This window comes from Pseudomonas frederiksbergensis, from assembly GCF_001874645.1.
GTDB lineage: Bacteria > Pseudomonadota > Gammaproteobacteria > Pseudomonadales > Pseudomonadaceae > Aquipseudomonas > Aquipseudomonas frederiksbergensis_B.
The window spans coordinates 2,768,841-2,884,183 of the sequence record NZ_CP017886.1 but is presented as its reverse complement, the minus strand read 5'-3'; the positions used below and the strand labels follow the sequence as shown (position 1 = coordinate 2,884,183).

Below are 115,343 nucleotides of genomic sequence, written 5' to 3'. Positions count from 1 at the left end.
AGGACGGCAAGGCGGCACACTTTCAGGTGACGCTCAAAGTCGGGTTCCGGATTGCCAATAGCTGAGGTTGAGCTAGGCTTCTGAACTTGTGCGCTGGCCGATTGCCATAAGGAATGGCAAAGCGCTACATCGTTTTGGGCGACAGATGCCCGAGTGTTAACGCTTACCCCTTTTGATCCGACCAGGGAATGTAACCGATGAAGAAATTTATTTTGGCGGTGGGTTTGTTGAGCATTGCGGGAACAGCCTTTGCGGCGGGCAAGCCGTGCGAAGAGCTGAAAAGTGAAATTGCGGCAAAAATCGATGCCAAGGGCAGCAAACACTACTCGCTGGAAATCGTCGATAAAGGTGCGGCCGCGGGCGGCAAAGTCGTCGGCACCTGCGACGCGGGCAAGAAGGTAATCATCTACAAGCGTGGTTGATTCTTTGCAGACTTGAAGGCCGACGCCATGGCGTCGGCTTTTTTCTGGGCGTTGTTTAAGATTCAGCCCTTCATCACTTGCGCCAGCAGTTCGTAGGAATGCAGGCGATCAGCGTGTTCGTACAGGTCGCAGGTGAAGATCAACTCGTCGGCCTGAGTCTGCTCGATCAGCACCTCAAGTTTGCCGCGAATTTTCGCTGGGCTACCGACCATGGCCAGACCCAGGAAATCACCGACGGCTTCTTTTTCATGGGGCAGCCACAGACCGTCCATGGTTTTCACCGGTGGCCGTTGAACCAGGCTTTGGCCTCGCATCAGCGCCAGGATCCGTTGGTAGACCGAGGTCGCCAGGTAATCAGCGTGTTCGTCGGTGTCGGCGGCAACCAGCGGTACGCCGAGCATCACGTAGGGTTTATCCAGTACGGCGGAAGGTTTGAAGTGATTGCGGTAAACCCGAATCGCTTCATGCATATAACGCGGTGCGAAATGCGAGGCGAAGGCGTAAGGCAAACCGCGTTCGCCGGCCAGTTGTGCGCTGAACAGGCTGGAGCCCAGCAGCCAGACCGGCACATTGGTGCCCGTGCCGGGCATCGCGATAATTCGCTGGTCCGGAGTGCGTGGGCCCAGGTAGCGCACCAGTTCGGCCACGTCTTCGGGGAAATCATCGGCGCTGCCGGAGCGCTCACGGCGCAAGGCGCGGGCGGTCATCTGGTCGGAACCCGGTGCGCGGCCCAGACCGAGGTCGATCCGTCCTGGATAGAGGCTTTCGAGGGTGCCGAACTGCTCGGCGATCACCAGCGGCGCATGGTTGGGCAGCATCACGCCACCAGAGCCGACACGAATGGTCGACGTGCCGCCGGCCAGATAGCCAAGCAGCACAGACGTCGCGGAACTGGCGATGCCATCCATGTTGTGGTGTTCGGCGACCCAGAAGCGGTTGTAGCCCCACTGCTCGACGTGTTGCGCCAAATCCAGCGAGTTGCGTAGCGATTGCGCAGGGCTGCCGTTCTCGCGCACGGGCACAAGGTCCAGGGTCGAGAACTTGATATCGGACAGTTGTTTCATAAGCCGGCTTCTCCAATGAGGGTACGCAGGCCTTTCTCACCAACGAAAACCTGCCGAATGCATGAGCGTGTTCCATGCAATGTGGGCATATACCCGAGTTTCAATAGCAGACATGAGTTTGCCGGCCAGATAAGCGGTTCGATCCGACAAGGTGAACTTTGCCCAGTCTTCTATCCTCAGAACCCTGGCAACCGAAAACCATGAAGGCGCGACCCTTCGCGCTGGATTTTGAGGAGGCAGAGATGAGCATCAAAAAGAAAGCATCGGCACATTGGGTCGGTGATCTGAAAACCGGCCTTGGTTCTATCTCGACCGAAACCGGGGCCCTGAAAAATGCACCTTATGGCTTCAAGGCGCGCTTCGAAGGTGGCCCGGGCACCAACCCGGAAGAGCTGATCGGCGCCGCTCATGCGGGTTGTTTCTCCATGGCCTTTTCGATGATTCTCGGTGAGGCTGGCCTCAAGGCCGACACGATTGACACCCATGCCGAGGTGACGCTGGATCAGGTCGACGGTGGTTTTGCGATCACCGCCGTGCACCTGACGCTCAACGCGAAAATCCCTGGCGCCAGCCAGCAGCAATTCGAAGAATTGAGCAAAAAGGCCAAAGAAGGCTGCCCGGTGTCCAAAGTGTTGAACGCTAAAATCACCCTCGATGCGACGCTGGTGAATTGAGTTCTATGGGGTAAAGATCGCAGCCTTCGCCAGCTCCTACGGACTCATATCGGTCATCGTAGGAGCTGGCGCAGCCTGCGATCTTTTTTGTTCTGAATCAAACTCGTGGGGTAAAACTGTGGTCGAATAAGTGACAGCAGCTTCAGCGCATGACTGTGCGCGCTGCCTCAAGGGAGCTTCAACCATGAAACGTTTTGCCTTGGCGGTTATCTGCAGTGTGCTGGCCACATCGGCCCTGGCGGCAACCAAATCCTGCGAAGAGCTCAAGGCCGAGATTGAAGCCAAGATCCAGGCCAATAACGTGTCGTCCTACACTCTGGAGATCGTCGCCAATGACGAAGTGCACGACCAGAACATGGTGGTCGGCACGTGTGAAGGTGGAACGAAGAAAATCATCTATCAGAAGAACGACAGATAATTCGCCTTACGGCAGGCAAAACGTCTGGCTCTCTTCGGCGAGGAGCTCGCGCTTGGCGTTATACAGCCGGGCGCTGGGGGTGAAGGCCAGCGAGCGGCCTTCAAGCAGGTAACGCTGGCCGGCTTCGAAATGATCGTAGTGCACGGTCAAGTAGCAGAGTCGGTTTGGCGAGTCGAAGTCCATGCCAAAGCCTGCGGAAAACACCTCGAAGTCGAAGCGCACCTTCAGTTCATGGCTGCCTGGCGTGACCTGGAAGAATCGCCCGTCATTCAGGGTCTTATTGTCCAGGCTTTCGGCCATGAGGACTTTGCCCCCGGGCGTCGGCATGGCGAAGTCGACCCAGGCCATGTTCGGGTTCACGGCGGGCATCGGGCTCATACAAGCGGCCAGCGAGCTGATAGCGAAAAAAAGCAGAGTCCTGCGCATGATTCATTCCCGGGCGGTCAGGTATAAAGCATAGCGCCGATCAGCTGCTCTGGCAGCCCGCCGGATGCGCTTGGCCAACGACTTTTCGCTGCTGATCGTAGAGTTTGGCCCACGGCCGGAAACCGATATTCCCTGCTTCCAGTTGATATCGTTGGCCGGCGTTGAAGTCGCTGAATTTCACACTTAATCGGCAATCGCGCCACAGCGGTTTGGCGTCGGGGCCGATATTCGTCGGTGCTACCGCGAACTGATAACGCACCTTCAGTTCGTGGCTGCCCGGTGGAACTTCGAAGTAGCGTTTATCGGCGGAGGCCTTGGCATCCACTTCCAGCGCTTGCAGCACGGTGTCCTGTTGATGCGGACCGAGGTTGATCCAGGCTTGTGTGGGGTCGGGTTGGGGCAGTCCAGCACAGCCAGCCAGCATCAGCAGGCTTCCAGTCAGCATTAACGCGCGCATAGCGAAGCTCCAGTCAGGCGAGATAGTCTTGCGGGCAGACTCCCCAAGGATGATTCGATGTGATCAGGCCGCTTCCAAGCCATCGGTTACTTGATCGCGCTTTGCGCGTTTTGTTTCCGGCCACGCTGCTTTTACTGCTCAACGGTTGCACGAGCGTTAGTTACTACAGCCAGTTGGCCAGCGGCCAGTGGCATTTGTTGCGGTCGCGAGAACCCGTAAGCGAGGTGATTGCCGACCCTGCACGTGACGCGAAACTGCGCGCGCATCTGGTTCAGTCGCAAAAGGCCCGCGAGTTCGCCAGCCAGCGGTTGCACCTGCCTGACAACAAAAGTTATCGCCTCTATGCCGACATCGGCCGACCCTATGTGGTCTGGAATGTGTTCGCCACGCCGGAGTTTTCCCTCAAGCCGCAGAATCATTGTTTTCCGGTTGCCGGGTGTGTGGCCTATCGCGGGTACTACAGCCAGAGCGCCGCGCGAGGTGACGCTGCGCTACAACGTCGGCAAGGCATGGACGTGTCGATCAGTGGCGTTGAAGCCTATTCGACCCTGGGCTGGTTCAACGACCCGATCATCAGTTCAATGATGAGCTGGGGCGACGAGCGCCTGGCGACACTGATTTTTCACGAGTTGGCGCATCAACGGTTTTATGTGAAGGACGACACCGAGTTCAACGAGTCATTCGCCACCTTCGTCGAACAGGAAGGCACCCGCCAATGGCGCGCGGCGCGCGGTTTGCCACCTGCCAGTCAGGCTCAAGAGCAGCAACGCGATCAATTTACCCGGCTGATTCTGGATACTCGTACGCGGCTCGAAAAACTCTATGCATTGCCCCTGGCGGCTGAGCAAATGCGCCAGCGAAAAGCGGCCGAGTTCGAGCGCTTGCGCAGCGATTATCGAACCCTGCGCGACAGCCAATGGGCCGGCGAGAAGCGCTACGACGCCTGGATCAATGCCCCGATGAATAACGCTAAATTGCTGCCATTCGGGCTCTATGACCAATGGGTGCCGGCGTTTTCCGTGGTGTTCAAACAGTCGAGTGGGGATTGGCTGAAGTTCTATACGGCGGTCGAAAAGTTGGGGGCACTGCCGGTTGAGCAGCGTAAGGCGGCGCTGAAAGCGTTGGTGGACTGACTAACCCCGCAAAAACGCCTGGTGCAACTCGGCCAGCGTCTCGAAATGATATGCCGGTTGTTCGGCGCTCAATTCTTCGTGGCTGCCGAAGCCATAACCCACCGCCGCCGCGTTCAGACCGTTGCGCCTGGCACCGATCAGGTCGTGTTTGCGGTCGCCGATCATCAGCGTGGTGGCCGGATCGAGGGCTTCTTCGGCCATCAAGTGCGCAATCAGCTCGACCTTATCGGTGCGGATGCCGTCCAGCTCGCTGCCGTAGATCACTTTGAAGTGCCGGTCGAAACCGAAGTGCCGGGCGATTTCCCGGGCGAAAATCCACGGCTTCGACGTCGCGATGTACAGTTGCCGCCCTTGCCCATTAAGGGTTTCCAACAGTGGCGTGACACCGTCGAACACCCGGTTCTCGTACAAGCCGGTGACCTTGAAACGCTCGCGGTAGAAATTCACCGCCTCCCAGGCCTTGGGCTCGTCGAAGTCGTAGAACTGCATGAAGGCTTGCAGCAACGGCGGGCCGATGAAGTGCTCGAGTTTGGTCAGGTCAGGTTCGTCGATCCCCAGTTTGCTCAAGGCGAACTGGATCGAGCGGGTGATGCCCTCGCGCGGGTCGGTCAGGGTGCCATCGAGGTCGAATAGAACGGTTTGATAATGCATGAACATTCCTGGGTGAGTCTGTCGGTGTCAGAGCTGGTCGTAGCCTTCGGCCAGATGCAGGTCTTTGAGCTTCACGTAATTCGCCGCGCTGTAGGTGAAAAAGGCCCGTTCCTTGTCAGTCAGTGGACGGATCTGTTTCACCGGGCTGCCGACATAGAGGAAACCGCTTTCCAGGCGTTTACCCGGGGGCACCAGACTGCCCGCGCCAATGATCACCTCGTCTTCGACCACTGCGCCGTCCATGACGATACTGCCCATGCCGATCAGGATCCGGTTGCCGACCGCGCAGCCGTGCAGCATGACTTTGTGGGCAATGGTCACGTCGTCGCCGATTAACAGCGGGAAACCGTCGGGGTTGAAGGGCCCGGCGTGGGTGATATGCAGCACGCAGCCATCCTGCACGCTGGTGCGCTGGCCAATGCGGATGCGGTGCATGTCGCCGCGGATCACGGTCAGCGGCCAGACTGAACTGTCTTCGCCTATTTCGACGTCGCCGATCACCACCGCCGAGCCGTCGACAAACGCGCCTTTGCCGAGCATGGGGGTGTGGTTCTGGTACTTGCGAAGGGACACGATAGGCTCTCTCTCTTTTGTTGATAGCTGCGGTTGGCGTCGATTGTAATTAAGATGGCCGCATGTTTCTTCCAGCCAAGGTGCCAACCGTGAGCGTGAACAACCCTCTTTTGCAGTCCTACGACCTGCCGCCGTTCTCGGCGATCCGCGCCGAGCACGTACAACCGGCCATCGAACAGATCCTCGCGGACAACCGCGCCGCCATCGCCGAGCTCCTCAAAAGCCAGGGCAAACAGCCTACCTGGGCGGGGCTGGTGCTGGCGATGGACGAACTGAACGACCGTCTGGGCGCGGCCTGGAGCCCGGTCAGTCACCTGAACGCCGTGTGCAACAGTGCCGAACTGCGTGAGGCTTACGAGTCCTGCCTGCCGGCACTGAGCGCCTACGCCACCGAAATGGGCCAGAACCGCGAACTGTTCCAGGCTTATGAAGCCCTGGTCAACAGCCCGGAAGCGGCCGGCTTCGACGTCGCACAAAAAACCATACTCGAACACGCACTGCGTGATTTCCGTCTGTCGGGTATCGATCTGCCTGCGCCTGAGCAAAAGCGCTATGCCGAAGTGCAGAGCAAACTGTCCGAGCTGGGCAGCCACTTCTCCAACCAATTGCTCGACGCCACCCAGGCCTGGACCAAGCACATCACCGATGAAGCCGCCCTCGCCGGCCTGACCGATTCGGCCAAGGCGCAGATGGCTGCCGCTGCCCAAGCCAAAGACCTGGAAGGCTGGTTGATCACCCTGGAATTCCCAAGCTATTTCGCGGTGATGACCTACGCCCAGGACCGTGCATTGCGCGAAGAAGTCTACGCCGCCTACTGCACCCGTGCGTCGGACCAAGGTCCGAACGCCGGTCAGAACGATAACAGCCCGGTGATGGAAGAGATCCTCGGCCTGCGTCAGGAGCTGGCCAAGCTGCTGGGTTTCGCCAGTTTCTCGGAGCTGAGCCTGGCCACCAAAATGGCTGAATCCAGCGATCAGGTGCTGAGCTTCCTGCGCGATCTGGCCAAGCGCAGCAAACCGTTCGCCGCGCAGGATCTGGAGCAACTCAAAGCCTACGCTGCCGAACAGGGTTGCCCTGATCTGCAAAGCTGGGACAGCGGTTTCTACGGCGAAAAACTCCGTGAGCAACGTTACAGCGTCGCCCAGGAAGCCCTGCGTGCGTACTTCCCGATCGATAAAGTCCTGAGCGGTCTGTTCGCCATCGTTCAGCGCCTGTATGGCATCGAAATCGCCGAATTGAAAGGTTTCGACACCTGGCACCCGGACGTTCGCCTGTTCGAAATCAAGGAGAATGGCGAGCACGTCGGGCGCTTCTTCTTCGACCTGTATGCCCGTGCCAACAAGCGCGGCGGTGCCTGGATGGACGGCGCCCGCGACCGTCGCCGCACCGCGGCAGGCGTCTTGCAAAGCCCGGTAGCCAACCTGGTGTGCAACTTCACCCCGGCTGACAGCGGCAAACCTGCCCTGCTGACCCACGATGAAGTCACCACGCTGTTCCACGAATTCGGTCACGGCCTGCATCACCTGCTGACCCGTGTCGAATATTCTGGCGTTTCCGGTATCAACGGCGTGGCGTGGGACGCGGTCGAGTTGCCAAGTCAGTTCATGGAAAACTGGTGCTGGGAGCCAGAAGGCCTGGCGCTGATTTCCGGACATTACGAAACCGGCGAGCCACTGCCGCAGGACCTGCTGCAAAAAATGCTCGCCGCAAAGAATTTCCAGTCCGGGCTGATGATGGTTCGTCAGCTGGAATTCTCGATGTTCGACTTCGAACTGCATGCCACCCATGGCGACGGTCGTAGCGTGCTGCAAGTGCTTGAAGGCGTGCGCGACGAGGTTTCGGTGATGCGCCCGCCGGCCTACAACCGTTTCCCTAACAGCTTCGCGCACATCTTCGCTGGCGGTTATGCGGCGGGTTACTACAGCTATAAATGGGCTGAAGTGCTGTCGGCCGATGCCTTCTCGAAGTTCGAGGAAGAAGGCGTGCTGAATGCCGCCACCGGTCGTGCGTTCCGCGAGGCGATCCTGGCGCGTGGCGGTTCTCAGGAGCCGATGGTGCTGTTCGTCGATTTCCGCGGACGTGCGCCGTCGATTGACGCACTCTTGCGCCACAGCGGCCTCAACGAGGACGCGGCAGCATGAGTGACGGGCCTGTGAGCAAAACCAAGAAACGCTTCATCGCCGGGGCAGTCTGCCCGGCGTGCAGCGAGCCGGACAAGTTGATGATGTGGAGCGAAGACGAGGTGCCGCACCGCGAATGCGTGGCCTGCGGTTATTCCGATACGCTGAACGAGCAAGGTCTGTCAGTGCCCAAGGAATTGGGTACGCGGGTCAATACCACCGCGTTGAAAGTCCCGGACGCCAAAGTCCAGGCTGTGCAGTTCTTTCCCAATCCGAAGCTGAAGAAAAAGTCTGACGATCAGTCCTGATCATTCCGCGCTTTGAAATCCGCCTTTGAGCCTGAGTGCTCAAGGGCGGTATTTATCGACGACCACCACAATCCTCCAGTGCAGGTCCACGATCCGCCTTACCTGATTGGGTACGAGGCTTGTTGTGGCGCGCCCTCAGATCTTCGGTTCTTCGCTATTGACCGTTTTTAACCAGCTTTTCATCGAGCAGGTGGCAAACACGCTGGTACTGCAATCGCCGTTGGCCAACGCGGTACGTAGTTTGTCGACATTGGCCTGCATCATGTAGCGAATGCCGTTCTTGAAGTGAGTATTGTCGTCGAAACCTCCCTGGGTCATTTCGCTCAGGGCGTCTTCTTTGCTCCAGCCTTGCACCACCACGCGGTACATCGCTGCCATCAGGCCAGTGCGATCCGATCCGCGTTTGCAATGGATCAACACCGGGCCTTTGCTTTGACCGGTTTGAATGGCCCGCAGCGCGCTCAGCACCTCGCTGTCATCGACATGGCTGGTCTTGTAGGGCAATTGCACCAGATTGATACCGGGGGTCGATAGCCAGCTTGCGTCGGGCTCGGGCAGAAAATTGATCACCGTCGTGATCTGAAGTTTTTCCAGCAGCGCCAGCGCCTCGTGATCCGGGAGAGCGCTGCGGTAGAGGGTTGGCGACATCTGATAAAGGCCATACTGCGCTTCGACGGGCTGGGCCCATTCGCCGGGACGGATGGATTGGGTTAGCTCGGCCTGAACCTGATCGAACGCAAATAACGCCATGAACGACAGGCACAGTGCGAGCAAGAGGCGGTTTTTCGACATGAGTCAGCGGGCCGTGGATGAAGGAATGGGCGACTAATTCCCAGCCTGAACCCTGAGCAGTCAAAGGTCTGTGAGGGGCTTGTCAAAGAATCGTTAAGCCTGAGGGTGCCTTCGACGTTTACGAGGACGGTATTTGCCAAGTGTTTGTCGGGTCAGGAAGTGATGGGTGGAGGTGAACTTTAGAGTGGCAAAAATTATTCAACGATTTGGGTGAACGATGAAAGGTTATTAATGGTTGTTATATAGGTGTCACTAACGCCTGCGAAGATATGTTCGCAGGCGTTGGTGTTTGAATCGCAGCCTGTATTATCAAGTACCGGATCAGGTCCGGTTATGGACGTACAATACGTGCATATGCTTTGGCCAACGCCAGCAGCCTGGCTTTGTCATCGGCATCAATATCGCCATCGCCGTCCACATCCTTGCGGGCGCTCCCGAGGGTGAAGGATTGCCCGCCGTCGCTGGAAACTGCCGTCATGAAAATCGAGTCCACCAGCGTCTCGGTTTGTACTTCGTTTTCTGCATCCCAACCCGGTTCTTTTCGTGCAAGTTGCATCGAAACCAAGGTGTTTGGCTCCGAAGGCCCCGGCCTCATTAGTTGCAGGAAAATACCGCGTTGATTAAAGAATGACATCGTTGAATCCTTTTCAATAGTTATCCAGTGTGGTATTGCGTGTGCCAAGGATAGTACGGGCAACTTTTATCAGATGACTAAGGGTTATATGTATCTTGTTCTTACGCTTATAAGTTACTTAACAAATAGTTGTCTATGACGGGTAGGGCTTTAACGTGACTCCTTCGCGAAAGGTGCCGAACGGTACTGGCCTGACATTGGATCTTCCGATACTGTACGGACATACAGTTGTTAGGGTTTCCCCCAATGTTCACGCCCTTGCCACCTCGCGGACGCGGCACCGCCAGCAACCCGCACAATCGCTTTGCGCCGAACCGCTCGGTGGCCGAAGACGATGGCTGGTACCAGGAAGCCCCGCTGACCCAGGGCACCGTGGTGCGCATCGAGGCGGCGAAAACCATCATCACCCGCAACAATTCGCCCGACCTGCCCTTCGATCGCTCGATCAATCCCTATCGAGGTTGCGAACACGGCTGCATCTACTGCTATGCACGACCCAGTCATGCCTATTGGGACCTGTCGCCCGGGCTGGATTTCGAGACGAAGCTGATCGCCAAAAGTAACGCCGCCGACGTACTGGAGCAGCAACTTTCCAAGCGTGGTTATCAGTGTGCGCCGATCAACCTGGGCTCCAACACCGATCCCTATCAGCCGATCGAGCGCGAACACAAAATCACCCGGCGAATTCTCCAGGTGCTGCTGCGTTACCGGCATCCGGTGACGATTATCACCAAGGGCTCACTCATTCTCCGTGATCTGGATCTGCTCAGTGAGCTCGCCGAACAGCGGCTGGTGGCGGTGATGATCAGCCTGACCAGCCTCGACGACGAGCTTAAACGCATCCTTGAGCCGCGAACGGCTGCCCCGAAGGCGCGGCTGCGGGCGATTCGGGTCATGCGTGAGGCCGGGATTCCGGTGGGCGTCTTGTGTTCGCCAATGATCCCGATGATCAACGACAGTGAACTGGAAAGCCTGCTTACCGAAGCTCACGCGGCCGGTGCGCAGAGTGCGGCTTACATGATGTTGCGCCTGCCGCTGGAAGTGGCGCCGTTGTTCGAGGAGTGGCTGGCGGCCCACTATCCGCAGCGTGCAGCCCATGTATTGAGCTTGATCCGCCAAAGTCGTGGTGGTGAACTGTATGACAGCCGCTTTGGCGCTCGCATGCGCGGCGAAGGACCGTTCGCCGATCTGTTGGCGCAACGCTTCGCCAAAACAATAAAACGTCTTGGGCTCAATCAACGTGAAGGTTTCAATCTGGACTGCGCAGCCTTTTGTCCGCCCGGGGCTCAAATGTCGTTGCTTTAGCAACAATTGGCCTATGGTAAGTAGTGAAAAACGCGGTGTGTTTGTCCGTCGGTCACGTTTTTTGTAACCTGGAACGCACGTTCTAGAGCGGTTTATTCAGTTTGAGTTAAGTTTCGGTGGGTACCTTGTCCATAGAGTGACTGCATGGTCATTGATCGGCGATCTGTACGCTTTCTAACCAGTCGCTGGCTTTATCCCAGGTAAAACGGGAAAATTTCCCTACTCCGTCAAAGAGGATGAATTATGAGTGACAAGGATAAACAGCCGTTGGCTGCGTCGGCTTCCGCCCTGCCCGAGGCCGAAAGCGCCGATGCAGCGCTGCAGCAAATCGTTGACGGCTTTTTACACTTCCATCACGAGGTCTTCCCGCAACAGGAAGCACTCTTTAAGAAACTCGCCACGGCTCAGCGGCCCAGAGCGATGTTTATTGCATGCGCGGACTCGCGCATCGTTCCCGAATTGATTACCCAAAGCGCCCCTGGCGATCTGTTTGTCACCCGTAACGTTGGCAACGTAGTGCCACCCTATGGCCAGATGAACGGCGGGGTTTCCACGGCCATCGAATATGCGGTGCTGGCCCTTGGCGTACAGCACATCATCATTTGCGGACACTCCGATTGCGGTGCCATGCGTGCTGTACTCAATCCGCAAAGCCTGGAAAAAATGCCCACGGTAAAAGCCTGGCTGCGTCACGCCGAAGTAGCAAAAACCATGGTTCAGGAGAACTGCCATTGCGCTGACGAAAACGAAAGCATGCAGGTGCTCACCGAAGAAAACGTCATCGCCCAGTTGCAGCATTTGCGCACTCACCCTTCAGTGGCTTCGCGCATGGCCAACGGTCACCTGTTTATCCATGGCTGGGTCTACAGCATCGAAACCAGCGAAATCAAAGCCTACGATGCGGATAAGGGCTGCTTCCTGCCTCTGGATGGCACTCATCCGATTCCCATGGCGACGCCTAAAGCGCGCTTCTAAATCCTCCTAAACACCTTGTCTGGTCTGGCCAGGGCTGCTGAAAAGCGGTCGGGCTTCGCCACGCCTGAAGAATCTCAGGAGAATGCTAATGCGTGCTGCGCAATTGAAAGCTGTTTTGCCACGGGAGCTGCTGGCTTCGGTGGTGGTGTTTCTGGTCGCCCTGCCCTTGTGCATGGGGATTGCAATCGCTTCCGGCATGCCGCCGGCCAAGGGCCTGATCACCGGGATTATCGGTGGCCTGGTGGTCGGTTGGCTGGCCGGATCGCCGCTGCAAGTCAGCGGCCCGGCCGCAGGGCTGGCGGTATTGGTCTTTGAGTTGGTGCGCCAGCATGGCTTGGCGATGCTCGGGCCAATTCTGCTGCTGGCCGGGTTTCTGCAACTGGTGGCCGGGCGTTTGCGGCTGGGCTGCTGGTTCCGCGTGACGGCGCCGGCGGTGGTTTACGGCATGCTGGCGGGCATCGGTGTGCTGATCGTGCTATCGCAGGTGCATGTGATGCTCGACGGTGTTCCCAAACCCTCAGGCCTGGATAACTTGAGCGGGTTTCCGGCGGCCGTTGCCCACGCCTTGCCGACGCTCGGTGGCGGGCCGGGTTGGCAGGCCGGCCTGCTCGGGCTGTCGACGATTCTGGTAATGGGCCTGTGGGAGAAATTTCGTCCGCAATCGCTGCGTTTCATTCCTGGCGCCTTGCTCGGCGTTGGTTTGGCGACCCTTGCCAGTCTGGCGCTGGCATTGAACGTCAAACGGGTTGAAGTCCCGGCTAACCTGGCCGAGGCGATTGACTGGCTGAAGCCGGCCGACCTGTTGAATCTGGCCGACCCCAATCTGCTGATCGCCGCCTTCGCCGTGGCTTTCATTGCCAGCGCCGAAACCCTGCTTTCGGCAGCGGCGGTAGATCGTATGCACAGCGGCGAGCGTTCGGATTTCGACCGCGAATTGTCCGCCCAAGGTGTCGGCAACATGCTCTGCGGTCTGGTCGGTGCGCTGCCGATGACGGGCGTGATCGTGCGCAGTTCAGCCAACGTACAGGCCGGCGCCAAGACTCGGTTGTCGGCGATTTTTCACGGTGTCTGGCTGCTGGCGTTTGTATTGCTGCTGTCCAGCGTGCTGCAAAGCATTCCGGTCGCCAGCCTGGCGGGCGTGCTGGTGTATACCGGGGTGAAACTGGTGGACTTGAAGGCGTTTCGCGGACTGGGACGGTATGGCCGGATGCCAATGTTTACCTATGCGGCGACTGCGCTGGCGATCATCTTCAGCGATTTGCTGACCGGTGTACTGATCGGTTTTGGCCTGACCCTGGCGAAGCTGGCCTGGAAGGCCTCGCGACTTAAAATCAGCCTGATCGACCTTCCGGCAGAGGGCGAAATGGAGTTGCGACTGATGGGGGCTGCGACCTTTCTCAAGGTGCCAGCATTGAGCCGGGTCCTCAAGGCTATTCCGGCCGGTACGACGGTGCATGTGCCGCTCAGTAACCTGAGTTACATCGACCACTCATGTCTGGAGTTGCTTGAGGAATGGGGGCGGGCCAATGCCAGCAAAGGCTCGAAACTGCTGATCGAGGCGCGTGGGTTGAAACGCAGATTGGAGGGGCGATTGCGGACGACCGTGGGGATAGGCTCCGTCAGGGTTTAAAGCAAAAGATCGCAGCCTCCGGCAGCTCCTACAGGGAATTACATACACCCGTAGGAGCTGCCGAAGGCTGCGATCTTTTAGACGCTACGGATCAAGCCGCAGGCTGATCCAGTTCCAGGCCTACGCCCAGCTGACGCGACAGGCACGGCCAGCGCTTCCAGGCGGCGCCAGTGTCCGGGCTGTTGAGCTTTTCCCGGTAGGCTTCGACGGACTCCAGCGCGAAGCTTTCTTCGTTCAGCATCTCATCAACGGCGTGATGCACAGCCTCATCCAGTTGATTGGCGAACTCCTCGCCGATCAGTTGGTGGGCAATCAGGTTGGCGACAGTCATGTCCAATGGGATCAGTGGCTGGCCGAAATGTTTGATGTAGAGGTCGTTAACCTCTTCTACCAGGCGATGTGCCAGGTAGGCTTCGTCCAGCAGACTATCCAGGCCTTCGTGACCGGCCATGATCGCCGGTGGTTGGAGGAAGAACTGCTCGGCGATTGTCAGCACCGGTTTGATCTGCGACTCGATCCCCGCTTCACGCGCTACGTCGTTGGCAGCGTCGAGCAAGTCCGGCACTTGTTCTATATAAGCGGTGACAAAACGGGTCATCACGCCCTTGGCGTCGATGTCCGGCAATTGGATGGCTGAATGCAGGTGCGGCAATTGGACTTCCAGCTGACGGGTCAGCTGACCGGTTTCGGCTTCATGTTGTTGGGCACGTTGAATCTGCTCGCGCAATGCGGCGGTGTTCATGAAAACTCCAGGAAACGAATGCAAGGAAATAGGGGAAGACATAAGTTAGCCTGCTTATAAAAGTGGCTAAGACGTATTTGTCATAATTATTTCACCTTTGATGCCGCTGCGTTATATCGATTTGCCATCACCGATCCCACATCCTTCTCCATCCGTGGCCTGTGGCGCAAGTGTCAGGTGTTTCAGTTCATTTACGCCATCGCATTGCGAGGTCTGACTCGCTGTCTATACTCGGATTTGAATGGAGTTAGCTGATGACGCCCGACTGCATAAGCAGCAAGGCCCGGCGATTCAAGTTCGTAGTCTGAAAAAGCCGCTCCCTTGCCGCCGGTGTTAGCCGGCGGGATAACAAGAACGATAAGGGGAACCCGCAATGATGCGACATCCACACGTCTGGATGGGCCTCCTGTTGTGGTCGATTTTCAGCCAGGCACAAGCGGCCTGGACTGTGAATATGGCGCCTGGAGCGACTGAAATCAGTCACGCAGTATTCGACCTGCACATGACCATTTTCTGGGTCTGTGTGGTGATCGGCATTATCGTTTTCGGCGCCATGTTCTGGTCGATGATGATGCATCGGCGCTCCACCGGGCAGGTGGCCGCCAAATTCCATGAAAGTACGACGGTCGAGATTCTCTGGACCGTGGTGCCTTTCATCATTCTGGTTGCCATGGCTGTTCCGGCGACCGCGACCCTGATCAAGATGTATGACACCAGTGAGCCGGATATCGATATCCAGATCACCGGTTATCAGTGGAAGTGGCATTACAAATACCTGGGCCAGGACGTCGAGTTCTTCAGCAACCTGGCCACACCGCAAGAACAGATACATAACCAGGCCGTGAAAGGCGAAAACTACCTGCTGGAAGTCGATCAACCGTTGGTACTACCGGTCGGTGCCAAGGTGCGCTTTCTGGTGACCTCCGCTGACGTGATCCACTCCTGGTGGGTGCCGGCGTTCTCGGTCAAGCGCGATGCGATACCCGGGTTCGTCAACGAGGCCTGGACCCGTATCGACAAGCCCGGTATCTACCGCGGACAGTGCTCCGAGCTGTGTGGCAAGGACCATGGCTTCATGCCGATTGTGGTCGATGTCAGAACCCAGGCCGATTACGACACCTGGCTGACCGATCGCAAAGCCGACGCCGCCAAGCTCAAAGAGCTGACCAGCAAAGAGTGGACCCTCGACGAGCTGAAGGAACGCGGCGACAAGATCTATCACACTACCTGCGTGGCCTGTCACCAGGCCGAAGGTCAGGGCTTGCCACCCATGTTTCCGGCGCTCAAAGGTTCGCCAATCGCCACGGGTCCGATAGAGGGCCATCTGCATCGGGTCTTCTTCGGCAAGCCTGGCACTGCCATGGCCGCCTTCGGCAAACAGTTGTCGGAGGTCGACATCGCCGCCGTTGTGACCTACGAGCGTAATGCCTGGGGCAACAACAAGGGTGACATGGTCACGCCCAAAGACGTTCTGGCCCTGAAACAGGCAGAAAGCAAATGACCCAGCCTATTACGTGCTCTCGGAACTGGCCAGGGCTCTTCACCCCTGGCTGCCCAGCCCAGCCGTTTGCAGGAGACAGGACATGAATGCTGTGAGCGATGACCATGGTCATGCAATCGTTGACAACCACGCCCACGGTCCCGCCAAGGGCTTGATGCGCTGGGTGCTGACCACCAACCATAAAGACATTGGCACCCTGTACCTGTGGTTCAGCTTTTCCATGTTCCTGCTCGGTGGCTCGTTCGCCATGGTGATCCGTGCCGAACTGTTCCAGCCGGGACTGCACATCGTCCAGCCAGAGTTCTTCAACCAGATGACCACCATGCATGGTCTGGTTATGGTCTTCGGTGCAGTGATGCCAGCATTCGTCGGCCTCGCCAACTGGATGATTCCGCTGATGATCGGTGCGCCGGACATGGCCCTGCCGCGGATGAACAACTTCAGTTTCTGGCTGTTACCGGCAGCGTTTCTGCTGCTGGTGTCGACCCTGTTCATGCCGGGCGGCGGGCCCAACTTCGGCTGGACCTTCTATGCGCCGTTGTCGACGACCTACGGACCGGCAAGCGCGACGTTCTTTATCTTCGCCATCCACCTGATGGGCATCAGTTCGATCATGGGTTCGATCAACGTGATCTCGACCATTCTCAACCTGCGCGCTCCCGGCATGACCCTGATGAAAATGCCGTTGTTCGTCTGGACGTGGTTGATCACCGCGTTCCTGTTGATCGCGGTGATGCCGGTGCTGGCGGGGTGCGTGACCATGATGCTGATGGACATTCACTTTGGCACCAGCTTTTTCAGCGCCGCCGGTGGCGGCGATCCGGTGTTGTTCCAGCACGTGTTCTGGTTCTTCGGCCACCCCGAGGTGTACATCATGATCCTGCCGGCTTTCGGCGCGGTCAGTTCGATCATCCCGGCGTTTTCACGCAAACCGCTGTTTGGCTACACCTCAATGGTTTACGCCACGGCCAGTATTGCCTTCCTGTCGTTCATCGTCTGGGGGCATCACATGTTCGTGGTCGGGATCCCACTGGTCGGTGAGCTGTTCTACATGTACGCGACCTTACTGATTGCGGTGCCGACAGGCGTGAAGGTGTTCAACTGGGTCAGCACCATGTGGCAAGGCTCTCTGACCTTCGAGACGCCGATGTTGTTTGCGGTAGCCTTCGTCATTTTGTTCACCATCGGCGGCTTCTCCGGGTTGATGCTGGCCATGGCGCCTGCGGACTTCCAGTACCACGGCACCTATTTTGTGGTGGCGCATTTCCACTATGTGCTGGTACCTGGCGCGATCTTCGGGATTTTCGCTTCCACGTATTACTGGCTGCCGAAGTGGACCGGGCACATGTATGACGAGACCTTGGGCAAGCTGCACTTCTGGCTGTCTTTTGTCGGTATGAACCTGACCTTCTTCCCTATGCACTTTGTCGGGTTGGCGGGGATGCCGCGGCGAGTACCGGACTACAACCTGCAATTCGCCGACTTCAACATGGTCTCCTCGATTGGTGGCTTCATGTTTGGCACGACGCAACTTCTCTTCCTGTTCATCGTCATCAAGTGCATCCGCGGCGGGCCGCCAGCACCGGCCAAACCGTGGGATGGCGCCGAAGGCCTGGAGTGGAGCATCCCGTCGCCGGCGCCGTATCACACCTTCACCACGCCGCCGGAAGTGAAATGAACACCCGCGCCCGCAAGGTAGACGTTCATGGCTGACTCTATCTCGCTCAAACGGCTGGTCACCCGTTTGCTGTTGTTGGTGGTGGCCATGTTCGCCTTTGGCTTTGCCCTGGTGCCGATCTACGACGTGATGTGCAAGGCGTTCGGCATCAATGGCAAAACTGCGGGGCAGTATGAGGGCGAACAGGTGGTCGACACATCACGACAGATTCGCGTGCAGTTCCTGTCGACCAACGCTGTGGACATGGTCTGGGATTTTTACCCCAAGGCCGACGACATGGTGGTCAATCCCGGCGCGGTGAACGAGATGATCTTTGTCGCCCGCAACCCGACCGATCATCCGATGAGTGCTCAGGCTATACCCAGCATTTCTCCTGGCACGGCGGCGGTGTATTTCCACAAGACCGAGTGTTTCTGCTTCACCCAGCAGGTGTTGCAACCCGGAGAGCGAATCGAGATGCCCGTACGTTTCATCGTCGACCGTGAGATTTCCAAGGATGTGAAACACCTGACGCTGGCTTACACGCTGTTCGATATCACCGCACGTCATCCGCCGGTTGTAGCAAGCACCAATACCGGTCCTTGAGACGTCCAGGCGTGCCCGATAAGGAGAACAATAAATGGCAACTCATGAGCATTATTACGTTCCCGCCCAGAGCAAATGGCCGATCATTGCCACGGTAGGCATGTTCACCACCCTGTTCGGACTGGGCACCTGGTTCAACGACCTCAAGGCTGCCCGACCCGAATCCCATGGCCCGTTGATCTTTTTTGTCGGCAGCCTGGTGCTGGCCTATATGCTTTTTGGCTGGTTCGGCACAGTGATCAAGGAGAGCCGGTCCGGGTTGTATAGCGCCCAAATGGATCGCTCGTTTCGTTGGGGCATGAGCTGGTTCATCTTCTCCGAAGTGATGTTCTTTATTGCCTTCTTCGGTGCGCTGTTCTACGTGCGTAACCTGTCCGGACCCTGGCTCGGCGGCGAAGGCCACAAGGGCATCGCGCACATGCTCTGGCCGAACTTCCAGTTCGCCTGGCCGTTGCTGCACACCCCTGACCCGACCCTCTTCCCGCCACCCAAGGAAGTCATCAGCCCCTGGGGTTTACCGCTGCTGAACACGGTGCTGCTGGTCAGTTCCAGTGTCACCGTGACCATCGCCCACCATGCCTTGAAGAAGGGCCATCGCGGCGCACTGAAAATCTGGCTCGCACTGACGGTGCTGCTGGGCTGGGCGTTTCTCGGCTTCCAGGCCAAGGAATACATCCACGCCTATCACGAACTCGGGTTGACCCTGGGTTCAGGCGTCTACGGCGCGACTTTCTTCATGCTCACCGGTTTCCACGGTGCCCACGTGACCATCGGCACGATCATCCTGTTCGTGATGCTGATGCGAGTGATGCGCGGGCATTTCAGTGCCGAACACCAGTTCGGCTTCGAGGCGGCCAGTTGGTATTGGCACTTCGTCGATGTGGTGTGGATCGGTCTGTTTGTCTTCGTTTACGTACTCTGAGACAGCGCTTACCAAGGTGCGGTAGACACCAGTTGGCCGCTGAAAAATCCCCAGGCAATCAAGCCGACGGTGATGGCGGCCAGACTGACACGCACACTCAGGGCGATGACCAGACGGTTTGAGCGGCTGTCGTCCTTGACCAGAAAAAACAGGCCGCTGAACAGGCTGACAACCGTGGCGATCAGCATCAGGACGATGGCTGCTTTGAGCATGGTAAGACTCCGGGGGAAATGCGATGCACTTGAGTATAGCCACCCTGCTAACCGTTCTTCTGGCGATGCCATGAAGCGTTTTCGGCCGGGTATCGCGCCGACCCTGGCGGTAGTCGTGCTGCTGCCGCTGTTGGTCTTCCTTGGCTTCTGGCAGTTGAGCCGGGGTGAGCAGAAACGCGTGATGCTCGACAGTTATGCCGAGCGCCGGGCTGCCGAACCGATGGCCAGTGTGGCGCTGCAAGGCATCGCCGATCCGGCGTTCCGCAGAGTTCGTCTGCATGGGCAGTTCGACGCCGAGCACAGCTATCTGCTGGATAACCGCTTTCGTGGCGACAAGGTCGGGGTCGAGCTGCTGCAACCCTTTCTCGACCAGGACAGCGGGCTTTGGCTGCTGCTCAATCGTGGCTGGCTACCGTGGCCTGACCGGCGTATCCCGCCGGTTTTCACCACACCACAACAAATCGTGAGTCTCGATGCCTGGGTCTATGTCACCCCGGGTACGACTTTCCAATTGCAGGCTGACCCGACAAACGCAAAGTGGCCTCGGCTGGTGACGGTGGTCGATCCCGGCAAGCTCTGGGCAGAACTGGGTCGTACGGGCTTCACCTACGAACTGCGTGAAGACGCAGGCCCCGGAGCTTATGAGGCTGGCTGGCCGATCGTGGCGACGGGCATGGGACCGGAAAAACACGTTGCCTATGCCGTGCAGTGGTTCGCAATGGCGCTGGCACTGCTCGGCCTTTATCTCTACCTCGGATGGCATAACGCAAGGGAGAAAGACCATGGGAGCGGCCATGAATCCACCCAACACAGCTAACGTACCGAACCGTAAACCCGGCTGGCGCGGGCGGTTGCAGCTGATCCTGATTCTGCTGGTGGTCATTGGGCCGATGATCCTCGCTACCGGCATGTACAAGCTGCAGTTCTGGGTGCCGGAGAGCCGTAGTTATCACGGTGAACTGATCGGCAACGGGCAAAACCGAGGCGATCTGGGGGTGCAAGCGGATGAGCAACGTTGGCAGATGCTGGTCACGGCTCCTCAGGAGTGCTCGGTGGACTGCCAACAACTGGTTTATCTGGCGCGGCAGATCCAGGTTGGCCTGGGTCGCGAGGCGTCCCGCGCCAGTCATGCCCTGGCCACTGCGCAGCCGGTGAGTGCCGACTACGACGCCAAGCTGCAACGTGAGTATCCGCAGTTGCGGCGCTATCCACTGGATCTGCCGACGTATACCAAGGCGACCCAGGGTAACGGCGCGGCGCAACTCTGGATTATCGATCCCCACGGCAATCTGGTGCTGCGTTACGACGCCAAGGTCAAGGGCAAGGACCTTCTCAACGACCTGAACCTGCTGCTGAAACTGTCGAACATCGGATAAGGGCATCGTCATGGCCAAACCTGGATTTCGCCTCGCGCTGTTTGCCACCTTGCTGGCACTGATTGTCGTATTGCTGGGCGCCTATACCCGGCTGACTCACGCGGGCCTTGGTTGCCCGGACTGGCCGGGTTGCTATGGGTTTATCAGCGTGCCGAACAGCGAAGCCCAACTGGCCCATGCCGAGTTGCATTTTCCGGACACACCGGTGGTTGCCCACAAGGGCTGGAACGAGATGATTCACCGCTATTTCGCCGGCACGCTTGGTTTGCTGATTGTGTTGCTGGCGGCGCGTGCCTGGACCCATCGTCATCATCCGGATCAACCCCTGAAGTTGCCGTTGTTCTTGCTGGCGGTGGTGTTCGCTCAAGCAGCGTTCGGTATGTGGACCGTCACCCTCAAGCTCTGGCCGCAGGTGGTGACGGGGCATTTGCTCGGTGGTTTTGCGACCTTGAGCCTGCTGTTTCTACTGACGTTGCGCTTGTCCGGCGTATTGCCGGCGCTGATTGTGCCGCGACGTTTGCAGTACTGGGCGACGGCCGGGTTGTTGCTGGTGATCGGGCAAATCGCTCTCGGCGGTTGGGTCAGCTCCAACTATGCGGCGGTGGCCTGTATCGACTTCCCCACTTGCCACGGCCAATGGCTGCCACCGGCTGATTTCGCCAACGGCTTTCACCTGACCCAACACATCGGCCCCAACTACCTCGGCGGGCAGCTCGACAGCGATGCGCGCACGGCGATTCACCTCACTCACCGCATGGGCGCTTTGCTGGTCACACTGGTGCTGCTGGGGCTGGCCTGGCAGCTCAAAGTCGTCGGCATGACCCGACTTGCCGGGTTGGTGCTGGTGGCGTTGGCGGCGCAGATCACCTTGGGCATCAGCAATGTGCTGTTTCACCTGCCGTTACCGGTGGCCGTTGCCCATAACGCGGGCGGCGCGGTGCTGTTGTTGACGATGGTGCTGGTCAACTATCACGCACGAACCAGCCTGGTTCGAGTCAGGCAGCAAGTGCCCGGGCGCTGGCGCTTCAGCCCGCGTAAACACACGGCCGGGCCCATAACAATAAAAGGAGAAATGCCATGGCGACTCTGATCGGCGAACGTCACCGCAAAGCAATCTGGCGTGACTATCTGGAGCTGACCAAACCGAAAGTCGTGGTGTTGATGCTGATCACTTCGCTGGTCGGTATGTTCCTCGCCACGCGTGCCGGGGTGCCGTGGACGGTGCTGGTGTTTGGCAATTTGGGGATTGGTCTTTGCGCGGGCGGCGCGGCGGCGGTCAACCATGTGGTGGACCGGCGCATTGACGCGGTCATGGCGCGCACGCACAAGCGGCCACTGGCTGAAGGCCGGGTTTCACCGACCGCCGCACTGACCTTCGCGCTATTGCTGGCGGTGGCCGGGCAAGCCTTGCTACTGGCCTTTACCAACCCGCTGACGGCGTGGCTGACCCTCGCCTCGCTGCTGGGCTATGCGGTGATCTACACCGGCTTTCTCAAGCGGGCGACGCCGCAGAACATCGTTATCGGCGGGCTGGCCGGTGCCGCGCCGCCGCTGTTGGGTTGGGTCGCTGCCACCGGGCATGTCAGCGCCGAACCGCTGCTGCTGGTGCTGATCATCTTTGCCTGGACCCCGCCACACTTCTGGGCACTGGCGATTCATCGCAAGGAGGAGTACGCCAAGGCCGATATTCCAATGCTGCCAGTGACTCACGGCGAGCATTACACCAAGATCCACATCCTGCTTTACACCTTCGCCCTGCTGGCCGTGAGCTTGATGCCCTACGTCATCCACATGAGCGGCTTGCTGTACCTGGTGTGCGCCCTGGGACTGGGCGCGAGGTTTCTGCAATGGGCCGTGGTGCTGTACCGTGGCACTCAGCCGCACGCGGCGATCAACACCTTCAAGTACTCTATTTATTACTTGTTCCTGCTGTTTATCGCCCTGCTCGTAGACCACTACTTATTGTTGAACCTATGACTCGAACCCAGAAAACCGTCTTCATTCTTGTTGCCCTGATCGCGCTGGTCCTGGGGCTTACCGTCAACAAAGTACTGTCTGGCAAAGGCCAGGGCGATCCGACTGCGCTGATCGACGCCGGGATCATCCTGTTGCCGCAAAGCCGCAACCTGCCGGACGTGCTGATGACCAATCAGGACGGCCAACCGGTCACGATCAACGCGTTGAAAGGCAAGTGGAGTCTGCTGTTCTTTGGCTACACCTTCTGCCCGGACATCTGCCCGACTACCCTGGCGCAGCTGCGGCAGATCAAGAGCGAGCTGCCAGCGGATGCGGTCGACAAGTTGCAGATCATTCTGGTCAGCGTCGACCCAAACCGCGACACCCCCAGGCAGCTCAAGCAGTACCTGGGCTACTTCGATCCGCAGTTTGTCGGCCTGACGCCGACGTCGGTCGAAGACCTGCAGAAAGTCGCCAATGCGGTGAGCATTCCGTTCATTCCGGCGGACACCAGCAAACCCAACTACACCGTCGACCACAGCGGCAACCTGGCGGTGATCGGGCCGGACGGCACACAGCGCGGGTTCATTCGCGCCCCGTTGAACAACCAGAAACTGGTGGCCCAGTTACCGGTGATGCTCAAGCGTCAGTAATTCTTCAGACACAAAAAAAAGATCGCAGGCTATGCCAGCTCCTACACACGGATATCGTGTTCTGTAGGACCTGCCGAAGGCTGCGATCTTTTTTGTATTGCTTAGATCAGAACGCTGGCAATACCGCGCCTTTGTACTTCTCCAGAATGAAGGCCTTCATTTCCGGGCTGTGCAGGGCAGCAACCAGTTTCTTCATTGCATCGCTGTCCTTGTCGTCCGGGCGGGCGACCAGGATGTTCACGTAAGGCGAGTCTTCGCCTTCGATAACCAGTGCGTCCTTGGACGGATCGAGCTTGGCTTCCAGCGCGTAGTTGGTGTTGATCAGCGCCAGGTCGACCTGGGTCAGCACGCGCGGGATGGTCGCAGCTTCCAGTTCACGGAATTTCAGGTCCTTGGTGTTCTCGGTGATGTCCTTGACGGTCGACAGGATGTTTTTCGAATCCTTCAACTTGATCAGGCCGGCCTTCTCCAGCAGCAACAGCGCACGGCCGCCGTTGGTGGCGTCGTTCGGGATCACCACGTTGGCGCCGCCTGGCAGTTCAGCGAGGGTCTTGTACTTAGTGGAGTACGCGCCCAGCGGCTCGAGGTGCACACCGGCAACGCTCACCAGGTGGGTGCCCTTGGCCTTGTTGAACTCATCGAGGTACGGCTGGTGCTGGAAGAAGTTGGCGTCCAGGCGCTTCTCGGCAACCTGTACGTTCGGCTGCACGTAGTCGGTAAACACCTTGACCTTGAGGTCGACGCCTTCTTTGGCCAGTGCCGGTTTCACGAACTCGAGAATTTCCGCGTGCGGAACCGGGGTGGCAGCGACGGTCAGGGTTTCAGCGGCCTGAGCGGAGAACGCTGCAACGGCAGCGAACGCGACGAGTAGTTTTTTCATCCAGCAAACTCCTTGTGAGGCGCCCTTTCGAGCGTCTGCCAGCCGTGGCCGGCGATTGCATTTATTTTCGGGAAAAGTGCACCACCAGCTTATCGCCGACGGTTTGCAGAACCTGGACCAACACCAGCAGCAACACCACGGTCACTACCATCACGTCGGTCTGGAAACGTTGGTAGCCGAAGCGAATTGCCAGGTCACCCAAGCCACCGGCGCCGACCACACCGGCCATGGCCGTGTAGGACACCAGCGTAATCGCGGTCACCGTGATCGCTGCGAAAATGCCCGGGCGGGCTTCCGGCAGCAGCGCGTTGACGATGATCTGGCGGGTCGTCGCGCCCATGGCCTGGGTCGCCTCGATGATGCCGCGATCGACTTCACGCAGAGCGGTTTCGACCAGGCGGGCAAAGAACGGCGTAGCGCCGACTACCAGCGGCGGAATCGCACCACCGACGCCCAACGAGGTACCGGTGATCAGTACGGTGAACGGGATCATCACGATCAGCAGAATGATGAACGGCAGCGAACGCAGGATATTCACGATCAGCGACAGCAGCGCGTAAACGCCTTTGGCTTCGAGTAACTGGCGCGGGCTGCACAGAAACAGCAACACACCCAGCGGCAGGCCGAGCAGCACGGTGAACAACAGCGAGCCGCCAAGCATCAGCAAGGTGTCGCCGGTGGCCAGCCAGATTTCGAACCAGTCGATATTGGCGAAGAAACTCATCAGGGCTTCCATTAACGCAGCACCTCCATGTGGACGTCTGCCGCGGTGAAGCGGGCGAAAGCCGCTTCCATGTCACCGCCGGTAACTGCCAGGGTCAATTGCCCGTAGGGGGTGTTTTTGATGCGATCGATACGACCGGCGAGGATGCTGTAGTCCACACCCGTTTCGCGGGCGACGGTGCCCAGCAACGGCGCGTAGGTGGCATCGCCCTGGAAAGTCAGGCGCACGATGCGGCCCGGCACGTGAGCGAAGTCGTCACGCTGTTCGCTTTCGTCGATCTGCTCGTCTTCCTGAACGAAGCGCTTGGTGGTCGGGTGTTTCGGGTGCAGGAACACGTCGGCCACCGGACCTTGCTCGACGATCACGCCGGCATCCATTACCGCGACTTGGTCGCAGACTCGGCGAATCACGTCCATTTCATGGGTGATCAGCACGATGGTCAGGTTCAGCTCACGGTTGATCTCGGCCAACAGTTGCAAGACCGACGCGGTGGTTTGCGGGTCGAGGGCGCTGGTGGCCTCGTCGCAGAGCAGGATTTTCGGCTTGGTCGCCAGGGCGCGAGCGATGCCGACGCGCTGCTTCTGGCCACCGGACAGCTGCGCCGGGTACTTTTTTGCATGGTCGGACAGGCCGACGCGGGCGAGCAACTCGGCTACGCGTTGGTCGATCTCACTGCGCGACAGTTCCCCGGCCAGGGTCAGCGGCAGCGCGACGTTGTCGGCAACCGTCTTGGAGGCCAGCAGGTTGAAGTGCTGGAAGATCATCCCGACTTGCTGACGGAAGCGGCGCAGCGCATTGGCGTCCAGTGCGGTGACTTCTTCGCCATCGACGATGATCTTGCCACCACTGGAGTTTTCCAGGCGGTTGATCAGACGCAACAGGGTACTTTTCCCCGCACCGGAATGACCGATCAGGCCGAACACTTGCCCGTTCTCAATCGTCAGACTGGTCGGGTGCAGTGCGGGAATATCCTTACCGGCAACGCGGTAAGTTTTATGGACGTTTTGAAACTCGATCACGTAGCGAACCTTGTGGGGCGCGTTAGAAAAGGATCAGCGGTTAGCCGGGTGGGCATTTTAGCGTGTCCGCATAGAGGCTATTAGCATTTATTTCGCATTCATCCAGTCATTTGGGAATAACGCGATACCCGAAAATGCAAAAGATCGCAGCCTCCGGCAGCTCCTACGGTCCGATGTAGGAGCTGCCGCAGGCTGCGATCTTCTCTTTTAAGGCTTATGCGGCGTCAGAACCATCTGTGCCGGGACGTTGCGCAGAATCTGTCGTTCGATCTTCAGGTCGAAGTCTTCATCAAGCTTCTTCACCCGCTTGGTCAGTAGCGTGGCCAGCCACGGGTAATCTTCGGTGCGCGGCGCCTGGATGCTGACGTCGCATTGGTAGCTCACCACATCGCTGGCAATCGCATCGAGTTGCCGACGCAGTTGCTTGCTATCGGTGATGTTCAGCGCGACGGTGGTGCTTTCAGCGGTGGGGTCGATCACCTTGGCGACACGCTTGGCTTCGGCGGCTTTGAGGGCGGCCTCGGCCTGGTCCAGTTCGGCTTTGCGCGCATGGGTGATGGCGTTGTTGACACCACCGGTCAGCGCCGGGGCTTTGGGCATCAACGCGCGGGCCCGGCTCAGGGCCGTGGCAGCGGCATTCACGTCGCCTTTTTGCAGAACGATCTGACTCCGTTGCAAGTAGGCTTCGGCGAGTTGCCGCTGATAGTGTTCCAGCGACGGGTCGTTGGGTGATTCGGCCTGCAAGGCGGCCAATTGATCCTCGGCGGTGGCCAGTTCACTGCTGGCCAGGCTTTGCTCCAGCTGCGCGATCGCCGTAGCCCGTGCGTCCGGGACCTCGGGGGCCGGCGGGGTGCTTTGGCAGGCGCCAAGTAGCAGCGAAAATGCAACAAGGAGCAGATAACGGGAGGCGAACGGCTTCATTCCTGCGACTCTCTGATTGCGCAAAAAACGAGCAAGTCTACACCCCTCGACGGGGCAGGACAAAACTCAGCAGAAACAGCGCGGCGGCGGCAACCACAATCGATGGGCCGGCCGGCGTGTCCTTGAACCACGACAGCGCCAGGCCACCGCAGACCGCGAGTATACCGAGCAAACTCGCGCCCAAGGCCATCTGCTCGGGTGACCGGGCGTGACGTTGTGCCGCAGCCGCCGGGATGATCAACAAGGAAGTAATCAACAGCACGCCGACGATTTTCATCGCCACCGCGATCACCACCGCAATCAACAGCATCAACGTCAGGCGCAACGCCGCCACGGGCAGGCCTTCGACCGTGGCCAGTTCTTCGTGCACGGTAATCGCCAGCAATGGCCGCCACAGCGCCACCAGTAGCAGCATCACCGCCGCGCTGCCGCCGAGGATCCACGAAAGATCGGTCGGGCTGATCGCCAGCAAGTCGCCGAACAGATAGGCCATCAGGTCGATCCGCACTTCATGCATGAAGCTTAGTACCACCAGCCCCAGAGAGAGCGTGCTGGGCGCAAGAATCCCCAACAAGGTGTCGGAAGCCAACGGCTGACGCTGTTGCAAGGTCACCAGCAGTACGGCCAGCAACAGACAGCCGACAGTGACCGCAATGGTCGGGCTGACATCCAGCAGAAAACCCAACGCCACGCCGAGCAATGCCGCGTGGGACAGGGTGTCGCCGAAATAGGCCATGCGCCGCCAGACCACGAACGATCCCAGCGGACCTGCGACGGCGGCCAGGGCCAGGCCTGCGAGCAGGGCGTACAACAGAAAATCAGCCATGCTTGCAGCCATCTCCATGAACGTGGGTGTGAGCGGCCGGTGCCGCGCTGACGACCGAGCCATGCAAGTCGTGGGCGTGGTCGTGATGGTGGTGATAGACCGCCAGACTCTGCGCGTTCTTGCCGAACAGCTCGACGAACGCCGGGTCGCCGCTGACCTGCTCGGGATGCCCGGAGCAACAGACGTGGCGATTGAGGCAGACCACCTGGTCGGTGGTGCTCATCACCAGGTGCAGATCGTGGGAAACCATCAACACCCCGCAGCCGTGGCGGTCGCGCAGACGGGTGATCAAGCTGTAAAGCTCGGCTTGTCCGGCCACGTCGACGCCTTGCACCGGCTCGTCGAGCACCAGCAGCTCAGGCTCGCGCAACAGAGCGCGGGCCAGTAATACACGCTGCATTTCACCGCCGGAAACGCTCTGCACCGGGCTGTCGATCACCTGTTCGGCGCCGACTTCCTTGAGCGCCGCCAGGGCGCGTACACGATCCACGCCCGGCACCAGGCGCAAAAAACGTAGCACCGAAAGCGGCAAGGTCGGGTCAACGTGCAGTTTCTGCGGCATGTAGCCGACCCGCAGTTTCGGCTTGCGCCAGACGCTGCCGCTGTCAGGCTTGAGCAGGCCAAGAACGGCGCGAACCAGCGTGGTCTTGCCGGCGCCATTGGGGCCGATCAGGGTGACGATCTGCCCTGGTTCGACGCTCAGTTCGATGTTGTCCAGTACGCGTTGCCCGGCGAAGGTCACCGCAACCTGATTGAGGCGGATTAACGCAGTGCTCATCAAGCCCCCTGGCAACCCGAGCAGAGACCGACCACTTCGACGGTCTGGCCTTCGACCACAAACCCGACTTCGCCAGCGCTGTGGATGATCGTGTCGCTGATGGATTTCTGTTCGAGCTCGATGGCCGCATGGCATTCGCGGCAAATCAGGAACTGGCCCTGGTGGGCGTGCCCCGGATGATTGCAGCCCACAAAGGCGTTGAGCGAAGAGATGCGATGGACCAGGCCGTTATCCAGCAGGAAATCCAGCGCGCGGTAGACGGTCGGCGGCGCAGCGCGGCGGCCATCCTGCTCGCTGAGGACCGCCAAAATGTCGTAGGCACCCAGCGGCTTGTGGCTTTGCCAGACCAGTTCCAGTACCCGCCGACGCAGTGCGGTCAGGCGCAAGCCCTGACGTGCGCAAATGACATCGGCCTCGGACAATGCGCTGTGCACGCAGTGAGAGTGGTCGTGGGGACGGCTGGCTAGCGGTGTTTTAGGCATGAGCGGCGACGAGTTTTGTGAGAGACGTTATTATGTTACCCGTTCTCGCCTCTTTGAGTGGTCATCGTGTCCAGACTTTTTGCCATCTTTGTCGCATTTACTACCAGTTTGTTCGTGATCAGCAGCGCTCACGCCGAAGTGAACGTACTGACCAGCATCAAGCCCCTGCAGCTGATTGCTGCTGCGGTGCAGGACGGCGTAGGAATTCCCGAAGTGTTGCTGCCGCCGGGTGCGTCGCCGCATAACTATGCCTTGCGCCCTTCCGACGTACGGAAGGTGCAGTCGGTGGATTTGCTCTACTGGATTGGTCCGGACATGGAAGGTTTCCTTCCGCGCGTGCTCAAAGGCCGCAGTCTGCCGTCGGTTGCCGTGCAGGACTTGCCAGGTTTGAAGCTGCGCCGCTTCGCACAAGACAGCCACTCCCACGCTGTTGATGCCGACGAGCACGATCACGACCATCGCCCCGGCAGCCTCGATGCTCACCTTTGGCTGTCACCGGTCAACGCGCGAGTGATCGCGGCAAAAATCGCCACCGACCTCAGTGCTGCGGACCCTGCGAATGCGCCGCGCTATCAGAGCAATCTCAAGGCGTTCGATGAGCGTTTGGACGCGCTGGATCTGCGCTTGAAAGCGCGCCTGGCGGGTGTCGCGGGCAAACCTTACTTCGTGTTCCATGAAGCGTTCGATTACTTCGAAGACGCCTACGGCCTCAAGCACACCGGCGTGTTCAGCGTGGCCGCAGAAGTGCAGCCAGGCGCCCAGCACGTTGCGGCGATGCGCTCGCGCTTGCAGGAAGTCGGTAAGACCTGCGTGTTCAGCGAGCCGCCGATGCGACCACGATTGGCTGAAACGCTGGTGGCCGGTTTGCCGGTGAAACTGGCGGAGCTGGATGCCTTGGGCGGTTACACGCCGGCGACGGCTCAGGGCTATGAGCAGGTGTTGGAGAAGTTGGGGAATGATTTGGCGGGGTGTCTGGAGTCGCTTTAACCCATAAAAAAGATCGTCCGAACGCGGCCCGAACCTTTGGCAGCTCCTACAAAGGTTTGTGTTCACCCGTAGGAGCTGCCGCAGGCTGCGATCTTCTGACTTTAGAGCGCGAACGGTAACGGGGTACTGACGTGCTGACGCTGGGCCAGGCGCTGCTGAAACTCCATTGGATCGTGAATCAGCACGTCCTGTCCGGCAAAGGATTCGGCGGCGATCAAGCGCGACAGCCAGAACCGTACACAGGCCACCCGCAGCATGGTCGGCCACAGCTCGGCCTCGGCGGCGGTGAACGGGCGCAATGCCGCATAAGCCCCGAGCAATGCCCGCGCCCGTGGCCCGTCAATCAAGCCGTCTTCGTCCGAGCACCAGTCATTCAGGGCAATCGCCACGTCGTAGAGCATCGGCCCTGAACAGGCGTTGTAGAAATCGATCAGCCCGGTCAGGTGCGTGCCTTCGAACATCGCGTTGTCGCGGAACAAGTCAGCGTGGATGTTGGCCCGAGGCAGCGCCAGAATTCTGGTCTTCTGCTCAGTGATTTCGTTCAAGGCGCGTTGCAGCAGATTGTTTTGCGCGGCATTCAGGTGCGACAGCAGTTGCGTGCCTTCTTCGAGCATCCAGTCCAGGCCGCGATCGGTTTTGCGCTTGATCATGTTGTCTTTGGTTGCCACGTGCAGGTGTCCCAGCAATTCACCGACTTGCGCGCAATGCTGTGCGTTGGCTTGCTTGATGTGCTTGCCGGCCAGCCGTGGCTGCAGCAGCGCGGGTTTGCCGGCCAATTCGCGCAGGGCGATGCCGTCGGTGGTACGCAGCGCGTAGGGCACCGGCAGGTCGGCGTCGTGCAGCACGTCGAGCAGCTCGATAAAGAACGGCATCTCCTGCACGGGGCCGCGCTCAACCAGGGTCAGGACAAACTCGCCCTGCTCCAGGCTGATGAAGAAATTGGTGTTTTCGCTACCCGCGGCAATCCCCTGGAAATCAAGCAGGCGGCCGAGCCCATAAGGGGCGAGAAAGGTTTCCAGCTCGGGCCGAGCCAGGGGGGTAAACACAGACATGGTTAAAAACTGCTCAGTTCGGGCGCCGCGGTTGAGCCAGCGCCGATTAAAGTTAAGAAACTACTTCCATTCAAAGATTTTCCACGACGGAATCAGCATATCTGGCTGATCCGAGCGGATGAAGTTTGCATCTGTCCCGTCCGCGCGCACCAGAAAATACGGCGGTGCGCCCTTCGGCGTAACCTTGATCGCATACAGGAAACCGTTCTGGCGGTACTCCTGAATGACTTTGTCACCTTCAGTGTGGATGGTGACTTCCGGTTCTGGCGTCGGTGCATCATTGGCTGCCATGACGGCCAGAGGAGTGATTGCAAAGAAGCCAGCCAGCAACAGGCGATTGAGTGAGCGCATGATAACCTTGTCCCTTTGTCGTCAACGGTCCCGCTATTCTAGCGCCGGACCCGCCGAAAAGGTTGATCCTGCTCATGAGCCAAGCCCCCTCGTCCTGGTGGACGGTTCTTCTTACCTGTACCGCGCCTTTCACGCGCTACCACCGTTGACCACGTCCAAAGGCCTGCCGACCGGCGCGGTCAAGGGCGTGCTGAACATGCTCAAGAGTCTGCGCAAGCAGTACCCGGACAGCCCGTTCGCCGTCGTATTCGACGCCAAGGGCGGGACATTTCGCGATGACATGTACGCCGAATACAAGGCTAACCGCCCAAGCATGCCCGACGATATGCGTGTGCAGATCGAGCCATTGCACGCGAGCGTGATCGCCCTGGGCTTTCCGCTGCTGTGCGTCGAAGGCGTTGAGGCCGACGACGTGATCGGCACGCTGGCTCGCAGCAGCGCGGCCGCTGACCGTCCGGTGGTGATCTCTACCGGTGACAAGGACATGGCGCAGTTGGTCGACGGGCACATTACCTTGGTCAATACCATGACCGGTAGCGCGATGGACGTGGCTGGCGTGAAGGAGAAATTTGGTGTCGCTCCCGAGCAGATCATCGATTACCTGGCGCTGATGGGCGACTCTTCCGACAACATCCCAGGCGTGCCGGGTATTGGTCCGAAGACGGCCTCTGGCCTGCTGGTGGGCGTGAACGGTGGCCTGACCGAGCTCTATGCGCAGCTCGATATCGTCCCGACGTTGCCGATTCGTGGCGCTAAAACGCTGCCGGCCAAGCTGGAAGAACACAAGGAGATGGCGTTCCTCTCCTATCAATTGGCGACCATCAAGATCGACGTGCCGCTGGACGTTGGTCTTGATGATTTGCACCTGCGTGAACCGGACCGTGAAAAGCTCGCCGAGCTCTATACCCTGCTCGAGTTCAAGAGCTGGTTCGACGACCTTCAACGTGAAGCCAAGCGAGCGGGCCAGGAAGTGGTGGCGGCGGTTGAAGAAACCGTGGTCGGCGACGATGGGCCCAAGTACACCACGGTTCTCACCCAGACTGATTTCGACATCTGGTTGAAGAAACTGCAAAACGCCAAGCTGTTCGCCTTCGACACCGAAACCACCGGCGTCGACGCGCAGCAGGCACAACTGGTAGGCCTGTCATTCGCTGTACAAGCCAACGAAGCGGCCTACATCCCGCTGACCCACTCCTACATGGGTGTGCCGGATCAGCTGGATCGCGACACGGTGTTGCGCACACTAAAGCCGATTCTGGAAGACCCAAGCAAGCTCAAGGTCGGCCAACACGCCAAGTTCGACATGAACATCCTGGCCAACTGCGCCATTGGCGGCGATCAGAGCTGCGGCATCACGGTGCAAGGCATCGCCTTTGACACCATGCTTGAGTCCTACGTGCTGGATTCCACCGCGACCCGTCACGACATGGACAGTCTGGCGCTCAAGTACCTGGGCTACACCACCACCAGTTTCCAGGACATCGCGGGCAAGGGCGCCAAGCAACTGACCTTCGACCAGATTTCCCTGGAGCTGGCCGGACCCTATGCCGCCGAAGACGCCGACGTGACGCTGCGTCTGCATCAGACCTTGCAGGAAAAACTCGACGCCATTCCAAGCCTGAGCAAAGTCCTCAGAGAAATCGAAATGCCGCTGGTGCCGGTGTTGGCGCGTATCGAGCGTCAGGGCGCGTTGGTCGATGCCAATCTGCTGGGTATCCAGAGCGTTGAACTGGGCGACAAGTTGGTCGCGCTGGAGCGTGAGGCGTTCGCGATTGCCGGCGAAGAGTTCAACCTCGGCTCGCCGAAGCAATTGGGTGTGATCCTGTACGAAAAGCTCGGGCTGCCGATTCTCAGCAAAACCGCCAAGGGCCAGGCTTCAACCGCCGAGGCCGTACTGGCGGAGCTGGCCGAGCAGGATTACCCACTGCCCAAAGTGCTGATGCAGTACCGCTCCATGAGCAAGCTGAAAAGCACCTACACCGACCGTCTGCCAGAGCAGATCAACCCGCGCACCGGACGGATTCACACGTCCTACCATCAAGCGGTGGCAGCGACCGGTCGTTTGTCTTCCAGTGATCCAAACCTGCAGAACATTCCGATTCGTACCGCTGAAGGTCGACGGATTCGTCAGGCGTTCGTCGCACCTAAGGGCTACAAGCTGCTGGCGGCGGACTATTCGCAGATCGAGCTGCGGATCATGGCTCACCTGGCCAAGGACGAAGGACTGTTGCACGCGTTTCGCAACGACCTGGACGTGCACAAGGCCACGGCTGCCGAGGTGTTCGGGGTTGAACTGGCGGACGTCACCACCGATCAGCGGCGCAGCGCCAAGGCGATCAACTTCGGCCTGATCTACGGCATGAGCGCGTTTGGCCTGGCCAAGCAGATCGGTGTCGACCGTAAGCAGTCGCAGGCCTATATCGACCGTTATTTCGCCCGTTACCCTGGCGTGCTCGAGTACATGGAACGCACCCGCGCTCAGGCGGCCGAGCAGGGTTTTGTCGAAACCATTTTCGGTCGTCGCCTGTACCTGCCGGACATCAACGCGAAAAACCCGGCCCTGCGCAAAGGCGCCGAGCGCACGGCGATCAACGCGCCGATGCAAGGCACTGCGGCGGACATCATCAAGAAAGCCATGGTGGCGGTGGATAACTGGCTGACGGTTTCAGGTCTGGACGCCAAAGTGATCCTGCAGGTGCACGATGAACTGGTGCTCGAGGTTCGCGAAGACCTGATCGACCAGGTTCGTGAGGAAATTCGCGTTCACATGAGCGGCGCAGCGACTCTGGATGTACCACTTTTGGTGGAAGTCGGCGTCGGAAACAACTGGGATGAGGCGCATTAAGCCGGCTTGAGGCGCTTTTTTCGGAGATAGGGCCGCGGCGTAATGTCGCGGCAGTCGCTGGCGAAGGGCTATTAGTTCGAAAAATGCTTTGGGTTATTCCCAATAGGTTTTGAAATTAATCGGAACTAAATCCGTGAACCGCCACTCAGAGTTACTGAATGGGTGGTGAAGCCCTTCGATGCTCTTATGTTGTGTTAAGTGTTGGCAGATATCTGGACCCCGCCCTAGCGGTCCAGAAACTTAGACCCTGAATTACTCTCTCCCCATACGTAATTCGGGGTTTTTTTTGCCCGCAATCTGCCTGCGCGTCGCTCATGCTGGGTTAAAAACAGGCTCGCAATGCTCATTTAGGGCCCTAAAGTCGTGTGCGACCCCAGCCGTTGCTCGCCTGTTTTTGCCTTGCCTGAGCGCCGCTCGGCGAGTTTGCACCTTACTCTGCTGCCTCTTCGGCGCCTTTGTCTGCCAGTTCCATCCAGTTCGCCAAAACAGTGTAGGCGTCTTCGAGGCCCAGGCGTTTTGGCGCCGAGAACAGCTGGATAGTCACGGTTTCGCCCCAGCCTTTACGGATTTCCGCCTGAACTTTGAGCAAGGTGTTCTTCGCAGCGCCATAGGTCAGTTTGTCGGCCTTGGTCAGCAGAATGTGCATCGGCATGCCGCTGGCCACGGCCCAGTCGAGCATCAGCAGGTCGAAGTCGGTCATTGGATGACGGATGTCCATCATCAGAATCAACCCCTTCAGGCTCTCGCGGCTGCCCAGATAGGCTTCCAGGTGGCGCTGCCAGTGTTGCTTCAGCGGGATGGGTACTTTCGCGTAACCGTAACCCGGCAGGTCGACCAGACGGCGTTCTTCGTCTAGCTTGAAGAAGTTCAAGAGTTGCGTGCGACCTGGTGTTTTCGAGGTGCGAGCCAGGCTGGCGTGAGTCAGCGTGTTCAGGGCGCTGGATTTGCCAGCGTTGGAACGCCCGGCGAAGGCCACTTCAAAGCCTTCGTCGTCAGGACATTGGTCGACTTTGGCGGCGCTGAGCATGAAGGTGGACTGTTGGCACAGACCGAGGATGGGGTTCTTGAGTTGCATGGGATTTCCGATGTGGGCGGTGCCGAGATTGGTCGCAAAGAGCAGCGTCGTTTCCGTTTCAGTGACGCCAGTATATAATGCCGCAGATTTTGTGTGCGCTTTGTCCCAGCGTAGGATGAAGTTCACGAGAGCGATTGACCTTAGATGCGCACTAGAACGCAGCACGCTCTCAACCCTGAAAAGGTCGTTTTATGACGAAATGGCTGCTAGCTGCCGGTGTCTTGATGCCGCTTTACAGCGCTCAGGCTACACAGGATCCGGAAGCTGTGTACAACCGTGTTTGTGGAGCCTGTCATTCCGGCCAACTCCCAACGGCGCCTCAAAAGGGCGATAAGGAAGCTTGGGCGCCGAGACTGGCGCAAGGTATGGAGACGCTGGTGCAACACGTGACCCAGGGTTTCAAGGCGATGCCGCCGCGTGGTTTGTGCATGGACTGCAGTGCCGAGGATTATCAATCAATCATCCAGTGGATGAGCGAGTGATCCCGGTCCATAACTCTTTAACCCTTAGCCGTAGTTGGATTAGCTGATGAACAAATTGATCGTGAGTCTGCTGTTGACCCTGGGGATCTCCGGCATTGCCCATGCTGCAGGCGATGCGACTGCTGGTCAGGCGAAAGCCGCAGTATGTGGCGCCTGTCATGGCCCGGACGGCAATAGCATGGCGCCAAACTTTCCAAAACTGGCGGGTCAGGGTGAGCGTTACCTGAACAAGCAACTGCACGACATCAAGTCGGGCAAGCGCACCGTTCTGGAGATGACAGGCCTGCTGACCAACCTGAGCGATCAGGACCTGGCCGACCTCGCTGCCTACTTCGCCAGCCAGAAAGGCAGCGTCGGCGCAGCAGATCCTAAAGTCGTGGCTCACGGTGAAGAGTTGTTCCGTGGCGGCAAACTGGACCAGGGCATGCCTTCGTGCACCGGTTGCCACTCGCCTAACGGTGCGGGCAACGCTGCTGCTGCCTTTCCGCATTTGGGCGGCCAGCACGCTCAATACATTGCCAAGCAGCTGACCGATTTCCGTGAAGGTAACCGTACCAACGACGGCGACACGAAAATCATGCAGAGCATTGCTGCAAAATTGAGCAACAAAGACATCGAAGCGGTGTCCAGCTACATTCAAGGCCTGCACTAAGGCCGGTTGCGCGGGCGTTGCGCAAGGTGTTGATCTTGCGCAATGTTAACGCTCGATTAATCCTTCGATGCAAACATAAAAAGGGTGGCTTAGGCCGCCCTTTTTTGTGGCCGCTGCCGTTACACTAGAGAACTAATGCCCGCCATGATCTGCCAGAAAGCAGGTCGCGCGAGGCAACCCAATTTGTTCAGGAGTAAAGCATGCGTAATCTGATTCTCAGCGCCGCACTCGTCACTGCCAGCCTGTTTGGTATGACTGCCCACGCTGCCGAACCGCTTGAAGCCGGTAAACAATATGTCGAATTGGGCAGCGCCGTTCCGGTCGCTGTGCCTGGCAAGATCGAAGTCGTGGAATTGTTCTGGTATGGCTGCCCGCACTGCTATGCATTCGAGCCGACCATCAATCCTTGGGTTGAAAAACTGCCTGCCGATGTGAACTTCGTGCGTATTCCGGCCATGTTCGGTGGTATCTGGAACGTTCACGGCCAGCTGTACATCACCCTGGAAGCGATGGGCGTGGAACACAAGGTTCACAAAGCCGTCTTCGAAGCGATCCACGGTGGCAAGAAGCTCGCTACCCCGGAAGAAATGGCTGAGTTCCTGGCCGGCGAAGGCGTCGACAAGGACAAGTTCCTGAGCACCTACAACTCGTTCGCCGTCAAAGGCAAAGTTGAAGATGCCAAGAAAAAGGCTCAGGCCTATCAGATCTCTGGCGTACCGACCATGGTCGTGAACGGCAAATACCGCTTCGATCTGGGCACTGCCGGTGGTCCTGAAGGCACCTTGAGCGTGGCCGATAAACTGATCGCCAAGGAGCGCGCCGCTAAGTAAGCGGCGCCCGTCATGCGCCGCTGGGGTACTGAACGTCTCGTTGGTCTGCATGATCCGCAGGTTAACGAGCATCATCTTGAATCCTCGGGCTTGCCCGCAGACAGCCGTCTGCGTTTGCTCAGTTTTAACATCCAGGTCGGCATCAGTACCGAGCGTTATCGGCATTACCTGACCCGTAGCTGGCAGCATTTGCTACCGCACACGGGGCGAGCGGATAACCTGCAGAAAATCGGCAATCTGCTGGGCGACTACGATCTGGTCGCTTTGCAGGAGGCCGATGGCGGTAGCCTCCGGTCAGGCTACGTCAATCAAGTCGAACACCTGGCCCAGCTCGGCGCCTTCCCCTACTGGTATCAACAACTCAATCGCAACCTGGGCCGCCTGGCTCAGCACAGCAATGGCGTGCTCAGTCGATTGCGCCCGTGGGCGATTGAAGATCATCCGCTTCCCGGGCCCAAGGGCCGTGGTGCGATTCTTGTGCGGTTCGGCGAGGGGGCGGATGCGCTGGTGGTCGTGATGATGCACCTCGCGCTGGGGGCTCGCGTGCGGACGATGCAGTTGGCCTACATTCGCGAACTGATCGGCGACTACAAACATCAAGTGCTGATGGGCGACATGAACACCCACGCCAGTGATTTGCTGCAAACCTCTCCTCTGCGAGACCTGGGTCTGCTCGCGCCGCAAGTCGAAGCGACCTTCCCCAGCTGGCGTCCGCAACGCTGTCTTGACCATATTCTGCTCAGCCCTACGCTGACCCTCGAACGGGTCGAAGTGCTGGCACAACCGATTTCCGATCACCTGCCGGTCGCGGTAGAGATACGTCTGCCGGGTTCGCTCACGGTCGATGCATTGCCCGCGTTGAGTCCTGCCCTTCGCGGAACCCCTGAATGAGCGACGAAGCACAGCGCTGGAAAGAGAAATACCTCAAAAGTATCGAGCAACAGGAAAAGCTCGAGCGACGCTGGGATGCCCGCCTCGACTTGCTGCGTCGCGGTTTGGTGCGCAGTACGCTGGCGGCTGAGGGCACCGACCGTGCGGTTGACCAGTGCATGAAGGAAATGCGCGAAGTCATCCGCACCAACGAAATGGATGCAGGGTTGGCAGCATTGCTGCCACGCCTGGAAAAAGCCGTGCTCGACTCCGAGCAACGGCGCGAGACCCGGGTCGATCAAGTCGGCGCTGCGTTGAGCGCGCTGGTCAGTCAGCTCCAGAGTTTGCCGTTGCCGCGGGAGATCAGCCGCCCGCTCAAGACGTTTGCCAAGCAGCTCGACGGACGGGTTAGCCAGGCACGTGAAATTCCCCTGTTACTCGGTGAGCTCAGTGGCCTGCAAGGTCAGGCGCTGAGCCTGCTGGAAAACCCCGCCGAGCCAAACCGTCCAGGTCTGCTGCAACGCTTGTTTGGTGGTCGAGACGGGGATGCTCAGGTTTCAGACGCCGGTGCGCTTCAACACGAAGCGCCTGCTCCGAGCCCTGTTGAGCAAGCGTCGGCACCTGCTGCAGAGGCGACACCCGAGCCGGTGCATGAATCGCCGACGCCGACACCGATCCAGGTTGTTACGCCAACGGTGCAGGAAGTCCCGGCACCCACCGTGCAAGCGCCGCACGCTGTGATTGCAGAGTTGGAGTCGGCGGCACCTCAGTCGCTAGACGAAACACAGCCATCACTTGAGGTGGTGACCTTTGTTCCTCCAGTGCTAGTCGCCGAAACTGCGCGTGCCAAAGCGCTGGTGGCGGATCAGGAGCTACCTGATGTGGATGCGCTGGAAGAGCCGCAGGCTGTTCCGGCAGGCGATCCGGTGACAATGGCGATCAATCCCGACGAACTGACGTCCACCGTCCCTCGAGCGGGCGATGAAGCTTTGCCGTCAATCGACAACCTTCCGCTCCCATCGGCGATGGTAGAAGCCCTGGACGCTCTGGACGCAGAGCAATCCGAGCCGGATGTTTTTTACGCACTGCCAGATTCGCCGGAGCCGTCCTACAGTTCCGTCGCCAAGCACATCGAGAGCACGTTGCTGGGGCTGCTGGACGACTTGTCGTTGCCCGAGCGCCACCGTCCGCAAGCTGAGGCGATGCGCGATCGGCTGCAAAATGGCTTGAACTGGTACGAATTGCTGCCGATCCTCGATGATCTCGCGGTTTTGATGCTGGCGATTACTGACAGTGGTCAGCATGAGTTCGAGGTTTACCTCAAGCAACTCAATGAGCGACTGGAGTCCTTCCAAAGCAACCTGCAAGCTGCCAGTGAGGGGCATGCCGACAACCGCTCTGCTGCGCGGGAGATGGACACGCAGATCCGTGAACAGGTCGATGGTCTGCAGAGCAGCATGCAGGACGCCGCAGATCTGGAGGGCCTCAAGCATGTGCTGGAGAACCATCTGGAAGGGTTGCTCGGCACTATGGATCAGCACCAGAAACAGCGTGACGAGCGTGAGCAGGAAGTTGCGGCACGCCTTCAAGGCCTGGCCGAGCGAGTCGCGAGCATGGAGCAGGAGGCTCAGGGCTACCGCGAGCACCTGGAAGAGCAACGCCAGAAAGCCTTGGTCGATCCGCTGACGGGTTTGCCGAACCGGGCGGCCTGGAGCGAGCGTCTGGAGCACGAGATTACCCAGTGGCAGCAACACGGCAACTCGCTGTTGCTGGCGATGCTCGATCTCGACCACTTCAAGCGCATCAACGATAACTACGGCCACCTGGCCGGCGACAAAGTGTTGAAGATCATCGCCAGCGTATTGCGCAAGCGCCTGCGCGGTACTGACTTCATTGCCCGTTTCGGTGGTGAGGAGTTTGTCTTGCTGGTGCCCAACACCCCTTTGGCGGTCGGTGCCAAGTTGGCAGAAACCCTGCGCGCGGCTATCGAAGCCTGCCCGTTTCATTTCAAAGGTGAGCGCGTGACGATCACGGTTTCCATGGGAATGACGGCGTTCAAAGCGGGAGAACACAGTGATTTTGTGCTGAAAAGAGCCGATCAGGCGCTTTACCGGGCAAAAAATGCCGGCCGAAACCGAGTGGAGCTAGGCTGACGACAATTGATCCATTTTGTTTAATACCAAGCTTTTTGCCGGCCCGGAAGAAGGCAGTACGTTACACTGTTGCATTACAGTCTTCAGCGTAGTGCCTTTTTCATGAAATCCATTCCTCTGCTTTTGGTGCTGCTTGTCCTGGCGGGCTGCGCCAGCGGTCCTCGAATCGACACCCGCCATCCTTCGGTGAATTTCGACAACCGCGTGCAGTTTGTCGTGGTGCATTACACCACCGCCTCGCAGGAGCGTTCGTTGGCGTTGTTGACCCATGGCCAGGTCAGCAGTCATTACCTGATTGGCGACGACAAGAGCGCCACCATTTTCAAGCTGGTGGATGAAAGCCGCCGGGCCTGGCATGCCGGGGAAAGCGAGTGGGATGGTCGGACCTGGCTGAACTCAAGCTCGATTGGCATCGAAATCGTCAACCCGGGTTTTCGCGATACGCCTGCCGGGCGCGTCTGGTATCCCTACAGCGAGGCGCAGGTTCAGTCTTTGATCTTCCTGATCCGGGACATCAGCAAGCGCAACAACATCAGCCCGCGAAATATCATCGGCCACAGCGACATCGCGCCGCTGCGCAAGCTTGACCCAGGTCCGTTGTTCCCGTGGAAGCGTCTGGCCGACGAAGGGCTGGTGCTCTGGCCCAATGCTCAGGCGGTGGCGCGTCAGCAAGCGCTGTTCGAAGCACAACTTCCGAGCATTTCCTGGTTTCAGCAAGAGCTTGCACGTCTGGGCTACACGACGCCGCAGAGCGGTGAGCTGGATGAGGCCACCCGGAATGTGCTGGCGGCTTTCCAGATGCATTACCGGCCCTCACGTTTTGACGGTACGCCAGACGCACAAAGTGCCGCGATCCTGCAGGTACTCAACCAGACAAAATAATGACGCCCGCCCGACGGTCAGGGCTATTTCCTGATCAGTAGCTATAACTCATTGGTAATCCTTCGGATATTCAATGATGACGGCCGCTAGCGAGACCCTGCGCAGTTGGTTCTATCGCCCTTGGTCTTTGGCGATACTCGCGGCTGTGCTGAGTGCGGCTTTGCTGTTGGCGGGCAGCCTGGGCGTGGCGCTGCGGCAGGTCCAGCAACGCGAAAGCGAACAGATGAACGCTCAGGGTGAACGATTTCTGGAGCGCCTGGAGCAGCTGTTCGGCCAACTGCGTGAAGGCCTGGATGACCTGGAAGCCCAGCCGTTGCGTAGCTGCGACACGGACATGATCGCAACCTTGCAGCAGGTCAGTTTCAATTACCGCTTCGTGTATGAGGCGGCCTATATCGACGCCACGCAATTCTGCTCGAACCGACCGCGGCAGGATGGGCTTTCGGCGATCCGGCCCCCTGACATCAAAGGGCCGACCTATAGCTATTGGCTCAACACCTCGACCGAGCCTGACGAAAACCGTGCAGCGCTGATGTTGGGGCGCGGTAATTTCCGCGTCGCCACCTCCCGAGGGCATTTGACCGACATGGTTGACCTGACGCCCGGCAGCAGTCTGCTGGTAGTGGTCGGTCAAGGTGCTCGGGCGATCCCGGTTCTCGGAGCGCCGCAAGCCTGGCCACCGACCGACCCTTGGTCACCCTTCAGCAGCGAACCGTTGCAAGTCACCAAAACCCGGCTGATCTATCGCATGCCGACCAACAATCCCGAGTACCAACTGGTATTGATCACACCGCGCACTGCCCTGCACCTGCCGACACTGTGGTGGTGGCTGGTGCCGGCAAGCCTTGTGCTGGGCCTGAGCATTGGCGCGTTAGTGTTTCTGCTGGCCCGCCAGCGACAGTCGCTGGGCGGTGAATTGCAGGGAGCGCTCAAGCGTGGTGAGTTACAGGTTCTGTATCAGCCAATCTTCGATCTCAAGAGCCGTAACTGCGTCGGTGCCGAGGCCCTGTTGCGCTGGCGTCGGCCGGACGGCACGCTGACCAGCCCGGACCTGTTTATTCCCATGGCAGAAAACACCGGGCAGATCCGTCAGATCACCGACTTCGTGTTGCAGCGATTGCTTGAACAGCTCGGTAAGTTACTTCGCGCTAACCCGCAACTGTACATTTCGGTCAACCTGGCCGCCTGCGACGTCATGGTGCCGCGGGTCGGCCAGGTCATGGCACGCTTGCTGGCCACGCACCGGGTCGCTGCGCGGCAGATCGCGTTTGAGGTGACCGAGCGTGGGCTGATCGATGTGGTGATTGCGCGAGAGAACCTGCAAGCCTTGCGGGATGCCGGGCATCAAGTACTGATTGACGACTTTGGCACTGGCTATTGCAGCCTGGCCTATCTGCAAACCCTGCCGGTGGACTGCCTGAAAATCGACAAGGCTTTCATTGATGCGCTGGGCCACGACGCCGCCAGCAGCGGCGTGGCGCCGCACATCATTCGTATGGCGCATGCCTTGCAGCTCAAGGTGATTGCCGAAGGCATCGAACATGAAGCCCAGGTCACGTTGCTGAGCAGCGAAGGGGTGAATTACGGCCAAGGCTGGTTGTTTGCCCATGCCTTGACCGCGGCGCAGTTCATTGAACTGATCACCCGTGGCCGTCGGTTAGCGCCCCGACGGCTGGATGACGAAGCGTAAACACCGGTTACAGTGGCAGCGCCATGTAAAACTGGCTGCCCTGCCCCGGTCGGGAATACACGCCCATACGGCCACCGTGCAGTTGCACGATCTCCTTGCACAGCGCCAGACCGAGCCCGGCGCCGCCCTTCTTGCGCCCGACCTGAACGAAGGGCTCGAAAATCCGCCCCTGCTGGCCGTAAGCGATGCCTTCACCATTGTCCTCGACGCTAACGATCACCCGTTCACCATGCCGGCGCGCTTGCAAGCGTATCTGCCCGTTGTGGCGGGTGTGGCGCAGAGCGTTATCGATCAGATTGTCCAGCACCCGGTCGAGTTGCGCTTGATCGGCCTGCAGTCGCGGCAGCGGTGCGTGCACTTCCACCAGCAACTCGATGCTTTGCTCATTAGCCCGTTCGGCAAAACGCCCCTGTGCTTGTTCCAGGAGGTCATCGATGTCGCACGGCGTCAGGGTGAGTTTTTGCAGACCATTCTGATAACGGGAGAAGTTCAGCAGGTCGTTGATCAACTGCATCAAGCGCTGCATTTCCTCATTCACCGTGTTCAACAGGTCGGCTTCGCGAGAGTCCTCGGCAAAGTGCGCGCGCTCGCGAAACAGACCGAAGGCCATGTGCATGCCGGTGACGGGTGTACGCAACTCATGCGAGGCCCGTAGTACGAACTCACTGCGCACCCGCTCAAAGGCCCGTTGCTCGGTGACATCGTGCAGCACCATGACGGCGCCAAGGATATGCCCTTGGGTGTGGATGACCGGCGTCAGGCTGTAGGTCAACAGCCGCGATTCGCCATCGACTTCGATGCTCAGGTCTTCAGGCGCACGTTCCAGCGTTCCACCGCGCAGTACCAGTTGCAGCTGTGCATCGAGCTCCGGCCGTTGGAGCGCGGTGCCCAGGCCTTGGCCGAGGCGACTTTCGTCCCAGCCCAACTGGCGCTGCGCTACCGGATTGAGGTGCTCAAGATGGCCCTGACGATCGATCATCAGCAAGCCGTCATCAATGCTGTCGAGCACGGCTTGCAAACGTTGCTGGCCGGCGAGCAGTTCATCGATATTGGTTGCCTGATGCTCACGCAAGGCTTCGGCCATGATTCCGAACCGCCGGGTCAGCTGGTTCATCTCCACTGCCGGGGAAATCGGCAAGGTGACATCGAAGTTGCCCTGGCCGATGTTGTCTGCGGCCTTGGCCAGTGCCTCGATCGGCTCACCGAACCGCCGGGCGATGCCGTGAGCAGTGATGAATCCGATAATCAGCACTGCCAGCCCGACCAACCCGAGCAAACCGGCAATCAACAGCGCATGTTCGCGGGCGTTGCGCTGGGTGTTGTTGATGTTATCCAGCGCCTGTTTGTGTTCGGCGATCAGGCCGTTGCGCAGCAGGTTGAATTTTTTGGTGAGGTCCTGATTGCCGGCCAGCTTGCCGGATGGCTCCTGCGAGTAGCTGAAGGCTTTGAGGAAGGCCAGGTAGTCATCGCGGGCCTGCTGGAAACCATAGTGGTCACCCGTGATGCTGCTTTCGTGCTCAATGCCTTGGTCCAGCAGTTCGAAGTAATGTCGTTCCGAAGTTTCCAGCGCTTGAAGATCGGGCTTTTCGTTGAGCATGATGATCAACTGATCACCGAGGGTCTGGCGCAGCTTGAGTTCCAGGTCCAGGGTGATGAAGTTGTCGCGGATCAGCGCTTCCTGCTTGCTGGCTATCTGCATCACGCTGACCAGCCCGAGTGCCAGCCCGAGCAACGCCACGGTGATCAGTGCCGAGATACTCAGAAACAGCCGTGTGCGCAACTTCATCGCCAGCTTCATAAGGCGCCGCTCACAGGTTGTACTGTTTGCGTTTGCGGTACAGCGTCGAGGCGTCGATACCCAGGGTCTTGGCCGCTTGATCGAGGGTTCCGGCGCTGGCCAGTACCGCGCCGATGTGGGCTTTCTCCAGTTCATCAAGGCTTAGCGCCGCACCGATTCGCGGGGCGTTGCTGGTGGTTTGTTCGGCCATGCCCAAATGGCTGATCTCGACTCGCTCCTGTGGGCAAATGATGCTCGCTCGTTCGACCACGTTGCGTAGTTCGCGGATGTTGCCTGGCCAGCGATAGCCGAGCAGCGCCTCGCGTGCTTCGTCGCTGAAGACGCGAGCCGGTCGCGCGTATTCCTTGACGAAGCGTGCCAGGAAGCGGTCGGCCAGGGTCAGGATGTCCTCGGCTCGTTCGCGCAGTGGCGGCAGGTGCAAGGTGATGACGTTCAGCCGGTAGAGCAGATCCTCGCGGAAACGGGCCTCGCGGACCATGTCTTCGAGATTGAGGTTGGTGGCGGCGAGGATTCGCACATCGGCGCGACGGGTCACCGGGTCGCCGACCCGTTCGTATTCCTTGTCCTGAATGAAGCGCAGCAGTTTGGGCTGCAAGGCCAGCGGAAAATCGCCGATCTCATCGAGAAACAATGTTCCTCCGTCGGCCTGATTGACCCGGCCGAGTGTGCTTTCGCTAGCGCCGGTAAACGCCCCGCGACTGTGGCCAAAGAGCTCGCTTTCCATCAGATCGGTTGTCAATGACGGGCAGTTGATGGTGACGCAGGGTTTCTTCGCGCGTTTGCTCCAGTCGTGAATGGCCCGGGCCAGTTCACCTTTACCGGTACCGGACTCGCCGAGAATCAGAATGTTGGCGTCGGTGCTGGCGACCTGGCGGGCGGTTTCCAGTACGACTTTCATCGCCGGGCTGTGGGAATCCAGACCGTCGTTGGGCTTGCGGACTTCACCTTCAAGGGCTTCAAGGCGTGCCGAGAGCTGGCGGACCTCCAGTTGTTTGGCGGTGGCCAGGCGCAACTGATCGGGGCTGCAAGGCTTGACCAGATAGTCGGCGGCGCCGGCCTGGATCGCATCGACGGCGGTGTCCACGGCCGAGTGTGCGGTGACGATTACCACGCGCATCCAGGGCGCCTGTACGCGCATTTGCGCCAAGACATCGAGACCGTTGTCTTCGCCCAGGCGCAGGTCGAGGAAGCACAGGTCGAAGACCTGCCGTTGCAACAAGGCCTCGGCCTGGGCCGCGCTGTTGGCGGTGGCGACGGTATAGCCTTCGTCTTCCAGGCAGTAGCGGAACGTGCGCAGGATGGCGGATTCATCATCTACCAGCAAAATGCGGCCTTGATGCTCGGTGGCTGATTCCATTTTTCCTACGCTCCTTAAATGAATGATCTTAATTTAGTCTCGGAAAAATCGGGCAAGTTGCATGGTTGATTCTGGGCGCTTCTCGTCAGAGCGGGGTAGTTATCTGCTCAACATATTTATAACTACTTGATTATTATCAATTTTTATAAAGTCACAACTTGCCCGGTGATCTCCAGTCTCTTTTTCTGACATCCGTATCCCTTCATACATTCCAAAAATTTTCAATTTCCTGAAAATCGATCGTGCATTACGCACGACCCTTCGCGGGGCATCGTGCAGGATGCGTCCGTACGTATTTTCAGACTGAGAATAACTGGCTGAATTTGTTTGGTTTTATTTCAGTAAAGAAGCTGGCATGCAGGCTGCAATGATCTGGTTATGCCGGGGCCTTTATGAAGGAACGCCCCCTGACCAATAGCCACCAGTGAGGGAGGAGCTTCAGGATGAATCGCCAACGTGCCACCCAATTGCGTATCTCTCCACTGTATATCCAGCAAGGGATGTTCGCCGTTTTTGCCTTGTTGATTACCTTGATCGGCGGCCAGCAGTTCTTGCGCTGGGAACAAAGCCTGCTGCCAGGGGCCGCGATTGCGCCGACTCATCATTTGATCCAAACCCATTTCAGCGCAGTCGGCAGTCGGCCTGCTGATGCAGCCTCAATGAGAGTGATGAGTGTGGGCCAGGCAGAACCAGGTGCCGTGACGCTGCGTCAGGACCGTTGGGTGTTCTAGGTAACGGGTTTGGCGCGATGTTCATGTGCCGGAAATAGTTGTACCTCTAAACAGAAGCGTAAGGAGAATCATCATGTTGAGCTGGGCAATCACATTCTTGATTATTGCCATTGTCGCTGCCGTACTGGGCTTCGGTGGTATCGCAGGCACTGCCACGGGTATCGCCAAGATTCTCTTTGTCGTGTTCCTGGTGATGTTTATTGCTTCGTTCATCTTTGGCCGTCGCGGTCGAGGCTGATCATGGGCATTTGCTGGAAGACAGACCCGAACGGGTACCGGGTTTGAAAATCGAAAGAGGTCAGCAATGCCTTTTTCCTCTGCGCCCACCCGAGGACGGTGCGCGTATGACCACGGGGTCGGGACGTTCTGATTGCTTCAGGGACGGAGTGACCTACGGGTACAGGGAGTGCCTGCGCAAGGGCCGGGTCAGGACAAGCAGCGCCGCTGATTTGACCGTCACTGATGACGTGACAAATCGGCGGCGCGCTTATATGTGCAAAGCGTTGTCCTAGAGCTGCCCAGCGATTTTTATCGCTGCGCCTGCCGGCAAAAAACCATCGGCGTTCTTCACAAAGCATTTCTCTGCGTTTCCGGGCGACCGTATATCGAGAAATTTGGCGCTGTTTTCCGCTTACTTTTCACTATGGCTCGTAGGATTTTTCTCTGATTTTCATCCCCGATCCGCTGCTCAAAAAATCTCCAATCTCCTCTACGATGGCCGGTTCACGGCACTTATGCCTGCCGAAATGTCGTATTCGAACCGGTTGGGACGGCGGTTTTGTTTGAAAAAACTCATGCCGATTCGGCATAGGGTAGGCGTTTACGGCATTAGACGTCGCTCCCATGCATCGGAATAGTTGCGCCTTTTTTATCTGCCAGAGAGCCGTAATTACGCGCTCCGGGCGACCTTATCCGGGGGCAGATGCACAGACTATTCCGCCATTGAGCGTTCCAGTTTGTGCATCTTCCCGAGTCCATTTATAAGAAAAGGGTAATGATATGAAGAAGGCAAAGCTGAGCCTCGCCTGGCAGATCCTCATCGGTCTGGTACTGGGGATTGCAATTGGTGCGTTGCTCAACCACTTCAGTGCGGAAAAAGCCTGGTGGATCAGTAACGTCCTGCAACCGGCGGGCGATATCTTTATCCGTCTGATCAAGATGATCGTGATCCCGATCGTGATCTCCTCGCTGGTCGTCGGCATTGCCGGTGTGGGGGATGCGAAGAAGCTCGGGCGCATTGGTCTCAAGACCATCATTTACTTCGAAATCGTCACCACCGTCGCCATTCTGGTAGGCCTGGTGCTGGCCAACGTGTTCCACCCGGGTTCCGGCATCGACATGAGCACCCTGGGCACTGTGGATATCTCCAAGTACCAGGCGACCGCGGCCGAGGTTCAGCATGAACACGCGTTCATCGAAACCATCCTCAACCTGATTCCATCGAACATCTTTGCCGCCATGGCGCGTGGCGAGATGCTGCCGATCATCTTCTTCTCGGTGTTGTTCGGTCTTGGTTTGTCGAGCCTGCAATCGGACCTGCGCGAGCCGCTGGTGAAGATGTTCCAGGGCGTCTCGGAAAGCATGTTCAAGGTCACTCACATGATCATGAACTACGCCCCGATCGGCGTATTCGCACTGATCGCAGTGACCGTTGCCAACTTCGGTTTTGCTTCCCTGCTGCCGCTGGCCAAACTGGTGATCCTGGTTTACGTCGCCATCCTGTTCTTCGCCTTTGTGGTGCTGGGGCTGATTGCTCGTCTGTTCGGTTTCTCCGTCATCAAGCTGATGCGCATCTTCAAGGATGAGCTGGTGCTGGCCTACTCCACCGCGAGTTCCGAAACCGTGTTGCCGCGCGTGATCGAGAAGATGGAAGCCTACGGCGCGCCGAAAGCCATTTGCAGCTTCGTGGTGCCAACCGGTTACTCGTTCAACCTCGATGGTTCGACCCTGTATCAGAGCATTGCGGCGATTTTCATTGCCCAGCTGTACGGTATCGACCTGTCGATCAGCCAGCAGTTGCTGCTGGTACTGACCCTGATGGTCACCTCCAAAGGTATCGCCGGCGTGCCGGGCGTATCCTTCGTGGTCCTGCTCGCAACCCTGGGCAGCGTCGGTATTCCATTGGAAGGTCTGGCGTTCATCGCCGGTGTCGACCGCATCATGGACATGGCCCGTACCGCACTGAACGTGATCGGCAACGCCCTGGCCGTACTGGTCATCTCCCGTTGGGAAGGCATGTACGACGACGCCAAGGGCCAGCGCTACTGGAACTCTCTGCCACACTGGCGCAGCAAAGAGAAGCTGCCGGCAGGCGAGACTTCCAACAACTAAGTTGCCTGATGTGATCGTTCCCATGCTCTGCGTGGGAATGCATCCACGGACGCTCCGCGTCCAATCCACAAACCCCGGAGAAATCCGGGGTTTGTCGTTTCTGCCCACCCCGCTATCATTCGCGCATCTTCTGGGGGATTTAACTGATGCTCAATGGCCTGTGGCTTGGCTTTTTCATCGTGGCGGCCGTTTCGGCACTCGCACAGTGGCTGATCGGCGGCAATGCCGGGATCTTCGCGACGATGGTGGAGAGCATCTTCGCCATGGCCAAGCTGTCGGTCGACGTGATGGTGTTGCTGTTCGGCACCCTGACCCTGTGGCTGGGCTTTCTGCGGATCGCTGAAAAAGCCGGGATCGTCGACTGGTTGGCCAAGGTGCTCGGCCCGCTGTTCCTGCGGCTGATGCCCGAAGTGCCTCCGGGTCATCCGGCCATCGGCCTGATCACCCTCAACTTTGCTGCCAACACTCTGGGTCTCGACAATGCCGCTACGCCGATTGGTCTCAAGGCTATGCGTGCGTTGCAGGAGCTCAACCCCAGCACCACGGTCGCGAGCAATGCACAAATCCTGTTTCTGGTGCTTAACGCATCGTCCCTGACCCTGCTACCCGTGACTATCTTCATGTACCGCGCCCAGCAAGGTGCGGCCGACCCGACACTGGTGTTTCTGCCGATTTTGCTGGCGACCAGTTGTTCAACCATCGTCGGCCTGCTGTCGGTGGCGTTCATGCAGCGCCTTCGGCTGTGGGACCCGGTGGTGCTGGCTTACCTTATTCCGGGTGCGCTGATACTGGGTGGGTTCATGGCGCTGTTGACGGCGCTCTCAGCGACTGCTCTGGCGAGCCTGTCGTCGATCCTCGGTAACCTGACAATGTTCGGGTTGATCATGCTGTTTCTGGTGATTGGCGCGCTGCGCAAGGTCAAGGTCTACGAAGCATTCGTCGAGGGTGCCAAAGAAGGCTTTGATGTCGCCAAGAACCTGCTGCCGTATCTGGTCGCGATGCTCTGTGCGGTGGGCGTGTTGCGAGCGTCCGGGGCGCTGGACTTCGGCCTGGACGGGATTCGTCATCTGGTGCAATGGGCTGGATGGGACACGCGTTTCGTCGATGCCCTGCCAACCGCGATGGTCAAACCGTTCTCCGGCAGCGCTGCGCGGGCGATGCTGATCGAAACAATGAAGACTCAAGGTGTCGACAGCTTCCCGGCGCTGGTGGCAGCGACCATTCAGGGCAGTACCGAAACCACGTTCTATGTGCTGGCGGTGTACTTCGGAGCGGTGAGCATTCAGCGTGCGCGGCATGCCGTGGGCTGTGCACTGCTGGCAGAACTCGCCGGGGTGCTGGGAGCGATCGGGGTTTGCTACTGGTTCTTTGGTTGACTCAAAAGATCGCAGCCTGCGGCAGCTCCTACGGGAAGCGTGTGTAGGAGCTGCCGAAGGCTGCGATCTTTTGCGTTCAGGGTTTCATAGGTGCGCTCTTCTGCCCCAGCTCTACCGTCCACGCAATCACCTGCGCCGTGAGCGTGTCACTGGCCTGACCAAACCCGGCCACCACTGCGGGCACCTTCACATCGCTTAATGGCTGGCGTACTTCGAAGCGGCGGCTGGCGAGAATCCGCTGGTCATTGCCACGCACCAGCAGCGCATCCAGGCTAACGACCACTTGTGCGGTGTTACCTTGATATTCCGTCTGGAACGCCTGCAGATTCCCACCCAGCTCCAGGTCCGTCTGCAAGTTGCTGTCGTCGGTGCTCAGCAATTGCACTCGGCCGTCCTGTGCAAACCCGGCGAGCAGCCGATTGCGCAGCAGGATCGGCGTAGGATCGCTCCAGCGCGAAGCCTTGTAGCTGCTGATCAGATCGCCTTGAGGGATCACCGCGATCTTGGCGCTGTTGAGTGCGTCGCTCGCCTGGGGTTTGGCCAGACGCAGCGACCATGTCACAGGGTTGGTACGCGTCGACGACGCAGTACTCTGCGCCGAGGGCAGGCGATAAACGTCCAGCGGGTCGGCCTTGGGCAATATCGAGCAGGCACCGGTCAGCGCGAAACTCGCCAACAGCGTGCAATGGGCGAAGGCGCGGTAGACAGGCTTCATGGGGTGAACTCCTTGTTCTTGTCGCCGCCCAGCAAGTAACCGCTGGGATTGGATTCCAGGCGACGAGAGATGGCGCGTAACGAACTCAGGGTGTCGCGCAATTCACGGACTGCCGGCGCCAGACTGTTGAGCCCCTGCATGCCGTTATTCAGCGCGTCCTGGTTGTCCGTCAGCAAGCTGTTGATGGTTGCCGTGCTCTGCTCCAGCGACTTCATGGCCTGCTCGGCACTGCCGAACATCTGTTTGCCCTGATCGTTGAGCATGCCGTTGGCGTTACGCATCAACGCAGAAGTCTGCTCCAGGGTGGCGCTGGCCTGTTTGCCTACCGACGCCAGTTGCTGCATGGCCTGGCGCAGATCCCCACGCTGTTCGGCGATGGTCCCTGTGGTTTGCTCCAGATGCTCAAGGGTGTTGCTCAGACGCTCGGCGTTTTCCGGCGACATCATCTGGTTGGCGTTATGCAGCAACAGGTTGACGCTGCTCATCAGGTCATCGCTGTTGTTCAGCAACCGTGAGATGGGCGAAGGCGAGGCGACAATTTCCGGCAGATTACCGTTCTTGCCTTCCAGCTCGGGGCTCTGCGGCGTACCCCCGCTGAGCTGGATGATCGAGGTGCCGGTGATGCCGGTCAACGCCAGTTTCGCCTGGGTGTCTTCCTTGATCGGGGTGTCGCCGCCCAAACGAATTCGTGCCAATACCCGGCGCGGGTCTTTGGGGTCGAGGCGCAAACTCACCACATCGCCGACCTTGATCCCGCTGTACTGCACTGCACTGCCTTTGGACAGGCCGCTGACTGCCTCGTTGAAAACCACCTCGTAATCCTTGAAGGCGGTGTCGACGCTGGACTTGGCCAGCCACAGACCGAATAACAACGCACCGGCCACCACCAATACGGTGAACAGGCCGATCAATACATGATGGGCTCGGGTTTCCATGTCATACCTCGTTGAGCTGTTGAGCGGCTGAAAGTGCCGCGCGGCCGCGTGGGCCATGGAAGTATTGGTGAATCCACGCGTCGTCGGTTTCCGACACTTTGTCGATGGCGTCGGCCACCAGCACTTTTTTCTGCGCCAGCACCGCGACTCGGTCGGTGATGGTGTACAGCGTATCGAGGTCATGGGTGACCAGGAAAACGCTCAATCCCAACGCATCGCGCAGGGTCAGAATCAATTGATCGAACGCTGCCGCACCGATCGGATCAAGGCCGGCGGTCGGTTCATCGAGAAACAGGATGTCCGGGTCCAGTGCCAGGGCGCGGGCCAGCGCCGCGCGTTTGATCATGCCGCCGGACAGCGAAGCCGGGTACTTGTCGGCAGCTGACAGCGGCAGACCGGCCAAGGCCAGTTTAACCGCCGCCAGATGCTCGGCGTCGTCGCGACTCAGGCCGGCGTGCTCGATCAATGGCAGGGCGACGTTTTCGGTCACGGTCAGCGAAGAGAACAACGCGCCCTTCTGAAACAGCACGCCGAAGCGCCGCTCGACCATTGAGCGCTCGTGGTCCGACAGGTTGGGCAGGTTCTTGCCAAATACCTTCACCATGCCTTCGCTGGGCCGGCGCAGACCGACAATGCTGCGCAGCAACACTGATTTGCCGCTACCGGAGCCGCCGACCACGGCGAGAATCTCGCCCTTGTACAAATCCAGGTCGAGGTTTTCATGCACGCTCTGGCGGCCGAAGCGATTGCACAGCCCACGGACTTCGATCACCGCCTCGCAGGGCGCACGGGGTAAACGACTCACCAGCCCATCTCCATAAAGAACAACGCGGCGACTGCGTCGAGCACAATCACCACAAAAATCGACTGCACCACACTGGAGGTGGTGTGGGCGCCAACGGATTCAGCGCTGCCGCTGACCTTGAAACCCTCCAGGCAACCGACGGCGGCAATCAGGAAGGCGAAGATCGGTGCTTTGACCATGCCGACCAGAAAATGTTGAACGCCGATGTCCGATTGCAGCAACGAGAGGAACATCGCCGGCGAAATGCCCAGCGATATCGCACAGACTACTCCGCCACCGACAATCCCCGAGAGCATCGCCAGAAAGGTCAGCATCGGCAGCGCCACCAGCAGCGCCAGCACCCGCGGCACCACCAGCAGCTCTATCGGATCGAGGCCTAACGTGCGGATCGCGTCGATTTCTTCATTGGCTTTCATCGAGCCGATTTGCGCGGTGAAGGCACTGGCGGTGCGCCCGGCCATCAGAATCGCGGTCAGCAACACACCAAATTCACGCAGGAAGGAGAACGCCACCAGGTCCACGGTAAATATGCTCGCACCAAAACTGGCAAGCACCGTGGCACCGAGGAAGGCCACTACTGCACCCACCATGAAGGTCAGCAAGGCGACGATGGGCGCGGCGTCGAGGCCGGTTTGTTCGATGTGCGCGACCATCGGGGTGATCCGCCAGCGCTTGGGGCGAAACAGACTGCGAGCGATGGTTTCCAGAATCAGGCCGACAAAACCCAACAGTTGCAGGGTGTCCTGCCAGACCGCATCAACCGCGCGCCCGATGCGGGTCAGCAGTTGAATGCCGACACTGATTTCGGGCTCTTTGACGGGGATGCAGAAGTCGGTCAGCGAGCAATAGACTGTTTGCAGCAGCGCACGGTCGGCTGCGGACAGGCGGCAATCGGGGTGCTCGGCGGACTTGCCGAGGCGCTCGGCACCGAGCAGTTCAACCAGCAACGAGGCACCGGCGGTGTCGAGTGCGCCGAGACCGTTGAGGTCGATGGGGGTTTGGTCGTCGTACTGACCTTTGAGGGAATCGCTCAGGCGTTTGAGGTCGGCGTAATGGGCGAGCGTCCAGTCACCCGTGACCCGCAACCGCGCAGGGGTGTTCGAAGTATCGAGTTGGGCACTGCCGGCCATCATGTTGCTGGTCATAGTCTCCAAGCTTGTTCGGCTGATACGCAGAGCTACGTAATAGCACGATCCCGGTTACTTTGCCTCGCTCGGCGCAACTGTGTTTTGACCCAAGTCGGTCACGTCGAAGCGCAGCACGCCGATCATCTGACCGTCTTCGGTGAGAACCTGTACCTGCCAGTCTCCGACCGGATTACCCGGGAAGTTCTGTTTGTGGCTCCAGGCGCGGTAACCTTCCTTGCGTCCGCCGTGGATGTCCAGCGCAATGCGGTCGACCTCTGCGCCGTTGAATTTCCAAACGTGATAGATCCGCTCATCGAGCCCGCGCGGGGCGTTGATTGCGGTGTATGCGTAGAGGCCGTCCTTGCGCAATTGCGCGACACTGACTTCATCGAGGCTGTCGCCGGGCGTGCGGTCCTGCAGCTGCGTGCTGATCGCCACTTCCGTCATCCACAGGGTGGCTGGTGGCACCCAGGAGCGCAGCAACCAGCCGGCGCAGCCGATGGCCAGGGTGATGCCGAGCACGCTCAGACCGCCGCGAATCGTGCGAATCGGAAAGATCGACGCCAAGCTCGGGAAGGACAACAGCATGGCGATGCCCAGCGCCAGTTTGAAACTCTGAGCGGTGGTCAGGTGCAGGATAATCGGCAATGCAGTCAGCAGCGCGGCGAACAGCGTCAGCGTATGCATCGCCAGGAACAACCAACGACGCGGCGCCAGCCATTTGTAATACAGCGGATCGGTGATCGAAATCAGCGCTGCCGCCCCGAGCAGTCCGGTGAACACCAGTTGCCCACTGTTCCAGGTGGTGGTGATGAAAAAGAACGGCAAGACGAAGAACAGACTTTCCTGATGAATCATCTGCGTCGCATAGCGCAACAACGGCGGCGGGATCTCACGCTTGAAGACTTTGGCGAACAGCTCCGTCAGGCTGTTTTCCAGCATCAGCCAGAGCCAGCTGATCAGCATGATGAGCGCAATCCAGGTCGCCAGGCTTTGTTGGCGGTCGACCAGAATGAAACTACCGACCCCTGAAATGAAACCACCAAGCGCAATGACCCCAGGATAGCGCTTCATCAGTTCGAGGATGCGCTGTACATAAAGGGTCAGGATAGGCATTCGGCGGTTCGCAATTGTCGTAGGAAAAAACCCCGACAGGATAACGCTGGCACAGTGATGTTGCGAGAAAGCTTGGTGTGCGAAAAAGATCGTCTGAACGCGGCCCTTATTGCCGATGCAACCGCCAGCCCATCAGCCCCAATCAAACCCAACACCCCGCCCAGCAACCCTGGCGAGTAAATTCGACCTTCTAAGTGACTTCCTTCAACGCTGGACGTTCAGGGTGAATGGCTGATGTCAGCCTTCATCGTCGGCGGCCAATGTACCCATTTCGACGGTTTCCAGGACCACATAGGCGCTGCCACAGAACAGCGAGTTCAAGCGTCTCATGTCAGCGATCAATTCCAGGTGCAGTGTGCTGGTTTCGATGCTTTGCACGATCTTGCGATGCAAGCGGTTGACATGGGCGTGAGCGAGGCGTCTTTCCTGTGCACGGAAACGACGTTTCTCACGCAGCAGCTGCCGGGCGCTTTCCTTGTCGGCACTCAGAAACACCGACAGCCCCAGACGCAGGTTGGCGATCAACTGATGGTGCAACCCCGCCAGCTCTTCCAGGCCGACGTCGGAAAAGGAACGGCGTTGCGAGGTCTTCTGCTGCTGGACCTTGCGTAGCATGCGTTCGATCAGGTCAGAGGCGAGTTTCAGATTGATCGCCAGCTCGATGATCTCTGCCCAGCGCCGACTGTCCTGATCGCTGAGGTCTTCACGGGGCATCTGCGCCAGATAGAGTTTGATTGCGCTGCAGAGTGCTTCGACGTCATCACTCAGGCGGCGCACTTCCTGAGTGACGGCGGTTTGCTTGCCACGCAGTACATCAAGCATGGCTTCGAGCATGTTGTCGATCAGGTCACCGATGCGCAGAGTTTCCCTGGCGGCGTTGGCCAAGGCCAGGCTTGGTGTGGCGAGCGCTGTCGGGTCCAGATGGCGTGGCTTGGCCTGACCATTGATTTCCGGGCGCTCTGGCAATAGCCAGGCGCAGACTCTGGCCATCGGACCGACGCTGGGCAACAGCACCAGGCAACGCACCGTGTTGTAGAGCAGATGAAAGCCGATCACCAGGCCTTGCGGGCGGTATCTGAGGCTGTCCATCCAGTGCACCAACGGGCCGAGCACTGGAATGATCAACAAAAGGCCGATCATCTTGTAGAGCAGGCTGCCCAACGCTACCTGACGTCCGGCAGTGTTCTGCATGCTGGTGCTGAGAAATGCCAGGACACCGCTGCCGATGTTGGCGCCGATCACCAGACCGATGGCCACCGGCAGGCTGATCACTCCGGCACCGGCAAGGGTTGCGGTGAGCAGGACGGCGGCCAGGCTGGAGTAGGAAATCATCGCGAACAGCGCACCCACGAGGGCATCGAGCAGGAGGTCGCCCGTCAGCGAGGCAAACAACACTTTGACGCCGTGAGCGTGGGTGATCGGATCGGCCGCTTCGACGATCAATTGCAGTGCGAGAATAATCAGCCCCAGACCGATGCCGACCCGGCCGAGCTGGCCCGCACGCGTCTGCTTGCGTGAGAGAAAGAAAATCACCCCGAGGAAAATCAGCAGCGGCGACAGCCATGACAAATCCAGCGTCAGGACCCGCGCCATGAGTGCAGTACCGACGTCGGCACCGAGCATGGTCGCCAAGGCGGGCGTCAGCGCCATCAACCCCTGGCCAACAAACGAGGTCACCAGCATCGCCGTGGCGTTGCTGCTCTGGACCATGGAGGTGACGAGAATCCCGGCGATAAAAGCCAGCCAGCGTTTGGACATATTCTGGCCAATGACATGGCGCAGGTTCGAGCCGTAGACCCGCAGGATGCCGGTTCGGACAATGTGCGTGCCCCAAATCAGCAAGGCGACGGCGGACAGTAGATTGAGCAGGGTCAGCATACTGGGCCCCCTGAATGAACAGCGCCCCAATGGAGCAAGTTGACGGTGCCGCTACGTTCTGTACTTAAGCTGTAGTTGGCTAACGGTCCGGGCGCCAGCATCGCATAGCTAAAGAGTTGATTGAAACAAAACTGTCATGGAGACAGCTTCATGCAGACGTGAAAAAGGGGCCCAAAAGATCGCAGCCTGCGGCAGCTCCTACGGATTTACGTACGGATTGGACCGTTCGGCGTAGGAACTGCCGCAGGCTGCGATCTTTTGGGGTAGCCAACGCTTAACTGACTGGCATTAGCCCGAAAGCCCCTTCTTCTACAGCGCATTCGGGTTATTGACCCGGGATGTCCTTGCGCAGTTTCACCGGCTCCTGTCGTTGCTTCTTTTTCGCCATCGCGGTGCGCAGCTTGATGTTGATTGCTTCCACGGCCAGCGAGAACGCCATGGCGAAGTAGACGTAGCCTTTTGGTACATGCACACCGAAGGCTTCGGCGATCAGCACGGTGCCCACCACCAGCAGGAACGACAACGCGAGCATTTTCAGCGACGGATGCCTGTCGATGAACTCGCTGATCTTGCCGGCGGCCATCATCATCACCAGTACCGCAACGATGATCGCGGCCACCATGACCGGAACATGGGACACCATGCCGACCGCGGTGATCACCGAGTCCAGAGAGAACACGATGTCGATGATCGCGATCTGGACGATGGTGTAGAGGAAATTACCGCCATTGCCGCCTGGCTCGTCGGAGGTTTCGTCTTCACCTTCCAGCGCGTGGTACATCTCCTGGGAGCTTTTCCACAGCAGGAACAGACCACCGAAGAACAGGATCAGGTCTCGCCCGGAAATACCCTGACCGAAGAGCACAAACAAGTCGGCGGTCAGTCGCATGACCCAGGTGATCGACAGCAGCAAGAGGATCCGCGTGATCATGGCCAGTGCCAGACCGAAGATCCGGGTGCGCGCCTGCATGTGCTTGGGCATGCGGCTGACGAGGATCGAGATCATGATGATGTTGTCGATGCCCAGAACGATTTCCAGGGCGGTCAGCGTGAAGAAGGCAACCCAGATTTCAGGGTTGGTCAGCCATTCCATGTGTATTCCTTTGAGCGAGTGTTAAACCACGCCGCCAGCATTTAGCTGGCGGCGTGGTGAGTTGATGCCGTTACAAGGTGCTGAACAGCGGGAAAATCCCCATCAGCAATGCAGCGACGAGTATGCACATGCAGACCAGTACTGCCCACTTCAGGGTAAAGCGTTGGTGGTCGCCAAATTCGATCCCTGCCAGCGCTACCAGCAAGTAGGTGGAGGGTACCAGCGGGCTCAGCAAGTGGACGGGTTGGCCAACGATCGAGGCTCGTGCCATTTCGACTGCGGTGATGCCGTAATGGCTGGCGGCTTCGGCCAGAACCGGCAATACACCGTAGTAAAACGCATCATTGGACATGAAAAAGGTGAACGGCATGCTCGCCAGTGCGGTGATCACGGCCAGGTACGGACCCAGGAAGTCCGGGATCACGGCCAGCAGGCTTTTCGACATGGCATCGACCATGCCGGTGCCGCTCAGGATACCGGTGAAGATACCGGCGGCGAAAATCAGCCCGACCACCGCCAGGACGCTACCGGCGTGGGCCGCAACGCGATCTTTTTGCTGTTGCAGGCAGGGGTAGTTGACGATCATCGCAATACTGAACGCGACCATGAACAACACAGGCAGTGGCAGCAGGCCGGCGATCAAGGTACACATCAGGGCCAGGGTCAGGGCACCGTTGAACCAGATCAGCGTTGGACGGCGAGCATCCGGGAACTGCGAAACGCTGATTTCACTGTGGTCGATTTCGTCGCCGATCAGGTGCAACTCACCCAGACGCGCACGCTCACGTTTACCGTACAGGTAGGCAATCGCCAGGATTGCCACCACACCCGCGAGCATGGCCGGGATCATCGGCACAAAGATGTCCGACGGGTCGACATGCAGCGCACTGGCGGCACGTGCGGTCGGGCCGCCCCACGGGGTCATGTTCATCACTCCGCCGGCGAGGATGATCAGGCCGGCCATGATCCGTGGGCTCATGCCGATGCGGCTGTACAGCGGCAGCATGGCGGCTACGCAGATCATGTAAGTCGTGGCGCCGTCACCGTCCATGGACACCACCAGGGCCAGCACAGCGGTGCCCACGGAAACCTTCAGCGGGTCGCCTTTGACCAGTTTGAGGATCTTGCGCACGGCGGGGTCAAACAGGCCGGAGTCGATCATCAGGGCGAAATAGAGGATGGCGAACATCAGCATCACCCCGGTCGGGGCCAGCTTGGTGATGCCTTCGAGCATCATCGGGCCGATCTTCGGGGCAAAACCACCGAACAGGGCGAACAGGATCGGAACAATGATCAGCGCGATCAGCGCTGAAAGGCGCTTCGTCATGATCAGGTACATGAACGTGATGACCATGGCAAAGCCAAGGAAAGTCAGCATGGGAATACTCCAGGCGTAGCGCGGCTAGGGAATGGCGAACCGGGTGGGGTCAGCGCAGAACGGGAAGCACGAGGCGTACGGGGGGAGCCGGGGCAAACAGGCGGGTACGAGCGGACATCAGGATCACCATTGTTGTTGTTGTGAATAGGGCCGGGCGAACGTTGCGACATTCGTTTGGCCAACCGGTCTGTTGCCGGCAGTGCGGGCGATCCTAATCGGCAAACCTTTCAGCCAGCTTTCGCTGGGCAAACACCGGACGATCTTTTGACTTAAGGCAACTCCAGCCCGCCGGCCGCCTTATGCAGCGCCCGCAAATGCTCGCCCAGCTGTTTGATGTTGGCCTCATTCGCCGCGATCTCGGCTGCTCGACCTGGCTCAAGGAGCACCCTGACCTCTTTGTCCAGATCACCGGTCAACACCTGCAATTTCTTCTGTCGCGTGCTGCTTTCCGACTCCAGGCGTTTCCATTCATTGGGCTGTGGCAGCCCGTAACCGCCCCTGTCGAGCAGTTCTGCGGGACGACTGAGGAAACCGCTGCTGGCGAGAATCTGCTTCAAGGTCTGATTGGCCTGATCCATGCCGCCGTTTTTCAACTCGCGGGCATCCAGGTAACGTTGTTTCACCTCATTCTGGGCCAGCAACAATTGCTGCCGGAAACTCGCCTGCTCCAGCAACAGCAGTGCAGCGCTGGTGCGCAGGTCGGCCCGCTCAAACCACGTGCGACGTTCTGCGGCAGTCAGCGCCATCCAGTCTTCAACCTTGTCCTGTTTGATCGGCAGGTGCTTTTTCAGCACCTCGAACATCGCTTGATAGCGATCGCGGAACGAGTCGAAGCGATAGCCCAGACGCAAGGCCTCGCGCGGATTGTCGAGCACGCTGGTATCCGCCAGTCCGCGGGCCTTGAGTACTTCCAGCAAACCGTTGGGCATGATGCTGTCCAGGCCGACCAGCTGTGGATTGTTACTGCCGCTGCGCAGCAGCTTCAGGCTCTCGACCGCGCAGTTGTTGGACAGGAAGAAATAGTTGCCGTCGTAGCTCCAATGCATCTCGGCAGCGTGCTCGACCAGTTCCCCAATTTCACTGCGCGACAGCTTGAGCGGCACCGAGGCCAGACTGCGCAGTTCGGTCTTGGTGTATTCGTCGATGACTTGTGACAGCGGCAACACGAAGAGTCGCGACGGGTATTTTCCGACCAGACCATCCCAGCTCGACAGTTGTACGTCGCCGACAAAGGCGCGGTAGGACAGCACCAGGGAATATTCCAGATCCAGTCGACAGTCGGGCCCGCGTGGGCGACCGGGTGCACAGATCACCAGCCGCAACATGCTGTGACCCCAGCGGCTGACCAGATTTTGATTGGCTTCGGCCAGCAGGTAGTCGACGGCGTAGACCCGTTCCGGATCGACCTGGCCCAACGGTTGTTTGGCAAAGTCGTTGCCCGCGTTCAGGAAGGCAAAGGATTGGGTGCAGTTGTCTATTGCCGGTGGAGCCCAGCCGAAGTGTTCCTGGTAATAACGGTACAGCGCCGGTCGGCGGCAGGCGTAGCTCGGGTCGAGGAGGAAGTACTCCATGTTGACCGCGACAAATTCCTTGGGGCTGCTCGTCTCGTAAAGGTCCGGGCTACGGGCAATTTGTCGGTTGTGCTGTTCGCGTTCACCGCGACGGCCGACGTATTGCGGCCAGCCGGCAAGGTCCAGCAGGCGCGGATCGTCGCTCAAGGTGAAACGACGGTCAGTCTGACCACGGCATTGATCGGGAATGCCGACCAGGCCCGAACTATTGCTCTGTCGCGTACAGCGTTGGACCAGCAAACGCTCGGCACTTGTCCACAAGCGCGCACGGTCGTAAATATGCGTGAGCTCATGCAGCACCGTGGCGAGCATTTCGCGGCGTACGGTGCCGTGGGGGCGATTGGTTTTTTTCGTCGCGGCGCTGCCGTCGGTGAGGCCGGCCAGCAAGTTGCGATTGAGGTCCAGTTCAGACACCAGAGACGCCTCTCCGTAGGCGTTGCCGGGCATTTCGTCGGTCCAGCCAACATCGATCCGACGATCCAGTTGCTGGATAAAGCGCGGCGGCAATGCCTGCATCGCTTCATCCAGCAGTGCCTGGCTGGCCTGTTGTTCTGCCGGACTCAGACCATCGGTCTTGAGGCGTAATTGCAGGCTCGCCTGAGCCGTGCTGCAAAGCAGTAATACGGCCCCGGCCAACAGCCAGGCGGCTAGCGCTCTCACAGTGCGAGAATGGCTTCGGCGAGGACTTGATCGCTGGCGTCGCGGGCTTCCGGCACACGGGTGCGCAAGGTGTCGAAGGCAGCTTCCAGATGCGCGCCACGGATATCGCCATTGCTGGCGACAAAACTGGCCGCGTCGTCGTGGGCTTCACGGACGACTTTCGAGTCACGAATCGAGGTAGTGGTGTCAGACGTGAAATCGAGGGTGCGCTGGGAGGCGCGGATGATCATGTTACTGGTGGCTACCAGGGTATGTGCCTGGGCCACATCGGCCAACAACAGGCCAAGGAAGGCAGCAATCAGCGGGCTACGCATGGAACGACTCCGGAAGATCAGGATAACTATTGGATGAGAATTGCCTGTGCCAGTTCAAGGTCACTGGCATGAAGTTTTGGCTGGGTCTGGCGCAGGTAAACCAGAGTGGACTCCAGTTGCGCTCCTCGCAGTTGACCGTCACTGGCAATGAACGCCGCCGCATCATCGTGGGCGGCGAGTAGCAGTTTATGGTCGAAGGGCGCGGAGGTCACCTTGCTTGTCGCATAAGTGGTGACGACGAGGTTCTGCGTGGACAGGTCCAGGGCATGGGCCGGGTTGGTCCAGCAGACAGTGATAAACAGGGATGTGATGAATGGTTTTGAAAAAAAATGCATGAGACTCGACGGCTGGAAACGAGCCTCAAGGCTAGCGCAATGCCCGGGCCAGAGCCAGGGCTGAGGAAACGGGGCCCATTGTGAGAGCCCCGTATTCCGACGTCGATCAGATGGCCAGAATGGCTTGAGCCAGCTGTGCGTCAGTGGCTTTCAACTGTGGAGCCTGTGTGTGGATGTAGTCGAGAGCACTTTCCAGGCGGACGCCACGGATGGCGCCTTCGCTGGCCACGAAACTGGCAGCGTCATCACGGGCGGCGCGAACGATCTTCTTGTCCCGCAGCGAAGACGAGAGGTTGGATGTGGCGTCGGAGCTGGACTTGAGCGCGCCGACGACAGCGTCAGTGGTGACGATGAAGCTGGAGGCATGCGAATTGGCAGCCACGGCCAGTAGGGCTGCAGCGCTGAGCAGACGAAGACGGGACATGGGGTAACTCCTGAGAATAAACCATAAATAGTGGCGCCAAGAATAACGCTGGGCAGCCACTGCGTGATGCATAACGTCTGAGAGATCAGACGTACCCTGTGCAGGGCTCGCCACGTTGTCTTCGGATATTAGGCCGTTGTTCAACCGTTCGAATAGCCCTGTTACCCCATCTAGACACGTTAGCGCCAAAAAGGTTTGTCCAGTTCGGCCAGTCGATCAGAATGGCTGATACCTATGTCAGACAGCTGCTGTTCATTAAGTTGCGCCAGTAGGCGGCGGGTGCGCGCTCTTACCATGCTTCGACCGGTAGCGGCGATCAGCCGGGCCATAAACTTGAGTAAAGAAGGCTTGCGAGTAGGCGGGAGGGGAACATCAAGTAACTGATTCATGGTGTATTCCTCGCGAACAGGCTGATTGAGCAGCCTTGGGACACCATGTTGGTCGCTTCGCCGTCGCTAGAGCAGCTACACCAGTGTTGAATTGTACTGGTTCAGTTTTGTTTTTGTTGAAACTGTACCTGTTATGCGGCTGCCCTTCTGTACCCGACGTTTTCAGCCCTGAAACGACAAAACCCGTCGTGGTTTCCCACGACGGGTTTTGTGTGTGCAATTCGGGGTGCTGGCGGTGGACCCGGTGGGTCAGGGCCAGCGACGCTAACTTAGCGCCAGAACGGCTTGTTCAGCTCTTCGTAGCGTTGTGCTTCGCTAATCCCTGCGTCAGCCAGCAGACGCGAATCCAGACGAGCCAGTTGATGGCGGCTGGAGATGCGGCGCTGCCACAGCATCAGGTTGGCGATAACGCGAAGAGGCATGGAAGCCTGGGTTTTTACAGCGTTGTCTTCGAAGAACATTTCGGAACTGAGTGTACGTTCCATGATTGACATCCTTCCGCTTATGGCGGGATTAGGTAGTGGTTTAACTGATGCCAATGATCCTCTCGTTTGGCCAGTCTCTCTAGATACAGTTCACCTGTATTGTGAGGGACCAGTTAACTGTTAATAGGTGCTGTACTGCTCGAAAATGAGGCAACTGTACCTGTCGGCACCTTAATGGTGCATTTCTTGGTGTTTGGCTTGGAGGTGTAGGCAATTACGCTAGGAAATGACCGGTACAGCAGTACAGTTTTTGAAGGATATTAGATAGGCAGTGGCAAGCTGACGAAATTGTGTTTGCGTCAGCTGCCATCTGTATCAATCACACGGCGAGCATTCTGCCGGTTTCTTCCAGGTTGATGTGCCAGCTGAGGGCATCGCGCAGGATGTGCGGGGTATGTCCGCCGACGGCGCAGGCCGCCTCGAAGTAGGCATTCAACGCTTCGCGGTAGTCCGGGTGCACGCAGTTGTCGATAACCACCCGCGCCCGCTCCCGTGGCGCCAGGCCACGCAAGTCGGCAAGGCCGATCTCGGTAACGAGGATGTCGACGTCATGCTCGGTGTGGTCAACATGGCTGACCATCGGCACCACACTGGAAATCGCCCCGCCCTTGGCAATCGACTTGGTGACAAAGATCGCCAGGTGCGCGTTACGGGCAAAGTCACCGGAACCACCAATGCCGTTCATCATCCGCGTACCGCAGACGTGGGTGGAGTTGACGTTGCCGTACAGGTCGAACTCCAGCGCCGTATTGATGCCGATGATGCCCAGGCGACGAACCACTTCAGGGTGGTTGGAGATCTCCTGTGGGCGCAGCACCAGTTTGTCCTTGTAACGCTCCAGGTTGCCAAACACATCGGCATTGCGTCGGCTCGACAGGGTGATCGAGCTGCCCGAGGCGAAGCTCAGTTTTCCGGCGTCGATCAGGTCGAAGGTTGAGTCCTGCAGGACTTCGGAGTACATGGTCAGTTCTTCGAACGGCGAGTCGATCAGGCCGCACATCACCGAGTTGGCGATGTTACCGATACCTGCCTGCAGCGGGCCGAGCTTGTTGGTCATGCGCCCTGCCTCCACTTCCTGTTTGAAGAAGTCGATCAGATGGTCGGCGATGGCCTGGGTGTCGCTGTCCGGCGGCAACACCGTGGACGGCGAGTCGGACTGATTAGTGATGACGATGGCGACGATTTTTTCCGGCGGTATCGGGATCGCGGTGCTGCCGATGCGGTCGTCGACCTTGACCAGCGGAATCGGCGTGCGGGTCGGACGGTAGGTCGGGATATAAATGTCGTGCAGACCTTCCAGATTCGGGTTGTGCGCCAGATTGATCTCGACGATCACCTGTTTGGCGAAAATCGCGAAGCTGGCCGAGTTGCCGACCGAGGTCGTTGGCACGATATGGCCAAGCTCTGTGATCGCTACTGCTTCAATCACCGCGATGTCCGGCAGCTTGAGTTGCTTATTGCGCAGCTGTTCCACGGTTTCCGACAGGTGCTGGTCAATGAACATCACCTCGCCGGCGTTGATCGCCTTGCGCAGTGTACTGTCGACCTGAAATGGCATACGACGGGCCAGCACACCGGCCTCGGTCAGCTGTTTGTCGAGGTCGTTGCCCAGGCTGGCGCCGGTCATCAAGCTGATTTTCAGCGGCGTGACCTTGGCGCGTTCGGCCAGTGCATGGGGCACGGCTTTGGCTTCGCCGGCGCGGGTGAACCCGCTCATGCCGACGGTCATGCCGTCCTGAATCAGAGCGGCAGCGTCAGCGGCGCTCATTACCTTATTCAACAACGAAGGCAAGCGGATACGATCACGGTACATGGATTGTTATCTCGGGCAACGGAAGCAAGATGCGCAGTCTAGTGATTTCAAAAAAAATCGCCCCGCGACCATGGTCGAATGCCGGCAGCTGATTTAGAGCCTTTGGTCGGGTTTCTGCAGTTAATTTTGTGTGCAATAAAAAACCCCAGCCTACTAAGGCCAGGGTTTTTGGGTATTGCGCTAGAGCAATCTTTACTCGACGGCTTTAACCATGTCTTCGATGACTTTCTTGGCGTCGCCGAAGACCATCATGGTTTTATCGAGGTAGAACAGTTCGTTGTCCAGACCGGCATAACCGCTGGCCATCGAGCGCTTGTTGACGATGATGGTCTTGGCCTTGAAGGCTTCGAGAATCGGCATGCCGGCGATCGGCGATTTCGGATCGTTCTTCGCCGCCGGGTTGACCACGTCGTTGGCGCCGAGCACCAGCACCACGTCGGCCTGACCGAATTCGGAGTTGATGTCTTCCATCTCGAACACCTGGTCGTAAGGCACTTCAGCCTCGGCCAGCAGCACGTTCATGTGGCCGGGCATGCGACCGGCTACCGGGTGGATCGCGTATTTCACGGTCACGCCACGATGGGTCAGCTTCTCGGTCAGCTCTTTAAGCGCGTGCTGTGCCCGTGCTACCGCCAGGCCGTAGCCTGGAACGATGATCACGGTGTCGGCGTTGGTCAGCAGGAACGTTGCGTCATCAGCCGAGCCGGATTTCACCGGACGGGCTTCTTTCGAGCCGGCAGGACCCGCCGCGTCTACAGTGTTGCCGAAGCCACCGAGCAGTACGTTGAAGAACGAGCGGTTCATCGCTTTGCACATGATGTACGAGAGGATCGCACCGGACGAACCGACCAGGGAGCCGGCAATGATCAGCATCGAGTTGTTCAGCGAGAAACCGATCCCCGCCGCTGCCCAGCCGGAATAGCTGTTGAGCATCGACACCACGACCGGCATGTCGGCGCCGCCAATCGGGATGATGATCAGCACGCCCAGCACGAAGGCCAGGGCCAGCATCAGGGCGAAGGCGCCGAGGTTACCGGTCACCATAAAGGTGATGCCCAGGCCCAGTGTGGCCAGACCCAACAGCAGGTTGATTTTGTGTTGGCCACCGAACTGTACCGGTGCACCCTGGAACAGGCGGAATTTGTATTTGCCCGATAGCTTGCCGAACGCAATCACCGAACCGGAGAAGGTAATGGCACCGATGGCCGCGCCGAGGAACAACTCCAGACGGTTACCGGCCGGGATCGAATCACCCAGCTGTTTGACGATGCCCAGAGACTGCGGCTCGACCACGGCGGCGATGGCGATGAACACCGCTGCCATACCGATCATGCTGTGCATGAACGCGACCAGTTCCGGCATCTTGGTCATTTCAACGCGTTTGGCCATGATCGAACCGGCGGTGCCGCCGATCAGCAGGCCGACGATCACGTAACCGATACCGGCGGTGGCCAGCTCAGAACCCAGTTTGAACACCAGGCCCACGGTAGTGACAATGGCCAGCGCCATGCCGAGCATCCCGTACACATTGCCGCGTCGCGACGAGGTCGGGTGTGACAAGCCCTTCAGGGCCTGGATAAAGCAGATCGACGCTATCAGGTAGAGCGTCGTTACAAGATTCATGCTCATTACTTAGGCGCCTCTTCTTTTACCGCTTTCGGGGCTTTTTTCTTGAACATCTCAAGCATCCTGCGGGTCACCAGGAAGCCGCCGAACACGTTTACCGCAGCCAGAGCCACAGCGAGGGTGCCCATGGTCTTGCCCAGTGGTGTCACGGTCAAAGCAGCGGCCAGCATGGCGCCGACGATCACGATGGCCGAAATGGCGTTGGTGACGGCCATCAGTGGTGTGTGCAGCGCGGGTGTAACGTTCCAGACCACGTGATAACCGACATAAATCGCCAGCACGAAGATGATCAGGTTGTAGATACCGGGGGAGATAAGCTCTTCCATCGTCTGAATCCCTGCTTAGGCGTTTTTGCGGATGACTTGGCCGTCGCGGCACATCAGGCACGCGGCGACGATGTCGTCTTCTAGGTTGATCTGGAATTGACCTTCAGGTGTGAAGACCAACTTCAGGAAGTCCAGCAGGTTACGGGCATACAGAGCGGAGGCGTCTGCACCGACCTGTGCTGCCAGGTTGGTCGGGCCGGCAATGGTCACGCCGTGCGCGACGATTACCTGGTCGGCCACGGTCAGCGGGCAGTTACCGCCTTGCGCAGCGGCCAGGTCGATGACCACCGAACCTGGTTTCATCTGCGCGACGGTTTCAGCGCTCAGCAATACCGGTGCCTTGCGGCCGGGAATCAGCGCTGTGGTAATGACGATATCGGCTTGCTTGGCGCGCTCGTGCACGGCCAGGGCCTGACGTTGCATCCAGCTGGCCGGCATGGGGCGTGCGTAACCGCCGACACCAACGGCGCATTCGCGCTCTTCATCGGTCTCGTAAGGGACGTCGACGAACTTGGCGCCGAGGGATTCGATCTGTTCCTTCACGGCCGGACGCACATCGGACGCTTCAATCACTGCGCCCAGACGTTTGGCGGTGGCAATCGCCTGCAAACCAGCCACGCCGGCGCCAAGAATCAGCACGCGAGCGGCCTTCACGGTGCCTGCTGCCGTCATCAACATCGGCATGAAGCGCGGATAGTGATGGGCGGCCAACAACACAGCTTTATAGCCGGCAATGTTGGCTTGCGAGGACAGCACATCAAGGCTTTGCGCGCGGGAAGTGCGCGGAGCGGCTTCCAGGGAGAACGCGGTAATGCCGCACTCAGCCAGCTTGGCAATGGTTTCATTGCTGAACGGGTTGAGCATGCCCACCAGCACGGTACCGCGTTTGATCAGGGCTAGTTCGCTGTCGCTGGGGGCGACGACCTTGAGAATCAGCTCTGCGCCAAATGTATCGTTGGCACTGCCAATCATTGCGCCTGCCGCTTCATAAGCACTGTCGACAACGCTGGCATTAATGCCGGCACCGCTTTGCACAGTGACTTTATGACCCTGGCCGATCAGCTTCTTGATGGTTTCCGGGGTTGCAGCAACCCGCGTTTCACCGGTCTGGGTTTCGAGAGGAACACCAATGTGCACGTCAAATCTCCTGCTTGATCTTATTGCTTTCGATCTTTATTAGAAGGCCAGCGCACTGCGGAGGGTGCGGCTGGGGCGGCCGATCAGCACGATCCCGCCGTATTTCGGGCGGGGCGCGGCATTTTGCAGGCGAACTTTGTGGCCTTCAAGGGATTATGATGGGTGACGGAAAATTAACTACAAGTCACCCTGTGACCGAATGTCGCAAGTAACGGCTCAAATCCCTTATAGACCAAGCCTTGTAGGGGTTTTTGCCGAAATTCAAGAGTTTACACATCGGCGCTGTGAATGATGCAATATTGCTTTGGATAAGGACCTCAAAGCCACGCCGTTAGGCGCTTGTGGGACGATTGTGCCTTCAGCGAGTATAGTCTGCTTAAATGCGACAAATACTTATATCTGTAGTGCTTTGATTTTACTGACTACGAGGTCAGCTAATCGCGTATAAGCCCTGCCCCTCTAGGTTGTAGCTGTGTGCCTGGTTAACCAGCCAATCGCGAAAGGCGCGTAAAGAGGCCGATTCGACCTTTCGATCAGGAATCATCAGGTAATAGGCCTTGATGCTCGACAGGGCCTGAGGGTTGGCAATCACCAGTCGTTTCTCCGCCAACTCACGCTGAATCAGGAACGGTGGGATCAGTGCGATGCCCATGTCATGCATGGCTGCCTGAGCCAGCATGGAGAATAGCTCGTAACGCGGACCTGTCATGTCGCGGGGGACATTAAGGTGCTGTGAGTCGAACCACTGGCGCCAGGCGTAAGGGCGCGTGGTCTGTTGCAGCAGCGGCAGGTCGGCAATCACGTCAGCGCTGAGGTGGGCGCGATCAGCGAGTAATGCAGGGCTGCACACCGGCATCGGATTCTCGCCCATCAGCCTGTGGGATTCTGTGCCGGACCAATCGGCGTCACCAAAGTAGATCGCGGCGTCAAAGTCGGTGTCGGCAAACAGAAAGGGCCGCGTGCGGTTGGTCAGGTTGACCGTGACTTCCGGATGTTGCTGCTGGAAGTCCTTGAGCCGTGGTAACAGCCATTGGGTGCCAAAGGTCGGCACGACCGCCAGTTCGATGACGTTGGCGCCCTGCTGGCCCATCACCGACAGCGTGTCCCGTTCAACGGCGTCCAGTTGGGTTGCGACTCGCCGGCTGTAGGAAAGTCCTGCCTCGGTCAGCTTCACTCCGCGTCGCGAGCGTCGGAACAGTTCGACGCTGAGGAACTCCTCCAGGCTGGCGATCTGTCGGCATATCGCGCCTTGGGTCAGCGATAGCTCTTGAGCGGCCTTGGTAAAGCTCTCATGGCGGGCTGCGGCTTCGAAGCTGATCAGTGCAGCAGTGCTGGGTATCTTCCTGCGCATGTACAGAAGCCTCACTAATGGTTTGCATAGATGCCGTTTCAGGCCGTTACGGAGTGAGAAATTAGCACAACAGTATGCAAAATCCTCGTTTGCCCAATGCGCAATCGGCGCCTAGGATCAGTCCACGATATTTGACCTACCTCGCGAGGACTCTCTCATGGCCGGTAAAGCTAGCTTCAACTGGATCGATCCCCTGCTGCTGGATCAACAGCTCACCGAAGAAGAGCGCATGGTGCGCGACAGCGCGGCTCAGTTTGCTCAGGACAAACTGGCACCACGTATTCTTGAAGCGTTCCGTCATGAGAAAACCGACCCGGCGATCTTCCGCGAAATGGGCGAGATCGGGCTGCTGGGTGCGACCATTCCAGAGCAGTACGGCGGCAGCGGCCTGAACTATGTCAGCTACGGCCTGATTGCTCGTGAGGTTGAGCGCATTGACTCCGGCTATCGCTCGATGATGAGTGTGCAGTCTTCGCTGGTCATGGTGCCAATCAACGAGTTTGGTACCGAAGCGCAGAAACAGAAATACCTGCCGAAACTGGCTACCGGTGAGTGGATCGGTTGCTTCGGTCTGACCGAGCCAAACCATGGTTCCGATCCGGGTTCGATGATCACTCGTGCACGCAAAGTGGAAGGCGGCTACAGCCTGACCGGCAGCAAGATGTGGATCACCAACAGCCCGATCGCTGACGTATTTGTGGTTTGGGGCAAGGATGACGCCGGCGATATCCGTGGCTTCGTTCTGGAAAAAGGCTGGAAAGGTCTGAGTGCGCCAGTGATCCATGGCAAGGTTGGTCTGCGAGCCTCCATCACCGGCGAGATCGTGATGGACAACGTATTCGTTCCCGAAGAGAACATCTTCCCGGATGTCCGCGGTTTGAAAGGTCCTTTTACCTGCCTGAACTCTGCACGTTATGGCATCGCGTGGGGCGCTCTGGGTGCGGCCGAATTCTGCTGGCACACCGCTCGCCAGTACACCCTGGATCGTCAGCAGTTTGGCCGGCCTTTGGCTGCCACCCAGTTGATTCAGAAGAAGCTGGCGGACATGCAGACTGAAATTACCATGGCCCTACAAGGTTGCCTGCGTCTCGGGCGTATGAAAGATGAAGGCACGGCTGCAGTCGAAATCACCTCGATGATGAAGCGCAACTCTTGCGGCAAGTCGTTGGACATCGCCCGTTTGGCTCGCGATATGTTGGGTGGTAATGGTATTTCCGATGAATTCGGTGTTGCGCGTCACTTGGTCAACCTTGAGGTGGTCAACACCTATGAAGGGACTCATGACGTTCACGCGCTGATCCTGGGTCGCGCGCAGACCGGTCTCCAGGCGTTCTATTAATAGGAGAGCGGCCATGGGTGCGTTATCGCATTTGCGGGTACTGGATTTATCGCGAGTACTGGCCGGGCCATGGGCCGGGCAGATTCTCGCGGATCTAGGCGCCGAGGTTATAAAGGTCGAGCGCCCGGGCAATGGCGATGATACTCGCGCCTGGGGGCCGCCCTTCCTTAAGGATGCTTACGGCGAAAACACCAGTGAGGCCGCTTATTACTTGTCGGCCAATCGCAACAAGCAATCAGTGACCATCGACTTTACTCAGGCCGAAGGTCAGCGTTTGGTTCGTGAGCTGGCGGCGAAGTCCGACATCCTGATCGAGAACTTCAAGGTCGGTGGTCTGGCGGCTTACGGGTTGGACTACGAATCGCTCAAGGCGATTAACCCTGATCTGATCTATTGCTCAATCACCGGCTTCGGCCAGACCGGTCCTTATGCAAAGCGTGCTGGCTATGACTTCATGATTCAGGGGCTCGGTGGCTTGATGAGCCTGACCGGGCGTCCTGAAGGTGATGGAGGTGCCGGGCCGGTGAAAGTCGGTGTGGCGCTGACGGATATTCTGACAGGGCTCTACTCGACGGTTGCGATCCTGGCGGCGCTGGCTCATCGGGAGCATGAGGGGGGCGGTCAGCACATCGACATGGCGCTGTTGGACGTTCAAGTGGCGTGCCTTGCTAACCAGGCGATGAACTACCTGACCACCGGTATTGCGCCCAAGCGCCTGGGTAACGCTCACCCTAACATCGTTCCATACCAGGACTTCCCGACGGCGGATGGTGACTTCATTCTGACGGTGGGTAATGACGGGCAATTTCGCAAGTTCGCTGAAGTGGCTGGCCGGCCGCAGTGGGCGGATGATCCGCGGTTCGCGACGAACAAGCTTCGTGTGGCGAATCGTGCGGTGCTGATTCCGCTGATTCGCCAGGCTACGGTCTTCAAGACCACTGTCGAGTGGGTGGCACAGCTGGAGCAGGTGGGTGTGCCATGCGGGCCAATCAACGATCTGTCGCAGGTGTTTGCCGATCCACAGGTTAAGGCGCGTGGTTTGGCGATCGAGCTTCCTCATGCGCTCGCCGGGTCGGTGCCGCAGGTTGCCAGCCCCATTCGCTTGTCCGAAACGCCGGTGGAATATCGCAGTGCCCCTCCTCTGTTGGGTGAGCACACGCTTGAGGTTCTGCAGCGTGTGCTGGGTCTTGAGGCTGCCGCTGTTGCTGCTTTTAAAGAGGCGGGAGTGCTCTGAGGGGGCGTTCTATATAGAAGCAACGTTTTCCCTTCTCTATATAGAGGGGAAACGCTGCTTTTTTCGGTTTTCTGCAACTCATTGATAGAAAGGCAAAATTAAGGGTTGACGGCAGATTCTGGAAGTCTATAATTCGCCCCACTTCCGGCGCAGTCGAAACGGAAAACTCCTTGGTAAACAAAGAGTTACGCAGTTTTCGGCAGCGGTTACGCTTCAGTTCATCGAAGCCTGAAGGAGTTGAAAGAGTGGTGGTGTTTAGCTCTTTTGACGGTTCGATCTTCTCGGTCGAAAGCGGAGAAAAAGAGGTGTTGACAGCAGCGAGTAACGCTGTAGAATTCGCCTCCCGCTAACGAGAGATCGGAAGCGCAAGTGGTTGAAGTTGCAAGGGAAACCTGGAAAGCTTCTGAAAATAACCGCTTGACAGCAACAGAGGCTGCTGTAGAATGCGCGCCTCGGTTGAGACGAAAGATCTTAACCAACCGCTCTTTAACAACTGAATCAAGCAATTCGTGTGGGTGCTTGTGCAGTCAGACTGATAGTCAACAAGATTATCAGCATCACAAGTTACTCCGCGAGAAATCAAAGATGTAACCAACGATTGCTGAGCCAAGTTTAGGGTTTTCTCAAAACCCAAAGATGTTTGAACTGAAGAGTTTGATCATGGCTCAGATTGAACGCTGGCGGCAGGCCTAACACATGCAAGTCGAGCGGCAGCACGGGTACTTGTACCTGGTGGCGAGCGGCGGACGGGTGAGTAATGCCTAGGAATCTGCCTGGTAGTGGGGGATAACGCTCGGAAACGGACGCTAATACCGCATACGTCCTACGGGAGAAAGCAGGGGACCTTCGGGCCTTGCGCTATCAGATGAGCCTAGGTCGGATTAGCTAGTTGGTGAGGTAATGGCTCACCAAGGCGACGATCCGTAACTGGTCTGAGAGGATGATCAGTCACACTGGAACTGAGACACGGTCCAGACTCCTACGGGAGGCAGCAGTGGGGAATATTGGACAATGGGCGAAAGCCTGATCCAGCCATGCCGCGTGTGTGAAGAAGGTCTTCGGATTGTAAAGCACTTTAAGTTGGGAGGAAGGGCAGTTACCTAATACGTAATTGTTTTGACGTTACCGACAGAATAAGCACCGGCTAACTCTGTGCCAGCAGCCGCGGTAATACAGAGGGTGCAAGCGTTAATCGGAATTACTGGGCGTAAAGCGCGCGTAGGTGGTTCGTTAAGTTGGATGTGAAATCCCCGGGCTCAACCTGGGAACTGCATTCAAAACTGTCGAGCTAGAGTATGGTAGAGGGTGGTGGAATTTCCTGTGTAGCGGTGAAATGCGTAGATATAGGAAGGAACACCAGTGGCGAAGGCGACCACCTGGACTGATACTGACACTGAGGTGCGAAAGCGTGGGGAGCAAACAGGATTAGATACCCTGGTAGTCCACGCCGTAAACGATGTCAACTAGCCGTTGGGAGCCTTGAGCTCTTAGTGGCGCAGCTAACGCATTAAGTTGACCGCCTGGGGAGTACGGCCGCAAGGTTAAAACTCAAATGAATTGACGGGGGCCCGCACAAGCGGTGGAGCATGTGGTTTAATTCGAAGCAACGCGAAGAACCTTACCAGGCCTTGACATCCAATGAACTTTCCAGAGATGGATTGGTGCCTTCGGGAACATTGAGACAGGTGCTGCATGGCTGTCGTCAGCTCGTGTCGTGAGATGTTGGGTTAAGTCCCGTAACGAGCGCAACCCTTGTCCTTAGTTACCAGCACGTAATGGTGGGCACTCTAAGGAGACTGCCGGTGACAAACCGGAGGAAGGTGGGGATGACGTCAAGTCATCATGGCCCTTACGGCCTGGGCTACACACGTGCTACAATGGTCGGTACAGAGGGTTGCCAAGCCGCGAGGTGGAGCTAATCCCACAAAACCGATCGTAGTCCGGATCGCAGTCTGCAACTCGACTGCGTGAAGTCGGAATCGCTAGTAATCGCGAATCAGAATGTCGCGGTGAATACGTTCCCGGGCCTTGTACACACCGCCCGTCACACCATGGGAGTGGGTTGCACCAGAAGTAGCTAGTCTAACCTTCGGGAGGACGGTTACCACGGTGTGATTCATGACTGGGGTGAAGTCGTAACAAGGTAGCCGTAGGGGAACCTGCGGCTGGATCACCTCCTTAATCGACGACATCAGCTGCTGCATAAGCTCCCACACGAATTGCTTGATTCATTGAAGAAGACGATAGGCTGATCTCGAGGTTGGAGAATGGCTGTTTTGAGTCTAAAAGCTTAGAAATGAGCATTCCATTGTTGAGATGGTGAATGTTGATTTCTAGTCTTTGATTAGATCGTTCTTTAAAAATTTGGGTATGTGATAGAAAGATAGACTGGACAGCACTTTCACTGGTGTTGTTACAGGCTAAGGTAAAATTTGTGAGTTAAATTGCGAATTTTCGGCGAATGTCGTCTTCACAGTATAACCAGATTGCTTGGGGTTATATGGTCAAGTGAAGAAGCGCATACGGTGGATGCCTTGGCAGTCAGAGGCGATGAAAGACGTGGTAGCCTGCGAAAAGCTTCGGGGAGTCGGCAAACAGACTGTGATCCGGAGATGTCTGAATGGGGGAACCCACCTAACATAAGTTAGGTATCTTAAGCTGAATACATAGGCTTAAGAAGCGAACCAGGGGAACTGAAACATCTAAGTACCCTGAGGAAAAGAAATCAACCGAGATTCCCTTAGTAGTGGCGAGCGAACGGGGACTAGCCCTTAAGTGGCTTTGAGATTAGCGGAACGCTCTGGAAAGTGCGGCCATAGTGGGTGATAGCCCTGTACGCGAAAATCTCTTGGTCATGAAATCGAGTAGGACGGAGCACGAGAAACTTTGTCTGAATATGGGGGGACCATCCTCCAAGGCTAAATACTACTGACTGACCGATAGTGAACTAGTACCGTGAGGGAAAGGCGAAAAGAACCCCGGAGAGGGGAGTGAAATAGATCCTGAAACCGTATGCGTACAAGCAGTGGGAGCCCACGTTGTTGGGTGACTGCGTACCTTTTGTATAATGGGTCAGCGACTTATTTTCAGTGGCGAGCTTAACCGAATAGGGGAGGCGTAGCGAAAGCGAGTCTTAATAGGGCGTCTAGTCGCTGGGAATAGACCCGAAACCGGGCGATCTATCCATGGGCAGGTTGAAGGTTGGGTAACACTAACTGGAGGACCGAACCGACTACCGTTGAAAAGTTAGCGGATGACCTGTGGATCGGAGTGAAAGGCTAATCAAGCTCGGAGATAGCTGGTTCTCCTCGAAAGCTATTTAGGTAGCGCCTCATGTATCACTGTAGGGGGTAGAGCACTGTTTCGGCTAGGGGGTCATCCCGACTTACCAAACCGATGCAAACTCCGAATACCTACAAGTGCCGAGCATGGGAGACACACGGCGGGTGCTAACGTCCGTCGTGAAAAGGGAAACAACCCAGACCGTCAGCTAAGGTCCCAAAGTTATGGTTAAGTGGGAAACGATGTGGGAAGGCTTAGACAGCTAGGAGGTTGGCTTAGAAGCAGCCACCCTTTAAAGAAAGCGTAATAGCTCACTAGTCGAGTCGGCCTGCGCGGAAGATGTAACGGGGCTCAAACCATACACCGAAGCTACGGGTATCACTTAGGTGATGCGGTAGAGGAGCGTTCTGTAAGCCTGTGAAGGTGAGTTGAGAAGCTTGCTGGAGGTATCAGAAGTGCGAATGCTGACATGAGTAACGACAATGGGTGTGAAAAACACCCACGCCGAAAGACCAAGGTTTCCTGCGCAACGTTAATCGACGCAGGGTTAGTCGGTCCCTAAGGCGAGGCTGAAAAGCGTAGTCGATGGAAAACAGGTTAATATTCCTGTACTTCTGGTTATTGCGATGGAGGGACGGAGAAGGCTAGGCCAGCTTGGCGTTGGTTGTCCAAGTTTAAGGTGGTAGGCTGGACTCTTAGGTAAATCCGGGGGTCTAAGGCCGAGAGCTGATGACGAGTGTTCTTTTAGAACACGAAGTGGTTGATGCCATGCTTCCAAGAAAAGCTTCTAAGCTTCAGGTAACCAGGAACCGTACCCCAAACCGACACAGGTGGTTGGGTAGAGAATACCAAGGCGCTTGAGAGAACTCGGGTGAAGGAACTAGGCAAAATGGCACCGTAACTTCGGGAGAAGGTGCGCCGGTGAGGGTGAAGGACTTGCTCCGTAAGCCCATGCCGGTCGAAGATACCAGGCCGCTGCGACTGTTTATTAAAAACACAGCACTCTGCAAACACGAAAGTGGACGTATAGGGTGTGACGCCTGCCCGGTGCCGGAAGGTTAATTGATGGGGTTAGCTAACGCGAAGCTCTTGATCGAAGCCCCGGTAAACGGCGGCCGTAACTATAACGGTCCTAAGGTAGCGAAATTCCTTGTCGGGTAAGTTCCGACCTGCACGAATGGCGTAACGATGGCGGCGCTGTCTCCACCCGAGACTCAGTGAAATTGAAATCGCTGTGAAGATGCAGTGTATCCGCGGCTAGACGGAAAGACCCCGTGAACCTTTACTATAGCTTTGCACTGGACTTTGAATTTGCTTGTGTAGGATAGGTGGGAGGCTTTGAAGCGTGGACGCCAGTTCGCGTGGAGCCAACCTTGAAATACCACCCTGGCAACTTTGAGGTTCTAACTCAGGTCCGTTATCCGGATCGAGGACAGTGTATGGTGGGTAGTTTGACTGGGGCGGTCTCCTCCTAAAGAGTAACGGAGGAGTACGAAGGTGCGCTCAGACCGGTCGGAAATCGGTCGTAGAGTATAAAGGCAAAAGCGCGCTTGACTGCGAGACAGACACGTCGAGCAGGTACGAAAGTAGGTCTTAGTGATCCGGTGGTTCTGTATGGAAGGGCCATCGCTCAACGGATAAAAGGTACTCCGGGGATAACAGGCTGATACCGCCCAAGAGTTCATATCGACGGCGGTGTTTGGCACCTCGATGTCGGCTCATCACATCCTGGGGCTGAAGCCGGTCCCAAGGGTATGGCTGTTCGCCATTTAAAGTGGTACGCGAGCTGGGTTTAGAACGTCGTGAGACAGTTCGGTCCCTATCTGCCGTGGACGTTTGAGATTTGAGAGGGGCTGCTCCTAGTACGAGAGGACCGGAGTGGACGAACCTCTGGTGTTCCGGTTGTCACGCCAGTGGCATTGCCGGGTAGCTATGTTCGGAATAGATAACCGCTGAAAGCATCTAAGCGGGAAACTAGCCTCAAGATGAGATCTCACTGGAACCTTGAGTTCCCTGAAGGGCCGTCGAAGACTACGACGTTGATAGGTTGGGTGTGTAAGCGCTGTGAGGCGTTGAGCTAACCAATACTAATTGCCCGTGAGGCTTGACCATATAACACCCAAGCAATTTAGTGACTCGAAAGGGCGCCAGATTGCGGTGTGTGAAGACGAAGTAAACCGAAAGTTTGCGATTCACAAAGCACCGAGCTATCACATACCCATTTGCTGGAGCGTTGCGCGAGTGACGACCTGGCTACCGAATTTCTTGACGACCATAGAGCATTGGAACCACCTGATCCCATCCCGAACTCAGCAGTGAAACGATGCATCGCCGATGGTAGTGTGGGGTTTCCCCATGTGAGAGTAGGTCATCGTCAAGATTAAATTCCGAAACCCCTATCTGCGTATGCAGGTAGGGGTTTTGTTTTAAGTAGAAGTCACCAATTTTACTGGCACGTATGCTTCATGCGGGCTGGTCACAGAATTTCTTGACGACCATAGAGCATTGGAACCACCTGATCCCATCCCGAACTCAGCAGTGAAACGATGCATCGCCGATGGTAGTGTGGGGTTTCCCCATGTGAGAGTAGGTCATCGTCAAGATTGAATTCCGAAACCCCTGTCTGCGCAAGCAGACAGGGGTTTTGTCATTTCAGAGGCCGCTAAAATCTCCCGGCGCCAAGCGAAGACTTTGCCTTACGCGCCTTGCCAGTCCTGCGTGGTGGTTGCTGTAGAGCGCTTGTGCTGCTCGATCAATCGTCATCAAGAAATTGTAGGTTGAGCGCTCTGGAACGCCGTTTCGCGGGTTTGTGCAGGGAATGCTGTGTGTTTTTCATAAAAGCCTAAGTTTTCTCGGACCTGTGCCGAAAGACTGGTGAGACATGCGTGCACCAAAGTAGAGCTGCCATCGAGCGGTCTACGGCGTTACATGGAATGTTGCACCCGGAACGCATCCCCATTCTTTGCATAAGAAGTCCCATGAAATGAATCTCAAGTTCAGCCATAAAATCCTTTTGGCCGCTTCAGGCGTAGTGGTTCTGGCTTTTGCGTTGTTCACTTTGTACAACGACTACCTGCAACGAAATACCATCCAGCAAAACCTCGACTCCTCCGTCCAGCAAGCTGGCGATCTGACCGCCAGCAGTGTGCAAAACTGGTTGAGTGGGCGAATTCTGGTGCTGGAAAACCTGGCTCAGAACGTTGCGCACCAGGGTGCCAACGCGGACTTTGCCGGGTTGGTCGACCAGCCGGCCTTCACCTCGAACTTCCAGTTCACTTACGTCGGTCAAGCCAATGGCGTGTTTACCCAACGCCCTGACGCCAAAATGCCGGATGGCTACGATCCACGTCAGCGCCCTTGGTACAAGCAGGCTGTAGCTGCCAACAAAACCATGCTCACGCCGCCCTACATGGCCGCTGTTGGCGGGCTGGTGGTGACCATTGCCATGCCGGTGAAGAAGAACGGTGAACTGCTTGGCGTCGTCGGCGGTGACCTGAGTCTGGAAACCCTGGTGAAGATCATCAACTCGGTGGACTTCGGCGGTATCGGTCATGCGTTCCTGGTCAGCGCCGATGGTCAGGTGATCGTCAGCCCGGACAAAGACCAGGTGATGAAGAACCTCAAGGACATCTACTCAGGCTCGAACGTACATATCGAGAAGGGCAACCAGGAAGTGTTCCTGAACAAGCAGGCGCGCATCCTGTCCTTTACCCCGGTTACTGGCTTGCCGAATGCTGAGTGGTACATTGGCCTGACGATCGATAGGGACAAGGCCTACGCGCCACTAGGCAAGTTCCGCACGTCGGCACTGATTGCGATGTTCATCGCGGTGACTGCGATTGCCGTGCTGCTGAGCCTGTTGATTCAGGTGCTGATGCGTCCACTAACCACTATGGGCCGTGCGATGCAGGACATTGCTCAAGGCGAAGGCGATCTGACTCGCCGTCTGGCGGTGGAAAGCAAAGACGAGTTCGGTGAGTTGGGCGGTGCCTTCAACCAGTTCGTGGAGCGGATTCACGCGTCGATTTCTGAAGTGTCGTCGGCCACGCGCCAGGTGCACGACCTGTCGCAACGGGTCATGGCGTCGTCGAATGCTTCGATCATCGGCTCCGATGAGCAAAGCGCACGGACCAATAGCGTGGCGGCAGCGATCAACCAACTGGGGGCAGCGACCCAGGAGATCGCCCGTAACGCGGCGGACGCTTCGCAACACGCCAGCGGCGCCAGTGAGCAGGCTGACGACGGTCGTCAGGTGGTGGAACAAACGATTCTGGCGATGACCGAGTTGTCGCAAAAAATCAGCCTGTCGTGCACGCAGATTGAAACCCTGAACGCCAGCACCGATAACATCGGGCACATCCTCGACGTGATCAAAGGCATCTCGCAGCAGACCAACTTGTTGGCACTCAACGCGGCCATCGAAGCGGCGCGGGCGGGTGAGGCGGGTCGTGGTTTTGCGGTGGTAGCAGACGAGGTGCGCAACCTGGCCCATCGCACTCAAGAGTCGGCCGAGGAGATTCACAAGATGATCACCTCGTTGCAGGTTGGCTCGCGTGAAGCGGTATCGACCATGAATGCCAGTCAGGTATCCAGCGAAGAAAGCGTTGAAGTGGCGAATCAGGCCGGTGCGCGGCTGGTCAGTGTGACCCAGCGGATCACCGAGATCGACGGCATGAACCAGTCGGTAGCGGCCGCAACGGAAGAGCAGACCGCCGTGGTGGAAACCCTCAACGTTGATATCAGCCAGATCAACCTGCTGAACCAGCAGGGCGTGGCCAACCTCAACGAAACCTTGAAGGATTGCGATGCGTTGTCGCTGCAGGCAAACCGCTTGAAGCAACTGGTGGACAGCTTCAAGATTTAAACCGTTGCATGGATGCGAAAAAACGCGATGAGGTCAGTCTGACTCATCGCGTTTTTTTATGGCGAGATTGCCTTATGCAAACAAATTGCGCGCATTGCTCATCGAGTCATCGGCAAACCCCTGCACGAACTCCTTGAACCCCGGCAGGGCTTCGGCGCCGCCCTGGGCGGGCTCGGCGATGATGGTCCAGATTGCGCGGGACTTGCCGGCGCCCAGGGGTTCGACGCTCATGGCAGCCCACAACTGACCAACGCCCAAGGTGTTGTAGACAGTAGTCCAGGTCATGCTCAGCGCTTGATCGTCGCGGGAGTTGAGCTGCTCGACGACCAGATTGCCGTCCTTGAAGAATTTCTTGCGCAGCGACGACACGCCTTCGCCGGTCATCTCGATGTGCGACAGCGCCGGAATGAACTTGTCGAAGCCTGCGAAGTTGCCGACCACTTCCCAGACTCGCGACGCCTCGGCAGGTATTTCCACCGACGACACAACGTGGCAGCCGTGCGGGTTTTTGATCAGGGTATCGGGTTGCAGAGTGCTCATGGTTTTGCTCCATTTTTACGGGTGGTGAATCAGATGAAGTTGATTTCTTTCAGGTAGTCGCAACCGCGACGCAGCAGCGCCGGGGACTTTTGCGGGTAGTGCGCGCCCATCTGCTGCACACCGGCCTGGGCGTTGGCGTGGCCGATCATCGAGATATCGCCGATGTCTTCCTCGAAGCCGTTGAGGTAGAAACCCAACACGCCAAACAGCGCGTTATCGCTGTCGACCCGGCCCAGTTGCTGTTGCCAGTCGGCGACGCTGACCATTTGAAACTCGCGGCCGGCCTCGCGGAATGAAGCGACGTAAGCGTCCCAGCTCAGCGGTTCAGGGTTGTGCAGGTTGAATACCGCGTGCTCGGGCTGATAACGACTGGCGTGGAAGGCGATGAAGCGAGCGAGGAAGTCCACCGGCATCAAGTCGAAGTTCAGCGCGAACTCCGGCACCTGGCCGAGCTGGATCGAACCTTTGAGCATCAACATCAACCGGTTCTTGTGCGGCTGGCAGACGCCTGTGAGGCTGTTGAAACTGATGTTGCCCGGTCGATAGAGGTTGACCCGCACACCCAGCTTGCGAGCGCGCTCGAGGATCCGTTCGCCGACCCATTTGGACAGGTTGTAGCCGTTCTTGATGTAGATCGGCGGGGTCTGCGCAGCGGGTTGTTCGAGCACTCGACCCTCGGCGTCGATGGTGCTGGAGGCCGACAGCGTGGAGACGAAATTGAAGATCTTCTTGCTGCGCCCTTCGCAGAGCCGCAAACACTCGAAAATCGGCTCGACGTTATCCCGGGCCAACGACTCGTAATCGAGCACGTGGTTGACGTTGGCGGCGTTGTGCACCAACGCGCCGAACTCCCGATCCAGTCGCTCATACACCTCTGGCGTCAGGCCCAGTGCCGGTTGCGTGATATCCGCTGCGTAGACCTGCACCCGAGTCAGGTCCAGGTGTTCCAGACGGTTTTCACGCAGGGACTCGGCGAAGCGCTGCGCAGCGGATTGCCCGGCCCCATCACGCACCAGACAAGCGACTTCGCTGGCACCCCAGGCCAGCAGCGCCTCGACGATATGCACACCGACGAAGCTGTTGGCACCGGTGACGATGACCTTGTGCACATCGCCCATCCGGCTAACCGACAAGGGCTGTACATCGAGCTCGCGGAAGGCATCAACCAGGGCTTTTTCGCTGAGCACTTCTTCGCCGGCAGAACCGCTGACCAGTGTGGCCAGCCTGGCGATGGTCGGGACTTCGATGAAGCGGTTGATCGAGATACTACGTCCGAACTGCTCGCGTAATTGCAGCAACATGCGCGACAGCAGGATCGAATGGCCGCCCAGATTGAAGAAGCTTTCGTCGGTGGAAATATCGCCAGCCGGCAGCTCCAGCAACTCGGCCCAGAGCTCCAGCAGCTGTGCCTCATCGGCCGATTCCGGTAACCGACGCTGTTGGTTTTCGAGGATGTTGACCGGCATTTCCAGCAGCGCTCGTCGATCGACTTTGCCGTTGCTGGCAAAGGGCATGTTCGCCAGTTCAGTCCACGCAGTGGGTTGCATGTAGTCCGGCAAAAACTGCTGTGCGTGCGCTTTCAGCGCTTCGCGTGCTGCGCCGGGCTGCGTTTCCTGGGGTTGTGCGAGGAACGCCAGAATCCGTCGATGGCTGTCGATCAGCACCGCCACCTGACGGAACAACTGACTGTTACGCAGGCAGCGTTCGATTTCCTCCGGCTCGACTCGATAGCCGCGGATCTTCACCTGATTGTCTCGTCGCCCACAGAGCTCGATGCCGTCGGCGGTCCACTTCGCCATGTCGCCGGTGCGGTAGGCACGCAAGCTTTGGCCGCCCGGCAAGGGCAATTGCAGGTAGCGCTCGGCGGTCTGCTGCGGGTTGTTCAAATAGCCCAGGCACACCCCTGGACCGACGATGTACAGCTCACCGACAGTCTGCTCGGTCACGGGCTGAAAGTCCTCGTCGAGGATCAACACCTGACTGTTGGCAATCGGCGCCCCGAGGCTGCGGTTGTTGTCACTGACTTGCAGTTGTCGGGCGGTGATCAGCACCGTGGCTTCGGTCGGGCCATACAGGTTGTAGAGCTTGCCTTGCTGGGTCAGCTGCTTGATCACATGGGGTTCGCAGACGTCGCCACCGGTCATCACATGCGCGAGGTCGCGCAACTGATCCAGCGGCAGAATGCTCAGCAGCGCTGGCGGAAGAAACGCGTGGCTGAGTTGATGGTGACGGATCAACTCGACCAGTTGCAGCGGGTCACGACGTTGGTCGTCGTTGGGTACGATCAGCTCGGCACCCTGGATCAGCGCCGGGAAAATATCGATCAGCGAGGAGTCGAAACTCAGCGATGAAAACTGCAACACCCGACTCTGTTCCGTCAGCCCGACGTAATCGGCGTACCACGCGGTGAAGTGCCCGAGATTGTTCTGACTGAGCAACACCCCTTTGGGATGACCGGTGGTGCCCGACGTGTAGAGCGCCATGCACGGCGCCTGGCTGCCGGGGCGCCGGCGCATCAGCGGCAAGCCGGGATTTGCCTCGCGGGCGTCGATGCCACTGATGTCGAGCCCGGGCATCTCATTGCTCAGCGGGTGCTGGCCATCGTGCAGCAATAGCACTGCACCGGCGTTCTCCAGGATGTACTGCTGACGTTGCAGCGGGTGGCTGGGTTCGAGTGGCAGGTACACCGCGCCACTGCCGAGAATCGCCAGAATGCCAGCGAACAACGCACTGGATTTCGGCAGACAAATACCCACCACCACCGGTCCATCAACCGCTCGGTACTGCTCGATCAGTGGCAGCAAGCGTTGCTGAATCGCCAGGCTTTGGGTGTGCAAATCGCCATAGCTGAGCACCGCACCATCAATGTGCAACGCCGGACGTTCACGGAAGGTTTTGAAGCTCCGTTCGAGCCGCTCGATCATCGCGATTTGCCCGAGTTGCAGCAGTTGCGGGTGCTGGGTGAGGTTGAGCCGGTGGGCGTAGGCCAGACTCTCCAGTGCCTGCAAGCTCTCTTCACGCTCATGACGACCGGGCGTGGCTGTTGCGGCGTGTGTGAAGTACTCGGCATCGCGGGAAAAACGGCTGACCTCAAGCGCCACACGGTCGACCAGTTCGGCGATGACCCTCAGGCGTAATGCCTGGCCATTGCCAGAGGCTTCGTCAGCGACAGGGACGCGAGCGATCAGCCGTTGCTCGCCGCTCAATGCGTAGCGGCACAGCACGTCGATGGGCGGCAGACCGCTGGCGCCTGTCGGGCCGAGGCCCAGCGTCACGCTAAACCGTGCGCACTCGCCCAGGTCGTGCAGACGCTGCGCCGAGATGGCCAGGCTGCCGTCGTCGATCAGCAGTTCGGCGGTATCGACCGATTGTTCGTTCAGGGCGTGGCTGTCGCTCAATCGTGTCAGCGCATGGCCATGTTGCTCCAGCTCCAGCGCCAGCTCATTCAGGGCTTGGCTTTGACCAACGAGCAGAATGTCGAGACGTCTCATGATGTTCTCCTCGGCTAGATCAGGTAGTCGCTCAGGGCGTCTTGCACACACGGTGAATCGAGCAGCGAACTGCTGCGGAAAAACCGCACGATGTTGGCGACCAACGGGTGATGGCGATTGATCGGAAAGGCCAGGCCTGCCACTTCGCTCTTGAGTGCGAACTTGGCGGCATTACTGGTGTGCAGGTGTTCGATCAATCGGAAGTCGAACGATTTCTGAATGTCGTTAGTCAGGTAGTGAGCGATGAACACCGGCAAAATCTTCGCGATCAATTGACGGTCGTCTTCGTTCGCCGAGTGCCAATAGATCCGCACCAGCCGTGACCAGAATCCCGAGTGACGGCCCTCGTCGAGCAGGTGGTCAGCCATCAGGCCCTTGATCGATTGCTTGACCGTGTTGTCCTTGGCGAATGCCGCGACGTCGTTGGTCACGGTGCTTTCCGCGATGGCCACGCAGATCAGCTCCACGGCGCTGCGCAGATGTTCCGGTGCCAGCGCCAACGCTGCAGGAATCGCCCGGCTCAGCTCGATTTCACGTGGCAGTTCGATCGGCGTGATGCCCGTCATGGCCACGGTCTGCTGCATGAAGTCCATCGCCACCAGTGCGTGGTAATCCTCATCCACCACCACGGTCATGGCGTCATAGCGACAGGCGAACGGGAAGGGCACGGCGAAGCGATTCTTGGCGATGCTGCGGGCGGTCTTGTCGACGATCTCGGTTTCGAAAATCACCACGTCGTTGATGAACTTGTAGAGCGTCTGCACCAGTGCAAAGTCGCGTTGATCCGGGCATTCGCGGACAAAGGTTTCGCTCAGCACCAGCGGTTGGCGACTCAAGGGATAGATCAGTTTGTCGTCGTTTTCGACCATGCGCCGCGGACGTGTACGGATGGTCGCGCGGTTTTCCCAAGCGTCGGCGAAGGATTGGTAGTCGGCGGCGTTCATGCGCTCACCTCGGCGACTGATTCACGCATGCTCAGACGCAAGCCGTCCCACAGTGCGATACGGCTTTCCACGGCGGCAATGGCCGCGGTGTAGACGTCTTCTTGCCGTTGCGGATCGTCATTGACCAGCCGTGCCAGGAGTGTTTCGGCGGCGGGGCCGTGATCTTCGGAGTCGACTTCGATGTGCCGCTGCAGGTAGTAACGAAAGGTCGGCGCTTGCTCGATACCAATCCCCCAATCGTCGAGAATGCGCTGGAACATCTGTGGTATGACGCTTTCACGGCCATGTAAAAACGCTGCGGCAACGCTGTGCCCCGGCGCATACAGAGCGGTGTGCAAGGTATGCCGGACGAAATTCGACGCGGCCGGGTCGACGTCCACGCTTTGCAGGGCGACGTCGTAGCTCACGCCCTCCTTTTGCAGGGCGACGAAGCGTTCCACGGCCGCCGTGCTGGCGCCGATTTCGCGCATCGCGTCCAGATACAGCTCGAAATGGCTGTAGTGCCCGTGATCGAGCCGGTCATCGGACTCTTCGCCAAGGACGATTTCGTTGATCAGGCGCGCCGCTTGAGGGTCTTGTGGCGGCAGCCAGGGCAGTTGTACGCACGTGAGTTCCTGTTGCAGGCGTTTGGTCAGTGACATGAAGTCCCATACGGCAAATACATGGGTTTCCATAAAGCGTTGAAGTACCGACAGTGAATGAATCTCGGCAAAGATGGGGTGGGCGCTAAGCGCTGCTTTTTTCAGGTCGAGAAGTGCTTTGTTGGGTTTCATGAGAGGCCTATAAGTTGTGAGTTAAGTTGTTCGGTCGGCAGAAGCTTTTTAGGCAAGTTCAAGCAAGTTGCTGCCTGAACTTTTTAATGGGCGAACAAGTACCTCAAACAAACGTTGATGCTGTTCATGGGGTGCCGGACCTTGCCAGGCAAGGCGTTGCGTACATCGGTGGTGCTTGGCGGTCAGTTGCACGGGTGAGTGTTACAGGTTCTGGGCATTGACCGTACCGACAAGTGCGCTGGAGCTTGAAGTTGTCGGCGGAGAAAAATTAATACAAGAAACAAGTAGCGATCAAGTGTTATTTATATTATTTGTCAAGTGCGTTTTTTGGGGCGTGACAAGTTCCTATAAAACTTTTGGGTTGAGTTTTATTGAGGTGAAGTTGTTCCTTCCGGCGTATATACGTCAGAATTTAAATGAGTGAATGCCTCACTCGGAGCAACTTTTCGACTGGGGAGTTGATGTTTTTTGAGGTGGTGGGCAGGAGGTGGGCACGGCTCCATCTCTTCCCATCCTTTGGCAAGCCTCCTTTTGTTTGTCCATTACGCGAGGGCTGTGCAGGCAGATTTACACGCCGCTCGTCCTTTTTTAGTCGGCAAACCAAGAGTGAGCCCAAAAAGCCAGCACTGCTATCACTGGCGCAGGGGTGGGCAGGGGTTTTCAAGGAGGGAAGAGGGGATAGGTTGTCGCCAGCGCTTCTCGAGAGGCTGTGCCTCATCGCACAGGCGTCAGGCGCTTACTCGCTGAGCAGGCCCAGATGGGTGTTGACGATCTGCAGCAGACGATGACGCTGAGTGGTGGTGAAAAAATGATTACCGGTCATTTCGATCAGTTCGAATTCACGGCGGGTGAACTCGCGCCAATTGACCATGCTTTCAAGGGGGGCGAGCGGGTCGTCGCTGCCGTAGAAGGCGGTCATCGGGATATGCAGGCTGCGACTGGAAGAGTCGGCCCAGGATTCGAGCAGTTTCAAGTCACTGTGTATCAGTGCTTCGAAGGCAGCGAGTTGATCGCTGGCCGTTGCATCGGGAAGCGCTCCCGAACTCGAGAGTGCATAACCGTGCTGGATGTTCGGCAGGCTGTGCAGCGGCGCATAGCCGGGTAGGGTATCCGGGCTGCGGCAACCGGAAATGAACAGGTGACGGGTTTGCCCCGGGCAGTGGATTTCGCTCAATTTGGCCAGTTCGTAGGCCAGAATTGCGCCCAGGCCATGGCCAAACAGCGCATGGGGCTCGGACAAGTAAGGTTGTAGCGCCGCGAAGGCATCGATCAGCAGCGGTGGCCATTGTTCGTAGCGGGTCTGGTTCTGCGGATTGCCATGGCCGGGAAGCTTGAACGCGAGCAGTTCAATGTGCTCGCTCAGTGCTTGCGTCCAACTGCGGAACTGCTCGGGGTCAGCACCGACCTCGCTGAAGCAGATCAGCCTGACGTCCGCCGCCTGGCCGGCGTTGATCACGGTCAGCCACGGAGTGTCCTGGGCGTGCACGGCATTCCTTGTGCGGTTCACGTCGACGATTTCTTGCCCTGAGGTTCAAGGCTGTTCAGGTAACGCGTGATAACCTCGACACCCCGGTTGAGGTGATTCTCGAGCTTTGTCACGGTGAGCGCGATGTCTCGGGCTTGAGCAGCGCGCAGCAGGTCACGGTGGTCTTCCTGGGACAGCTTGCCAAGCCCCATGGCTTCAAGGTTGAAGCGCAGAAAGCGCTCCTCTTCCCACAGGCCGCCTTCCACCAGCTTGAGGAGTCTGCGGTTGGGCGCCTTGCGGTACAGCGTCATGTGGAACAAACGGTTAAGCCTGCCGATCTCGGCGTAATCGGTCTGTATTTCGAGGTCGTCGATATAACGCGCGGCCTCGGCAAAATCCTTGTCGTCGAGCAACGGAATCGACAGGCGCAGGGCCTCGGACTCCAGCAGAATGCGCAGGGCATAGGTCTCGGCTGCGTCACCTTCGACCAGTGGTGCGACAACCGCACCTTTGTGTGCGACAACGTGTAGCAGCGATTGCGCCTCGAGCTGGCGCAAGGCTTCGCGCACAGGCATGCGACTGACGCCGAACAGGTCGGCCAGGTCTTGCTGGCGCAGAGCGGTGCCGCAGGGCAAACGACCGTCGAGAATCGCCGAGCGCAGGGTTTCTTCGATCACCGATCGCGCAAGGTGAGCGGGGATAGGGCCGCTGACCGGGATAGTACTTAAAGGGTTGGGCTTCTGTGTCACGACAACGCACCCTGATTAAAATGAAAAATATTGGATCCAATGCACACTAGAGACTGCCTGGCTGGTTGTCAAACCGGCAAAACAAATCCGTTTCCGTCAGTTTTATGCCACTGGCTTTGCCACTGAACGCAACATTGCAGGCTACGATCTTTTCAATTGCGTCCGCTTCCCAAGTTTAGCGCGCTCGCGGTGATTGCACCGTGCCATTGTCTTTTATCCATCAAGGCTTCACCATCAATCGATTTCCAATCGGCCTCTGGACTCACTGCATTGCAGGCACGTTTCGCTCTCCCTCGGACCCTGCGCTGGTTGTGTTCAGCGCTGCTGCTTGCTGGCGTCTTGCTGGGCGGTCTGCATGCCGATTGGGACTTTTCGCTGATCAGTCGGCGCGCCGAAGCATTGTACGGGCCGTTGGGTGAAGGCAAGCAACGGATCGATGCCTGGCAGCACCTGCTGGCGGCACAGAAGCAAACCCCTGAGCTGGAACAGCTCAACGTGGTTAACCTGTTTTTCAACAAGCAGATGCGCTACATGGAAGACATCGATCTGTGGCACGTCGATGACTACTGGGCGACACCGATCGAAGCCTTGTGGAAAGGCGCTGGCGATTGTGAGGACTACGCGATCGCCAAGTATTTCAGCCTGCGCCATCTTGGGGTTTCCAGTGACAAATTGCGCATCACTTACGTCAAGGCCCTGCGCCAGAATCGCGCGCACATGGTCTTGACCTACTATTCAAGCCCGGACGCCATGCCGCTGGTGCTCGACAGCCTGATCGATGCGATCCAGCCGGCGAGCCAGCGCACCGATTTGCTGCCGGTCTACTCCTTCAATGCCGAAGGGCTTTGGTTGGCGGGCGCCAAGGGCAACAAGAAAATCGGTGACACCAAGCGTCTGTCCCGTTGGCAGGATGTGTTGAAGAAAATGCAGGCCGAAGGATTTCCGGTCGAGACGACTCACTAGGAGCACGCGCTTAGATGTCTTTGTTCAAACAACTATTGATCGCTATCTGTCTGTTCCTGGTCGTTGCCTTCAGTGGCAGCTTCATGGTCGGTCTGGAGAGTTCGCGGACCCAGTACGTCAATCAGTTGCGCTCCCACGCGCAGGACGCTGCGACCGCGCTGGCGCTGTCGCTGACGCCGAACATCGACGACCCGGCGATGGTCGAGCTGATGGTCAGCTCGATCTTCGACAGTGGTTATTACGCGAGTATTCGCGTGGTCGACCTCAAAACCGACCAGGCCATCGTCGAACGCAATGGAACTCCAGAAGTCAGCAGCGTGCCCGGCTGGTTCGTCAAACTGATCGGTCTGGAACCTGCTGGCGGTGATGCGCTGGTCAGCCGCGGCTGGGAGCAGGCGGCCAGGGTCGAGGTGATCAGCCACCCGATGTTCGCCGTGGCCAAGCTCTGGCAAAGCGCCCTGGGCAGTCTGGGATGGTTGCTGATCTGCGGTGCGTTAAGCGCGGTACTCGGCGCACTGTTGCTACGTCGACAATTGAAACCGCTGGATTACATGGTCAAGCAATCCCACGCCATCGCCCGTCGTGAGTTTCTCAGTCTGCCCGAGTTGCCGCGTACCCCGGAACTGCGGCGCGTGGTGCAGGCGATGAACCAGATGGTCGAGAAGCTCAAGGCGTTGTTTCAGGAGCAGGCTGAGCGCAGTGAAAAACTGCGGGTCGAGTCCTATCAGGACAACCTGACGGGGCTGGCTAACCGGCGTTATTTCGAGATGCAATTGAACGCCCGGGTGAGCAATCCGGAGCAGGCGAGCTCAGGTTATCTGTTGCTGTTGCGGGTCAAGGACCTGGCCGGTTTGAACCAGCGTCTGGGCGGTCAACGCACCGACCAGTTGCTGCAGGCGGTCGGTGAGCAACTGTCGCGTGAGTGCGCCAAATTCCCGGAAACCCAGAACCTTGTGACGCGCATTCGCGGTGGTGAATTCGCCGTGCTGGCGCCAGGTCTGGTACGCGCAGAGGCGCTGCAACTGGCGCAGAGTCTGGACAGCGCGCTGGCCAGTCTGCACGCAACCGGGGCGACCGACGTGGCGTCGGTGGCGTCGATCGGGCTGGCACCGTTTGTCCATGGCGACACGCCGCAGGCGGTGTTGGGCCTGGCGGATCAGGCGTTGTCACAGGCGGAAGCTGAGGGCGAGATGAACTGGGCGTGCCTGGATCACACCGCCGCGGCCATTGTCGGCGACGATCACCATGCTTGGCATACCTTGCTCGATCAGGCGCTGAATCAGCAGCGATTCGAGTTGTACTTCCAACCGGTCGTGGCCAGTCAGGACACGCAATTAGTGCTGCATTACAAAGTGCTCTCGCGTTTGCTCGATGAGCAGGGCCGGACCATCCCTGCCGGGCGTTTCCTGCCGTGGCTGGAGCGCTTTGGCTGGACCGCGCGGCTGGACCGTTTGATGCTTGAGCGGGTGCTGGTGCAGATGGCCGACCATGAAGACTCGCTGGCGCTGAACCTGTCCGCCGCAACCCTGGCGGATCCGCAAGCACTGAACAAAGTCTTCGAAATCCTGCGCCAGCATTCCAATCTTGGGCCACGCTTGACCTTGGAAATCGGCGAAGAGCAATTACCCGATCAAGCCGTGCTCGAGCAACTGACCCAGCGTCTGCGTGAGCTGGGCTTCTCCCTGAGCCTGCAGCGCTTTGGCGGTCGTTTCAGCATGATCGGTAACCTGGCGCGGCTGGGGCTGGCCTATCTGAAAATCGATGGCAGCTACATCCGCGCAATCGATCAGGAAAGCGATAAGCGCCTGTTCATCGAAGCCATCCAGCGTGCCGCCCACAGCATCGACCTGCCGCTGATTGCCGAGCGGGTGGAGACCGAAGGGGAATTACGGGTGATTCGCGAGATGGGCGTGTACGGCGTGCAAGGGCAGTTGTTTGGTGAGCCTGCGCGCTGGCGGAAGTGATTGATCGTTCCCACGCGGGAGCATGGGAACGATCAGACACAAACGTTTAGAAACTCAGATCAACCCGGTCTCGTCATCATCAATCAGATGACTCAAACCACCCAGCGCTTCACGGGCCTGGGTCCGGTCCATCAGTTTGGCTTGCGCGGCAGCTGGCAGGTCGGTGACGCGAATCACCCCTTTGCTGGTCAGCACCTGAATCAAGTCATCAAGTACCCGGATCATCTCCAGGTCGCTTTGCTTGAGCTGTTTGAGGCTGGTTTCCATCACTTCGTTGGCGTACCAGGCCTGGATTTCATGGTGATCGGCGGGCAGCGTTTCCGTTGCTTCCGCGTAAGCGGCCGCCTCCACGCGCACCAACTGGCCGCGTGCATCGCGTTGCACGTAGAACATCGAGAATCCCTCATGTATGAACCAGCGTCGAGCTGTCAGCAGCATAGGCCAGCGCAGGCGAGTATGCGGTGCAACGACGAACTCGTCACCCGGTGGCGACTGACAGAGGCCTGACGGCCGCTCATTGCGAGCGGCCGTCAGGGGCTTGATCAGGTGTTGTTGTGGTCGATCTTGATCGTCGGGTCGCTACCGGCGATCAGCGAGTTGATGCTCTGACCGGACCAGTTGTTGCCTTCCAGCTTGATCGTCACGTCAGCGTTGGCCACACCACCAGCCGCGTTGAGCTTGCCTTCGGAGCTGACCTGCAACGTCGACACACCTTCAACCGTGGTGATTTTCAGGAAGTTGTCGATGGTGCTGCCGCTTTCGCCCTGCAACAGATCACGCAGGTCGATCCGGTCGCCTTCGCTGGCCTTGAAGTCCTTGATCACGTCGTTGCCGGTGTCGCCAGCCTTCCAGACGAAAGTGTCGGCGCCCGCGCCACCGATCAGGATGTCGTTGCCCTGACCGCCGATCAGCGTGTCATTACCCGTACCGCCCAGCAGGATGTCATTGCCCTTGCCGCCATCGAGCAGGTCGTTACCGCCCTGACCGAAGAGGATGTCGTTACCGGCACCGCCCAGCAACGTGTCATTACCGTCATGAGAGCCAGACACATCGAACGCGGTGTAGTGCTCAGTGATGTACTGGTGCACGTTGCTGGTGGTGATTTTGCTGACATCCACACCGGTTTGCTGGGCAACGAAGGCCTGCATGGCCTGGTAACCCTCGCCGGCGATGCCGTTGAAGCTCACCAGGTCACCGAACAGGATGTCGTTACCGTCGCCGCCACTGACAGTGTCGTTGCCTGGGAGTGTCGCTTCGGTGTGACCGATGATCGAGTTGGCCAGGTTGGCCGGGTCGATATTGGTTTGCGGTTTGCCATCGGTGTCGAACGGTTTCAGGTCGCTGAGGCTGACATCGCTGTTCAGACCGATGGCCTCGACCTGCGACAACTTGCCGAGCAAGGCGAAGCTGTCGTTGGAGTTACTGGTCGTGCTGCCGTCGCTGCTATAGCCGGTACCGGCCAGCTTCGACAGTTCATAGGTGCCATCGCCCTGAGCGTGGAGCATGCCCAGGTCTTTGCTGGTCCATTGGTTACCCGTGTAAGTCTGCAACGTCGTCGAACCATCGGTGCCGATGGAGAGGTAGTGCGTGTTATCCAGGTACTTGGCGAACGTGTCCCCCAACTTGTAATTGGCGGTCGTGACGACGTCGTCCAGCTTCGCGCCACCGTTGTACAACGACGGGTTGGTCTGTTCGCCGGACTGGTAGTACGTGGGCTGTCCGTCGGTAATGAAATACGTCAGGTTGGTCGCGTGGCTGTTACCGGTGGCCATGCTGCTCTGGAAGAAGTTGGCCGTGGTCTTGAACACGTCTTCGTAGTTGGTGCCGCCGCCGGAGACCATCGAGTCCAGCACCGACTTGAGCAGGGTCAGGGCATTCGGGTCGTTCAGGTTGACCGCAACCTGCTTGTTGACCTGGGTATCGAAGTCCGCGAGGAAGACATTCACCGTGCCCGACGTGCTGGCGCCCAGGCTGTTCTTGAGGGTGTTGAACACCGATGTCAGCGAGTCTTTGGCCGCACTGATCGAGGAGGCGCTCATGCTGCCCGAGCTGTCGACCATGAACGCAATGTTGTAGTTGGTGCCGGGCACCACCGTCAGGCCACCGATGTCGGCGACCATGATGTCGTTGCCGTCAGTGCCGACGAAATTGTCATTCCCCGAAGTGGCGACCGACGCGTTATACACCGCCGGGTAAACCGTGACCGGGATCTGCGCAGTGCTTGGCGCCGAGCCGCCGAGGGACTCGGTGGAAGTCGACGTGACCGTCAGGTTGATCGAGCCGTTGAAGTACGGCGGCGGGGTGAGTGTCAGGGTGCCGAGGTTCCAGCCAGTGACGTTCGCTTCGCCAGTGGTCGCCACCGTGAAGGTATGACCCGCGCCATCGCTGAGTACGGAACCGGCCGGCATACCGCCGATTTTCACGCTCAGGCTTTCGGAGCCATCGGTGTCGGTCAGCGCGGTGGTGATTTTCGACAGGTGAACGCTGCCGCCCTCGGCGCCCGTGTTGAGCTTGTAGCCGTCGTAGTAGCCTTCACCGTTGCTGCCGTGCAGGTCGGAAACCGTCACGCCGGCATTGATCAGATCGGTGACGCCCGTGTAGATCGGCACGCCAGCGCTGCTCAGGTCGATCGCCGGGGCGCCGTTGACCGATAGATTGACGTCGTAGTTACCCGGGCCATTTTGGTTGTGATGGTAGATATCCAGGGTGTAGTAGCCGCTGGTGGTCGGCGTGAACGATCCCGAGAGTTGGCCACCCGCGCCCCATGTGATGGCGGCCACGTTTTTGCCGCCGATGGTCACCAGCAGACTGTCGTCGCCGGTACCGCTGAAGCTGTAGGTCTTGCCGGCTTCGAGGTAGATCAGGCCGGAGGTTTTAGACGCTGTGCCGGCTGCAACGTTGCCGTCGGACTGCACGTTGCTCACGGTACCGCTGCTGTTCGGAGTGCCGGCGGCATCGATCACGGATTTCAGGGTTTCAGCTGGCGCTCCACTACCGCTGGTGCCGAGCCCCGCCAGACCGGTCCAGACCTCCTTGATCAGGCCTGTCGAATGCACGTTGTTGTCGGCGACACTCAGCGTCGGCGCATCAGCGACTGGCGTGATGTCGACTTTCACCGTGCCGGTGTTGCCCAGCAATTGGCCGTCGGTTGGCTGGAACTGGATCTGTGCGTAATCCGCCTGCTGGTTGCCCAGGCCGGTGCCGCCGTAGCCATTGGTGCCGGACTCGTTGGCATCAGGCATGAAGCGCAACTTGCCGGCGTCGATGTCGGCCTTGCTGAAGGTCTGGTTGTTCGCCACATCTTTCCAGGTCGAACCATCCAGATACTGCAACTTGCCGTCGCCTGGCAGCGCGGTGATTTTCACGCCCAGGCTGGTGGCAGGACTGTCGACATCACTCACTCCGAAGTTCGACCACCCCAGGATCAGCGGGGTGTCTTCGGTGCCGGTGACGGCGCCCCCTGTGGCGACGGGTGCATCGTTGACCGCGACCACGTTGACGGTTGTCGTTGCCACGTTGGAGTAGTTGCCGCCATCGGTCACGGTCACGGTGATGGTCCGTGGCGTTGTGCTCGGGTCATGACTGTTGTTGGTGAAGGTGATGTTCTTGATCTGCTGCATGTAGTCGGCCAGCGTCGCGTTGCCGGACAGCGTCAGGGTGATCGAACCATCTTTGCTGTTGGTGTTGATGCTGATGCCGTTGACGCTGTTGCCCAGGTTCAGCGAGTCGCCCGGCTGACGGTTGGTCAGCACGATAGTGGCGCCGGTCAGCATCGTGCTGTCCGGGTCGGTGATCTTGATATCGGTATCCGCAATCGATACGCCCGGCCCCGCGGTGCCTTCGGTGAAGGTCACTTTGTAGTCGGCACCCGTGGCGCCACTGGAGTCGTTGGCGTCCAGGTCGATGACCGGAGGTGCATCGTTGTCGATGATGGTGGTGCTGACGCTGCCATTGGTGCTGCTGACCACCAGATTCTCGAAATTGCCACCGGTGGCCGAGTCGATCTTGACCACGAAGTTTTCGGTGGGTTCGGTGATCTTGTCGTCAATGGTCGCGATGTTGAAGCTGGCGCTGCTGGCACCTGCCGGAATTTTCACGGTGTACACGCCGGTGAAATCCGAGCCATCGGTAGCGGTGCCGCTGTAGACGATTTTCAGCGTTACTTCGGTTTGCGACGGGTGCGTGAGGGTCACGGTGTAGCTGGCGGTCTGACCTTCAGTGACCTGACTGCTGCCGCTGATGCTGACTTCGGTTTTATCGATGGTGTCAGTGACGCTGGTCACCGCCGCCGTTTTATCGGTGACCAGGTTTTCGAAGTTGCCACCGGTGGCGGTGGTGATCGTCGCCTGGACTTTACCGGCATCGATATAAACGTCGTCTTTTGGTGCATCGACGATCACGGAACCGGTGGTTTTACCGGCGTCGATGTTGATCACTGCACCGTTGCTCAAGGTCACGGTCACTGGTGTGCCGGCGGCATTGGTCAGGGTCGCGGTGTAGGTGATGTGACCACCTTCAGCCACGGAACCGGTGGCGCTCAGCGTCAGGTTGGTGGTGTCGACGGTGTCGGTCACTTTGGTGGTGACAGTGGTTTTGTCGGCGACCAGGTTTTCGTAGTTACCGCCGCTGACGGTGGTAATGGCGTTGGTCAGCGGGGTGTGGCCGATCAGCGCGTCGTTCGGCGCGGTGGTGGTCGCGGTGCCGGAGCTCGAACCAACCGGGATGGTGATGGTCTGGCCGTTGGCCAAGGTCACGATCACTGCCGAGCCGGTGACCGGTGCCGAGACGGTGGCGGTGTAGGTGACGGTGCCGCCTTCAGCGGCGGTTTCGGTGGCGGTCAGTTTCACCGTCGAAGTGTCGATGGTGTCGGTGACGCTGGTCACCGCCGCCGTTTTATCGGTGACCAGGTTTTCGAAGTTGCCACCGGTGGCGGTGGTGATCGTCGCCTGGACTTTACCGGCATCGATATAAACGTCGTCTTTTGGTGCATCGACGATCACGGAACCGGTGGTTTTACCGGCGTCGATGTTGATCACTGCACCGTTGCTCAAGGTCACGGTCACTGGTGTGCCGGCGGCATTGGTCAGGGTCGCGGTGTAGGTGATGTGACCACCTTCAGCCACGGAACCGGTGGCGCTCAGCGTCAGGTTGGTGGTGTCGACGGTGTCGGTCACTTTGGTGGTGACAGTGGTTTTGTCGGCGACCAGGTTTTCGTAGTTACCGCCGCTGACGGTGGTAATGGCGTTGGTCAGCGGGGTGTGGCCGATCAGCGCGTCGTTCGGCGCGGTGGTGGTCGCGGTGCCGGAGCTCGAACCAACCGGGATGGTGATGGTCTGGCCGTTGGCCAAGGTCACGATCACTGCCGAGCCGGTGACCGGTGCCGAGACGGTGGCGGTGTAGGTGACGGTGCCACCTTCAGCGGCGGTTTCGGTGGCGGTCAGTTTCACCGTCGAAGTGTCGATGGTGTCGGTGACGCTGGTCACCGCCGCCGTTTTATCGGTGACCAGATTCTCGAAGTTGCCACCGGTGGCGGTGGTGATCGTCGCCTGGACTTTACCGGCATCGATATAAACGTCGTCTTTTGGTGCATCGACCACCACGGAACCGGTGGTTTTACCGGCGTCGATGTTGATCACTGCACCGTTGCTCAAGGTCACGGTCACTGGTGTGCCGGCGGCATTGGTCAGGGTCGCGGTGTAGGTGATGTGACCACCTTCAGCCACGGAACCGGTGGCGCTCAGCGTCAGGTTGGTGGTGTCGACGGTGTCGGTCACTTTGGTGGTGACAGTGGTTTTGTCGGCGACCAGGTTTTCGTAGTTACCGCCGCTGACGGTGGTAATGGCGTTGGTCAGCGGGGTGTGGCCGATCAGCGCGTCGTTCGGCGCGGTGGTGGTCGCGGTGCCGGAGCTCGAACCAACCGGGATGGTGATGGTCTGGCCGTTGGCCAAGGTCACCACGACAGCCGAGCCGGTGACCGGTGCCGAGACGGTGGCGGTGTAGGTGACGGTGCCACCTTCAGCGGCGGTTTCGGTGGCGGTCAGTTTCACCGTCGAAGTGTCGATGGTGTCGGTGACGCTGGTCACCGCCGCCGTTTTATCGGTGACCAGATTCTCGAAGTTGCCACCGGTGGCGGTGGTGATCGTCGCCTGGACTTTACCGGCATCGATATAAACGTCGTCTTTTGGTGCATCGACCACCACGGAACCGGTGGTTTTACCGGCGTCGATGTTGATGACTGCACCGTTGCTCAAGGTCACGGTCACTGGTGTGCCGGCGGCGTTGGTCAGGGTCGCGGTGTAGGTGATGTGACCACCTTCAGCCACCGAGCCGGTTGCTGCCAGGGACAGCCCAGTGTTGTCGATCGAATCGGTAATCGTCGTGACCGCCGGCGTCGTGCTCGGGGTCAGCTGCTCGAAATTGCCGCCAGTGGTGCTTTCGATGGTGGTGCTGACGGTGCTGCCGTTTTTGTAAACGTCGTTCGGCGGAGTGTCGACCACCACCGTGCCGGAAGTCTTGCCAGCCTCGATATTGATCACCGCGCCGTTGGACAGGGTCACGCTCATCGCGGTGCCGGCCGGGTTAGTCAGCGTCGCGGTGTAAGTGATCTGTCCGCCTTCAACCACCGAACCATTCGCCGTCAGGGACAGACCGGTATTGTCGATCGAATCGGTAATCGTGGTAACGGCTGGGGTGGTGCTTGGGGTCAACTGCTCGAAATTGCCGCCAGTGGTGCTTTCGATGGTGGTGCTGACGGTGCTGCCGTTCTTGTAAACGTCGTTCGGCGGAGTGTCGACCACCACGGAGCCGGTGGTTTTACCGGCCTCAATGTTGATCACCGCGCCGTTGCTCAGCGTCACGCTCATCGCGGTGCCGGCCGGGTTGGTCAGGGTCGCGGTGTAAGTGATCTGACCGCCTTCGGTAATCGTGTTGTTGGCGGTGAGTGTCAGGCCAGTGTTGTCGATCGAGTCGGTAATCGTCGTAACGGCTGGGGTGGTGCTCGGGGTCAGCTGCTCGAAGTTACCGCCAGTGGTGCTTTCGATGGTGGTGCTGACGGTGCTGCCGTTTTTGTAAACGTCGTTCGGCGGGGTGTCGACCACCACCGTGCCGGAAGTCTTGCCAGCTTCGATATTGATCACCGCACCGTTCGACAGCGTCACGCTCATCGCCGTGCCGGCCGGATTGGTCAGGGTCGCGGTGTAGGTGATCTGGCCGCCTTCGGTAATCGTGTTGTTGGCGGTGAGTGTCAGGCCGGTGTTATCGATCGAGTCAGTGATCGTCGTAACGGCTGGGGTGGTGCTCGGGGTCAACTGCTCGAAATTGCCGCCAGTGGTGCTTTCGATGGTGGTGCTGACGGTGCTGCCGTTTTTGTAAACGTCGTTCGGCGGGGTGTCGACCACCACCGTGCCGGAAGTCTTGCCAGCTTCGATATTGATCACCGCACCGTTCGACAGCGTCACGCTCATCGCGGTGCCGGCCGGATTGGTCAGGGTCGCGGTGTAGGTGATCTGGCCGCCTTCGGTAATCGTGTTGTTGGCGGTGAGTGTCAGGCCGGTGTTATCGATCGAGTCAGTGATCGTCGTAACGGCTGGGGTGGTGCTCGGGGTCAACTGCTCGAAATTGCCGCCAGTGGTGCTTTCGATGGTGGTGCTGACGGTGCTGCCGTTTTTGTAAACGTCGTTCGGCGGAGTGTCGACCACCACGGAACCGGTGGTTTTACCGGCCTCGATGTTGATCACCGCGCCGTTGGACAGGGTCACGCTCATCGCGGTGCCGGCCGGATTGGTCAGCGTGGCGGTGTAGGTGATCTGTCCGCCTTCAACCACCGAACCATTCGCCGTCAGGGACAGACCGGTATTGTCGATCGAATCGGTAATGGTCGTAACGGCTGGGGTGGTGCTCGGGGTCAGCTGCTCGAAATTGCCGCCAGTGGTGCTTTCGATGGTGGTGCTGACGGTGCTGCCGTTTTTGTAAACGTCGTTCGGCGGGGTGTCGACCACCACGGAGCCGGTGGTTTTCCCGGCTTCGATATTGATCACCGCGCCATTGCTCAGGGTCACGCTCATCGCGGTGCCGGCCGGGTTGGTCAGCGTCGCGGTGTAGGTGATCTGGCCGCCTTCAACCACCGAACCATTCGCCGTCAGGGACAGACCGGTATTGTCGATCGAATCGGTAATCGTCGTAACGGCTGGGGTGGTGCTCGGGGTCAGCTGCTCGAAGTTGCCACCGGTGGTGCTTTCGATGGTGGTGCTGACGGTGCTGCCGTTCTTGTAAACGTCGTTCGGCGGAGTGTCGACCACCACGGAGCCGGTGGTTTTACCGGCCTCAATGTTGATCACCGCGCCGTTGCTCAGCGTCACGCTCATCGCCGTGCCGGCCGGGTTGGTCAGCGTCGCGGTGTAGGTGATCTGCCCGCCTTCGGTGACCAAACCGGTTGCTGCCAGGGACAGGCCGGTGTTGTCGATCGAATCGGTAATCGTCGTGACCGCCGGCGTCGTGCTCGGGGTCAGCTGCTCGAAGTTACCGCCAGTGGTGCTTTCGATGGTGGTGCTGACGGTGCTGCCGTTTTTGTAAACGTCGTTCGGCGGGGTGTCGACCACCACGGAACCGGTGGTTTTACCGACCTCGATGTTGATCACCGCGCCGTTGGACAGGGTCACGCTCATCGCGGTGCCGGCCGGATTGCTCAGGGTCGCGGTGTAGGTGATCTGGCCGCCTTCGGTAACCGAACCGGTTGCTGCCAGGGACAGGCCGGTGTTATCGATCGAGTCGGTAATCGTGGTAACGGCTGGGGTGGTGCTTGGGGTCAACTGCTCGAAGTTGCCACCGGTGGTGCTTTCGATGGTGGTGCTGACGGTGCTGCCGTTTTTGTAGACATCGTTCGGCGGAGTGTCGACCACCACGGAACCGGTGGTCTTGCCGGCTTCGATATTGATCACCGCGCCATTCGACAGGGTCACGCTCATCGCGGTGCCGGCCGGATTGGTCAGGGTCGCGGTGTAGGTGATCTGGCCGCCTTCGGTAACCGAACCGGTTGCTGCCAGGGACAGCCCGGTGTTGTCGATCGAGTCGGTAATCGTCGTAACGGCTGGGGTGGTGCTCGGGGTCAACTGCTCGAAGTTGCCACCGGTGGTGCTTTCGATGGTGGTGCTGACGGTGCTGCCGTTTTTGTAGACGTCGTTCGCTGGAGTGTCGACCACCACGGAACCGGTGGTCTTGCCGGCTTCGATATTGATCACCGCACCGTTCGACAGGGTCACGCTCATCGCGGTGCCGGCCGGGTTAGTCAGGGTCGCGGTGTAAGTGATCTGACCGCCTTCGGTAATCGTGTTGTTGGCGGTGAGTGTCAGGCCAGTGTTGTCGATCGAGTCGGTAATGGTCGTGACCGCCGGCGTCGTGCTCGGGGTCAACTGCTCGAAGTTACCGCCAGTGGTGCTTTCAATGGTGGTGCTGACGGTACTGCCGTTTTTGTAGACGTCGTTCGGCGGGGTGTCGACCACCACGGAACCGGTGGTTTTCCCAGCCTCGATATTGATCACCGCGCCGTTGCTCAGGGTCACGCTCATCGCGGTGCCGGCCGGGTTAGTCAGGGTCGCGGTGTAAGTGATTTGACCGCCTTCGGTGACCGAACCGGTTGCTGCCAGGGACAGGCCGGTGTTGTCGATCGAGTCGGTAATGGTCGTGACCGCTGGGGTGGTGCTCGGGGTCAGCTGCTCGAAGTTACCGCCAGTGGTGCTTTCAATGGTGGTGCTGACGGTGCTGCCGTTTTTGTAAACGTCGTTCGGCGGGGTGTCGACCACCACGCTGCCAGTAGTTTTCCCGGCCTCGATATTGATCACCGCGCCATTCGACAGGGTCACGCTCATCGCGGTGCCGGCCGGATTGCTCAGGGTCGCGGTGTAGGTGATCTGCCCGCCTTCGGTGATGCTGTTGTTGGCGGTGAGCGTCAGCCCGGTGTTGTCGATCGAGTCGGTGATCGTGGTAACGGCTGGGGTGGTGCTCGGGGTCAGCTGCTCGAAGTTACCGCCAGTGGTGCTTTCAATGGTGGTGCTGACGGTGCTGCCGTTTTTGTAGACGTCGTTCGGCGGAGTGTCGACCACCACGGAGCCGGTGGTTTTCCCAGCCTCGATATTGATCACGGCGCCGTTCGACAAGGTGACGGTCATCGGCGTACCGGCCGGGTTGGTCAGGGTCGCGGTGTAGGTGATCTGGCCGCCTTCGGTAATCGTGTTGTTGGCGGTGAGTGTCAGGCCAGTGTTGTCGATCGAGTCGGTAATGGTCGTGACCGCCGGCGTCGTGCTTGGGGTCAACTGCTCGAAGTTGCCACCGGTGGTGCTTTCGATGGTGGTGCTGACGGTGCTGCCGTTTTTGTAAACGTCGTTCGGCGGGGTGTCGACCACCACGGAACCGGTGGTTTTACCGGCGTCGATGTTGATCACCGCGCCGTTGCTCAGCGTCACGCTCATCGCGGTGCCGGCCGGGTTAGTCAGGGTCGCGGTGTAAGTGATCTGGCCGCCTTCGGTGACCGAACCGGTCGCAGCCAGGGACAAGCCGGTATTGTCGATCGAGTCGGTAATGGTCGTGACCGCCGGCGTCGTGCTCGGGGTCAACTGCTCGAAGTTACCGCCAGTGGTGCTTTCAATGGTGGTGCTGACGGTGCTGCCGTTTTTGTAGACATCGTTCGGCGGGGTGTCGACCACCACGCTGCCAGTAGTTTTACCGGCGTCGATATTGATCACCGCGCCGTTGCTCAGCGTCACGCTCATCGCGGTGCCGGCTGGGTTAGTCAGCGTCGCGGTGTAAGTGATTTGACCGCCTTCGGTGACCGAACCGGTCGCAGCCAGGGACAGGCCGGTGTTATCGATCGAGTCGGTAATGGTCGTGACCGCCGGCGTCGTGCTCGGGGTCAGCTGCTCGAAGTTGCCACCGGTGGTGCTTTCAATGGTGGTGCTGACGGTGCTGCCGTTTTTGTAAACGTCGTTCGGCGGAGTGTCGACCACCACGCTGCCGGTGGTCTTGCCGGCTTCGATGTTGATCACCGCGCCGTTGCTCAGCGTCACGCTCATCGCGGTGCCGGCTGGGTTAGTCAGCGTCGCGGTGTAAGTGATTTGACCGCCTTCGGTGACCGAACCGGTCGCAGCCAGGGACAGGCCGGTGTTATCGATCGAGTCGGTAATCGTCGTGACCGCCGGCGTCGTGCTCGGGGTCAGCTGCTCGAAGTTACCGCCGGTGGTGCTTTCGATGGTGGTGCTGACGGTGCTGCCGTTTTTGTAGACATCGTTCGGCGGGGTGTCGACCACCACGGAACCGGTGGTCTTGCCGGCTTCGATATTGATCACCGCACCGTTCGACAGCGTCACGCTCATCGCGGTGCCGGCCGGATTGGTCAGGGTCGCGGTGTAGGTGATCTGCCCGCCTTCGGTGATGCTGTTGTTGGCGGTGAGCGTCAGCCCGGTGTTGTCGATCGAGTCGGTGATCGTGGTAACGGCTGGGGTGGTGCTCGGGGTCAACTGCTCGAAGTTGCCGCCAGTGGTGCTTTCAATGGTGGTGCTGACGGTGCTGCCGTTTTTGTAAACGTCGTTCGGCGGAGTGTCGACCACCACGGAACCGGTGGTTTTACCAGCCTCGATATTGATCACGGCGCCGTTGCTCAGCGTCACGCTCATCGCGGTGCCGGCCGGGTTAGTCAGCGTCGCGGTGTAAGTGATCTGACCGCCTTCGGTGATCGTGTTGTTGGCGGTGAGTGTCAGGCCAGTGTTGTCGATCGAGTCGGTAATCGTCGTGACCGCCGGCGTCGTGCTTGGGGTCAACTGCTCGAAGTTGCCACCGGTGGTGCTTTCGATGGTGGTGCTGACGGTGCTGCCGTTTTTGTAAACGTCGTTCGGCGGGGTGTCGACCACCACCGTGCCGGAAGTCTTGCCAGCCTCGATATTGATCACCGCGCCATTGCTCAGCGTCACGCTCATCGCGGTGCCCGCTGGATTGGTCAGCGTCGCGGTGTAGGTAATCTGACCGCCTTCGGTGACCGAACCGGTTGCTGCCAGGGACAGGCCAGTGTTGTCGATCGAGTCATGAATCGTCGTCACAGCTGGGGTGGTGCTTGGCACCAGGTTTTCGAAATTGCCGCCGGTAGCCCCGGTGATGGTGGTGCTGACGGTGCTGCCATTCTTGTAGACGTCGTTGGCCGGTGTGTCGACGTTCACGCTGCCAGTGGTTTTGCCAGCATCGATGGTGATGGTCGATCCGTTGGACAGGGTCACGGTAACCGGTGTTTGCGCCGGGTTGGTCAGGGTCGCGGTGTAGGTGATCTGACCGCCTTCGGTGACGGTCGAGCCCGCCGTCAGGGTGACGGTGGTGGTATCAATCGTGTCAGTGACCTGTGTGACGGCTGGTGTCGGGTCGACGGTCAGCACCAGGCCACCACCACCGGTGGTGCCGGTGACATTGACGGTGATCTGATGCGGGTCGTTGTAGACGCTGTCATTCGGTGCCAGCGGAACATTGACGCTGCCACTTACCTGGCCGGCCTGGATGACAATGACCGAGCCATTGGACAGGGTGATACTCAGGTCAGTCAGCGGCGCCCGGGTGACGTTCGCAGTGTAAACCAGCACACCACCGGCTTCGGTGATGGTCGATGTAGCGCTGAGGCTCAGGGTCGAGCCAACCAGCACATTGTTGCCGTTATTGGTGTTCTGGGCGCCAGTGGTGATGTCGGCGGCGGAAGTACCCGCGCCAATGCCTGCGGTCGGGAAACCAATGGTCGGGGCTACGCGGGCAGCTGTTGCATCCAGTGCCACGAAGCTGTGGCCTCCGCCAGCCGCACCGCCCGAGCCTGTTGCCGTCGGGCCCGCGGCGGCGGCTTCGATATCTGTGGTCGGGTCAGCGCCCGCGAGGATAGCTTGTTGCAGCTCTTCTACCGATGGCGCGGCTTGCGCGGTGGCTTGCGCCAGGTCAGTAGTGGAATCCGGGGCACTGCCACTCCATTGGGTATCGCGGCCCAGATCCAGTGTGCGGCCGTCGGCCAGTTCAAGCGATACAGCGCCCGCCGGACCGGTATCGACCTGGTCGCCTGTGAACAGTCGGTCACCTTCAATCAGCACGCGCCTGATGCCTTCCGGGGACACCACGAAAACTTGACCAACAATGCTTTTGACGATGGCAACAACACTGCTCATTGAGGACTCTCCGTATGTTCCGTTCAGTAGGCTTCCATTGACCTGAAGAGGCTGTCTGCCATTTCAGTCTGGACGTACTTTCAAGGTGGGTGGCACATTAATTTGACGCTGTCTCGTCAATAACTTGGCTTTATCTTTTCGCTAATAACTTTGTGCCAAACTATTGACCTTCTGGGTGCCATCCTAAACAATCGTCCCAGTAATGTCACATTGATATTTATGTGGCGACCTGCCAGCAGTGTGTGACCCAGTTCTGATTTTTAACTTTCCGACATACGGTCATTCCGGTTGCCATTTTCCGTCGCAGCACTACGAGCTGTGATTTGAGACAAGAAGTCCTGGGAAATTCTTATATGCGTTCACACCTGTTCAAGGCTCTACCTTTAGTCCTTGCCACCAGTTTTGTACAAGCCCAAACCCTGCCTCAAGCCATGCAACAAGCACTGGATGTCCACCCGGAAATCCAGGCCGGCGTGAACAGTCGCCTTTCCGCCGATTATCAGCTAAGGGCTGCCCAAGGCGGGTACTTGCCAAAGGTCGATCTGCTGGGTGGTTATGGTCGTGAAGGCACTGACAACCCGACTACTCGTGCTGGCACCGGCAACAATCATTGGGAAACCTTGAACCGCGGCGAGTCGAGTCTGCGTTTGCAGCAAATGGTTTTTGACGGTTTCGCGACCTCCAGCGAAGTCGGGCGTCAACAAGCCACCGTCAACTCCCGCGCCTACTCATTGCTGGGTACTTCCGAGCGCACTGCGCTGACCGTGGCCCAGGTTTACCTCGACGTGCTGACCCGTCGCGAGTACGTGCGCCTGGCCGAGGAGAACCTGAAGAGCCACGAACGGATTTTTGACCAGATCAAACTGCGCACCTCGCGTGGCGTGGGCAGCGGTGCTGACCTCGATCAGGCCGAAGCACGTATGGCCCAGGCCCGCAACAACCTGATCACCGAGCAGACCAACCTGGCGGACGCCGAGACGAACTTCCTCAGCGCCGTGGGTCAGATGCCAGATCAACTGGAGCGTCCGGCATCCTTCCTGGCGCTGTTGCCGGCGAATCTGAATGAAGCTCGCTCGCAGATGCTCGAAAACAGCCCGGTCCTGCGTTCCGCCGAGTCCGATATTGCCGCGGCCGAGAAACAGTACGATACCGCCAAGTCGACGTTCTACCCACGTTTCGATGCCGAACTGGGCCGCACCGCCGACGATAATCTGGATGGTATGGTCGGTCATAACAATGAATGGCAGGCCATGCTGCGCATGCGCTTCAACCTGTATTCCGGCGGCAGCAACAAAGCTGACCTGGAATCCAAGTCTTACCTGTCGAACCAGGCGCTGGACATCCGCAACAATGCCTTGCGCGTGTTGAACGAAGAGTTGGGCCTGGCATGGAATGCCCTGAACAACGCCAACGCCCAAGTGCCGATCGCTCAGCAATATGTCGATCGCAGCACTGCCGTGCGCACCGCGTATCAGCAGCAGTTCAGCTTGGGCCAACGCACCTTGCTCGACTTGCTCGACAGTGAGAACGAACTGTTTACGGCTTCCCGTCGTCTGGCGGAAATCAAGAACATTCAGTTATTTACTCAGTATCGAATCAAGGCGACCATGGGCGAATTGCTCAAGAGCCAGGGCGTGGTAGCACCATTGGCCTCCGTCGTGTCGAACGATGTGAAGCCCAAGGTCCAACTCCCCGGTATGAATTGAGCAGATCCTTTTTTAGTCGTTAGCCAAGAGTGTCGAGCGTGGAATCAGAAGCCAGTCGAGTTAATCTCCGTCATGATCCACGCGCGTTGCACGACGATCCGTTACTGGACGGTCTGTTAGCCCTCTGCACTCTGCACCAGAAACCTGCGAGCGCGGCAATGCTGACCACCGGTCTGCCATTGCCCAAGCAGCGTCTGAGCGTGGAATTACTTCCTCGTGCGGCAGCCCGCGCCGGACTGCAAGGGCGGGTGCTGCAACGCAAGCTGGCGCAAATTCCAGCGATTGCCATGCCGGCGCTGTTGCTGCTCAAGGACGGTCGCAGTGCCGTGCTGCTGGGCTGGCTCGGCGATGACCAGGCGCGTCTGCTGCTCAGTGAAAGCGATGGCGGTGAAGTTCACGTCAGCCGCGAACTGCTAGACGACGATTACACCGGGCAAGCGTTTTTCGCCCAGCCCCAACATAAATTCGATGTGAACCACGGCACGCTGATCCCGCGTGCGCGCTCCTGGTTCCGCGATACCCTCAAGCGTTCGCGCTGGCTGTATGTCGACGCCATCGCCGCCAGTTTCCTGATCAACATCATTGCCATGGCTGCGCCGCTGTTCGTGATGAACGTCTACGACCGCGTGGTGCCGAACCAGGCCGAAGCGACCTTGTGGGTGCTGGCCATTGGCATCACCGGGGCTTACCTGTTCGACCTGATCCTTAAAAGCCTGCGCAGTCTGTGCCTGGACCTGGCCGGCAAAAAAACCGACCTGATCATCTCCGCGACGCTGTTCGAGCGGATTGTCGGTATGGCGATGAAGTACCGCCCGGCACGGGTCGGCAGCTTTGCCCAGAACATCCATGAGTTTCAGAGCCTGCGCGACTTCCTCGCTTCGCTGACCCTGACCAGCCTGATCGACCTGCCGTTCACCTTGCTGATTTTCCTGGTGATCGCCCTGCTGGGCGGGCATCTGGTGTGGATTCCGGTGCTGGCGTTCCCGATTGCCCTGCTGATCGGCTACGCGTTGCAGAAGCCACTGGTGGCGACCATGGAGCGAACCATGGCGCTGGGCGCCGAGCGCCAGTCGAGCCTGATCGAAACCCTCGCCGGTCTCGACGCGGTGAAGGTCAACAACGCTGAAAGCGAGCGTCAGTACCAGTGGGAGCAGACCATTGGCACCCTCAGCCGCCTTGAGCTGCGGGTGAAAATGCTTTCCGGTCTGGCAATGAACATCACCCTGCTGATCCAGCAACTGGCCGGGGTGATCATGATCGTCTTCGGCGTTTACCAGATCATTGCCGGCAACCTCAGCATGGGCGGTCTGATCGCCTGCTACATGCTCAGTGGTCGAGCCCTCAGCCCGCTGGCGTCATTGTCCGGTTTGCTGACCCGTTATCAGCAGGCGCGGGTCACGATGACCTCGGTCGACCAGATGATGGAGTTGCCGCAAGAGCGCAACTTCGAAGAGCGCCCGCTGAGCCGCAAAGTGCTGCAGGGTGGCATCGAGTGCCGTCAGTTGAATTTCACCTACCCGGGTCAGCAGAATCCGGCGCTGAAGAACATCAACCTGATCATCAAGCCGGGTGAAAAGATCGGCATCATCGGTCGCAGCGGCTCGGGCAAGAGCTCGCTGGCCAAACTGCTGGTCGGCCTGTATCAGTCGGACGCTGGCGCGTTGCTGGTGGATGGCGTGGACATCCGTCAGATCGACGTCAGCGAACTGCGCCACAACATCGGTTATGTACCGCAGGACATCCAGCTACTCGCCGGCACGCTGCGCGACAACCTGGTGTCCGGCGCCCGCTACATGGAAGACGAGCTGGTACTGCAAGCTGCTGAACTGGCCGGCGTGCACGAATTCGCCCGTCTGCACCCGCAGGGTTATGAGCTGCAAGTCGGCGAGCGCGGGCAAAACCTTTCCGGCGGTCAGCGTCAGAACGTGGCCCTGGCCCGTGCCTTGCTGCTCAATCCGCCGATTCTGCTGCTCGACGAACCGACCAGCGCCATGGATAACACCGGTGAAGAGCGCTTGAAACAACGCCTGCAAGCCGTCGTAGAGAGCAAGACTGTGGTGCTGGTGACGCACCGGGCTTCGTTGCTGTCGCTGGTTGACCGATTGCTGGTGATCGATCGCGGGCAAATTCTGGCCGATGGTCCAAAAGCCACGGTGATGGAAGCGTTGAAGAAGGGGCAGATCAGTGTTGCTTAAGTCCGGTATGCGCGACTCGATCCGTCGTTATTTCAAAGGCTCTGATTCGCTGAGTGGCCAACCCTTGCCCGAGGTGAACAAGGCGCTGATCGAAGACGCCCCGCGTGTGGTCCGATTGACCATCTGGGCCATCATCGGCTTCTTTCTGTTCCTGCTGCTGTGGGCCAATTTTGCGGTGATCGATGAGGTCACCAAAGGCGATGGCAAGGCCATTCCGTCCTCCAAGCTTCAGAAAATCCAGAACCTGGAGGGCGGTATCGTCGCTGAGCTCTTCGTTCGCGAAGGACAAATCGTCGAAGCCGGCGCGCCGTTGATTCGTCTGGATGACACGCGCTTTCAGTCCAACGTCGGCGAAACCGAAGCCGACCGTTTGTCCATGTTGCTGCGCGTGGAACGCTTGAGCGCGGAAGTCGACGACCGCCCGCTGAGCTTTCCTGACGACGCGATGAAAGCGGTGCCCGGTCAGGCCGCCAGCGAAAAATCACTCTATGAGAGCCGTCGTCAGCAACTGCATGATGAAATCGGTGGCTTGCAAGAACAGCTGATCCAGCGCCAGCAAGAGCTGCGCGAATTCACTTCCAAACAGGCGCAGTACCGCAGCGGTCTGGCGTTGCAACATCAGGAAATCAACATGTCGGAGCCACTCGTGGCTCAAGGTGCGGTATCGCCGGTGGAAGTGTTGCGACTCAAGCGCGCTGAAGTCGAAACCCGTGGTCAACTGGACGCCACCACCCTGGCGATCCCGCGTGCCGAGTCGGCGATCAAGGAAGTGCAGCGCAAGATCGACGAGACCCGTGGAAAATTCCGCAGTGAGGCGCTGACTCAGCTCAACGAGGCCCGCACCGACCTGAACAAGGCGAAGGCGACCGGCAAGGCTCTGGAGGACCGCGTCAGCCGGACCTTGGTGACCTCGCCGGTACGCGGCATCGTCAAGCAGTTGCTGGTCAACACCATCGGTGGCGTGATCCAGCCCGGCAGTGACATGGTCGAAATCGTCCCGCTGGACGACACCTTGTTGGTGGAAGCGAAGATCCGCCCGCAGGACATCGCGTTCCTGCATCCGGGTCAGGAGGCCATCGTCAAATTCACGGCCTATGACTACACCATCTATGGTGGCCTGAAAGCCAAGCTGGAACAGATCGGTGCCGACACCATCACCGACGAAGACAAGAAAACCACCTACTACGTGATCAAGCTGCGCACCGAGCGCAGCCACTTGGGTACCGACGAAAAACCCTTGTTGATCATTCCGGGCATGGTCGCCTCGGTGGACATCATCACCGGCAAGAAAACCATCCTCAGCTACCTGCTCAAACCGATCATCAAGGCGCGGGCAGAGGCGTTGCACGAGCGCTAACTCGCTTCAAAAAGATCGCAGCCTGCGGCTGCTCCTACAGTTTGTCGTGAATACAGTAGGAGCTGCCGCAGGCTGCGATCGTTTTAATCTTTAGGGATTGCCATATAGTTATTCATTAACGGTATTTAAATACTTTTTCTTATACCTATAAAGTCAACCTCCTGCGTACCCACCGACCAATCGGCGTGCCGCACGAAATGAACCCACACGGGACCTCCGTGAGTTTCTGATCGACGCACACGCCATTGAGCGTGCTCTGCGTGGGAGTGATGTATGCCTGTACTGTCCGCTTCGCCAAGCGCCGCGACCCTCGCGCCGCAACCCTTCGAGATTCGCCCGTTCAGCGGCGCCGTCGGTGCCGAAATCATTGGCCTGAACCTGGCGTTGCCGGTTAATGACCAAGACTTCGCACGCATCCACCGCGCGCACCTGGATCACCATGTCGTGGTGTTCCGCGACCAGCGCATCAGCCCTGAACAACAGATCGCCTTCAGTCGCCGTTTTGGTGTGTTGCAGATCCATGTGCTCAAGCAGTTTCTGCTGACTAATCACCCGGAAATTCTCATCGTTTCCAACATCATCGAAAACGGCCAAGCCATCGGTCTCGGTGACGCTGGCAAGTTCTGGCATTCCGACTTGTCCTATAAAGAACTGCCGAGCCTGGGCTCGATGCTCCACGCCCAGGAGCTGCCGTCCGAAGGCGGCGACACACTGTTCGCCGACCAGCACAAAGCCTGGGACAACCTGCCCGACGCGTTGCGCAAAGCGGTCGAAGGACGCTCTGCCGCGCACTCCTATACCGCGCGTTACAGCGAGAGCAAGTTCGAAGGCAACTGGCGCCCGACCCTGACCCCGGAGCAACTCGCCCAGGTCAACGAAGTGGTGCATCCGGTTGTTCGCACTCACCCGGAAAACGGTCGCAAGGCACTGTTTGTCAGCGAGGGGTTCACCACCCGTATCGTCGGTTTGCCGGAAGACGAAAGCCGGCAACTGCTGGCCGAGCTCTACGCCCACAGCGTGCTGCCGGAAAACATCTATCGCCATCAATGGCAGCCCCACGACCTGGTGTTCTGGGACAACCGCTCACTGATTCACCTGGCCGCCGGTTGCCCGAGCCATCTGCGCCGCAAGCTCCACCGCACCACCATCCAGGGCGACGCGCCTTTCTGATCGGCTGCATTTCGGAGATACCTGCCATGCCCAAACGTATTTCATTCGCGCCGCTGGCCGCCGCCATCGGCCTGGGTTTCAGCCTGCTCGCCGGGAGTCTGGTGGCACCGACTGTGGCTCACGCCGAAGGCGAAATCCGCATCGCCGAGCAGTTCGGCATCGTTTACCTGCTGCTTAACGTGGTCCGTGACCAGAACCTGATCGAGAAGCACGGCAAGGAAGAGGGTATCGACATCAAGGTCGACTGGACCCAGCTCTCCGGCGGCGCTGCCGTCAACGATGCGTTGCTCTCCGGTTCCATCGACATTGCTGGCGCCGGTGTCGGTCCGTTGCTGACCATATGGGACCGCACTCACGGCAAGCAGAACGTCAAGGCCGTGGCCTCGTTGGGTAACTTCCCGTATTACCTGCTGAGCAATAATCCGAAGGTCAAAACCATCGCCGATTTCACCGAGCAAGACCGCATCGCAGTACCGGCGGTTGGGGTTTCCGTGCAGTCGCGGTTCCTCCAGTACGCGGCCGCCAAGCAGTGGGGCGACAAGGAATTCAATCGCCTCGACAAGTACACCATTGCCGTCCCGCACCCGGACGCCACAGCCGCATTGATCGCTGGCGGCACCGAGCTGACCGGGCACTTCTCCAACCCGCCGTTCCAGGATCAGGCGCTGGAAAACCCTAACGTTCATGTCGTGCTCAACACTTACGACCTGCTGGGCCCGAACTCGCCGACCGTACTGTTCGCCACCGAAAAATTCCGCAACGAGAACCCGAAAACCTACAAGGCCTTCATCGAAGCCCTGACCGAAGCCGCCGAGTTCGCCCAGAATGACAAGGGCGCGGCGGCGGACACTTACCTGCGCGTGACCAAAGCAAAAATCGACCGCGCCGCGCTGCTGAAAATCATCGACAACCCGCAGTTCGAATTCAGCGTCACGCCGAAAAACACGTATCCGCTGGCCGAATTCCTCTACCGCGTCGGCGCGATCAAGAACAAGCCAGACTCGTGGAAGGACTATTTCTTCCAGGACGCCAAACCGCTGCAAGGGAGCTGACCGCCATGAATGTACCCTTGCAAGGCCACACGGCCAGCAACCCGATCGCAAGCACACAGGCGTTGCTTACGGTCGATAACGTCAGCCTTGAGTACCGCACGCCGCAACGCGTGGTGCGGGCGACCCATCAGGTCAGTTTCGAAGTCGACCCGGCGGATCGTTTTGTCCTGCTTGGCCCGTCCGGTTGCGGCAAGTCGACCTTGCTCAAGGCCGTTGCGGGGTTCATTGCGCCCTGTGAAGGGCAGATCCGCCTGCAAGGGCAGGCCGTCAGTGCACCGGGGCCTGACCGGATTGTGGTGTTTCAGGAATTCGATCAGCTACCACCCTGGAAAACCGTCAAACAGAACGTGATGTTTCCGTTGCTGGCCTCGAAAACCCTCAAGCGTCGCGAGGCTGAAGAACGGGCGCTGCACTACCTCGAAAAGGTCGGTCTGGCGGCGTTTGCCGACGCCTACCCACATACCTTGTCCGGCGGCATGAAGGCGCGGGTGGCGATAGCCCGGGCTTTGGCCATGCAGCCGAAAATTTTGTTGATGGATGAGCCGTTCGCTGCGCTCGACGCGCTGACCCGACGCAAGATGCAGGAGGAGTTATTGCTGCTGTGGGAGGAGGTACGTTTCACCCTGTTGTTCGTCACCCACTCCATCGAAGAGGCGCTGGTGGTGGGCAACCGGATTTTGCTGCTGTCGCCCCATCCCGGTCGGGTGCGAGCGGAAATCCACAGCCATCAATATGATTTGCACAGCCTTGGCGGCGTGGCGTTTCAACAGTCTGCACGACGCATTCATCGGCTGTTATTCGATGAGGGCCAGCCTGCCGAGAATGAATTCGAACTGGATTTCAACGATATCCGCATTGCTTATTGAGCGGCTGGAGGAGTGCCCGATGAGCCATTCATCACCTGTGCGTCAAGAATATGAAGTTGAGTTGCAACCCCTGTTGAGCGTTGCGCTGGAGCGCGAATTGCCTCTTGGTCAGCGCCTCTGGCAGCAGGGCTGGTTGCGTAAAAGCCTGATCCTGATGCTGCTGGCGGTGCTCTGGGAAGCCGTCGCGCGTTATCAAAACAATGACCTGTTGCTGCCGAGCTTCGTGCAAACCGCTCATGCGCTGTACGACGGGCTGCTTAGCGGAGAGTTGCTGGGCAAGGTCGGGATTTCGCTGGTGGTGCTGCTCAAGGGGTATCTGATCGGCATCGTCCTGGCGTTTGCCTTGACCACACTGGCGGTGTCGACCCAGTTCGGCCGCGACCTGCTGAGCACCCTGACCTCGATGTTCAACCCATTGCCGGCGATTGCCTTGTTGCCGTTGGCACTGCTGTGGTTCGGGTTAGGACAGAACAGTCTGATTTTCGTGCTGGTGCATTCGGTGCTTTGGGCCTTGGCCCTGAACACCTACGCCGGGTTTCTCGGCGTCTCGGAAACCTTGCGCATGGCGGGTCGCAATTACGGCTTGAAGGGCATCCGCTTTGTGCTGTTCATCCTGATTCCCGCAGCCTTGCCGTCGATCCTCGCAGGGCTGAAAATTGGCTGGGCCTTCGCTTGGCGCACACTGATCGCCGCCGAACTGGTGTTCGGCGCCACCAGCGGCAAGGGCGGCTTGGGCTGGTACATCTTCCAGAACCGCAACGAGCTGTACACCGACAAGGTTTTTGCCGGGTTGGCGGTGGTGATCCTCATCGGTTTGCTGGTGGAGAACCTGGTGTTCGACACCCTGGAGCGAGTCACGGTGAAGCGCTGGGGGATGCAGCATTAGGCTTCCGATTCTGCAAAAACACCACATACCCGCGAAACCACTCACGCTGAAATCGAGGCCGCGATCATACCGCGCACAGCTCGAAACGTAGCAATGCCGAGCCTCTATTTCGGGCAGCGGTGGCTAATTGCTTGACGCTTGCCGAAGCTGTCGTAGACTCCGCCCATCTGTCAGGGAGACACCGATATGCAGCGTTTTCGTGGTTTGGCTTTAGGTTTGATCGGACTGGCAGGCGTGGCGCAGGCGCAAACGCCCGTGTCAGACGATCCACTGTTGGAAAACAACGTCGCAGGCAGTCATGCGACTACCAGCAGCAGCGAAGCCCGCGGTGTGTTGCGTGCCCGCGATCAAGCGGTGCTTGCCAGCGAACTGCCCGGAAGAATTGTCGAGTTGCCGTTCAGTGAAGGTGAGTCTTTCAAGAAGGGCGACATCCTGGCGCGTTTCGACTGCTCGGCCTTTCAGGCGCAGCTCAACGCCTCGCAGGCCGCTAGCCGTGGTGCCGGCGAAGAGTTGGCTCACAACAAGCAACTCGCTTCGTTGAACTCGGTCGGGCGTTTCGAAGTGGCGCGAGCCGAAGCCAAACTCAGCGAAACCCAGGCGCAATCTCAGGTGTATCAGGTTCAGGTCAAACGCTGCAGCGTGGTTGCGCCGTTTGACGGCCAGGTCGTCGAACGCAAGGTTCAGCGTTATGAAAGCGTCGCCGCCGGTGCGCCGCTGCTGGAAATCGTCGACAACCGCAGCCTGGAAATCCACTTGCTGGTGCCGTCGCACTGGATGGGCAAACTTAAGCCCGGGCAGACCTTCAGCTTCGTTCCCGATGAAACCGGCCAACCACTCGATGCCACGGTCAAGCGCCTCGGTGCACGGATCGATGAAGGCAGCCAGACCCTGCTGCTGGTCGCAACGGTGCCCAACGCCAGCGGCTTGTTGGCCGGGATGAGCGGCACGGCGCGCTTCGCGGAGCTCAAGTGAACGCGCCCGTCGCTGGCGGCGCCGAGCAGGTCTTCGCGCGCTTTCTGGAGCTGGAGCGCCAGACCCGCGCCGCGCGCAATACCGAACAACTGGCCTACAGCCTGACCAACGACGGTCAGGCGTTGTTCGGCTTTCGTCACGCGGCGCTGTTGATCGCCGGCAAGGTGCGGGCGATTACGGGCGTCAGTGCCGTGGAGCCGAATGCGCCGTTTGTAGCGTTCGTCGAGCAAGCGGTGGCGCAGTTGTTCAAGCTCGACCTGGTGAAACAGGCGCGGGTTGTACCGGCGACTGCGTTAAGCGGCCCGACTCAGGCTGACTGGCAAAGTCTTTCCGCCGCGCAGGTTTTTTGGTTACCGCTGATTGATCGGCAGGGCCAGGTATTCGGCGGTTTATGGCTGGCTCGCGATGTACCGTGGAACCCCTCCGAGCAAGTGCTGTTGTCGCAACTGGGCGACACGTTCAGCCATGCTTGGTTGGCGCTGCAACCGCGTCAACCGTGGCGCCTGCGCTGGACTCGCAAACGCCAGGTCGCCTTGGTGGCGGTGTTGCTGCTGGGTTTGTTGATCCCGGTGCGTCAGT

94 protein-coding genes, 4 rRNA genes and 1 pseudogene (2 of these 99 cut by a window edge) are annotated in these 115,343 nt (G+C 58.8%); 51 read left to right on the top strand and 48 right to left on the bottom strand.

All coding sequences use genetic code 11. The features are described 5' to 3' along the window. Together BLL42_RS13895 and BLL42_RS13890 are read left to right on the top strand one after the other, a co-directional pair. Positions 1-65 carry the final stretch of a dodecin gene (locus BLL42_RS13895; RefSeq protein ID WP_071552613.1) on the top strand. Its footprint begins 151 nt before the window's first position, so 65 of the gene's 216 nt are visible here — the last part of the coding sequence; the start codon falls outside the window, past its left edge; its stop codon occupies positions 63-65. Positions 66-197: 132 nt separating this feature from the next. Beyond that, positions 198-422: a DUF1161 domain-containing protein gene (locus BLL42_RS13890; RefSeq protein ID WP_071552612.1), complete on the top strand. Its 225-nt coding sequence runs from the start codon at positions 198-200 to the stop codon at positions 420-422. A gap of 62 nt (positions 423-484) precedes the next feature. On the opposite strand, the gene BLL42_RS13885 is transcribed toward BLL42_RS13890, so the two are convergent. After that, complete coding sequence (locus BLL42_RS13885) at positions 485-1,486, bottom strand: LLM class flavin-dependent oxidoreductase (RefSeq protein WP_071552611.1); 1,002 nt, start codon at positions 1,484-1,486, stop codon at positions 485-487. Between the two features lie 242 nt (positions 1,487-1,728). Here BLL42_RS13885 and BLL42_RS13880 point away from each other — a divergent pair, with 242 nt between their 5' ends. Together BLL42_RS13880 and BLL42_RS13875 are read left to right on the top strand one after the other, a co-directional pair. Beyond that, positions 1,729-2,160 carry an OsmC family protein gene (locus BLL42_RS13880; RefSeq protein ID WP_071552610.1) on the top strand — a complete coding sequence of 144 codons (432 nt, stop codon included), beginning with the start codon at positions 1,729-1,731 and terminating at the stop codon, positions 2,158-2,160. A gap of 184 nt (positions 2,161-2,344) precedes the next feature. Further along, a complete protein-coding gene (locus BLL42_RS13875; RefSeq protein WP_071552609.1) occupies positions 2,345-2,578 on the top strand; it encodes a DUF1161 domain-containing protein in 234 nt (77 codons plus the stop codon). 6 nt (positions 2,579-2,584) lie between these two features. Here BLL42_RS13875 and BLL42_RS13870 read toward each other — a convergent pair whose 3' ends face one another. Together BLL42_RS13870 and BLL42_RS13865 are read right to left on the bottom strand one after the other, a co-directional pair. Beyond that, on the bottom strand, positions 2,585-3,004 hold the full coding sequence (locus BLL42_RS13870) for a PA0061/PA0062 family lipoprotein (protein WP_071552608.1): 420 nt from the start codon (positions 3,002-3,004) through the stop codon (positions 2,585-2,587). A 40-nt stretch (positions 3,005-3,044) separates the two neighbouring features. Next, the gene (locus BLL42_RS13865; protein WP_071552607.1) at positions 3,045-3,461 is read right to left on the bottom strand and encodes a PA0061/PA0062 family lipoprotein; all 417 of its coding nucleotides are present in this window, start codon (positions 3,459-3,461) and stop codon (positions 3,045-3,047) included. Positions 3,462-3,520: 59 nt separating this feature from the next. On the opposite strand from BLL42_RS13865, the gene BLL42_RS13860 reads away from it, so the two are divergent. After that, positions 3,521-4,594, top strand: a complete 1,074-nt coding sequence (locus BLL42_RS13860) for an aminopeptidase (RefSeq protein ID WP_071552606.1) — start codon at positions 3,521-3,523, stop codon at positions 4,592-4,594. On the opposite strand, the gene BLL42_RS13855 is transcribed toward BLL42_RS13860, so the two are convergent. Both BLL42_RS13855 and BLL42_RS13850 read right to left on the bottom strand, forming a co-directional pair. Continuing rightward, the gene (locus tag BLL42_RS13855) at positions 4,595-5,245 is read right to left on the bottom strand and encodes an HAD family hydrolase (RefSeq protein WP_071552605.1); all 651 of its coding nucleotides are present in this window, start codon (positions 5,243-5,245) and stop codon (positions 4,595-4,597) included. A gap of 27 nt (positions 5,246-5,272) precedes the next feature. Then, a complete protein-coding gene (locus tag BLL42_RS13850; RefSeq protein WP_071552604.1) occupies positions 5,273-5,818 on the bottom strand; it encodes a gamma carbonic anhydrase family protein in 546 nt (181 codons plus the stop codon). A 62-nt stretch (positions 5,819-5,880) separates the two neighbouring features. On the opposite strand from BLL42_RS13850, the gene prlC reads away from it, so the two are divergent. Further along, positions 5,881-7,959, top strand: coding sequence for an oligopeptidase A (gene prlC / locus BLL42_RS13845; protein ID WP_167368538.1), 2,079 nt, complete (start codon positions 5,881-5,883; stop codon positions 7,957-7,959). Then, the gene (locus BLL42_RS13840) at positions 7,956-8,246 is read left to right on the top strand and encodes a YheV family putative zinc ribbon protein (protein WP_071552603.1); all 291 of its coding nucleotides are present in this window, start codon (positions 7,956-7,958) and stop codon (positions 8,244-8,246) included. Before prlC ends, BLL42_RS13840 begins: the two co-directional genes overlap by 4 nt. A 135-nt stretch (positions 8,247-8,381) precedes the next feature. Here the strand turns inward: BLL42_RS13840 and BLL42_RS13835 are convergent, their stop codons facing one another. Next, positions 8,382-9,038: a dual specificity protein phosphatase family protein gene (locus tag BLL42_RS13835; protein ID WP_071552602.1), complete on the bottom strand. Its 657-nt coding sequence runs from the start codon at positions 9,036-9,038 to the stop codon at positions 8,382-8,384. A 331-nt stretch (positions 9,039-9,369) separates the two neighbouring features. Continuing rightward, the gene (locus tag BLL42_RS13830) at positions 9,370-9,672 is read right to left on the bottom strand and encodes a hypothetical protein (RefSeq protein ID WP_071552601.1); all 303 of its coding nucleotides are present in this window, start codon (positions 9,670-9,672) and stop codon (positions 9,370-9,372) included. A 246-nt stretch (positions 9,673-9,918) separates the two neighbouring features. Here BLL42_RS13830 and BLL42_RS13825 point away from each other — a divergent pair, with 246 nt between their 5' ends. From BLL42_RS13825 to BLL42_RS13815, 3 genes are all read left to right on the top strand, one after another. After that, positions 9,919-10,977 carry a PA0069 family radical SAM protein gene (locus BLL42_RS13825; RefSeq protein ID WP_071552600.1) on the top strand — a complete coding sequence of 353 codons (1,059 nt, stop codon included), beginning with the start codon at positions 9,919-9,921 and terminating at the stop codon, positions 10,975-10,977. Between the two features lie 243 nt (positions 10,978-11,220). After that, entirely contained in the window at positions 11,221-11,952 is a 732-nt protein-coding gene (locus tag BLL42_RS13820) for a carbonic anhydrase (RefSeq protein ID WP_071552599.1), read from the top strand. Positions 11,953-12,040: 88 nt separating this feature from the next. Next, positions 12,041-13,582 carry a SulP family inorganic anion transporter gene (locus tag BLL42_RS13815; RefSeq protein ID WP_071552598.1) on the top strand — a complete coding sequence of 514 codons (1,542 nt, stop codon included), beginning with the start codon at positions 12,041-12,043 and terminating at the stop codon, positions 13,580-13,582. 91 nt (positions 13,583-13,673) lie between these two features. Here BLL42_RS13815 and BLL42_RS13810 read toward each other — a convergent pair whose 3' ends face one another. Then, positions 13,674-14,324: a hypothetical protein gene (locus BLL42_RS13810; protein WP_071552597.1), complete on the bottom strand. Its 651-nt coding sequence runs from the start codon at positions 14,322-14,324 to the stop codon at positions 13,674-13,676. A 373-nt stretch (positions 14,325-14,697) separates the two neighbouring features. Between BLL42_RS13810 and coxB the strand changes: the two genes are divergently transcribed. The 4 genes from coxB to BLL42_RS13790 all read left to right on the top strand — a co-directional run bounded on the left by coxB (position 14,698) and on the right by BLL42_RS13790 (position 19,010). Beyond that, positions 14,698-15,825 (top strand): cytochrome c oxidase subunit II, encoded by a 1,128-nt coding sequence (gene coxB, locus BLL42_RS13805; protein ID WP_071552596.1) that lies wholly within the window; start codon positions 14,698-14,700, stop codon positions 15,823-15,825. An 82-nt stretch (positions 15,826-15,907) separates the two neighbouring features. Next, a complete protein-coding gene (gene ctaD / locus BLL42_RS13800) occupies positions 15,908-17,503 on the top strand; it encodes a cytochrome c oxidase subunit I (RefSeq protein ID WP_071552595.1) in 1,596 nt (531 codons plus the stop codon). Positions 17,504-17,530: 27 nt separating this feature from the next. Continuing rightward, positions 17,531-18,088, top strand: coding sequence for a cytochrome c oxidase assembly protein (locus BLL42_RS13795; RefSeq protein WP_071552594.1), 558 nt, complete (start codon positions 17,531-17,533; stop codon positions 18,086-18,088). 34 nt (positions 18,089-18,122) lie between these two features. After that, positions 18,123-19,010, top strand: coding sequence for a cytochrome c oxidase subunit 3 (locus BLL42_RS13790; protein WP_071552593.1), 888 nt, complete (start codon positions 18,123-18,125; stop codon positions 19,008-19,010). 8 nt (positions 19,011-19,018) lie between these two features. On the opposite strand, the gene BLL42_RS13785 is transcribed toward BLL42_RS13790, so the two are convergent. Further along, complete coding sequence (locus BLL42_RS13785) at positions 19,019-19,222, bottom strand: twin transmembrane helix small protein (RefSeq protein WP_071552592.1); 204 nt, start codon at positions 19,220-19,222, stop codon at positions 19,019-19,021. Positions 19,223-19,292: 70 nt separating this feature from the next. Here BLL42_RS13785 and BLL42_RS13780 point away from each other — a divergent pair, with 70 nt between their 5' ends. The 5 genes from BLL42_RS13780 to BLL42_RS13760 are packed head-to-tail and all read left to right on the top strand — an operon-like array spanning position 19,293 to position 23,207. Then, a complete protein-coding gene (locus BLL42_RS13780) occupies positions 19,293-20,039 on the top strand; it encodes an SURF1 family protein (protein ID WP_071552591.1) in 747 nt (248 codons plus the stop codon). After that, entirely contained in the window at positions 20,005-20,598 is a 594-nt protein-coding gene (locus tag BLL42_RS13775) for a PA_0111/PP_0108 family redox-active disulfide protein (protein ID WP_071552590.1), read from the top strand. Before BLL42_RS13780 ends, BLL42_RS13775 begins: the two co-directional genes overlap by 35 nt. A 10-nt stretch (positions 20,599-20,608) precedes the next feature. Further along, positions 20,609-21,688: a COX15/CtaA family protein gene (locus BLL42_RS13770; protein ID WP_071552589.1), complete on the top strand. Its 1,080-nt coding sequence runs from the start codon at positions 20,609-20,611 to the stop codon at positions 21,686-21,688. After that, positions 21,676-22,575, top strand: a complete 900-nt coding sequence (gene cyoE, locus BLL42_RS13765) for a heme o synthase (protein WP_071552588.1) — start codon at positions 21,676-21,678, stop codon at positions 22,573-22,575. The genes BLL42_RS13770 and cyoE overlap by 13 nt, the downstream gene beginning before the upstream one ends. Next, complete coding sequence (locus BLL42_RS13760; protein WP_071552587.1) at positions 22,572-23,207, top strand: SCO family protein; 636 nt, start codon at positions 22,572-22,574, stop codon at positions 23,205-23,207. Before cyoE ends, BLL42_RS13760 begins: the two co-directional genes overlap by 4 nt. Positions 23,208-23,313: 106 nt before the next feature. Here BLL42_RS13760 and BLL42_RS13755 read toward each other — a convergent pair whose 3' ends face one another. The 7 genes from BLL42_RS13755 to BLL42_RS13725 all read right to left on the bottom strand — a co-directional run bounded on the left by BLL42_RS13755 (position 23,314) and on the right by BLL42_RS13725 (position 28,837). Continuing rightward, positions 23,314-24,087 carry a MetQ/NlpA family ABC transporter substrate-binding protein gene (locus tag BLL42_RS13755; RefSeq protein ID WP_071552586.1) on the bottom strand — a complete coding sequence of 258 codons (774 nt, stop codon included), beginning with the start codon at positions 24,085-24,087 and terminating at the stop codon, positions 23,314-23,316. Between the two features lie 61 nt (positions 24,088-24,148). Continuing rightward, positions 24,149-24,823 (bottom strand): methionine ABC transporter permease, encoded by a 675-nt coding sequence (locus BLL42_RS13750; RefSeq protein WP_019694472.1) that lies wholly within the window; start codon positions 24,821-24,823, stop codon positions 24,149-24,151. Then, entirely contained in the window at positions 24,823-25,830 is a 1,008-nt protein-coding gene (locus tag BLL42_RS13745; RefSeq protein WP_071552585.1) for a methionine ABC transporter ATP-binding protein, read from the bottom strand. Before BLL42_RS13745 ends, BLL42_RS13750 begins: the two co-directional genes overlap by 1 nt. 207 nt (positions 25,831-26,037) lie before the next feature. Next, positions 26,038-26,751 carry a PA5502 family lipoprotein gene (locus tag BLL42_RS13740; protein WP_071552584.1) on the bottom strand — a complete coding sequence of 238 codons (714 nt, stop codon included), beginning with the start codon at positions 26,749-26,751 and terminating at the stop codon, positions 26,038-26,040. A gap of 37 nt (positions 26,752-26,788) precedes the next feature. Next, positions 26,789-27,577, bottom strand: coding sequence for a zinc ABC transporter permease subunit ZnuB (gene znuB / locus BLL42_RS13735; protein ID WP_071552583.1), 789 nt, complete (start codon positions 27,575-27,577; stop codon positions 26,789-26,791). Next, entirely contained in the window at positions 27,570-28,355 is a 786-nt protein-coding gene (gene znuC / locus BLL42_RS13730; RefSeq protein WP_071552582.1) for a zinc ABC transporter ATP-binding protein ZnuC, read from the bottom strand. The genes znuB and znuC overlap by 8 nt, the downstream gene beginning before the upstream one ends. Continuing rightward, complete coding sequence (locus tag BLL42_RS13725; protein ID WP_054594943.1) at positions 28,355-28,837, bottom strand: Fur family transcriptional regulator; 483 nt, start codon at positions 28,835-28,837, stop codon at positions 28,355-28,357. The genes znuC and BLL42_RS13725 overlap by 1 nt, the downstream gene beginning before the upstream one ends. Positions 28,838-28,894: 57 nt before the next feature. Here BLL42_RS13725 and BLL42_RS13720 point away from each other — a divergent pair, with 57 nt between their 5' ends. Further along, positions 28,895-29,824, top strand: a complete 930-nt coding sequence (locus BLL42_RS13720; RefSeq protein ID WP_071552581.1) for a zinc ABC transporter substrate-binding protein ZnuA — start codon at positions 28,895-28,897, stop codon at positions 29,822-29,824. A gap of 101 nt (positions 29,825-29,925) precedes the next feature. On the opposite strand, the gene BLL42_RS13715 is transcribed toward BLL42_RS13720, so the two are convergent. Both BLL42_RS13715 and BLL42_RS13710 read right to left on the bottom strand, forming a co-directional pair. After that, on the bottom strand, positions 29,926-30,876 hold the full coding sequence (locus BLL42_RS13715) for a homoserine kinase (RefSeq protein WP_071552580.1): 951 nt from the start codon (positions 30,874-30,876) through the stop codon (positions 29,926-29,928). A gap of 60 nt (positions 30,877-30,936) precedes the next feature. After that, positions 30,937-31,227 carry a DUF2782 domain-containing protein gene (locus BLL42_RS13710; RefSeq protein ID WP_071552579.1) on the bottom strand — a complete coding sequence of 97 codons (291 nt, stop codon included), beginning with the start codon at positions 31,225-31,227 and terminating at the stop codon, positions 30,937-30,939. A 94-nt stretch (positions 31,228-31,321) separates the two neighbouring features. Between BLL42_RS13710 and polA the strand changes: the two genes are divergently transcribed. Further along, positions 31,322-34,072 (top strand): DNA polymerase I, encoded by a 2,751-nt coding sequence (gene polA / locus BLL42_RS13705; protein ID WP_071555758.1) that lies wholly within the window; start codon positions 31,322-31,324, stop codon positions 34,070-34,072. A 430-nt stretch (positions 34,073-34,502) separates the two neighbouring features. Here the strand turns inward: polA and yihA are convergent, their stop codons facing one another. Then, positions 34,503-35,147 (bottom strand): ribosome biogenesis GTP-binding protein YihA/YsxC, encoded by a 645-nt coding sequence (yihA, locus tag BLL42_RS13700; RefSeq protein ID WP_071552578.1) that lies wholly within the window; start codon positions 35,145-35,147, stop codon positions 34,503-34,505. 191 nt (positions 35,148-35,338) lie between these two features. On the opposite strand from yihA, the gene BLL42_RS13695 reads away from it, so the two are divergent. The 7 genes from BLL42_RS13695 to BLL42_RS13665 all read left to right on the top strand — a co-directional run bounded on the left by BLL42_RS13695 (position 35,339) and on the right by BLL42_RS13665 (position 42,706). After that, the gene (locus BLL42_RS13695) at positions 35,339-35,629 is read left to right on the top strand and encodes a c-type cytochrome (protein WP_071552577.1); all 291 of its coding nucleotides are present in this window, start codon (positions 35,339-35,341) and stop codon (positions 35,627-35,629) included. A 46-nt stretch (positions 35,630-35,675) separates the two neighbouring features. Next, entirely contained in the window at positions 35,676-36,281 is a 606-nt protein-coding gene (locus tag BLL42_RS13690) for a c-type cytochrome (RefSeq protein WP_019694484.1), read from the top strand. Positions 36,282-36,481: 200 nt separating this feature from the next. Further along, complete coding sequence (locus BLL42_RS13685) at positions 36,482-37,111, top strand: thiol:disulfide interchange protein DsbA/DsbL (protein ID WP_071552576.1); 630 nt, start codon at positions 36,482-36,484, stop codon at positions 37,109-37,111. Between the two features lie 12 nt (positions 37,112-37,123). Further along, positions 37,124-38,002, top strand: a complete 879-nt coding sequence (locus BLL42_RS13680; protein WP_071552575.1) for an endonuclease/exonuclease/phosphatase family protein — start codon at positions 37,124-37,126, stop codon at positions 38,000-38,002. Further along, on the top strand, positions 37,999-40,134 hold the full coding sequence (locus tag BLL42_RS13675; RefSeq protein WP_071552574.1) for a GGDEF domain-containing protein: 2,136 nt from the start codon (positions 37,999-38,001) through the stop codon (positions 40,132-40,134). The genes BLL42_RS13680 and BLL42_RS13675 overlap by 4 nt, the downstream gene beginning before the upstream one ends. Before the next feature lie 102 nt (positions 40,135-40,236). Beyond that, complete coding sequence (locus BLL42_RS13670) at positions 40,237-41,016, top strand: N-acetylmuramoyl-L-alanine amidase (RefSeq protein WP_071552573.1); 780 nt, start codon at positions 40,237-40,239, stop codon at positions 41,014-41,016. 76 nt (positions 41,017-41,092) lie between these two features. Then, positions 41,093-42,706 (top strand): EAL domain-containing protein, encoded by a 1,614-nt coding sequence (locus BLL42_RS13665; protein WP_071555757.1) that lies wholly within the window; start codon positions 41,093-41,095, stop codon positions 42,704-42,706. Positions 42,707-42,713: 7 nt separating this feature from the next. Here the strand turns inward: BLL42_RS13665 and BLL42_RS13660 are convergent, their stop codons facing one another. Next, complete coding sequence (locus BLL42_RS13660; RefSeq protein ID WP_071552572.1) at positions 42,714-44,504, bottom strand: KinB sensor domain-containing domain; 1,791 nt, start codon at positions 44,502-44,504, stop codon at positions 42,714-42,716. A 10-nt stretch (positions 44,505-44,514) separates the two neighbouring features. Beyond that, the gene (gene algB, locus BLL42_RS13655; protein ID WP_071552571.1) at positions 44,515-45,861 is read right to left on the bottom strand and encodes a sigma-54-dependent response regulator transcription factor AlgB; all 1,347 of its coding nucleotides are present in this window, start codon (positions 45,859-45,861) and stop codon (positions 44,515-44,517) included. A 443-nt stretch (positions 45,862-46,304) separates the two neighbouring features. Between algB and BLL42_RS13650 the strand changes: the two genes are divergently transcribed. From BLL42_RS13650 to BLL42_RS13635, 4 genes are all read left to right on the top strand, one after another. Beyond that, entirely contained in the window at positions 46,305-46,592 is a 288-nt protein-coding gene (locus tag BLL42_RS13650) for a hypothetical protein (RefSeq protein WP_071552570.1), read from the top strand. Between the two features lie 73 nt (positions 46,593-46,665). Beyond that, complete coding sequence (locus tag BLL42_RS13645) at positions 46,666-46,830, top strand: DUF1328 domain-containing protein (protein WP_071552569.1); 165 nt, start codon at positions 46,666-46,668, stop codon at positions 46,828-46,830. 761 nt (positions 46,831-47,591) lie between these two features. Continuing rightward, positions 47,592-48,923 (top strand): glutamate/aspartate:proton symporter GltP, encoded by a 1,332-nt coding sequence (gene gltP, locus BLL42_RS13640; protein WP_071552568.1) that lies wholly within the window; start codon positions 47,592-47,594, stop codon positions 48,921-48,923. Positions 48,924-49,069: 146 nt separating this feature from the next. Further along, a complete protein-coding gene (locus tag BLL42_RS13635) occupies positions 49,070-50,299 on the top strand; it encodes a spore maturation protein (protein WP_071552567.1) in 1,230 nt (409 codons plus the stop codon). Between the two features lie 76 nt (positions 50,300-50,375). Here BLL42_RS13635 and BLL42_RS13630 read toward each other — a convergent pair whose 3' ends face one another. From BLL42_RS13630 to BLL42_RS13540, 19 genes are all read right to left on the bottom strand, one after another. Beyond that, complete coding sequence (locus tag BLL42_RS13630) at positions 50,376-51,014, bottom strand: ABC-type transport auxiliary lipoprotein family protein (protein ID WP_071552566.1); 639 nt, start codon at positions 51,012-51,014, stop codon at positions 50,376-50,378. Further along, positions 51,011-51,949: an MlaD family protein gene (locus BLL42_RS13625; RefSeq protein ID WP_071552565.1), complete on the bottom strand. Its 939-nt coding sequence runs from the start codon at positions 51,947-51,949 to the stop codon at positions 51,011-51,013. The genes BLL42_RS13630 and BLL42_RS13625 overlap by 4 nt, the downstream gene beginning before the upstream one ends. A gap of 1 nt (position 51,950) precedes the next feature. Then, positions 51,951-52,754 (bottom strand): ABC transporter ATP-binding protein, encoded by an 804-nt coding sequence (locus tag BLL42_RS13620; RefSeq protein WP_071552564.1) that lies wholly within the window; start codon positions 52,752-52,754, stop codon positions 51,951-51,953. Then, positions 52,751-53,899: an ABC transporter permease gene (locus tag BLL42_RS13615; protein WP_071552563.1), complete on the bottom strand. Its 1,149-nt coding sequence runs from the start codon at positions 53,897-53,899 to the stop codon at positions 52,751-52,753. Before BLL42_RS13615 ends, BLL42_RS13620 begins: the two co-directional genes overlap by 4 nt. A 54-nt stretch (positions 53,900-53,953) precedes the next feature. Beyond that, complete coding sequence (locus tag BLL42_RS13610) at positions 53,954-54,997, bottom strand: DUF5924 family protein (protein WP_071552562.1); 1,044 nt, start codon at positions 54,995-54,997, stop codon at positions 53,954-53,956. A 237-nt stretch (positions 54,998-55,234) separates the two neighbouring features. Next, positions 55,235-56,875, bottom strand: a complete 1,641-nt coding sequence (locus BLL42_RS13605) for a Na/Pi cotransporter family protein (RefSeq protein ID WP_071552561.1) — start codon at positions 56,873-56,875, stop codon at positions 55,235-55,237. A gap of 325 nt (positions 56,876-57,200) precedes the next feature. Continuing rightward, positions 57,201-57,968, bottom strand: a complete 768-nt coding sequence (locus BLL42_RS13600; RefSeq protein WP_071552560.1) for a TerC family protein — start codon at positions 57,966-57,968, stop codon at positions 57,201-57,203. A gap of 70 nt (positions 57,969-58,038) precedes the next feature. Next, positions 58,039-59,346: a CitMHS family transporter gene (locus tag BLL42_RS13595; protein WP_071552559.1), complete on the bottom strand. Its 1,308-nt coding sequence runs from the start codon at positions 59,344-59,346 to the stop codon at positions 58,039-58,041. A 269-nt stretch (positions 59,347-59,615) separates the two neighbouring features. Continuing rightward, positions 59,616-61,577 carry a DUF7844 domain-containing protein gene (locus BLL42_RS13590; RefSeq protein ID WP_071552558.1) on the bottom strand — a complete coding sequence of 654 codons (1,962 nt, stop codon included), beginning with the start codon at positions 61,575-61,577 and terminating at the stop codon, positions 59,616-59,618. Further along, positions 61,574-61,891, bottom strand: coding sequence for a DUF2388 domain-containing protein (locus tag BLL42_RS13585; protein ID WP_071552557.1), 318 nt, complete (start codon positions 61,889-61,891; stop codon positions 61,574-61,576). The genes BLL42_RS13590 and BLL42_RS13585 overlap by 4 nt, the downstream gene beginning before the upstream one ends. A 26-nt stretch (positions 61,892-61,917) precedes the next feature. After that, positions 61,918-62,226 carry a DUF2388 domain-containing protein gene (locus BLL42_RS13580; protein ID WP_071552556.1) on the bottom strand — a complete coding sequence of 103 codons (309 nt, stop codon included), beginning with the start codon at positions 62,224-62,226 and terminating at the stop codon, positions 61,918-61,920. A 106-nt stretch (positions 62,227-62,332) separates the two neighbouring features. Further along, entirely contained in the window at positions 62,333-62,650 is a 318-nt protein-coding gene (locus BLL42_RS13575; RefSeq protein WP_071552555.1) for a DUF2388 domain-containing protein, read from the bottom strand. A 179-nt stretch (positions 62,651-62,829) separates the two neighbouring features. Then, positions 62,830-63,039, bottom strand: coding sequence for a DUF1127 domain-containing protein (locus tag BLL42_RS13570; RefSeq protein ID WP_081427305.1), 210 nt, complete (start codon positions 63,037-63,039; stop codon positions 62,830-62,832). 269 nt (positions 63,040-63,308) lie between these two features. Further along, positions 63,309-63,524, bottom strand: a complete 216-nt coding sequence (locus BLL42_RS13565) for a DUF1127 domain-containing protein (protein WP_071552554.1) — start codon at positions 63,522-63,524, stop codon at positions 63,309-63,311. 319 nt (positions 63,525-63,843) lie between these two features. Continuing rightward, the gene (gene scpC, locus BLL42_RS13560) at positions 63,844-65,337 is read right to left on the bottom strand and encodes a succinyl-CoA:acetate CoA-transferase ScpC (protein WP_071552553.1); all 1,494 of its coding nucleotides are present in this window, start codon (positions 65,335-65,337) and stop codon (positions 63,844-63,846) included. A gap of 192 nt (positions 65,338-65,529) precedes the next feature. After that, positions 65,530-66,966, bottom strand: a complete 1,437-nt coding sequence (locus BLL42_RS13555; protein WP_071552552.1) for an NAD(P)(+) transhydrogenase (Re/Si-specific) subunit beta — start codon at positions 66,964-66,966, stop codon at positions 65,530-65,532. Then, the gene (locus tag BLL42_RS13550) at positions 66,966-67,289 is read right to left on the bottom strand and encodes an NAD(P) transhydrogenase subunit alpha part 2 (protein WP_003187010.1); all 324 of its coding nucleotides are present in this window, start codon (positions 67,287-67,289) and stop codon (positions 66,966-66,968) included. Before BLL42_RS13550 ends, BLL42_RS13555 begins: the two co-directional genes overlap by 1 nt. Positions 67,290-67,304: 15 nt before the next feature. Further along, entirely contained in the window at positions 67,305-68,426 is a 1,122-nt protein-coding gene (locus tag BLL42_RS13545; protein ID WP_071552551.1) for a Re/Si-specific NAD(P)(+) transhydrogenase subunit alpha, read from the bottom strand. A gap of 430 nt (positions 68,427-68,856) precedes the next feature. Then, positions 68,857-69,777 (bottom strand): LysR family transcriptional regulator, encoded by a 921-nt coding sequence (locus BLL42_RS13540; protein WP_071552550.1) that lies wholly within the window; start codon positions 69,775-69,777, stop codon positions 68,857-68,859. Between the two features lie 157 nt (positions 69,778-69,934). Here BLL42_RS13540 and BLL42_RS13535 point away from each other — a divergent pair, with 157 nt between their 5' ends. The 8 genes and pseudogenes from BLL42_RS13535 to BLL42_RS31065 all read left to right on the top strand — a co-directional run bounded on the left by BLL42_RS13535 (position 69,935) and on the right by BLL42_RS31065 (position 80,496). Continuing rightward, complete coding sequence (locus BLL42_RS13535; protein ID WP_071552549.1) at positions 69,935-71,116, top strand: acyl-CoA dehydrogenase; 1,182 nt, start codon at positions 69,935-69,937, stop codon at positions 71,114-71,116. A 13-nt stretch (positions 71,117-71,129) separates the two neighbouring features. After that, on the top strand, positions 71,130-72,350 hold the full coding sequence (locus tag BLL42_RS13530; protein WP_071552548.1) for a CaiB/BaiF CoA transferase family protein: 1,221 nt from the start codon (positions 71,130-71,132) through the stop codon (positions 72,348-72,350). A gap of 642 nt (positions 72,351-72,992) precedes the next feature. Next, positions 72,993-74,531: ribosomal RNA gene (locus BLL42_RS13525) — 16S ribosomal RNA — on the top strand. A 321-nt stretch (positions 74,532-74,852) separates the two neighbouring features. Beyond that, positions 74,853-77,744: ribosomal RNA gene (locus tag BLL42_RS13520) — 23S ribosomal RNA — on the top strand. A gap of 152 nt (positions 77,745-77,896) precedes the next feature. Next, positions 77,897-78,012 (top strand): 5S ribosomal RNA (gene rrf / locus BLL42_RS13515). A gap of 107 nt (positions 78,013-78,119) precedes the next feature. Further along, a 5S ribosomal RNA gene (gene rrf / locus BLL42_RS13510) occupies positions 78,120-78,235 on the top strand. Together the 16S, 23S and 5S rRNA genes form the textbook arrangement of a ribosomal RNA operon. Positions 78,236-78,615: 380 nt before the next feature. Further along, a pseudogene (locus BLL42_RS31070) lies at positions 78,616-79,641 on the top strand (HAMP domain-containing protein); the annotation flags it as partial. A gap of 69 nt (positions 79,642-79,710) precedes the next feature. Continuing rightward, positions 79,711-80,496: a methyl-accepting chemotaxis protein gene (locus BLL42_RS31065; RefSeq protein WP_401124056.1), complete on the top strand. Its 786-nt coding sequence runs from the start codon at positions 79,711-79,713 to the stop codon at positions 80,494-80,496. Positions 80,497-80,568: 72 nt separating this feature from the next. Here the strand turns inward: BLL42_RS31065 and BLL42_RS13500 are convergent, their stop codons facing one another. From BLL42_RS13500 to BLL42_RS13475, 6 genes are all read right to left on the bottom strand, one after another. Next, positions 80,569-81,036 (bottom strand): SRPBCC family protein, encoded by a 468-nt coding sequence (locus BLL42_RS13500; RefSeq protein ID WP_071552546.1) that lies wholly within the window; start codon positions 81,034-81,036, stop codon positions 80,569-80,571. A gap of 29 nt (positions 81,037-81,065) precedes the next feature. Then, on the bottom strand, positions 81,066-84,527 hold the full coding sequence (locus BLL42_RS13495; RefSeq protein ID WP_071552545.1) for an amino acid adenylation domain-containing protein: 3,462 nt from the start codon (positions 84,525-84,527) through the stop codon (positions 81,066-81,068). A gap of 14 nt (positions 84,528-84,541) precedes the next feature. Next, the gene (locus BLL42_RS13490; protein ID WP_071552544.1) at positions 84,542-85,471 is read right to left on the bottom strand and encodes a diiron oxygenase; all 930 of its coding nucleotides are present in this window, start codon (positions 85,469-85,471) and stop codon (positions 84,542-84,544) included. Next, positions 85,468-86,244 (bottom strand): DUF3050 domain-containing protein, encoded by a 777-nt coding sequence (locus BLL42_RS13485; protein WP_071552543.1) that lies wholly within the window; start codon positions 86,242-86,244, stop codon positions 85,468-85,470. The genes BLL42_RS13490 and BLL42_RS13485 overlap by 4 nt, the downstream gene beginning before the upstream one ends. Positions 86,245-86,980: 736 nt before the next feature. Further along, on the bottom strand, positions 86,981-87,751 hold the full coding sequence (locus BLL42_RS13480) for a thioesterase II family protein (RefSeq protein ID WP_236721987.1): 771 nt from the start codon (positions 87,749-87,751) through the stop codon (positions 86,981-86,983). After that, the gene (locus tag BLL42_RS13475; RefSeq protein WP_071552541.1) at positions 87,748-88,458 is read right to left on the bottom strand and encodes a GntR family transcriptional regulator; all 711 of its coding nucleotides are present in this window, start codon (positions 88,456-88,458) and stop codon (positions 87,748-87,750) included. Before BLL42_RS13475 ends, BLL42_RS13480 begins: the two co-directional genes overlap by 4 nt. A gap of 270 nt (positions 88,459-88,728) precedes the next feature. Between BLL42_RS13475 and lapG the strand changes: the two genes are divergently transcribed. Then, positions 88,729-89,421: a cysteine protease LapG gene (gene lapG, locus BLL42_RS13470; protein WP_071552540.1), complete on the top strand. Its 693-nt coding sequence runs from the start codon at positions 88,729-88,731 to the stop codon at positions 89,419-89,421. 14 nt (positions 89,422-89,435) lie between these two features. Then, positions 89,436-91,385, top strand: coding sequence for a cyclic di-GMP receptor LapD (gene lapD, locus BLL42_RS13465; protein ID WP_071552539.1), 1,950 nt, complete (start codon positions 89,436-89,438; stop codon positions 91,383-91,385). Between the two features lie 54 nt (positions 91,386-91,439). On the opposite strand, the gene BLL42_RS13460 is transcribed toward lapD, so the two are convergent. Both BLL42_RS13460 and BLL42_RS13455 read right to left on the bottom strand, forming a co-directional pair. Further along, the gene (locus tag BLL42_RS13460; RefSeq protein WP_071552538.1) at positions 91,440-91,778 is read right to left on the bottom strand and encodes a tryptophan synthase subunit beta; all 339 of its coding nucleotides are present in this window, start codon (positions 91,776-91,778) and stop codon (positions 91,440-91,442) included. Positions 91,779-91,927: 149 nt separating this feature from the next. Beyond that, the gene (locus BLL42_RS13455) at positions 91,928-104,560 is read right to left on the bottom strand and encodes a retention module-containing protein (RefSeq protein ID WP_071552537.1); all 12,633 of its coding nucleotides are present in this window, start codon (positions 104,558-104,560) and stop codon (positions 91,928-91,930) included. Between the two features lie 353 nt (positions 104,561-104,913). Here BLL42_RS13455 and BLL42_RS13450 point away from each other — a divergent pair, with 353 nt between their 5' ends. From BLL42_RS13450 to BLL42_RS13410, 9 genes are all read left to right on the top strand, one after another. Beyond that, complete coding sequence (locus BLL42_RS13450) at positions 104,914-106,266, top strand: TolC family outer membrane protein (protein WP_071552536.1); 1,353 nt, start codon at positions 104,914-104,916, stop codon at positions 106,264-106,266. 38 nt (positions 106,267-106,304) lie between these two features. Further along, a complete protein-coding gene (locus BLL42_RS13445; RefSeq protein ID WP_071552535.1) occupies positions 106,305-108,461 on the top strand; it encodes a type I secretion system permease/ATPase in 2,157 nt (718 codons plus the stop codon). Next, on the top strand, positions 108,451-109,818 hold the full coding sequence (locus tag BLL42_RS13440; RefSeq protein WP_071552534.1) for an HlyD family type I secretion periplasmic adaptor subunit: 1,368 nt from the start codon (positions 108,451-108,453) through the stop codon (positions 109,816-109,818). The genes BLL42_RS13445 and BLL42_RS13440 overlap by 11 nt, the downstream gene beginning before the upstream one ends. Before the next feature lie 282 nt (positions 109,819-110,100). Further along, the gene (locus tag BLL42_RS13435; protein WP_408004031.1) at positions 110,101-110,988 is read left to right on the top strand and encodes a TauD/TfdA dioxygenase family protein; all 888 of its coding nucleotides are present in this window, start codon (positions 110,101-110,103) and stop codon (positions 110,986-110,988) included. 26 nt (positions 110,989-111,014) lie between these two features. Next, a complete protein-coding gene (locus BLL42_RS13430) occupies positions 111,015-112,040 on the top strand; it encodes an ABC transporter substrate-binding protein (protein ID WP_071552532.1) in 1,026 nt (341 codons plus the stop codon). A gap of 5 nt (positions 112,041-112,045) precedes the next feature. After that, on the top strand, positions 112,046-112,906 hold the full coding sequence (locus BLL42_RS13425) for an ABC transporter ATP-binding protein (RefSeq protein ID WP_071552531.1): 861 nt from the start codon (positions 112,046-112,048) through the stop codon (positions 112,904-112,906). Positions 112,907-112,925: 19 nt separating this feature from the next. After that, a complete protein-coding gene (locus tag BLL42_RS13420; protein WP_071552530.1) occupies positions 112,926-113,792 on the top strand; it encodes an ABC transporter permease in 867 nt (288 codons plus the stop codon). 186 nt (positions 113,793-113,978) lie between these two features. After that, positions 113,979-114,764: an efflux RND transporter periplasmic adaptor subunit gene (locus BLL42_RS13415; protein ID WP_071552529.1), complete on the top strand. Its 786-nt coding sequence runs from the start codon at positions 113,979-113,981 to the stop codon at positions 114,762-114,764. Next, on the top strand, positions 114,761-115,343 hold the 5' end (the start) of the coding sequence (locus tag BLL42_RS13410; RefSeq protein ID WP_071552528.1) for an efflux RND transporter periplasmic adaptor subunit. Its footprint extends 737 nt past the window's final position; only the first 583 of its 1,320 coding nucleotides appear in the window; its start codon is at positions 114,761-114,763; its stop codon lies beyond the right edge, outside the window. Before BLL42_RS13415 ends, BLL42_RS13410 begins: the two co-directional genes overlap by 4 nt.

Excerpts from the sequence above, each read along its gene's own strand:
- coxB (WP_071552596.1), top strand. The coding sequence starts at position 14,698 with ATGATGCGACATCCACACGTCTGGATGGGCCTCCTGTTGTGGTCGATT.
- BLL42_RS13645 (WP_071552569.1), top strand. The coding sequence starts at position 46,666 with ATGTTGAGCTGGGCAATCACATTCTTGATTATTGCCATTGTCGCTGCC.
- BLL42_RS13660 (WP_071552572.1), bottom strand. The coding sequence starts at position 44,504 with ATGAAGCTGGCGATGAAGTTGCGCACACGGCTGTTTCTGAGTATCTCG.
- BLL42_RS13490 (WP_071552544.1), bottom strand. The coding sequence starts at position 85,471 with ATGAACGCCGCCGACTACCAATCCTTCGCCGACGCTTGGGAAAACCGC.
- BLL42_RS13785 (WP_071552592.1), bottom strand. The coding sequence starts at position 19,222 with ATGCTCAAAGCAGCCATCGTCCTGATGCTGATCGCCACGGTTGTCAGC.
- BLL42_RS13665 (WP_071555757.1), top strand. The coding sequence starts at position 41,093 with ATGACGGCCGCTAGCGAGACCCTGCGCAGTTGGTTCTATCGCCCTTGG.
- BLL42_RS13865 (WP_071552607.1), bottom strand. The coding sequence starts at position 3,461 with ATGCGCGCGTTAATGCTGACTGGAAGCCTGCTGATGCTGGCTGGCTGT.
- BLL42_RS31065 (WP_401124056.1), top strand. The coding sequence starts at position 79,711 with ATGGCGTCGTCGAATGCTTCGATCATCGGCTCCGATGAGCAAAGCGCA.
- BLL42_RS13450 (WP_071552536.1), top strand. The coding sequence starts at position 104,914 with ATGCGTTCACACCTGTTCAAGGCTCTACCTTTAGTCCTTGCCACCAGT.
- BLL42_RS13880 (WP_071552610.1), top strand. The coding sequence starts at position 1,729 with ATGAGCATCAAAAAGAAAGCATCGGCACATTGGGTCGGTGATCTGAAA.
- BLL42_RS13485 (WP_071552543.1), bottom strand. The coding sequence starts at position 86,244 with ATGAAACCCAACAAAGCACTTCTCGACCTGAAAAAAGCAGCGCTTAGC.
- BLL42_RS13500 (WP_071552546.1), bottom strand. The coding sequence starts at position 81,036 with ATGAGCACTCTGCAACCCGATACCCTGATCAAAAACCCGCACGGCTGC.
- BLL42_RS13415 (WP_071552529.1), top strand. The coding sequence starts at position 113,979 with ATGCAGCGTTTTCGTGGTTTGGCTTTAGGTTTGATCGGACTGGCAGGC.
- BLL42_RS13530 (WP_071552548.1), top strand. The coding sequence starts at position 71,130 with ATGGGTGCGTTATCGCATTTGCGGGTACTGGATTTATCGCGAGTACTG.
- lapD (WP_071552539.1), top strand. The coding sequence starts at position 89,436 with ATGTCTTTGTTCAAACAACTATTGATCGCTATCTGTCTGTTCCTGGTC.
- BLL42_RS13810 (WP_071552597.1), bottom strand. The coding sequence starts at position 14,324 with ATGAACACCGCCGCATTGCGCGAGCAGATTCAACGTGCCCAACAACAT.
- BLL42_RS13840 (WP_071552603.1), top strand. The coding sequence starts at position 7,956 with ATGAGTGACGGGCCTGTGAGCAAAACCAAGAAACGCTTCATCGCCGGG.
- BLL42_RS13740 (WP_071552584.1), bottom strand. The coding sequence starts at position 26,751 with ATGAAGCCGTTCGCCTCCCGTTATCTGCTCCTTGTTGCATTTTCGCTG.
- BLL42_RS13495 (WP_071552545.1), bottom strand. The coding sequence starts at position 84,527 with ATGAGACGTCTCGACATTCTGCTCGTTGGTCAAAGCCAAGCCCTGAAT.
- BLL42_RS13550 (WP_003187010.1), bottom strand. The coding sequence starts at position 67,289 with ATGGAAGAGCTTATCTCCCCCGGTATCTACAACCTGATCATCTTCGTG.
- BLL42_RS13600 (WP_071552560.1), bottom strand. The coding sequence starts at position 57,968 with ATGGAATGGCTGACCAACCCTGAAATCTGGGTTGCCTTCTTCACGCTG.
- BLL42_RS13715 (WP_071552580.1), bottom strand. The coding sequence starts at position 30,876 with ATGTCTGTGTTTACCCCCCTGGCTCGGCCCGAGCTGGAAACCTTTCTC.
- BLL42_RS13585 (WP_071552557.1), bottom strand. The coding sequence starts at position 61,891 with ATGCGTAGCCCGCTGATTGCTGCCTTCCTTGGCCTGTTGTTGGCCGAT.
- yihA (WP_071552578.1), bottom strand. The coding sequence starts at position 35,147 with ATGCAACTCAAGAACCCCATCCTCGGTCTGTGCCAACAGTCCACCTTC.
- BLL42_RS13670 (WP_071552573.1), top strand. The coding sequence starts at position 40,237 with ATGAAATCCATTCCTCTGCTTTTGGTGCTGCTTGTCCTGGCGGGCTGC.
- BLL42_RS13760 (WP_071552587.1), top strand. The coding sequence starts at position 22,572 with ATGACTCGAACCCAGAAAACCGTCTTCATTCTTGTTGCCCTGATCGCG.
- BLL42_RS13835 (WP_071552602.1), bottom strand. The coding sequence starts at position 9,038 with ATGTCGAAAAACCGCCTCTTGCTCGCACTGTGCCTGTCGTTCATGGCG.
- BLL42_RS13855 (WP_071552605.1), bottom strand. The coding sequence starts at position 5,245 with ATGCATTATCAAACCGTTCTATTCGACCTCGATGGCACCCTGACCGAC.
- BLL42_RS13430 (WP_071552532.1), top strand. The coding sequence starts at position 111,015 with ATGCCCAAACGTATTTCATTCGCGCCGCTGGCCGCCGCCATCGGCCTG.
- BLL42_RS13690 (WP_019694484.1), top strand. The coding sequence starts at position 35,676 with ATGAACAAATTGATCGTGAGTCTGCTGTTGACCCTGGGGATCTCCGGC.
- BLL42_RS13540 (WP_071552550.1), bottom strand. The coding sequence starts at position 69,777 with ATGCGCAGGAAGATACCCAGCACTGCTGCACTGATCAGCTTCGAAGCC.
- BLL42_RS13575 (WP_071552555.1), bottom strand. The coding sequence starts at position 62,650 with ATGTCCCGTCTTCGTCTGCTCAGCGCTGCAGCCCTACTGGCCGTGGCT.
- BLL42_RS13875 (WP_071552609.1), top strand. The coding sequence starts at position 2,345 with ATGAAACGTTTTGCCTTGGCGGTTATCTGCAGTGTGCTGGCCACATCG.
- BLL42_RS13605 (WP_071552561.1), bottom strand. The coding sequence starts at position 56,875 with ATGCTGACCCTGCTCAATCTACTGTCCGCCGTCGCCTTGCTGATTTGG.
- BLL42_RS13725 (WP_054594943.1), bottom strand. The coding sequence starts at position 28,837 with ATGCCTAAAACACCGCTAGCCAGCCGTCCCCACGACCACTCTCACTGC.
- BLL42_RS13565 (WP_071552554.1), bottom strand. The coding sequence starts at position 63,524 with ATGGAACGTACACTCAGTTCCGAAATGTTCTTCGAAGACAACGCTGTA.
- BLL42_RS13595 (WP_071552559.1), bottom strand. The coding sequence starts at position 59,346 with ATGCTGACTTTCCTTGGCTTTGCCATGGTCATCACGTTCATGTACCTG.
- BLL42_RS13815 (WP_071552598.1), top strand. The coding sequence starts at position 12,041 with ATGCGTGCTGCGCAATTGAAAGCTGTTTTGCCACGGGAGCTGCTGGCT.
- BLL42_RS13870 (WP_071552608.1), bottom strand. The coding sequence starts at position 3,004 with ATGCGCAGGACTCTGCTTTTTTTCGCTATCAGCTCGCTGGCCGCTTGT.
- BLL42_RS13675 (WP_071552574.1), top strand. The coding sequence starts at position 37,999 with ATGAGCGACGAAGCACAGCGCTGGAAAGAGAAATACCTCAAAAGTATC.
- BLL42_RS13755 (WP_071552586.1), bottom strand. The coding sequence starts at position 24,087 with ATGAAAAAACTACTCGTCGCGTTCGCTGCCGTTGCAGCGTTCTCCGCT.
- BLL42_RS13750 (WP_019694472.1), bottom strand. The coding sequence starts at position 24,823 with ATGGAAGCCCTGATGAGTTTCTTCGCCAATATCGACTGGTTCGAAATC.
- scpC (WP_071552553.1), bottom strand. The coding sequence starts at position 65,337 with ATGTACCGTGATCGTATCCGCTTGCCTTCGTTGTTGAATAAGGTAATG.
- BLL42_RS13695 (WP_071552577.1), top strand. The coding sequence starts at position 35,339 with ATGACGAAATGGCTGCTAGCTGCCGGTGTCTTGATGCCGCTTTACAGC.
- BLL42_RS13780 (WP_071552591.1), top strand. The coding sequence starts at position 19,293 with ATGAAGCGTTTTCGGCCGGGTATCGCGCCGACCCTGGCGGTAGTCGTG.
- BLL42_RS13460 (WP_071552538.1), bottom strand. The coding sequence starts at position 91,778 with ATGTTCTACGTGCAACGCGATGCACGCGGCCAGTTGGTGCGCGTGGAG.
- BLL42_RS13555 (WP_071552552.1), bottom strand. The coding sequence starts at position 66,966 with ATGAGCATGAATCTTGTAACGACGCTCTACCTGATAGCGTCGATCTGC.
- BLL42_RS13630 (WP_071552566.1), bottom strand. The coding sequence starts at position 51,014 with ATGAAGCCTGTCTACCGCGCCTTCGCCCATTGCACGCTGTTGGCGAGT.
- BLL42_RS13685 (WP_071552576.1), top strand. The coding sequence starts at position 36,482 with ATGCGTAATCTGATTCTCAGCGCCGCACTCGTCACTGCCAGCCTGTTT.
- prlC (WP_167368538.1), top strand. The coding sequence starts at position 5,881 with ATGTTTCTTCCAGCCAAGGTGCCAACCGTGAGCGTGAACAACCCTCTT.
- BLL42_RS13610 (WP_071552562.1), bottom strand. The coding sequence starts at position 54,997 with ATGCCTATCCTGACCCTTTATGTACAGCGCATCCTCGAACTGATGAAG.
- BLL42_RS13775 (WP_071552590.1), top strand. The coding sequence starts at position 20,005 with ATGGGAGCGGCCATGAATCCACCCAACACAGCTAACGTACCGAACCGT.
- BLL42_RS13625 (WP_071552565.1), bottom strand. The coding sequence starts at position 51,949 with ATGGAAACCCGAGCCCATCATGTATTGATCGGCCTGTTCACCGTATTG.
- BLL42_RS13570 (WP_081427305.1), bottom strand. The coding sequence starts at position 63,039 with ATGAATCAGTTACTTGATGTTCCCCTCCCGCCTACTCGCAAGCCTTCT.
- BLL42_RS13890 (WP_071552612.1), top strand. The coding sequence starts at position 198 with ATGAAGAAATTTATTTTGGCGGTGGGTTTGTTGAGCATTGCGGGAACA.
- cyoE (WP_071552588.1), top strand. The coding sequence starts at position 21,676 with ATGGCGACTCTGATCGGCGAACGTCACCGCAAAGCAATCTGGCGTGAC.
- BLL42_RS13580 (WP_071552556.1), bottom strand. The coding sequence starts at position 62,226 with ATGCATTTTTTTTCAAAACCATTCATCACATCCCTGTTTATCACTGTC.
- BLL42_RS13650 (WP_071552570.1), top strand. The coding sequence starts at position 46,305 with ATGAATCGCCAACGTGCCACCCAATTGCGTATCTCTCCACTGTATATC.
- BLL42_RS13680 (WP_071552575.1), top strand. The coding sequence starts at position 37,124 with ATGCGCCGCTGGGGTACTGAACGTCTCGTTGGTCTGCATGATCCGCAG.
- BLL42_RS13420 (WP_071552530.1), top strand. The coding sequence starts at position 112,926 with ATGAGCCATTCATCACCTGTGCGTCAAGAATATGAAGTTGAGTTGCAA.
- algB (WP_071552571.1), bottom strand. The coding sequence starts at position 45,861 with ATGGAATCAGCCACCGAGCATCAAGGCCGCATTTTGCTGGTAGATGAT.
- BLL42_RS13830 (WP_071552601.1), bottom strand. The coding sequence starts at position 9,672 with ATGTCATTCTTTAATCAACGCGGTATTTTCCTGCAACTAATGAGGCCG.
- ctaD (WP_071552595.1), top strand. The coding sequence starts at position 15,908 with ATGAATGCTGTGAGCGATGACCATGGTCATGCAATCGTTGACAACCAC.
- znuB (WP_071552583.1), bottom strand. The coding sequence starts at position 27,577 with ATGGCTGATTTTCTGTTGTACGCCCTGCTCGCAGGCCTGGCCCTGGCC.
- BLL42_RS13615 (WP_071552563.1), bottom strand. The coding sequence starts at position 53,899 with ATGACCAGCAACATGATGGCCGGCAGTGCCCAACTCGATACTTCGAAC.
- BLL42_RS13710 (WP_071552579.1), bottom strand. The coding sequence starts at position 31,227 with ATGCGCTCACTCAATCGCCTGTTGCTGGCTGGCTTCTTTGCAATCACT.
- BLL42_RS13825 (WP_071552600.1), top strand. The coding sequence starts at position 9,919 with ATGTTCACGCCCTTGCCACCTCGCGGACGCGGCACCGCCAGCAACCCG.
- znuC (WP_071552582.1), bottom strand. The coding sequence starts at position 28,355 with ATGAGCACTGCGTTAATCCGCCTCAATCAGGTTGCGGTGACCTTCGCC.
- BLL42_RS13790 (WP_071552593.1), top strand. The coding sequence starts at position 18,123 with ATGGCAACTCATGAGCATTATTACGTTCCCGCCCAGAGCAAATGGCCG.
- BLL42_RS13820 (WP_071552599.1), top strand. The coding sequence starts at position 11,221 with ATGAGTGACAAGGATAAACAGCCGTTGGCTGCGTCGGCTTCCGCCCTG.
- BLL42_RS13770 (WP_071552589.1), top strand. The coding sequence starts at position 20,609 with ATGGCCAAACCTGGATTTCGCCTCGCGCTGTTTGCCACCTTGCTGGCA.
- BLL42_RS13795 (WP_071552594.1), top strand. The coding sequence starts at position 17,531 with ATGGCTGACTCTATCTCGCTCAAACGGCTGGTCACCCGTTTGCTGTTG.
- BLL42_RS13455 (WP_071552537.1), bottom strand. The coding sequence starts at position 104,560 with ATGAGCAGTGTTGTTGCCATCGTCAAAAGCATTGTTGGTCAAGTTTTC.
- BLL42_RS13885 (WP_071552611.1), bottom strand. The coding sequence starts at position 1,486 with ATGAAACAACTGTCCGATATCAAGTTCTCGACCCTGGACCTTGTGCCC.
- BLL42_RS13635 (WP_071552567.1), top strand. The coding sequence starts at position 49,070 with ATGCTCAATGGCCTGTGGCTTGGCTTTTTCATCGTGGCGGCCGTTTCG.
- BLL42_RS13425 (WP_071552531.1), top strand. The coding sequence starts at position 112,046 with ATGAATGTACCCTTGCAAGGCCACACGGCCAGCAACCCGATCGCAAGC.
- BLL42_RS13535 (WP_071552549.1), top strand. The coding sequence starts at position 69,935 with ATGGCCGGTAAAGCTAGCTTCAACTGGATCGATCCCCTGCTGCTGGAT.
- gltP (WP_071552568.1), top strand. The coding sequence starts at position 47,592 with ATGAAGAAGGCAAAGCTGAGCCTCGCCTGGCAGATCCTCATCGGTCTG.